106 protein-coding genes and 1 riboswitch (2 of these 107 running past the window's edge) are annotated in these 115,343 nt (G+C 46.3%); of the genes, 63 read left to right on the top strand and 43 right to left on the bottom strand.

Features of this window, described 5'->3' with window-relative positions; genetic code table 11:
* The 17 genes from rsmG to MY523_RS17865 form a co-directional block, all read left to right on the top strand.
* Positions 1 to 393, top strand: partial view of a 16S rRNA (guanine(527)-N(7))-methyltransferase RsmG gene (gene rsmG / locus MY523_RS17945; protein WP_250658846.1) — the 3' portion only. The gene continues 243 nt to the left of window position 1, outside the view; only the last 393 of its 636 coding nucleotides appear in the window; its start codon lies off the left edge, out of view; the stop codon is at positions 391 to 393.
* A 26-nt stretch (positions 394 to 419) separates the two neighbouring features.
* Positions 420 to 1,217, top strand: coding sequence for a ParA family protein (locus tag MY523_RS17940; protein WP_250656052.1), 798 nt, complete (start codon positions 420 to 422; stop codon positions 1,215 to 1,217).
* 131 nt (positions 1,218 to 1,348) lie between these two features.
* Positions 1,349 to 2,215: a ParB/RepB/Spo0J family partition protein gene (locus MY523_RS17935; RefSeq protein WP_250656051.1), complete on the top strand. Its 867-nt coding sequence runs from the start codon at positions 1,349 to 1,351 to the stop codon at positions 2,213 to 2,215.
* Positions 2,216 to 2,617: 402 nt separating this feature from the next.
* A complete protein-coding gene (locus MY523_RS17930) occupies positions 2,618 to 3,019 on the top strand; it encodes a F0F1 ATP synthase subunit I (RefSeq protein ID WP_250656050.1) in 402 nt (133 codons plus the stop codon).
* 16 nt (positions 3,020 to 3,035) lie between these two features.
* Positions 3,036 to 3,866, top strand: a complete 831-nt coding sequence (gene atpB, locus MY523_RS17925) for a F0F1 ATP synthase subunit A (RefSeq protein WP_250656049.1) — start codon at positions 3,036 to 3,038, stop codon at positions 3,864 to 3,866.
* A gap of 116 nt (positions 3,867 to 3,982) precedes the next feature.
* Complete coding sequence (gene atpE / locus MY523_RS17920; protein ID WP_194788647.1) at positions 3,983 to 4,240, top strand: F0F1 ATP synthase subunit C; 258 nt, start codon at positions 3,983 to 3,985, stop codon at positions 4,238 to 4,240.
* Between the two features lie 71 nt (positions 4,241 to 4,311).
* Positions 4,312 to 4,782, top strand: coding sequence for a F0F1 ATP synthase subunit B (locus MY523_RS17915; protein ID WP_250656048.1), 471 nt, complete (start codon positions 4,312 to 4,314; stop codon positions 4,780 to 4,782).
* 12 nt (positions 4,783 to 4,794) lie between these two features.
* Positions 4,795 to 5,331, top strand: coding sequence for a F0F1 ATP synthase subunit delta (locus MY523_RS17910; RefSeq protein ID WP_250656047.1), 537 nt, complete (start codon positions 4,795 to 4,797; stop codon positions 5,329 to 5,331).
* A 71-nt stretch (positions 5,332 to 5,402) separates the two neighbouring features.
* Entirely contained in the window at positions 5,403 to 6,947 is a 1,545-nt protein-coding gene (atpA, locus tag MY523_RS17905) for a F0F1 ATP synthase subunit alpha (RefSeq protein WP_250656046.1), read from the top strand.
* A 71-nt stretch (positions 6,948 to 7,018) separates the two neighbouring features.
* A complete protein-coding gene (gene atpG, locus MY523_RS17900) occupies positions 7,019 to 7,879 on the top strand; it encodes a F0F1 ATP synthase subunit gamma (protein ID WP_250656045.1) in 861 nt (286 codons plus the stop codon).
* A gap of 37 nt (positions 7,880 to 7,916) precedes the next feature.
* A complete protein-coding gene (gene atpD / locus MY523_RS17895; protein ID WP_250656044.1) occupies positions 7,917 to 9,296 on the top strand; it encodes a F0F1 ATP synthase subunit beta in 1,380 nt (459 codons plus the stop codon).
* Between the two features lie 46 nt (positions 9,297 to 9,342).
* Positions 9,343 to 9,765, top strand: a complete 423-nt coding sequence (locus MY523_RS17890; RefSeq protein WP_250656043.1) for a F0F1 ATP synthase subunit epsilon — start codon at positions 9,343 to 9,345, stop codon at positions 9,763 to 9,765.
* 268 nt (positions 9,766 to 10,033) lie between these two features.
* Positions 10,034 to 11,407, top strand: a complete 1,374-nt coding sequence (gene glmU, locus MY523_RS17885) for a bifunctional UDP-N-acetylglucosamine diphosphorylase/glucosamine-1-phosphate N-acetyltransferase GlmU (protein WP_250656042.1) — start codon at positions 10,034 to 10,036, stop codon at positions 11,405 to 11,407.
* 119 nt (positions 11,408 to 11,526) lie between these two features.
* Positions 11,527 to 13,359, top strand: a complete 1,833-nt coding sequence (gene glmS, locus MY523_RS17880) for a glutamine--fructose-6-phosphate transaminase (isomerizing) (RefSeq protein WP_250656041.1) — start codon at positions 11,527 to 11,529, stop codon at positions 13,357 to 13,359.
* A gap of 122 nt (positions 13,360 to 13,481) precedes the next feature.
* A complete protein-coding gene (locus tag MY523_RS17875; RefSeq protein ID WP_250656040.1) occupies positions 13,482 to 13,808 on the top strand; it encodes a PDDEXK family nuclease in 327 nt (108 codons plus the stop codon).
* A gap of 3 nt (positions 13,809 to 13,811) precedes the next feature.
* The gene (locus MY523_RS17870) at positions 13,812 to 13,961 is read left to right on the top strand and encodes a hypothetical protein (RefSeq protein WP_250656039.1); all 150 of its coding nucleotides are present in this window, start codon (positions 13,812 to 13,814) and stop codon (positions 13,959 to 13,961) included.
* A gap of 142 nt (positions 13,962 to 14,103) precedes the next feature.
* Positions 14,104 to 14,898: a substrate-binding periplasmic protein gene (locus tag MY523_RS17865; RefSeq protein WP_250656038.1), complete on the top strand. Its 795-nt coding sequence runs from the start codon at positions 14,104 to 14,106 to the stop codon at positions 14,896 to 14,898.
* A 76-nt stretch (positions 14,899 to 14,974) separates the two neighbouring features.
* Here the strand turns inward: MY523_RS17865 and MY523_RS17860 are convergent, their stop codons facing one another.
* On the bottom strand, positions 14,975 to 16,093 hold the full coding sequence (locus MY523_RS17860; RefSeq protein WP_250656037.1) for an acyl-CoA desaturase: 1,119 nt from the start codon (positions 16,091 to 16,093) through the stop codon (positions 14,975 to 14,977).
* A gap of 412 nt (positions 16,094 to 16,505) precedes the next feature.
* Between MY523_RS17860 and MY523_RS17855 the strand changes: the two genes are divergently transcribed.
* Positions 16,506 to 16,808, top strand: a complete 303-nt coding sequence (locus tag MY523_RS17855) for a hypothetical protein (protein ID WP_250656036.1) — start codon at positions 16,506 to 16,508, stop codon at positions 16,806 to 16,808.
* A gap of 114 nt (positions 16,809 to 16,922) precedes the next feature.
* Here the strand turns inward: MY523_RS17855 and cobN are convergent, their stop codons facing one another.
* The 12 genes from cobN to MY523_RS17795 form a co-directional block, all read right to left on the bottom strand.
* The gene (gene cobN / locus MY523_RS17850) at positions 16,923 to 20,867 is read right to left on the bottom strand and encodes a cobaltochelatase subunit CobN (RefSeq protein WP_250656035.1); all 3,945 of its coding nucleotides are present in this window, start codon (positions 20,865 to 20,867) and stop codon (positions 16,923 to 16,925) included.
* A gap of 183 nt (positions 20,868 to 21,050) precedes the next feature.
* Positions 21,051 to 22,133: a cobalamin biosynthesis protein CobW gene (cobW, locus tag MY523_RS17845; protein ID WP_250656034.1), complete on the bottom strand. Its 1,083-nt coding sequence runs from the start codon at positions 22,131 to 22,133 to the stop codon at positions 21,051 to 21,053.
* A gap of 142 nt (positions 22,134 to 22,275) precedes the next feature.
* Positions 22,276 to 23,073: a precorrin-4 C(11)-methyltransferase gene (cobM, locus tag MY523_RS17840; RefSeq protein WP_250656033.1), complete on the bottom strand. Its 798-nt coding sequence runs from the start codon at positions 23,071 to 23,073 to the stop codon at positions 22,276 to 22,278.
* Entirely contained in the window at positions 23,070 to 23,879 is an 810-nt protein-coding gene (gene cobJ / locus MY523_RS17835) for a precorrin-3B C(17)-methyltransferase (RefSeq protein ID WP_250656032.1), read from the bottom strand. The genes cobM and cobJ overlap by 4 nt, the downstream gene beginning before the upstream one ends.
* A gap of 7 nt (positions 23,880 to 23,886) precedes the next feature.
* Positions 23,887 to 24,669, bottom strand: coding sequence for a cobalamin biosynthesis protein (locus MY523_RS17830; protein WP_250656031.1), 783 nt, complete (start codon positions 24,667 to 24,669; stop codon positions 23,887 to 23,889).
* Between the two features lie 11 nt (positions 24,670 to 24,680).
* Positions 24,681 to 25,439 (bottom strand): precorrin-2 C(20)-methyltransferase, encoded by a 759-nt coding sequence (gene cobI, locus MY523_RS17825; RefSeq protein WP_250656030.1) that lies wholly within the window; start codon positions 25,437 to 25,439, stop codon positions 24,681 to 24,683.
* The gene (gene cbiE, locus MY523_RS17820; protein ID WP_250656029.1) at positions 25,436 to 26,764 is read right to left on the bottom strand and encodes a precorrin-6y C5,15-methyltransferase (decarboxylating) subunit CbiE; all 1,329 of its coding nucleotides are present in this window, start codon (positions 26,762 to 26,764) and stop codon (positions 25,436 to 25,438) included. The genes cobI and cbiE overlap by 4 nt, the downstream gene beginning before the upstream one ends.
* Positions 26,764 to 27,429, bottom strand: a complete 666-nt coding sequence (locus MY523_RS17815; protein ID WP_250656028.1) for a precorrin-8X methylmutase — start codon at positions 27,427 to 27,429, stop codon at positions 26,764 to 26,766. Before MY523_RS17815 ends, cbiE begins: the two co-directional genes overlap by 1 nt.
* A gap of 180 nt (positions 27,430 to 27,609) precedes the next feature.
* Positions 27,610 to 28,590, bottom strand: coding sequence for a sirohydrochlorin chelatase (locus MY523_RS17810; RefSeq protein ID WP_250656027.1), 981 nt, complete (start codon positions 28,588 to 28,590; stop codon positions 27,610 to 27,612).
* A 38-nt stretch (positions 28,591 to 28,628) separates the two neighbouring features.
* Positions 28,629 to 29,435 (bottom strand): precorrin-6A/cobalt-precorrin-6A reductase, encoded by an 807-nt coding sequence (locus tag MY523_RS17805; protein ID WP_250656026.1) that lies wholly within the window; start codon positions 29,433 to 29,435, stop codon positions 28,629 to 28,631.
* On the bottom strand, positions 29,432 to 30,559 hold the full coding sequence (locus MY523_RS17800; protein ID WP_250656025.1) for a cobalt-precorrin-5B (C(1))-methyltransferase: 1,128 nt from the start codon (positions 30,557 to 30,559) through the stop codon (positions 29,432 to 29,434). Before MY523_RS17800 ends, MY523_RS17805 begins: the two co-directional genes overlap by 4 nt.
* Positions 30,560 to 30,597: 38 nt before the next feature.
* The gene (locus MY523_RS17795) at positions 30,598 to 31,278 is read right to left on the bottom strand and encodes an urease accessory protein UreH domain-containing protein (protein WP_250656024.1); all 681 of its coding nucleotides are present in this window, start codon (positions 31,276 to 31,278) and stop codon (positions 30,598 to 30,600) included.
* A gap of 96 nt (positions 31,279 to 31,374) precedes the next feature.
* Here MY523_RS17795 and MY523_RS17790 point away from each other — a divergent pair, with 96 nt between their 5' ends.
* On the top strand, positions 31,375 to 32,823 hold the full coding sequence (locus MY523_RS17790) for a cobyrinic acid a,c-diamide synthase CobB (RefSeq protein ID WP_250656023.1): 1,449 nt from the start codon (positions 31,375 to 31,377) through the stop codon (positions 32,821 to 32,823).
* A gap of 26 nt (positions 32,824 to 32,849) precedes the next feature.
* Here the strand turns inward: MY523_RS17790 and MY523_RS17785 are convergent, their stop codons facing one another.
* The 5 genes from MY523_RS17785 to MY523_RS17765 form a co-directional block, all read right to left on the bottom strand.
* A complete protein-coding gene (locus tag MY523_RS17785; RefSeq protein ID WP_250658845.1) occupies positions 32,850 to 34,241 on the bottom strand; it encodes a cobyrinic acid a,c-diamide synthase CobB in 1,392 nt (463 codons plus the stop codon).
* Between the two features lie 2 nt (positions 34,242 to 34,243).
* Positions 34,244 to 34,876, bottom strand: a complete 633-nt coding sequence (gene cobO / locus MY523_RS17780; protein WP_250656022.1) for a cob(I)yrinic acid a,c-diamide adenosyltransferase — start codon at positions 34,874 to 34,876, stop codon at positions 34,244 to 34,246.
* On the bottom strand, positions 34,873 to 36,777 hold the full coding sequence (locus MY523_RS17775) for an AAA family ATPase (protein WP_250656021.1): 1,905 nt from the start codon (positions 36,775 to 36,777) through the stop codon (positions 34,873 to 34,875). The genes cobO and MY523_RS17775 overlap by 4 nt, the downstream gene beginning before the upstream one ends.
* Before the next feature lie 30 nt (positions 36,778 to 36,807).
* Entirely contained in the window at positions 36,808 to 37,656 is an 849-nt protein-coding gene (locus tag MY523_RS17770; RefSeq protein WP_250656020.1) for a CbtA family protein, read from the bottom strand.
* A gap of 70 nt (positions 37,657 to 37,726) precedes the next feature.
* Complete coding sequence (locus MY523_RS17765) at positions 37,727 to 37,912, bottom strand: CbtB domain-containing protein (RefSeq protein WP_250656019.1); 186 nt, start codon at positions 37,910 to 37,912, stop codon at positions 37,727 to 37,729.
* A gap of 88 nt (positions 37,913 to 38,000) precedes the next feature.
* Positions 38,001 to 38,167, bottom strand: a riboswitch (cobalamin riboswitch).
* A gap of 236 nt (positions 38,168 to 38,403) precedes the next feature.
* Here MY523_RS17765 and MY523_RS17760 point away from each other — a divergent pair.
* Together MY523_RS17760 and MY523_RS17755 are read left to right on the top strand one after the other, a co-directional pair.
* Positions 38,404 to 39,582 carry a GGDEF domain-containing protein gene (locus MY523_RS17760; protein WP_250656018.1) on the top strand — a complete coding sequence of 393 codons (1,179 nt, stop codon included), beginning with the start codon at positions 38,404 to 38,406 and terminating at the stop codon, positions 39,580 to 39,582.
* Between the two features lie 76 nt (positions 39,583 to 39,658).
* A complete protein-coding gene (locus tag MY523_RS17755) occupies positions 39,659 to 40,849 on the top strand; it encodes a methyltransferase (RefSeq protein WP_250656017.1) in 1,191 nt (396 codons plus the stop codon).
* An 86-nt stretch (positions 40,850 to 40,935) separates the two neighbouring features.
* Here MY523_RS17755 and MY523_RS17750 read toward each other — a convergent pair whose 3' ends face one another.
* Positions 40,936 to 41,766 (bottom strand): DUF6160 family protein, encoded by an 831-nt coding sequence (locus MY523_RS17750; protein ID WP_250656016.1) that lies wholly within the window; start codon positions 41,764 to 41,766, stop codon positions 40,936 to 40,938.
* 383 nt (positions 41,767 to 42,149) lie between these two features.
* Between MY523_RS17750 and bacA the strand changes: the two genes are divergently transcribed.
* The 9 genes from bacA to MY523_RS17705 all read left to right on the top strand — a co-directional run bounded on the left by bacA (position 42,150) and on the right by MY523_RS17705 (position 54,160).
* Entirely contained in the window at positions 42,150 to 42,815 is a 666-nt protein-coding gene (bacA, locus tag MY523_RS17745) for a biofilm formation regulator BacA (protein WP_250656015.1), read from the top strand.
* Between the two features lie 49 nt (positions 42,816 to 42,864).
* Positions 42,865 to 43,551, top strand: a complete 687-nt coding sequence (locus tag MY523_RS17740) for a PspA/IM30 family protein (protein ID WP_250656014.1) — start codon at positions 42,865 to 42,867, stop codon at positions 43,549 to 43,551.
* Between the two features lie 35 nt (positions 43,552 to 43,586).
* On the top strand, positions 43,587 to 43,826 hold the full coding sequence (locus MY523_RS17735; RefSeq protein ID WP_250656013.1) for a hypothetical protein: 240 nt from the start codon (positions 43,587 to 43,589) through the stop codon (positions 43,824 to 43,826).
* Between the two features lie 61 nt (positions 43,827 to 43,887).
* Positions 43,888 to 44,574, top strand: coding sequence for a hypothetical protein (locus tag MY523_RS17730; protein WP_250656012.1), 687 nt, complete (start codon positions 43,888 to 43,890; stop codon positions 44,572 to 44,574).
* A 134-nt stretch (positions 44,575 to 44,708) separates the two neighbouring features.
* Complete coding sequence (locus MY523_RS17725) at positions 44,709 to 46,655, top strand: flotillin family protein (protein WP_250656011.1); 1,947 nt, start codon at positions 44,709 to 44,711, stop codon at positions 46,653 to 46,655.
* Positions 46,656 to 46,892: 237 nt separating this feature from the next.
* Positions 46,893 to 52,337 (top strand): DNA repair ATPase, encoded by a 5,445-nt coding sequence (locus tag MY523_RS17720; protein ID WP_250656010.1) that lies wholly within the window; start codon positions 46,893 to 46,895, stop codon positions 52,335 to 52,337.
* Entirely contained in the window at positions 52,334 to 52,906 is a 573-nt protein-coding gene (locus tag MY523_RS17715) for a rhomboid family intramembrane serine protease (protein ID WP_250656009.1), read from the top strand. The genes MY523_RS17720 and MY523_RS17715 overlap by 4 nt, the downstream gene beginning before the upstream one ends.
* The gene (locus MY523_RS17710) at positions 52,907 to 53,455 is read left to right on the top strand and encodes a TFIIB-type zinc ribbon-containing protein (RefSeq protein ID WP_250656008.1); all 549 of its coding nucleotides are present in this window, start codon (positions 52,907 to 52,909) and stop codon (positions 53,453 to 53,455) included.
* A 21-nt stretch (positions 53,456 to 53,476) separates the two neighbouring features.
* Positions 53,477 to 54,160 (top strand): phospholipase D-like domain-containing protein, encoded by a 684-nt coding sequence (locus tag MY523_RS17705; protein WP_250656007.1) that lies wholly within the window; start codon positions 53,477 to 53,479, stop codon positions 54,158 to 54,160.
* A 17-nt stretch (positions 54,161 to 54,177) separates the two neighbouring features.
* Here MY523_RS17705 and MY523_RS17700 read toward each other — a convergent pair whose 3' ends face one another.
* Positions 54,178 to 55,647: an amidohydrolase family protein gene (locus MY523_RS17700; protein WP_250656006.1), complete on the bottom strand. Its 1,470-nt coding sequence runs from the start codon at positions 55,645 to 55,647 to the stop codon at positions 54,178 to 54,180.
* A 263-nt stretch (positions 55,648 to 55,910) separates the two neighbouring features.
* Here MY523_RS17700 and MY523_RS17695 point away from each other — a divergent pair, with 263 nt between their 5' ends.
* Together MY523_RS17695 and MY523_RS17690 are read left to right on the top strand one after the other, a co-directional pair.
* Positions 55,911 to 56,909: a carbon-nitrogen hydrolase family protein gene (locus MY523_RS17695; protein ID WP_250656005.1), complete on the top strand. Its 999-nt coding sequence runs from the start codon at positions 55,911 to 55,913 to the stop codon at positions 56,907 to 56,909.
* A gap of 25 nt (positions 56,910 to 56,934) precedes the next feature.
* On the top strand, positions 56,935 to 57,084 hold the full coding sequence (locus tag MY523_RS17690; protein ID WP_250656004.1) for a hypothetical protein: 150 nt from the start codon (positions 56,935 to 56,937) through the stop codon (positions 57,082 to 57,084).
* Between the two features lie 94 nt (positions 57,085 to 57,178).
* Here the strand turns inward: MY523_RS17690 and MY523_RS17685 are convergent, their stop codons facing one another.
* The 6 genes from MY523_RS17685 to MY523_RS17660 all read right to left on the bottom strand — a co-directional run bounded on the left by MY523_RS17685 (position 57,179) and on the right by MY523_RS17660 (position 65,069).
* Positions 57,179 to 60,277, bottom strand: coding sequence for an HsdR family type I site-specific deoxyribonuclease (locus MY523_RS17685; RefSeq protein WP_250656003.1), 3,099 nt, complete (start codon positions 60,275 to 60,277; stop codon positions 57,179 to 57,181).
* A 1-nt stretch (position 60,278) separates the two neighbouring features.
* Complete coding sequence (locus MY523_RS17680) at positions 60,279 to 61,304, bottom strand: virulence RhuM family protein (RefSeq protein WP_250656002.1); 1,026 nt, start codon at positions 61,302 to 61,304, stop codon at positions 60,279 to 60,281.
* Between the two features lie 12 nt (positions 61,305 to 61,316).
* Positions 61,317 to 62,549: a restriction endonuclease subunit S gene (locus MY523_RS17675; protein ID WP_250656001.1), complete on the bottom strand. Its 1,233-nt coding sequence runs from the start codon at positions 62,547 to 62,549 to the stop codon at positions 61,317 to 61,319.
* Complete coding sequence (locus MY523_RS17670; RefSeq protein ID WP_250656000.1) at positions 62,546 to 64,084, bottom strand: type I restriction-modification system subunit M; 1,539 nt, start codon at positions 64,082 to 64,084, stop codon at positions 62,546 to 62,548. Before MY523_RS17670 ends, MY523_RS17675 begins: the two co-directional genes overlap by 4 nt.
* A 120-nt stretch (positions 64,085 to 64,204) precedes the next feature.
* Positions 64,205 to 64,549 carry a hypothetical protein gene (locus MY523_RS17665; protein ID WP_250655999.1) on the bottom strand — a complete coding sequence of 115 codons (345 nt, stop codon included), beginning with the start codon at positions 64,547 to 64,549 and terminating at the stop codon, positions 64,205 to 64,207.
* 349 nt (positions 64,550 to 64,898) lie between these two features.
* Positions 64,899 to 65,069 (bottom strand): hypothetical protein, encoded by a 171-nt coding sequence (locus tag MY523_RS17660; RefSeq protein ID WP_250655998.1) that lies wholly within the window; start codon positions 65,067 to 65,069, stop codon positions 64,899 to 64,901.
* Positions 65,070 to 65,291: 222 nt separating this feature from the next.
* Between MY523_RS17660 and MY523_RS17655 the strand changes: the two genes are divergently transcribed.
* On the top strand, positions 65,292 to 66,200 hold the full coding sequence (locus MY523_RS17655; RefSeq protein WP_250655997.1) for a BrxR family helix-turn-helix transcriptional regulator: 909 nt from the start codon (positions 65,292 to 65,294) through the stop codon (positions 66,198 to 66,200).
* 437 nt (positions 66,201 to 66,637) lie between these two features.
* Here MY523_RS17655 and MY523_RS17650 read toward each other — a convergent pair whose 3' ends face one another.
* A complete protein-coding gene (locus MY523_RS17650) occupies positions 66,638 to 66,892 on the bottom strand; it encodes a hypothetical protein (protein WP_250655996.1) in 255 nt (84 codons plus the stop codon).
* Positions 66,893 to 67,354: 462 nt separating this feature from the next.
* On the opposite strand from MY523_RS17650, the gene MY523_RS17645 reads away from it, so the two are divergent.
* A complete protein-coding gene (locus MY523_RS17645) occupies positions 67,355 to 67,888 on the top strand; it encodes an NADPH-dependent FMN reductase (RefSeq protein WP_250655995.1) in 534 nt (177 codons plus the stop codon).
* A 128-nt stretch (positions 67,889 to 68,016) separates the two neighbouring features.
* Here MY523_RS17645 and MY523_RS17640 read toward each other — a convergent pair whose 3' ends face one another.
* From MY523_RS17640 to MY523_RS17630, 3 genes are all read right to left on the bottom strand, one after another.
* Positions 68,017 to 68,997, bottom strand: a complete 981-nt coding sequence (locus tag MY523_RS17640; RefSeq protein ID WP_250655994.1) for a PLAT/LH2 domain-containing protein — start codon at positions 68,995 to 68,997, stop codon at positions 68,017 to 68,019.
* Between the two features lie 486 nt (positions 68,998 to 69,483).
* Entirely contained in the window at positions 69,484 to 69,750 is a 267-nt protein-coding gene (locus MY523_RS17635) for a hypothetical protein (RefSeq protein ID WP_250655993.1), read from the bottom strand.
* Between the two features lie 355 nt (positions 69,751 to 70,105).
* Complete coding sequence (locus MY523_RS17630; protein WP_250655992.1) at positions 70,106 to 71,101, bottom strand: AraC family transcriptional regulator; 996 nt, start codon at positions 71,099 to 71,101, stop codon at positions 70,106 to 70,108.
* Positions 71,102 to 71,237: 136 nt separating this feature from the next.
* On the opposite strand from MY523_RS17630, the gene MY523_RS17625 reads away from it, so the two are divergent.
* The 5 genes from MY523_RS17625 (at position 71,238) to MY523_RS17605 (ending at position 75,645) form a co-directional block, all read left to right on the top strand.
* Entirely contained in the window at positions 71,238 to 72,242 is a 1,005-nt protein-coding gene (locus MY523_RS17625; protein ID WP_250655991.1) for a PNPOx family protein, read from the top strand.
* Positions 72,243 to 72,430: 188 nt separating this feature from the next.
* Positions 72,431 to 73,303, top strand: a complete 873-nt coding sequence (locus tag MY523_RS17620; RefSeq protein WP_250655990.1) for an AraC family transcriptional regulator — start codon at positions 72,431 to 72,433, stop codon at positions 73,301 to 73,303.
* 86 nt (positions 73,304 to 73,389) lie between these two features.
* Positions 73,390 to 74,253 (top strand): nuclear transport factor 2 family protein, encoded by an 864-nt coding sequence (locus tag MY523_RS17615; protein WP_250655989.1) that lies wholly within the window; start codon positions 73,390 to 73,392, stop codon positions 74,251 to 74,253.
* Between the two features lie 99 nt (positions 74,254 to 74,352).
* On the top strand, positions 74,353 to 74,793 hold the full coding sequence (locus tag MY523_RS17610) for a hypothetical protein (protein ID WP_250655988.1): 441 nt from the start codon (positions 74,353 to 74,355) through the stop codon (positions 74,791 to 74,793).
* A gap of 42 nt (positions 74,794 to 74,835) precedes the next feature.
* Positions 74,836 to 75,645: a DODA-type extradiol aromatic ring-opening family dioxygenase gene (locus tag MY523_RS17605; RefSeq protein ID WP_250655987.1), complete on the top strand. Its 810-nt coding sequence runs from the start codon at positions 74,836 to 74,838 to the stop codon at positions 75,643 to 75,645.
* Between the two features lie 128 nt (positions 75,646 to 75,773).
* On the opposite strand, the gene MY523_RS17600 is transcribed toward MY523_RS17605, so the two are convergent.
* On the bottom strand, positions 75,774 to 76,025 hold the full coding sequence (locus tag MY523_RS17600) for a hypothetical protein (RefSeq protein ID WP_250655986.1): 252 nt from the start codon (positions 76,023 to 76,025) through the stop codon (positions 75,774 to 75,776).
* A gap of 482 nt (positions 76,026 to 76,507) precedes the next feature.
* On the opposite strand from MY523_RS17600, the gene MY523_RS17595 reads away from it, so the two are divergent.
* The 5 genes from MY523_RS17595 (at position 76,508) to MY523_RS17575 (ending at position 85,349) form a co-directional block, all read left to right on the top strand.
* On the top strand, positions 76,508 to 77,974 hold the full coding sequence (locus tag MY523_RS17595) for a hypothetical protein (RefSeq protein ID WP_250655985.1): 1,467 nt from the start codon (positions 76,508 to 76,510) through the stop codon (positions 77,972 to 77,974).
* Positions 77,971 to 78,636 (top strand): LysM peptidoglycan-binding domain-containing protein, encoded by a 666-nt coding sequence (locus MY523_RS17590; RefSeq protein ID WP_250655984.1) that lies wholly within the window; start codon positions 77,971 to 77,973, stop codon positions 78,634 to 78,636. The genes MY523_RS17595 and MY523_RS17590 overlap by 4 nt, the downstream gene beginning before the upstream one ends.
* Before the next feature lie 40 nt (positions 78,637 to 78,676).
* Positions 78,677 to 82,390 (top strand): hypothetical protein, encoded by a 3,714-nt coding sequence (locus tag MY523_RS17585; RefSeq protein WP_250655983.1) that lies wholly within the window; start codon positions 78,677 to 78,679, stop codon positions 82,388 to 82,390.
* A gap of 17 nt (positions 82,391 to 82,407) precedes the next feature.
* Positions 82,408 to 83,817 carry a leucine-rich repeat domain-containing protein gene (locus tag MY523_RS17580; protein WP_250655982.1) on the top strand — a complete coding sequence of 470 codons (1,410 nt, stop codon included), beginning with the start codon at positions 82,408 to 82,410 and terminating at the stop codon, positions 83,815 to 83,817.
* Between the two features lie 260 nt (positions 83,818 to 84,077).
* Positions 84,078 to 85,349 (top strand): MgtC/SapB family protein, encoded by a 1,272-nt coding sequence (locus MY523_RS17575; RefSeq protein ID WP_250655981.1) that lies wholly within the window; start codon positions 84,078 to 84,080, stop codon positions 85,347 to 85,349.
* A 30-nt stretch (positions 85,350 to 85,379) separates the two neighbouring features.
* Here the strand turns inward: MY523_RS17575 and MY523_RS17570 are convergent, their stop codons facing one another.
* Positions 85,380 to 86,207, bottom strand: coding sequence for a substrate-binding periplasmic protein (locus MY523_RS17570; protein ID WP_250655980.1), 828 nt, complete (start codon positions 86,205 to 86,207; stop codon positions 85,380 to 85,382).
* A 284-nt stretch (positions 86,208 to 86,491) separates the two neighbouring features.
* Here MY523_RS17570 and MY523_RS17565 point away from each other — a divergent pair, with 284 nt between their 5' ends.
* The 5 genes from MY523_RS17565 to MY523_RS17545 all read left to right on the top strand — a co-directional run bounded on the left by MY523_RS17565 (position 86,492) and on the right by MY523_RS17545 (position 92,355).
* Entirely contained in the window at positions 86,492 to 87,718 is a 1,227-nt protein-coding gene (locus MY523_RS17565) for an alkane 1-monooxygenase (RefSeq protein WP_250655979.1), read from the top strand.
* 12 nt (positions 87,719 to 87,730) lie between these two features.
* Positions 87,731 to 87,904: a rubredoxin gene (locus MY523_RS17560; RefSeq protein ID WP_250655978.1), complete on the top strand. Its 174-nt coding sequence runs from the start codon at positions 87,731 to 87,733 to the stop codon at positions 87,902 to 87,904.
* 1 nt (position 87,905) lies between these two features.
* Entirely contained in the window at positions 87,906 to 88,073 is a 168-nt protein-coding gene (locus MY523_RS17555) for a rubredoxin (RefSeq protein WP_250655977.1), read from the top strand.
* Positions 88,074 to 88,270: 197 nt separating this feature from the next.
* Positions 88,271 to 89,485 carry an NAD(P)/FAD-dependent oxidoreductase gene (locus tag MY523_RS17550; RefSeq protein ID WP_250655976.1) on the top strand — a complete coding sequence of 405 codons (1,215 nt, stop codon included), beginning with the start codon at positions 88,271 to 88,273 and terminating at the stop codon, positions 89,483 to 89,485.
* Between the two features lie 170 nt (positions 89,486 to 89,655).
* A complete protein-coding gene (locus MY523_RS17545) occupies positions 89,656 to 92,355 on the top strand; it encodes a winged helix-turn-helix domain-containing protein (protein ID WP_250655975.1) in 2,700 nt (899 codons plus the stop codon).
* 32 nt (positions 92,356 to 92,387) lie between these two features.
* On the opposite strand, the gene MY523_RS17540 is transcribed toward MY523_RS17545, so the two are convergent.
* A complete protein-coding gene (locus MY523_RS17540) occupies positions 92,388 to 92,588 on the bottom strand; it encodes a PA3496 family putative envelope integrity protein (protein ID WP_250655974.1) in 201 nt (66 codons plus the stop codon).
* A 172-nt stretch (positions 92,589 to 92,760) separates the two neighbouring features.
* Positions 92,761 to 93,051 carry a sll1863 family stress response protein gene (locus tag MY523_RS17535; RefSeq protein ID WP_250655973.1) on the bottom strand — a complete coding sequence of 97 codons (291 nt, stop codon included), beginning with the start codon at positions 93,049 to 93,051 and terminating at the stop codon, positions 92,761 to 92,763.
* A 237-nt stretch (positions 93,052 to 93,288) separates the two neighbouring features.
* Between MY523_RS17535 and MY523_RS17530 the strand changes: the two genes are divergently transcribed.
* From MY523_RS17530 to MY523_RS17520, 3 genes are read left to right on the top strand one after another with little or no spacing between them, the layout of a single operon-like run.
* Positions 93,289 to 94,044: a sterol desaturase family protein gene (locus MY523_RS17530; protein ID WP_250655972.1), complete on the top strand. Its 756-nt coding sequence runs from the start codon at positions 93,289 to 93,291 to the stop codon at positions 94,042 to 94,044.
* On the top strand, positions 94,041 to 94,553 hold the full coding sequence (locus MY523_RS17525) for a hypothetical protein (protein ID WP_250655971.1): 513 nt from the start codon (positions 94,041 to 94,043) through the stop codon (positions 94,551 to 94,553). Before MY523_RS17530 ends, MY523_RS17525 begins: the two co-directional genes overlap by 4 nt.
* 2 nt (positions 94,554 to 94,555) lie before the next feature.
* Positions 94,556 to 95,809, top strand: coding sequence for a DCC1-like thiol-disulfide oxidoreductase family protein (locus tag MY523_RS17520; RefSeq protein ID WP_250655970.1), 1,254 nt, complete (start codon positions 94,556 to 94,558; stop codon positions 95,807 to 95,809).
* 55 nt (positions 95,810 to 95,864) lie between these two features.
* On the opposite strand, the gene MY523_RS17515 is transcribed toward MY523_RS17520, so the two are convergent.
* Complete coding sequence (locus MY523_RS17515) at positions 95,865 to 96,098, bottom strand: DUF2789 domain-containing protein (RefSeq protein ID WP_250655969.1); 234 nt, start codon at positions 96,096 to 96,098, stop codon at positions 95,865 to 95,867.
* A gap of 207 nt (positions 96,099 to 96,305) precedes the next feature.
* Here MY523_RS17515 and MY523_RS17510 point away from each other — a divergent pair, with 207 nt between their 5' ends.
* A complete protein-coding gene (locus MY523_RS17510; protein WP_250655968.1) occupies positions 96,306 to 96,779 on the top strand; it encodes a peroxiredoxin in 474 nt (157 codons plus the stop codon).
* A gap of 30 nt (positions 96,780 to 96,809) precedes the next feature.
* Positions 96,810 to 98,192 carry a class II fumarate hydratase gene (locus MY523_RS17505; RefSeq protein WP_250655967.1) on the top strand — a complete coding sequence of 461 codons (1,383 nt, stop codon included), beginning with the start codon at positions 96,810 to 96,812 and terminating at the stop codon, positions 98,190 to 98,192.
* Between the two features lie 156 nt (positions 98,193 to 98,348).
* Here MY523_RS17505 and MY523_RS17500 read toward each other — a convergent pair whose 3' ends face one another.
* Together MY523_RS17500 and MY523_RS17495 are read right to left on the bottom strand one after the other, a co-directional pair.
* Positions 98,349 to 98,879, bottom strand: coding sequence for a hypothetical protein (locus MY523_RS17500; RefSeq protein WP_250655966.1), 531 nt, complete (start codon positions 98,877 to 98,879; stop codon positions 98,349 to 98,351).
* Between the two features lie 36 nt (positions 98,880 to 98,915).
* Entirely contained in the window at positions 98,916 to 99,521 is a 606-nt protein-coding gene (locus MY523_RS17495) for a TetR/AcrR family transcriptional regulator (RefSeq protein WP_250655965.1), read from the bottom strand.
* A 202-nt stretch (positions 99,522 to 99,723) separates the two neighbouring features.
* Between MY523_RS17495 and MY523_RS17490 the strand changes: the two genes are divergently transcribed.
* Positions 99,724 to 100,617 (top strand): DMT family transporter, encoded by an 894-nt coding sequence (locus MY523_RS17490; RefSeq protein ID WP_250655964.1) that lies wholly within the window; start codon positions 99,724 to 99,726, stop codon positions 100,615 to 100,617.
* Positions 100,618 to 100,884: 267 nt separating this feature from the next.
* Entirely contained in the window at positions 100,885 to 101,121 is a 237-nt protein-coding gene (locus tag MY523_RS17485; protein WP_250655963.1) for a type II toxin-antitoxin system ParD family antitoxin, read from the top strand.
* Between the two features lie 60 nt (positions 101,122 to 101,181).
* Here MY523_RS17485 and MY523_RS17480 read toward each other — a convergent pair whose 3' ends face one another.
* The 5 genes from MY523_RS17480 to MY523_RS17460 all read right to left on the bottom strand — a co-directional run bounded on the left by MY523_RS17480 (position 101,182) and on the right by MY523_RS17460 (position 108,298).
* Positions 101,182 to 103,881 carry a DEAD/DEAH box helicase gene (locus MY523_RS17480; protein WP_250655962.1) on the bottom strand — a complete coding sequence of 900 codons (2,700 nt, stop codon included), beginning with the start codon at positions 103,879 to 103,881 and terminating at the stop codon, positions 101,182 to 101,184.
* Between the two features lie 12 nt (positions 103,882 to 103,893).
* The gene (locus MY523_RS17475) at positions 103,894 to 105,519 is read right to left on the bottom strand and encodes a site-specific DNA-methyltransferase (protein ID WP_250655961.1); all 1,626 of its coding nucleotides are present in this window, start codon (positions 105,517 to 105,519) and stop codon (positions 103,894 to 103,896) included.
* A 37-nt stretch (positions 105,520 to 105,556) separates the two neighbouring features.
* On the bottom strand, positions 105,557 to 106,477 hold the full coding sequence (locus tag MY523_RS17470) for an Abi family protein (protein ID WP_250655960.1): 921 nt from the start codon (positions 106,475 to 106,477) through the stop codon (positions 105,557 to 105,559).
* A 299-nt stretch (positions 106,478 to 106,776) separates the two neighbouring features.
* Positions 106,777 to 107,160, bottom strand: coding sequence for a DUF2750 domain-containing protein (locus tag MY523_RS17465; RefSeq protein WP_250655959.1), 384 nt, complete (start codon positions 107,158 to 107,160; stop codon positions 106,777 to 106,779).
* A 238-nt stretch (positions 107,161 to 107,398) separates the two neighbouring features.
* Positions 107,399 to 108,298, bottom strand: a complete 900-nt coding sequence (locus tag MY523_RS17460; protein WP_250655958.1) for a sterol desaturase family protein — start codon at positions 108,296 to 108,298, stop codon at positions 107,399 to 107,401.
* Positions 108,299 to 108,473: 175 nt separating this feature from the next.
* On the opposite strand from MY523_RS17460, the gene MY523_RS17455 reads away from it, so the two are divergent.
* From MY523_RS17455 to MY523_RS17425, 7 genes are read left to right on the top strand one after another with little or no spacing between them, the layout of a single operon-like run.
* Positions 108,474 to 109,481 (top strand): AraC family transcriptional regulator, encoded by a 1,008-nt coding sequence (locus MY523_RS17455; protein ID WP_250655957.1) that lies wholly within the window; start codon positions 108,474 to 108,476, stop codon positions 109,479 to 109,481.
* Between the two features lie 25 nt (positions 109,482 to 109,506).
* Positions 109,507 to 110,262: a DUF3450 domain-containing protein gene (locus MY523_RS17450; protein WP_250655956.1), complete on the top strand. Its 756-nt coding sequence runs from the start codon at positions 109,507 to 109,509 to the stop codon at positions 110,260 to 110,262.
* The gene (locus tag MY523_RS17445; RefSeq protein WP_250655955.1) at positions 110,259 to 111,641 is read left to right on the top strand and encodes a MotA/TolQ/ExbB proton channel family protein; all 1,383 of its coding nucleotides are present in this window, start codon (positions 110,259 to 110,261) and stop codon (positions 111,639 to 111,641) included. The genes MY523_RS17450 and MY523_RS17445 overlap by 4 nt, the downstream gene beginning before the upstream one ends.
* Before the next feature lie 9 nt (positions 111,642 to 111,650).
* Entirely contained in the window at positions 111,651 to 112,187 is a 537-nt protein-coding gene (locus MY523_RS17440; RefSeq protein ID WP_250655954.1) for a MotA/TolQ/ExbB proton channel family protein, read from the top strand.
* A 22-nt stretch (positions 112,188 to 112,209) separates the two neighbouring features.
* Entirely contained in the window at positions 112,210 to 112,620 is a 411-nt protein-coding gene (locus MY523_RS17435; protein WP_250655953.1) for an ExbD/TolR family protein, read from the top strand.
* An 11-nt stretch (positions 112,621 to 112,631) separates the two neighbouring features.
* Positions 112,632 to 113,345 carry an energy transducer TonB gene (locus MY523_RS17430; RefSeq protein ID WP_250655952.1) on the top strand — a complete coding sequence of 238 codons (714 nt, stop codon included), beginning with the start codon at positions 112,632 to 112,634 and terminating at the stop codon, positions 113,343 to 113,345.
* Complete coding sequence (locus MY523_RS17425) at positions 113,342 to 115,261, top strand: hypothetical protein (RefSeq protein WP_250655951.1); 1,920 nt, start codon at positions 113,342 to 113,344, stop codon at positions 115,259 to 115,261. Before MY523_RS17430 ends, MY523_RS17425 begins: the two co-directional genes overlap by 4 nt.
* 40 nt (positions 115,262 to 115,301) lie before the next feature.
* Here the strand turns inward: MY523_RS17425 and MY523_RS17420 are convergent, their stop codons facing one another.
* Positions 115,302 to 115,343 carry the 3' portion of a MarC family protein gene (locus MY523_RS17420; protein WP_250655950.1) on the bottom strand. 579 nt of this gene lie beyond the right edge of the window, so only the last 42 of its 621 coding nucleotides appear in the window; its start codon lies beyond the right edge, outside the window; it ends in the stop codon at positions 115,302 to 115,304.

The following is a 115,343-nucleotide window of genomic DNA, read 5'->3' as shown; positions in this document are numbered from 1 at the left end:
GGGTTACCCGGTATTCCACTAGCCATCTTGTTTCCAGAAACCCGTTTTACCTTGCTCGACAGCAATGGCAAGAAGACACGTTTTCTAACGCAATGTAAGTTAGAGATGGGGCTTGGCAACGTTACGGTTGTGCATGGTCGAGTAGAAGAATTTAAGCCGCAACAGCCGTTTGATCAAGTCATCTCAAGGGCCTTCAGCGCAATCGAAAATATGGTTGGCTGGTGTTCTCATTTAGTTGATGATAGAGGGCAGTTTTTGGCGATGAAGGGGGTATTTCCTGAAGAAGAGCTGACTAGCTTGCCGGATGGATATAAAGTAGAACAAAGCCATTCGCTGGAGGTGCCCGGCAGTGATGGCGAAAGACATCTTATTATTATCCGCAAAACCAGATAGATTATCACGTTATAGGAGAGTCAGGTATGGCACGAATATTTGCCGTTACCAATCAAAAGGGTGGCGTAGGCAAAACAACAACCTGCGTTAATCTGTCTGCGTCGTTGGCGGCTACCAAGCGAAAAATATTAATGGTTGACCTTGATCCTCAAGGAAACGCTACGATGGGAAGTGGTGTTGACAAAAATGAGGTGAATAAAACCGCTTATGATGTGTTAACAAAGAAAGCCGATATCAATGAAGTGATTGTGCGGGCTGAAGAGTCTGGCTTTGATGTTATTCCTGCCAATGGCGATGTGACGGCGGCTGAGGTTGAGCTATTAAATGAAATCGGCCGCGAGCACCGCCTCAGGCTGGCGCTTAATAAAGTTAGAGAAAACTATGACTTTATTTTGATTGATTGCCCACCTTCTCTTAACATGCTGACCGTTAATGCTCTGTCGGCATCCGATAGTGTGATTATCCCAATGCAGTGTGAATATTATGCACTTGAAGGTCTGGCTGCATTGATGAATACCATTGAGCAGATAAGGGAAACAATTAACCCCTCGCTTGAGATAGAAGGTATATTGAGGACAATGTATGACCCCCGTAATAGCCTAACTCGAGATGTTTCATCTCAGCTTCAAGAATATTTTGGGGATCAGGTTTATGGGTCAGTTATACCCAGGAATATCAGGTTGGCAGAAGCGCCAAGTTACGGACTTCCCGCTTTGAAATACGATAAGGGCTCAAAGGGGGCCTTATCTTATCTGGCTCTCGCAGGAGAAGTTGTTCGTAAGACTAAAGCCAAGGCTAAGGAAAAAGCAGCAGCGTTGGCTTAGGCTGGCTTTATAGCTGAGAGCTTCCCCAGAAGGCTTATTTCAGATAACTTGATGTGGGTATTAATATTCAAACTCATTAGCTAATTCTGTTACTCCCTGTTGGTTAGAAAGACAAACGATTAAGGTTGATCATGGTTGCAAAGAAACGAGGTTTAGGCGAACGCGGTTTGGGTGCGTTATTAGCGGGTTCAAAGGTTAAGCTCCAAACCGAAGCTACCCAGGATGGTGAGTTAAGAGAGCTACCCGTTGACTTGGTTCAGCGCGGCGTTTATCAGCCTAGACGGGATATGGATCCTGATGCGCTGGAAGAGCTTGCAGAGTCAATTCAGCAGCAGGGTGTGATGCAACCGATTATCGTAAGGCCCATTGCTGAAAGCCGGTACGAAATTATTGCCGGTGAGCGTCGTTGGCGGGCAACTCAGTTGGCAGGCCTTGATCGGGTGCCTGCAATCATTAGGGATGTCCCTGATGAAGCGGCCGTGGCAATGGCACTGATTGAAAACATCCAGCGAGAAAATCTCAATGCCATGGAAGAGGCAATAGCCCTTCAGCGACTTCAAGATGAGTTTGAGCTAACCCAGCAAGAGGTCGCTCAGGCGGTTGGTAAGTCCCGCTCCACAGTGACCAATCTGTTGCGCTTGATAGGTCTCTCTAACGAAGTGAAAGTAATGCTTGAGCATGGCGACCTCGAAATGGGCCATGGTCGAGCTATGTTGTCACTGTCGCCAGAATTACAGCTTCAGGCTGCAAACCAGGTCATTGCCAAGTCGTTGTCGGTGAGGCAGACCGAAGCATTAGTCAGAAAGCTGCAAGAGCAGAAAGACCATCCAAAGGAAGCCAAAAAAGTAGATCCGGATATTCGCCGGCTGCAACAGGATCTTTCTGAAAGAATAGGTGCGAAAGTGGCTATTAATCATACTTCAAAAGGAAAGGGAAAACTGGTTATTCAATACAGCAGTGTTGACGAACTGGATGGAATCTTAAATCACATAAAGTGATAAATATCAAAATTACCAAACTTCACACAAATCATCCTGTCGAATGAATTTGATTTAAACAGGTGTTTAAAACGACTGTTATACCATATATAGGTGAATCTATAATTTGCTCATACAACTTGTATTTTGGTTGTTTTATATACACTTATCTTAGATTAAAAAATAGCCAAATTTTTATACTAAAACCACGATAAACGGCCCTTTTTTGTTGAATGCTGGCCAGTTAATCAATATAATTTGCCTCGCCTGAGGTGGCGGCTATTAATATCACCTTGTTTGGCGGGGTTTTAAAAGCGGAATCGCACAATTGTGGAAGCCTGTATACGGCTGAAACCCAAAACATTTGGGTGGAGCGTTACAGCATTTGATTTAGCGAGAATGCATTTTGTATTGTGAGAGTGCATGAGCGGTAAGAAAACAGTTTCCGGAATTAAGCGACCGGCAATTTACCGATTAATTGGGGTTCAGTTGGGAGCTACCCTGATAATAAGTGTCGGTTTTTTGCTGAAAGATCAGGTAGCAGCGTACTCGGCACTACTGGGTGGGCTCGTGTTTATACTGCCTAATATTTATTTTGCTTATAAAGCCTTTGCTCACACGGGTGCGAGAGCCGCACGTCAGATAGTTAACTCCTTTTATAAAGGTGAAGCAGTAAAACTGGCGTTAACTGCAGTTCTGTTTACTGTGGTTTTTGTGTCAGTAAAACCGTTAAACGTTTTAGCGCTGTTTGCAACCTTTATTATTGTATTAACGACGAATTGGCTGACTCCGCTTTTGCTGAGTCATCAGCCACAGCGGAAATAGAGTTTGAGAGCATAATATGGCAGGCGAAACCCTCACCGCATCATCCTATATACAGCACCACCTTCAGAATCTTACCTATGGTAAACACCCTGAAGGCGGCTGGATGTTTGCTCATACAGCACAAGAAGCCAAAGAAATGGGTTTTTGGGCCATTCATGTGGATACCATGGGTTGGTCTATTGCGTTAGGCGTCCTATTCTTATGGTTGTTCCGTTCAGCTGCAAAAAAGGCAACGACTGGTGTTCCTGGTGGTTTGCAGAACTTTGTAGAAATCATGATCGAGTTTGTTGACAACAGTGTCAAAGAAACCTTTCATGGCCGAAATAAAGTGATTGCACCTTTAGCGCTGACAATTTTTTGCTGGGTTTTCCTGATGAACTTCATGGATTTAATCCCAGTAGATTTCCTACCTAGATTAGCTCAGATCATCACTGGTAATGAGCACTTGTACTTTAAGGTTGTACCGACTACTGACCTTAACGCAACACTAGGTATGGCGTTTTCAGTCTTTGCCCTGATTGTCTATTACAGCATCAAAGTAAAAGGCGTTAGTGGCTTTGTTGGCGAGCTTACTTTACAACCGTTTGGTAAGTGGATGATTCCTTTTAACTTATTGTTGGAAGGTGTTGGTCTAATTGCCAAGCCTATTTCATTAGCATTGCGACTATTCGGTAACTTATATGCTGGTGAATTGATCTTTATCCTTATTGCACTATTGCCTCTATGGATTCAGTGGGGCTTGTCGGTGCCATGGGCGATATTCCATATTCTTGTAATTGTATTGCAAGCATTCATCTTTATGATGCTGACAATCGTCTACTTGAGCATGGCACACGAAGATCACTAAGCAGTCTATTTTGTAATAGGCCGTGAGTTCTTTAGTAATAGACTGTTAGTAGTAGTTTCAACCTTAGCTTTAAAACTTTAACTTTAACTTTAATCACTTAAAATTTAGGAGTGAAAATGGAAACTGTAGTTGGCTTAACCGCGATTGCTGTAGCGCTTTTGATCGGACTTGGTGCCTTGGGTACTGCGATTGGATTCGGTTTGTTGGGCGGAAAGTTCCTTGAAGGTGCTGCTCGTCAGCCTGAAATGGTTCCTATGCTTCAGGTTAAAATGTTCATCGTTGCTGGTCTTCTTGATGCTGTAACAATGATCGGTGTTGGTATCGCGTTGTTCTTCACCTTCGCTAACCCGTTTGTTGCTCAAATTGCTGGTTAATTTGCTGTTATAAGTGAAACCCTGGTTTTTACATTTAATAGGTTTACTTAATAACTGCGAGAGGTGTTGACGTGAACATTAACTTGACAATGATTGGTCAAGCCATCTCATTCTTTATCTTTGTCGTATTTTGTATGAAATACGTTTGGCCTCCAGTGATGGAAGCGCTGAAAGAAAGACAGAAGAAAATTGCGGATGGTTTAGATGCTGCTGATCGTGCATCCCGTGATCTTGATTTGGCCCAGGAAAAGGCTAAACAAGAATTACGCGAAGCTAAGTTACAGGCGGCTGAACTGATCGAGCAAGCAAACAAGCGTTCTGCCCAAATCGTCGAGGAAGCTAAAGAGCAAGCTCGTGAAGAAGGTGAGCGTTTGGTTGCAGCAGCGAAAGCTGAAATCGAACAGGAAAGCAATCGTGCGAAAGAGGCACTGCGTGCTGAAGTCGCAGCCATTGCTGTAGCGGGTGCCGAGAAAATTCTGCAAACCTCTATTGATTCTAACGTTCATGGCGACTTGCTTAATAAGCTTGCCGCTGAACTATAAGAGAGGTTTGATATGGCAGAGTTAACAACGGTAGCCCGGCCATACGCAAAAGCGGCTTATGCTGCTGCGCAAAGCCAGAATGCATTGGCAGAATGGTCTGCCATGCTGGGCTTTAGTGCTGCGGTAGCTGCTGATCAGAACATGAAGAACGTTTTGGATCATCCTTCACTAACCAGTGAAAAGAAGGCTGAAACGTTTGTAAGTGTTTGTGACGGCAAGCTGTCAGAAGAAGGCAAGAACTTTATTTCGGTTCTTGCTGACAACAAACGGCTGACATTGCTACCAGAAATTGCTGCCTTATTTGAGCTATTCAAGGCCCAACAGGAACGATCTGTTGAGGTTGAAGTTGAAAGCGCATTCGAATTGAGTGCGGAGCAGCAAGACCAACTGGCACAAGCACTAACTAAAAAACTGGATCGAAAAGTAAATATCAGCTCTACGACTAACTCAGAACTTCTGGGTGGCGTGATTATGAGAGCTGAGGATCTGGTTATCGACGGTTCTGTTCGTGGAAAACTTGCGAAATTGGCCGAGGCAATTAATTCCTAGGCGACACTATTCAGGTCTAAATACCTGGATTAATGACTTAGGTTTAAGGACTCTTTTTTGAGGACATTTGCATGCAGCAATTAAATCCTGCTGAGATTAGCGAAATCATCAAGAAGCGCATTGAGAAGCTCGATGTATCTTCTGAAGCCCGTAATGAGGGCACTATCGTCAGTGTTTCTGATGGTATCGTTCTAGTCCATGGTCTTGCCGACGTAATGTACGGTGAGATGGTTGAATTTGAAAACGGTGTTTACGGCATGGCGCTTAACTTGGAGCGTGATTCTGTAGGTGTCGTAGTATTGGGTGATTACAATGGCTTGGCCGAAGGTCAAAAAGCCAAATGTACTGGCCGAATTCTTGAAGTACCTGTTGGTGAACAACTTCTGGGTCGCGTTGTAGATACGCTAGGTAACCCTATCGATGGCAAAGGCCCTATCGATACTAACCTTACTGATGCAATCGAAAAAGTTGCACCAGGCGTAATCGAACGTCAATCTGTTGATGAGCCTGTTCAGATCGGTCTTAAAGCGATCGACTCAATGGTTCCAATTGGCCGTGGTCAGCGTGAGTTGATTATCGGTGACCGTCAGATAGGTAAGACGGCTATTGCAATCGATGCGATTATTAACCAGAAAGACACCGGCATTAAGTGTGTATACGTAGCGATTGGTCAGAAGCAATCTTCTATCGCTGCTGTTGTACGTAAGCTCGAAGAGCACGGTGCAATGGATCACACTATCGTTGTAGCCGCTGGCGCATCAGACCCTGCAGCAATGCAGTTCCTGGCTCCATACGCTGGTTGTACAATGGGTGAGTACTTCCGTGATCGTGGTGAAGACGCTCTGATTGTATTTGATGATTTGACCAAGCAGGCTTGGGCATATCGTCAGATCTCTCTATTGTTACGTCGTCCGCCAGGTCGTGAAGCATATCCAGGTGACGTTTTCTACTTGCACTCACGTTTGCTAGAGCGTGCATCACGCGTAAACGCTGACTATGTAGAAAAGTTCACCAACGGTGAAGTTAAAGGCCAAACGGGTTCTTTGACTGCACTTCCAATTATCGAGACTCAAGCTGGTGACGTATCTGCATTCGTACCGACTAACGTAATCTCGATTACCGACGGTCAGATCTTCCTTGAATCGAGCCTGTTTAACGCGGGTATTCGCCCGTCGATGAATGCGGGTATTTCGGTTTCTCGTGTAGGTGGTGCCGCACAGACTAAAGTCATCAAGAAGTTAGGTGGTGGTATTCGTCTGGCATTGGCTCAGTACCGTGAATTGGCAGCTTTTGCTCAGTTCGCTTCTGACCTTGATGAAGCTACTCGTAAGCAGTTGGAGCACGGTCAACGTGTTACAGAGCTTATGAAGCAGAAGCAGTATAGCCCAATGAGTGTCGCTGAAATGGCGGTATCTCTATATGCTGCTAACGAAGGCTTCCTTGATGATGTAGAAGTTAAGAAAGTGGTAGATTTTGAGGCTTCTTTGATCTCTTACATGAACGCTGAACAAGCGGACTTGTTGGCTAAGATCAACGAAAAAGGCGATTATAACAATGAAATCGCTGATGGTCTTAAAGCTGCCATTGAGAAATTTAAAGCTACTCAGACTTGGTAATTGCGAATAGCCTGTCGTTAAATTGATAAATAACTTGATGACAGGCGTCGTCAATCCATTAGGGTAAATATATGGCCGTCGGAAAAGAAATACGCAATCAGATTACAAGTATTCAGAGCACGCAGAAAATTACCAGCGCTATGCAAATGGTTGCTGCTAGTAAAATGCGTAAAGCTCAGGAACGTATGAGTTTGGGGCGACCTTACGCTGATAGAATTCGTGGCGTAATTGGACACCTTGCAAATGCGAACCCTGAATACAACCACTTGTATCTGCAAGAGCGCGAAGTTAAGCGTGTTGGCTATATTGTTGTTTCAACCGATCGTGGACTCTGTGGTGGTTTGAACAGTAACTTGTTCAAAAAGACTGTTGCAGATATGAAAGATTGGAATGACAAAGGTGTTGAAATAGACATCTGTGCTATTGGTCAAAAAGCGGTTTCATTGTTTAAAAGTTACGGCGGAAACGTTGTAGCGGCTCTATCTCACTTAGGTGATCAACCATCAGCAGTTGACTTGATTGGTTCAGTTAAAGTGATGTTAGATGCATACGATGAAGGTAAGATCGATCGTTTATACGTCGTTCATAACCGTTTCGTGAACACCATGACACAAGAGCCAACTGTATCTCAGCTTCTGCCTTTGCAAGCTGCAGAGGAAAATGAGTTCAAGCACCACTGGGATTATCTATATGAGCCAGATGCCAAACAGTTATTGGATGGTCTTCTAACTCGCTTTATAGAGTCTCAGGTTTATCAGGGTGTAGTTGAAAACGCAGCATGTGAGCAAGCCGCTCGTATGATCGCGATGAAGAGCGCAACTGATAACGCGGGTGACATGATAAACGAACTGCAGCTAGTGTATAACAAGGCACGCCAAGCAGCGATTACTCAGGAACTGTCTGAGATTGTTAGCGGTGCAGCAGCAGTATAAGTGGCAGTACAGAATTTAGATTAACGAGGAACCGAGCATGAGTAGCGGAAGTATCGTACAGATCATTGGCGCGGTCATTGACGTGGAATTCCCACGAGATTCAGTGCCAAAGGTTTATGATGCTCTGAAAGTTGAGGGTAGAGAAACTACACTTGAAGTTCAGCAGCAGTTAGGCGATGGTATCGTACGTACGATTGCCATGGGTAGTACTGAAGGTTTGAAGAGAAGCTTGGAAGTGTCTAACACTAACAAGCCTATTTCTGTGCCTGTAGGTACCGAAACTTTAGGGCGTATTATGGACGTTCTAGGTAACCCAATTGATGAAGCAGGCCCTATTGGTGAAAAAGAGCAAATGGCTATTCACCGTAAGGCACCAAGCTATGCTGAGCAATCAGCTAGCGCAGACTTGCTTGAAACCGGAATTAAAGTCATCGACCTGGTTTGCCCTTTCGCTAAAGGCGGTAAGGTTGGACTATTTGGTGGTGCCGGTGTTGGTAAGACTGTAAACATGATGGAACTTATCAACAACATCGCGAAAGAGCACTCAGGTCTCTCTGTATTCGCAGGTGTTGGTGAGCGTACTCGTGAGGGTAACGACTTCTACTACGAAATGAAGGAGTCAAACGTTCTGGATAAAGTGGCCATGGTTTACGGTCAGATGAATGAGCCTCCAGGAAACCGTCTACGTGTAGCATTGACTGGTTTGACCATGGCAGAGAAGTTCCGTGACGAAGGTCGTGACGTACTGTTGTTTGTTGACAACATCTACCGTTACACACTTGCTGGAACAGAGGTATCTGCACTGCTAGGCCGTATGCCTTCAGCGGTTGGTTACCAGCCTACGTTGGCAGAAGAGATGGGTGTTCTTCAGGAGCGTATCACTTCTACCAAGAATGGTTCTATCACGTCTATCCAGGCAGTATATGTACCTGCGGATGACTTGACTGATCCATCACCAGCAACAACGTTCTCTCACTTGGACGCAACCGTTGTACTAAGCCGTGATATCGCTGCCAAGGGTATTTACCCAGCGATTGATCCACTTGATTCAACAAGCCGTCAGCTAGATCCATTGATCATCGGGCAAGAGCACTATGAAATTGCTCGTGGCGTTCAGACTGTTCTTCAGCGTTACGCAGAACTGAAAGATATCATTGCGATCCTGGGTATGGACGAGCTTTCTGAAGAAGATAAGCAAGTTGTTGCACGTGCTCGTAAGATTGAGCGTTACTTGTCTCAGCCTTTCCACGTAGCAGAAGTATTTACTGGTTCTCCTGGTAAGTATGTATCTCTTAAAGATACTATCCGTGGCTTTAAAGGCATTTTGGCTGGTGAGTACGATGACCTGCCAGAACAGGCTTTCTACATGGTCGGTTCAATCGACGAAGCCGTAGAAAAAGCCAAGACTATGAAATAATTATCCCTTATCAAATGTGGATAAGAGTGGATAAGAGGCAAAGCATATGGGTATTTCCGTGCATTGCGATATTGTAAGTGCTGAAGAAGAGATATTTTCCGGACGTGTAGAGATGGTTATCGCTGCAGGTCTTGAAGGTGATTTGGGTGTGGCTCCTGGCCATACCCCACTTCTTTCTGCTTTAAAGCCTGGCCCGATCCGAGTGATCAAGCAAGGTGGAGAAGAGGAAGTCTTCTATGTATCCGGTGGATATCTGGAAGTTCAGCCAAATATCGTGACTATACTGTCTGACAGTGCTCAACGTGCGGCTGATATGGACGAAGCAGCAGCTTTGGAAGCGAAGCAAGAGGCCGAGAAGGCTCTGGCTAATCAAAGTGGTGACTTCGATTACTCGAAGGCAGCTACTCAGCTTGCAGAAGCAGCAGCTAGACTCCGTACCATTCAGCAGTTGCGAAATAAATTGCGTTAATCTTTCTGTAATAATATTGCAGTATTGTTAAGCGTAATTTGTCTCAGAAGAGGGTGACTTTTAAGTCGCCCTTTTTTGTTTGAATGGCATGGCAATCATGTTGTAGATCAAAACTCTCGCCATTTAACAACCTTTCACATTATTTTGCCTGATAATAGGGCTTGACCCCTTTCATATTGGTTAGCATGGGTACAATAATTCCCTTTTTATATCGTATAATGAGCCGCAATATTCCAGTGACCATTTAATACAGTAAGGAAACGTCTTAATGAGTGTTCATGTAGTTATTCTTGCAGCCGGTCAAGGCTCGCGCATGAAATCAAACCTTCCAAAAGTTTTACATCCACTTGCTGGAAAGTCTCTACTGCATCATGTTGTCGAAAATGCTGAAAATTTAGGTACCGCAGGGACTCATATTGTCATTGGGCATGGAGCAGAGCTGGTCAGGGAGTCGTTTAAAAATATTACCACGTCAAATGATATTCACTGGTCAATACAGGAGCAACAACTAGGCACTGGCCATGCCGTTGCTCAGGCACTGCCGAATGTCCCGGATGATGTGACGGTACTTATTCTATATGGTGATGTTCCATTAACAAATACACAAACGTTAAACGCGTTGCTCAAACATGTCAGTGAAAAGAGCATTGCACTGTTGACTGTCGCGCTCGAAGACCCATCTGGCTATGGCCGTATTGTGCGAGATAGCTCAGGCTTTGTAACGTCAATAGTAGAACAAAAAGATGCAACGCCCCAGCAATTGGCTATTAACGAAATAAATACCGGGATTCTCGCAGCTCCTGCATCAAAATTAAAAGAGTGGCTACCTAAACTTTCCAACTCCAATGCTCAAGGTGAATACTACCTAACTGACATCATTGCGATGGCGGTTGATGACCAGATGGAAGTCGCAGTTGCGCATCCGGCTTGTGAAGAGGAAGTCCAGGGAATTAACAATCGCGTTCAACTAGCGGCATTGGAGCGTTGGTATCAAGCGCAGCAAGCAAAACGGTTGATGACTGAGGGGGCAACGGTTATTGACCCATCAAGGCTTGATGTTCGCGGCAATGTAACAATTGGCAAAGATGTTTTTCTTGATATCAATGTTGTGTTGGAAGGTGACGTGGAGTTGGCAGAAGGCGTTGTGATTGGCCCTAACTGTATTATCAAAAACTCTAAAATAGGCCGCAATACCACCATCCACGCTAACTCGATTGTTGAAGATAGTTCAGTTGGTGAAAGCGTTAATGTGGGCCCGTTTGCACGGCTTCGTCCAGGTACGCAACTCGCTAATAAATCAAAAGTGGGTAACTTTGTTGAAACCAAAAAAGCGATTGTGGGTGAGGGTAGTAAAATTAACCACCTGAGTTACGTTGGTGATGCAGAGCTTGGAACCAATGTTAATGTCGGTGCAGGGACAATCACTTGCAACTATGATGGTGTGAATAAGTTCAAGACAGAAATTGCTGATGACGTTTTTGTCGGGTCTAACAGCTCACTTGTTGCCCCTGTGAAAATAGGCAAAAAAGCGACTATTGGTGCTGGCTCAACGGTCACCAAAGAGGTTGAAGCTGAGCAACTGGCTGTCGCCCGTGGTAAGCAACGAAATGTAGATGGTTGGAAGCGGCCAGTTAAGCAATAACAGAATTTATTCTATAGGGTGCGCTTGCGCACCAAATCTTGAGTTAACCGACTCAAGTTCAAAAATTGGTGTAAAGAATCAAACGGTGCGCAAGCGCACCCTATATCAGGAATAGTAAAATGTGTGGAATCGTTGGTGCTGTAGCACAAAGGGATGTGGCTGAAATTCTTGTTGAAGGACTGAGAAGGCTTGAGTATCGAGGTTACGACTCGGCAGGTGTTGCGCTGTTAACAAAAGAAGGTGAATTTAATCGAGTACGAAGAGTTGGCAAAGTTCAGTCACTCATGGATGCACTTGAAGAATCACCTTGCGCTGGAGGCACCGGGATCGCTCATACTCGCTGGGCGACTCATGGTGAGCCAAATGAACTCAATGCCCACCCTCATACCTCAGGTGAGCGTATTGCGGTAGTACATAACGGTATAATCGAAAACCATCATGCTCTGCGTGAAATGCTAATCAAACAGGAATATGAGTTTACCTCAGATACTGATACCGAAGTCATCGTTCACCTGGTGCATTTTGAATTAACACGACACGACACTCTGCTTGCAGCTTTTCAGGCAACGATAAAGCAACTGGAAGGCGCGTATGGCGCAGTGGTGATGGATAAGACAGACCCAGAGCGTCTGATCGCTGCTCGCTCAGGCAGCCCTCTGGTTATAGGTTATGGCTTGGGCGAAAACTTTCTCGCATCTGATCAGTTAGCGCTGTTACCTGTCACCCGAAATTTTGCCTTTCTTGAAGAAGGCGATATTGCTGAATTGACCCGGCAGAAAGTCACCATTTATGACGCTAATGGCCAGCAGGTAGAGCGTCAGATAAAAGAGTCTGATATTACTCATGACGCCGGTGACAAAGGGCCTTTCAAGCATTACATGTTGAAAGAAATTTATGAGCAGCCAATTGCACTAAAAAATACGCTTAAAGACCGAGTAGTGGCAGGTAAGCTTTCGGCCAATATTTTTGGTGAGAATGCTGAAGACATCTTAAAAGATATTAAACATGTACAGATTATAGCTTGCGGAACAAGCTATAACGCAGGTATGACAGCACGCTATTGGTTTGAGGAGCTGGCCGGAATCTCCTGTAATGTGGAAATAGCCTCAGAATTTCGTTACCGAAAACCGGTTGTTCACCCCCATTCTCTGCTGGTTACTATTTCCCAGTCTGGTGAAACGGCTGACACGCTGGCAGCATTGAGGCTTGCCAAAGAACTGGGTTTTAAATCAAGCCTGACGATATGTAATGTCCCGGGTTCTTCAATGGTGCGTGAATCAGATCTGGCGTACATGATGAACGCAGGAGCCGAGATCGGTGTTGCTTCAACCAAGGCATTCACCGTTCAGTTAACAGGTTTATTACTGCTGGTAGCTGCTATTGGAAAACACAATCAAATGGACTCAGAAACAGAGTCTGATATTGTTGCGGCCCTGCTGTCATTGCCGGCCAAAATCGAACAGGCTCTGGATATGGATGATGAAATCAAAGCGCTTGCAGAAGATTTTGCCGACAAACACCACAGCTTGTTTTTAGGCCGGGGTGACCAATACCCCATTGCAATGGAAGGGGCGCTAAAGCTTAAAGAGATCTCTTATATCCACGCTGAAGCCTATGCAGCAGGTGAACTAAAACATGGCCCATTGGCACTCATCGATGCGGATATGCCGGTGATTGTGGTTGCGCCGAATAACGAGTTACTTGAAAAGCTGCACTCAAACGTTGAAGAAGTCAGAGCGCGTGGTGGCCTGATGTACGTGTTTGCAGACAGTGGTGCACACTTTAAAAGTGATGACACAATGAAAGTGTTGGATGTCCCTCAGTGCGATAAGATTGTCGCACCAATTCTCTATACCGTACCGCTTCAGTTGCTTAGTTATCATGTGGCTTTGATAAAAGGAACAGATGTCGATCAACCGCGAAACCTAGCAAAATCGGTTACTGTAGAGTAGTTAGTTTCCAACTTTATTTTCTTTTGTCGGTGAACAATAAAGTCGTTAATAAAACAATATAGTTGTTAACTTTTGCCATCTGAGCTACTTTAATGAAAAGCGAGTTTGGTTGGCAATTTACTATGGGGAAGAAGCAATATTGGAACTCTGAAGCCAAAAACAAACGGTGGATCAAGGAAGGCAGAGGCCAAGGCACAAGTTCCAACTACAAGCCATGGTTAACTGTTCGTGATGTAGCCTCCGATGGTCGCTCTCACCGAGTTTATGGCCAAATTACTCAGCGTATCTATCATCTACTCTCCGATCTAGAACTCGCAACATTCCTACTGCTTCAATGGCGCTCAACGACTACAGACATTCGAGAGCAGTTTCCACTAGATCGTAAGTTGACGCGTGAGATAAGTAAGCAATTGGGAGTGCAACATCCCAATTATCAAGGTGTGGATTAATACATGAGCAGCGACTTTGTCGTTGACTCTCTAGAGAAAGACAAGCCGGGGTTTGCCATTCAGCTCAAATCAAAGGAAGCATATAGTGACCCTGGAACAATAGAAAAACTTGAATTAGAACGGGTAGAAGTTACAGCCCGCTGGAAGCTATAGTAAGTTGCTCTGAGAAGTAAAACCATGAATGCAGTGATATCTTGAACTATATTTGGATATAGTTTATTACGTGAAGGCAAGAAATAACGCAAGATGATAAAAGTCAAAACTAAGATTCTATCTAAGGCTCTGGAGTGTTTTAATGTTAATTCGTTGTGTTGCGGTTAGGATTGTTTTCATTGCGTTAACTTTTCTTAACTCGGTGTCTATTGTCAGCGCAAATGAATGTAAAGAGCTTAGCGCGACCGGAAATTCGGAATACCCCCCTTATCTTTGGCACAATAATGGCGACGATAACCGGTTACGGGGCGCTATAGACTTTATTATTTCAGAAATAGGCGTTCGCCTAAGTCTTGATATTAACCTAAAACATGTAGGTGCTTGGTCCAGAGCTCAAGAAGAAGTTAAGTTCGGTCGCATAGATATGATTGCAGGGGCATTTTATACCACACCCCGGAGTCAATGGATGGACTATGTTCACCCCCCTTTTTTGAGTACAAAAAGTGTTGTCTGGCAGCATAAAGAAAAGAACTTTAATTATCGTGAAAAGAAAAACCTCGTCGGAAAGTTGGGTGCGACGGTCATCAACAATAGCTTTGGTCAGGAGTTTGATGAGTTTGCCTCGGAACAGCTAACCATTGAGTTCGTTGCTAGTTTGGAACAAGCTTTTAAAATGCTGATCTTAAAGCGAGTAGATTACGTACTTTATGAAAAAAACCCGGGGATTTATTATGCTACTCAAATGAGGATTGCGGACAATATAGTACCTTTATCCCCATCGGTTAGCAGTGAAGGACTTTATTTAACTATCTCAAAAAAATCAAAATGCAATACTCGTACTTTACGCGCTGCGCTCGCAAAGGTTATCCGAGAGATGATTGATGATGGCTATATGGATAAAGCGCTAGAGAAGGGGTTTGAACTCCGGAAAAGGTAAGATATAAACCTTTAAACGGTAGGCGTGCAGATCTAACATCTAACACGCCCGAGGCTGAAACTACGTGCGTAGTCTGTTAGGCATATTGAGCCACCAAACTATTCCATCGCTCGCGCTGCTCCTGAAGGTTAGACTTAAGCTCTTTGTACTGCTTCATTGCTTCAGACTTATCATAAGCCTCGATTAAGTCGTTCTTCTTCATTTCCAGCCATGCTTTTTTGGCTTCATACGCTTGGTTAATATGCTCAATCAGGTGTTCGTATTCTGTATGTAGTTTATCTCTTATTTCATCAGCATTGGGGAGTTTACTGAGTCCATCATTGGCTTTTTGTAGCAGCATTTGGGCTTTGGCCTTTTCAATACGCTCGTTGCCGCAACGTCTCAAGTTCCCGGCCAAGCCTAGCTTATCCAAACTCCAGATAAGCCATTTAGTTGGGTCAAACTGCCACCAGCGAATGCCATTGCGATAGTCAAACTGAAAGCTATGGTGGTAATTGTGGTAACCCTCGCCAAAGGTAAAATAGGCGATGAGCGCGTTATCTTTAGCACTGTTTTTATCACTATAGGGTTGGTGGCCCCACAGGTGCGCCAGGGAGTTAATAAAGAATGTCACATGATGAGAAATAACCAGGCGTAGTACACCCACCGTTAGTAACATGCCCCAAATATCGCCATGCCAAAAGCCAATTGCTAACGGGATGCCAAAATTGGTGGCTGCTGATAACCAAATATAGTTCTTGTGCTGCCACATAACGACAGGGTCGCGCTTCAAATCAGGAACATTCGTATAGTCATCGTAACGTTCACGTTGGTACTCTCTCAACATCCAGCCAATATGAGAATACCAGAATCCTTTTTTGGCGGAGTAGGGGTCTTTCTCGTTGTTATCAACATAACGGTGGTGTACACGATGGTCTGATGACCAGTGCAAGGCACTATTTTGCAGGGCAAATGCACCGCCTATGGCATAGATAATACGAATGACGATGTTGGTTTCATAAGCATGATGAGACCACAGGCGGTGGTAGCCCGCAGTGATCGACATACCGCAATAACCAATACAGAGCACCGTGGCGAGCAAATGGTAGCCATCATAGCCATAAACAACCCCGTACCAAGGAACGCCGATTAATGCGACCAACCCGGTAATTGAAAAAATCAGTACATTGGTCCAAATGATATTGGGTTTATTCATAGCGTATTCCGGCAAACAGTTTTAATAGCTTTAGCGAGTATTGGCTTATCATAACAGAGTTTATTTATTTTTTGAGTGATTCAGCTTACAAACGTACGCAATAATTGTGAATTTTTGAATAGTAAACGTAACGGAGAATACTGAACTGTCATTGGAATTAGTTTTTATACGAAAAGCGCTTTAGTACAGGCGACTTGAATCTATTTCCTTTTGCTTCTTTAATAGTTTGACTGAATCATAATTTAGTTTATTTGTTATTAATCTTGATTGTACCCACTACTTCAACTGTTTGTCAGGCTTCAATCTTTTACTCGGTCATTCGGCACAGGCTTTGGTTTAGGGTTACATTTAACGCTGTAACTCATTAAAATGGCTCGGCTTAACTCTTCTTCTATAACCCTTGAGATTCAATATGAATAAGAAATTTCTTTTAGTCGCGCTCATCACGTTGACGGGTTGCCAGACATCAGGTCAATTATCCAGTATGGCATCCAATGGTATGGGTGCGTTTACCTGTGATCAGATTCAAGGTGCGTTTTCCGCTTACGACGCCGATCGGCAGTCGGTTGATGCGTTAACTAATCTGGGGAAGATGATTAACGTTGAATACGGTGAGTTGGCGGGTTCTGTTGTTCAGACTTCAGATGCTTATTATCAAAATGTCAAAGATGCGACTAATATTGCTTTGACCATAAAGGGTTGCCCTCAGTTATAGTTCAGGCGCTCGTAGCCGTGATGAAAGGAGGTTCGACTGGAATCAAGGAGTAACCCGCATCATGGCTTTACTTCTCACCCTTGCCGATTTCGCTCGTCCCTCATGGTATTTAGGCTACATTTCTTGCTCAAGCTTATCTTCAATCTCTAGGAGCAGGTCTTCTAGCTGGCTTGCGTATTCTTGAGGGGCTTCCCATAACCCCCGTTGAATGGCCTCCATCATTCGCTCAGCCATTTCTTGCATCGCTTTCGGGTTGTTTTCCTCTAAAAACCGCCGGTTTTTTTCTTCAAACAGGTAATTATCCGCCACCATTTCATACTGGTAATCAGCAATCATGTCTGTGGTGGCATCGTAGGCAAACAGATAATCGACAGTGGCGGCCATTTCGAACGCGCCTTTATAGCCGTGTCGCTGCATTCCATTGATCCACTTTGGATTAATAACGCGGGATCTAATGACGCGATTGAGTTCTTCTTGCAGTGTTTTTATTTTGGGAGCAGCCGGGTTGGCGTGGTCACCGTGGTAGACCGAGGGGGTATCACCTGAAATCACTCTGACCGCATTGGTCATGCCCCCTTGAAATTGATAGTAGTCATCGGAATCCAGTAAGTCGTGTTCGCGGTTATCCTGGTTCTGTACCACGGCTTCCAGTTGGCCTAAGCGGTGCTCGAATGTTGAAAATGCCTCGGTGCCTTGATCGCTTTGGCCATAGGCATAACCGCCCCAGTTGATATATGCCTCAGCCAGGTCATCGGGTGTATCCCAGCAACGTTCATCGATTAATCCTTGAAGGCCAGCGCCGTAAGCGCCGGGTTTGGAGCCGAACACTCGCCATCGTGCTTGCTGTTGTGCTTGCTCTGGCGAAAGGCCGTCTTGGGTTAAGCGCTCAATATCACTATCGATGCGTTGTTTTATTGTATTGGTGTTACCAGGCTCCTGGTGTTCGGCAAGCGCGGTGACGGCGGCATCATATAGCTTCATGACATTGGGAAAGGCATCACGGAAAAAGCCGGATACCCGTAATGTCACATCGACACGAGGCCGGTTAAATAAGAAATTGGGAATAATCTCGAAGTCGACAACCCGATTAGAGCCTGATGCCCAAACCGGTTTAATGCCCATTAGCGCGAAAGCCTGGGCAATGTCATCGCCTCCGGTACGCATTGTTGCAGTGCCCCACACCGATAGCCCGAGCGTTTTGGGGTAATCACCATGCTCTTGCAGATGGCGCATGACCAATTGCTCTGCGGAGGCCTGCCCCAGCTCCCAGGCGGCAGGAGTTGGAATACTGCGACTATCGACCGAGTAGAAGTTTCTGCCCGTTGGCAGCACATCTAATCGGCCTCGTGTCGGTGCGCCGCTGGCCCCTGGAGGGACAAAGCCACCTTCGAGACCATTTAGAAGTTGTCGTAACTCTTCGCAGGCACTGCCGTCAAAGGCGGGGGCGATAACGTTTGAAATATGCTGAAAAAGTTCATAAGTGCACGCAAACTGGCTCACCATAGCGTGCGCTTGCGCACCGTTTTTTTCATCTATAGCCTGATCCGGAAAGTGGCTTGATATTAACTGTTTAGCGAGTAACTCAAGTTTCTCACGGGTGTCGGCATGGGTTCGCCACGGGCTTGGATGTATATCGCTGAGGATAGCGGGTTGAGGGCCTAACCAAGGTGCTTTGGCGTCAAACTGAAGCGGGTCGAATAGCGGGCTATCCGGCTGTGGTTCCAAGGTTAGTGCTAAATCTTTTACGAGACAACTGAGAATACTGGCATCCTCGACGCGCTGCTCGCCGCGTGGCAGGCGAGTAAGGGCAACCAGCGTATCCACTCGCTGCTCGCCATCAGGTTTTACGCCATAAATATGTAACCCGTCTCGAATTTGTGCTTCTTTAAGATCGCACAGGTAGGCATCTAATTCGTTGAGTACAGCGTTTTCATCGTTAACGTCATCGCCTTTTAAATTCAGTTCAGCCAGTAAGTTAGTGCGGTTGATCAGGTCGAGAATCTTGCTTCTCAGCAGGGCTTCTCTGCGAGCATCCAGCCCCATTGCCTGATACAGCTCATCAACCCATTGTTCAAGCTCCTGGAGCTCTCCGTAGCTTTCTGCTCGCGTCATGGGGGGCATTAGGTGGTCGAGCACCACGGCCTGACTGCGACGTTTTGCCTGTGCCCCTTCACCGGGGTCGTTAACGATAAACGGGTACAGGTGTGGCATTGGCCCCAGCGCGATTTCGGGCCAGCATTGGTTGCTCAGTGCCAGGCCTTTTCCTGGTAACCATTCGAGGTTACCGTGTTTACCTATATGAATAAAGGCATCAACTTCGTAGCTGTGTCTTAGCCAGAAATAGAAGGCCAGGTAGCTGTGAGGGGGCACGAGATCTGGGTCATGATAGTTAGCCGCCACATCGATGTTAAACCCGCGGGCGGGCTGAATACCGACAAATGTTTCCCCTAATCGAATACCTGCGATCATAATACGGCCGGAACGATATTTGGGGTCTTGTGTGGGCTGCCCCCACCGATCTAACACCGCCTGTTGGCACTCTTGAGGCAGGTTATCGAAATAGTGCTGATACTCGTCTATCGCCAGGCTTTGCTGGCAGGGCCTCAAGTCTATACTGTCGAGGTCATTGGTGATGTTGCCTAGCAGTTCTTCAACCAAGGCATTACCGGTGTCGGGTATTGCTTTAACAGGGTAGCCCGCGCCTGCCATTGCGTTAAGTATTTCGATGGTTGAGGCTGGGGTGTCAAGCCCGACTCCGTTGCCGATGCGGCCATCCCGGGTAGGGTAGTTGGCAAGAATAAGTGCAACCCGCTTTTCATTATTAGGCGTGATGGAGAGTGACGCCCAACGAGCAGCAAGTTCGGCAACAAATTCTGCGCGATCCGGTTGCAGCTGGTAACCAACTTGACTGTATTCTGTGCGGTCACTTAGTTGGGTTTCATTTTTAAAACTGATCGCCCGGGAAATAACTCGGCCATCCATTTCGGGCAGCGCAATATTCATAGCGATATCCCGTGCGCGTAACCCTTGGCTGTGTTCGAGCCAATCATCTTCGCTATTCGCCGCGAGAATAACTTGCAGCACCGGTGCATTGACCGAAAATAGGGCATCTGGTTCTAACAAATCTGGTTGAGAGCTAAGGTGTGCATTGCCTAAAGGGGTTTGCGCTCCATTTTCGCTGGTGGTAGATAGGGTCGCTGAGCGAATGGAGAAGGCGGTAGTGTTCAGGAAAATCCGACAGTCACTTTTTTGTGCCAGTTGATCGACCAGAACTTTACACTCTTGTTCTTTTAATGAAGCGGTGGCAATGGGCAATACTGCCAGGCCTTGTTGTTCAAGCACGTTGATAAACGCCGAAAAGGCTTCGGTATTTCCTGCTTGAAGGTGGCTTCGATAGAACAGCAAAATAGCGGTAGGAATTGACTGCCCAGACTGCTCGCGACGCCGATGCACTTTTTGTTGCCACTCCTGAAATGACTGCTCCTGTTGGTGTGGGCAGTAGATCAGTGTTCGGGGCAGTGGGCGAGGCTCTTCAAATGCGGTGATAGATTCGCTGTGAGGCAGAGACGCTTTAAAAAAGGTTTGCTGAATAAAACGATAGGCATTTTCAGTATTGCGAATACCGCCTTCTCGCAAATAGCGCCAGATTCGTATCAGGTCTTCTCTTTCAAGTGTACTGGCTGAGAACAGCTCTTCGTCCGGTTGGTCATCGCCCGGTACAATCGCCAGTTGCGCGCCGGTACTGTTGCAAATTTTCTGAAGTTGCTCAACGCCATAAGGGAGGTAGGCCTTCCCCCCTAATAGTGACACTATAATAAGCTTTGCTTGCTCCAGCACCTTATGGGCATAGAGGTCAAAAGCCGCTGGTTTAGTGAGGTTAACAAAGTTAGCCAGCCGTATACCGGGGTAGTCATCCGGCAGGCGCTCTGCACACTGTGCCAGCATTGATAGCGTACTATCTTGTGCAGCCAGGATGACGATATCTGCCGGTGATTGCTGTAGATCGATGATTCCTTCATCGTCAGAGAACCCACCGGGTTTGGCAGCTAACAGGTGCATTGTCTACTGAGAGTCCATATAGAAACGACTGTCATTCCCGCTTACAAGGTGAATTGCGTAGCAAGAGAGAGCACCCTGGGGTGGGCGGGAATCCATAGCTCGTAGTATTGTTAAAATAGTGGATCCCCGCTTTCGCGAGGATGACAAAGAACAGGTACCCAAGTATGCAGTGATGATCACTACTTAAACCTCAGCCTTCTTTAGCGCGGCGAGCAATAACGCCTCATCCAGCCCCTTACCAATCAATACGATTCGGCTGGAGCGCTCTTCGTCCTGCTGCCATAAGCGGTCAAAGTAGCTTTCAATCCGTTGGCCTACGCCTTGTATGACCTGGCGCATCGGTTTATCTGTCACCGAGGCAAAGCCTTTCGCCCTAAAGATGGTGTGCTCTGCGATGAGCTCTTTGATGATATCGATTAGCTTGTCACTATCAACGCTGCCTAATTGTAACGAGACAGAGTCAAAGTCGTCATGGGCATGCTTATGGTGGTGACCGTGGTCATGGTGGTGGTCATGATGAGTATGAATACCACCGATACGCTCTTCTGTGGCGGCTTCTAAGCCCATAATCAACTCGGATGCAATGTCACCATCGCTCACGTGAATGATTTTTACTTCTTCAGGAACACGGCCGCGCACCGTTTTGTCGACTGACTCTCTAGTTGCTTGATCTAGCAAGTCATTTTTACTGACGACAATCAGGTCGGCTGAGCTAAGCTGGTCTTCCAGCAGCTCTTGCAAGCTTGGGTCATGATCAAGGCTTTCATCAGCTTTACGTTGTTGCTCAACCTGTTGAGGGTTGTGAGCAAAGCGGCCATCGGCAACGGCTGGGCCGTCTATGACGGTAATAACAGAATCAACGGTGCAGTGTGCTTTGATTTCTGGCCAGTTAAACGCCTGTACTAATGGCTTTGGTAGCGCCAGTCCAGAGGTTTCAATCAATATGTGGTCGATATCATCACGGCGTGCGACCAGTTCTTTCATAACCGGTAGAAACTCTTCTTCAACGGTGCAGCAGATACAGCCATTGGCGAGTTCATAAACACCGTTTTCGCCATTGGTTGGTTGTTCTGGTGTGTTTTCTTCTTCACATTCTAATGGGCAGCTTCTAAGCAGATCCGCATCGATATCCAGCTCGCCAAACTCGTTAACGATGACGGCAATACGTTTGCCATTAGCTTGCTTCAAAATATTAGAAAGTAACGTGGTTTTGCCGCTCCCTAAGAAGCCGGTAACAACAGTGGCAGGTATTTTGTTTAGTTGCATGATTGTTCCTTTCATAAACGATCTAAATGAGTTTCACCGTAGCCTTGATGACGGGAGGCACGACCAGAATCAGGGGTTGTTAACTGAGTATTAAAAAATACAAACCCTGACTTCGCTTCGCTGCCTCAAGGCTACAAATATCTTATTCGACTTCGGGTCGCTTTACCTTTCTGGGCTCTGCTGGTTTAACTTTTGGTCGATAAACATGAGCCTGATCTTCGCTATATAAGAACGAATCATCAAAGTTTTCAGGGTCGAGCACATGACCCACCAGAATTAGCGAGGTGCGGGTAAATTTCTTTTCCCGTACTTTATCGACAATGGTGCCGAGGGTGGCGGTAATCTTGTCTGCATCAGGCCAGCTGGTGCGATAGCATACTGCGACCGGGCAGTCTTCGCCATAAAATGGAATCAAGTCTTCGACGATTTTATGGATGCGGGTGACCCCTAAATGAATCGCCAGAGTTGCACCATGCTGTGCCAGTGACTTTAGGTTCTCACGTTCCGGCATGGGGGTTTTACCGGCATAGCGAGTCATGATGACGGTCTGGGTAATGCCGGAAAGCGTCAGCTCCTTGTTTAACCAAGCCGCTGAGGCACTGGTGGCAGTGACACCGGGCACCGTTTCATAAGGAATGCCGAGTTGGTCCAGGCGACGCATCTGCTCACCGGTGGCGCCGTATATTGATGGGTCACCGGAGTGAACCCTGGCAACGTTTTGCCCTTTCTCGTGAGCCTGTTTTATCAGTTCGATAATTTCTTCCAGGTTAAGGGGGGCAGTATCGATAACTAATGCACCCTCTCGGGCGTCAGCCAAAACCTCTTCTGGAACCAGCGAGCCTGCGTAGAGAATGACAGGGCTTTGCTGAATGATTCTTAGCGCCTTAACGGTAATAAGCTCCGGGTCGCCAGGCCCGGCACCGACAAAAAATACACTCATGAGCTAACGGCCTCTGTAGACTTATTGTGGAAGGCGAGTTTTTTTGAATAGCCTCTAGGTGTGTAAACCCAGTCACGTTTGGTTTCACCATTTGTGACAGCAACATGTCGGCTGTCGCTATTACCAACCATCACCAGTGTCAGCATATCGACCTGCGTTGGGTCGAGTTCGGCTAACGTGGTAACCGTCACTTTTTCATCTTGACGGGTGAGGTTACGACCAATAATCACTGGAGTTGTTGCAGGTCGATACTGCAACAAAATCTCTTTTGCTTTGGCTAACTGCCAATCTCGTTTAATTGAAACAGGGTTATAAAATGAGATAACAAAATCACCTTGCCCGGCCGCGTTTAAGCGGGTTTCTATGGTTTCCCACGGGGTTAGCAGGTCGGATAGCGATATCGCGCAAAAGTCATGACCGAGTGGTGCGCCAATTTTACTGGCCGCTGCTTGCATGGCAGATATTCCAGGCACTACTTCAATCTCAATATGCTCCCAACCGGCTTCAGGTTCTTTATCCAATAGCTCGAATACCAGTGTTGCCATGGCAAATATGCCAATATCCCCACTGGAGATGAGTGCTGTATTTTCGCCCTTAGCGGCCAGTTGTAGTGCCAGGCGAGCCCGTTCTATCTCTTCACCCAGTGGACGGTCGTGGCGAACTTTGCCGGCAATGAGGTCTCCTAACAGGTCAAGATAAAGGCCATAAGCCACTAGCTGTTGACTGTCTTCGATGGCGTCTCTTGCGATAGGTGGTAAATACTCCAACCCGCCAGGGCCGGTTCCGATCACGTACAATTTACTCATGGTGTTCTCAGCTTTCGTATATTCGGGCAACCGCACAGGTCGCCTGTCTGTTTTTATGTTTCGGTATTAGTAGTTCAGGCGTTGTCTGTTGATTATTGAATAGGCTGCTGGCATCAATCAGCGCAGCAGCTTCTGCAACGCCGTAGCAGCCTACTTCTCTATAAACAATATCGGACTTTTGCGTAAGCTGGTTTTCAACTGTCCTAAGCCTTTCAGCACTATAGGTGTGAAAAGGGATGTTGAGCTTTGCCGCTAGCTCGATAAGCCCGACTTCATCCTGTTTTACGTCAATACTGGCTATAGCGCTTAGATCATCAACGGTGAGGTTCGATAGCAGCAACGTCTCTTCAAGCAACTGTCTTAGCACAGGCATTGGGCAGTGCCTTTCACACCCCATTCCTGCAATATATCTTGGCTTTAGATAGGTTTGTGCACTGGTAATCACCAGTTGAGCATCAATTACCTGTGCAACCTGCCGACCCCAATCGTTGGCTCCCCCTTCGTGCCCAGACAAAAGCGGAATGACAAACTGCCCATGTTCGTCGAGCACTAATACGGCAGGGTCTTTGTATTTATCTGCCAGCACGGGGGCAAGGGTTCGTATGGCAATACCTGTGGCGCAGATCAAAATAAGTCGTTCACCGCTCGAAAACAGTGTTTGTACCTGATCAGCAAATGGTTTGGGTTTATGTTGGTGATGGGTGGCGACCCCCAGCGCGACTAAACGAGTCGCTAATTGCTGGCCTTTGTCCGTGAGGCTTATGACGGTGCTAGAGGATGTGTTATTCATGAGAGAGTATTCTATTGTTCCCTTTGCTGTCGGGTAACTATAAACAACGAAAAGTAAGGCCCTGCTTCTGCGCTTAGTGTCGATATATCATAGATTACTTTCTGCTGCTCGCGGGTCGCGTACTCTACATAGACGGTTTCATGGAGGCGTCCGCTCGTCTTGATCAGGTTGACTAGTCGCGGCCTGGATTGCCCGACTTTCATCAGTACCAGGCTATCAAACTCATTTAGATGGCTGAGTATTTTTTCATCACTCAGACGTCCTGAAAGTACCGCATAGTTCTCTTTCTGCATGGTAAGCGGAATGCCGGCTACAGCGCTGGCTGCATTGGGTGAGCTGATGCCAGGTACCGATATACAAGTGAACTCATCACATAGTCGCTCTTGCAGATAGCTGTAAGAGCCAAAAAACAGCGGGTCGCCCTCGCAGAGAAACACCACCGTCTGGCCCTGTTGAAGGGCTATTCGAATCTTTTCTGCCGCTTGATCGTAAGCACTATTGGCTGCGGTTCGGTCTCGCTTGTAAGGCATCGGGATAGCAATTTCAACGGCTTTGGTTGCTCTCTCGTTAATCAGCGCCTGAGCAATGTCTTTTGATTGGGAGTGGCCTGGTTTGTCGCTATTTGCATCATTGCAGAGGTAACAAATGACATCACACTGGCTGATTAACCTTGCGGCTTTCAGGGTTATAAGTTCAGGGTCGCCTGGCCCTACACCTAAGCCATAAAATATGCCCGATGTTTGAGGCTCTTTTCTGTTTGTTGGGCTCAACTCTCAACCCCTTTGGTCAGCGTAAGAAGCGTCACGGGCAGTTGAGGCCGCATCACTAGCTGGCCTGCGATAGAGTCGCCGCGAGATAATGCTATTTGTGACCACTCGACCGAGACAGACGCGGGTGTTTGTTCCGCAAACTGAATAAGCGTTGCCTTAGTGGTTTCGGTTACTGCGGATGCGACCACTTTGCCTGCGGGTTTAAGCCGACTCAACGCGGTGTTGAGAATCTGTTCAAGCTGGCCACCACTGCCGCCAATAAATACGGCATCCGGGTCTGGCAAAGAGTCACAGGCATCAGGTGCTGTGCCATCGATAATATGGAGGTTATTAACCACACCGAACGTTGTTTGGTTGGCGCTGCAGTAGCTGAGTCGTTCCGCATTGTTTTCGACAGCGAAAACGGTTCCATTTGGGTTCCAGCGTGCCCACTCAATGGCCACACTGCCGCAGCCAGCACCAATATCCCAGCCAATATCCCCTGCCTTGGGTGCCAGTTGCGAGAGTATTGCCAAACGAACTTCTTTTTTAGTGATGAGCCCTTTTCCGGGGGCTTTGCCTGTTTCAAATAGTGCGTCTTCAATACCGGGGAAGGTAGGCAGAAGCCCCCCGGAGCCTTGGCACTGAATAATGGTTACGTGCAACGGGTGAAAGGTTTCTGAGGTCAGCTTGGGGTCATCAACATGAAATGATCTAATTTGTTGCGCTTTGCCTCCCAAGTCTTCGCAGACCCAGAGCAGTGACTGTTCAAACTGACAATCGATTAACTCATGGGCGATGGCGGCAGGGTGGCTGTGTTGATCGGTGAGTACCGCGTATAGTTTGCCTGGTTGAACACGCGCACGAAGACTGGCGAGAGGCCGACCATGCAGGGTGATTGTTTCAGAACTTTGCCATGGCAGTCCCAATTGATGAAAAGCTGCTTGAATACTTGAAATATTGGCATGAAAGACCAGCTGCTCCCGCCCCACCGTTCTCCCTAACCAATCACCCAACCCGTAGTACAGAGGATCGCCAGACGCCAACAGGACGATACGTTGCTGCTGATGCTTAAACAGCCACTCAGCTAAGCCGGAGAAGGGCGAAGGGTAGGGGATTTTTTCCCCTTTAGTTTGATAGCCGGAAACCTTCTCCAGTTGATGCTCTGCGCCGACCACCCAATCGGCATTGTGCAATGCCGCCTGTGCAGACTCGCCAAGTGCTGGGCCGGTTCCTGCTCCAACGCCCAGCCCAATAATATTTATTGGGCATCCGATCCATTTTGGTTGAGAGGTTGAGCTCATGTTGGAAGCTAACGGCGCTTGAGAAGGTATTGTCGATTTCATTAGAAACAAATGCCTCGTGACAGTCTTAAGCAGGCATTCCAGGCGCTGGCAGACAATGCACTGCCACCTCGTTTGCCTCTCAGTGACATCACATTCAGGCCCATGCTGCTCGACGCTTCAATGAGCGCTTCTTTGGATTCCGCCGCTCCGACAAAGCCGACCGGCATCCCTATAATCAGCGCCGGTTTATCTGCCCCCGCTGCGATCATTTCTAACAACCGGAATAGTGCGGTTGGGGCGTTGCCAATAATAACCACACTGTCTTTTAAATGCGGCTGCCATAGTGAGAGGGCTGCCATGGACCGTGTTTCGCCGTTGGATTTGGCCAACTCAGGTACACGTTCATCGTTTAAAAAACAGTGTACCGGGCCCGTTTGAAAACGGCGGGTTAAGCCGTGTTTGACCATCTCAACGTCGCAAAGAACCGTGGTTTGACTCGATGCTGCCTCTAATCCGGCTGCTATTCCAGCAGAGACCGCGTGCTCAGAAAGATAGATATCTTCAATGAGGGATGGGTCGCCGCAGGTATGTATAAGGCGCATGGCGACCTGAGCTTCGTCAGCAGAAAGGGCACTGAGGTCTGTGAGTGCCCGAATCTGCCGGAATGACTCCACTTCAATAGCGTGCGGGTCTTTTTCGTAATGATAGAGTTCAGTTTTTGACATAGCCTTTGGTTTTACAATCGTTACGGATTATTGATATTTACGCTATACCACTCTGCAACCGCCGTCATTCCCGCGAAGGCGGGAATCCATAGAGCTGTTATTTTAAACACTGGACCCCCGCCTTCGCGAGGGTGACAAAGAGTGTAAATTTTAGTGTTTTCGAATGATAACTACTCGCGGTCATTTATGATCGTGGCTATGGTGATGGCCGTGATGGTGATCGTGACTGTGTCCGTGGTGATGACTATGATGATCATGATCTGCATCGGTACCAGAGCCCCGAACGTGATGATGGTGACCCTCTTGAGGAGTGCCGACTTTATGTTCACTCCCCAGAATCTGCACACGATATTGGCACATCTGGCAATTCATATTACCTGTGCCGTTTTCGGCTTCTTCCATTTTATCCATGAAGGTTTCAAGCACTAATGGATGATCGTTCAGGTAAGGTGCGTTAACCACGGTCACGTCAGGGTATTTTGCCTGGTAGTCGTCTGCCCACTGGTAGATTTTTTTCACCAGGCGGCCGGTGAATAGAAAGTATGGGAAAACGATGACCTTTTTGAAACCCAAACCGTGCGCCCGCTCAAGCGCTTCATCAACCAGTGGTGAGGTTACGCCACTGAAACAGGTGATCGCCCAGCCAAAGCCCATACCTTCTTCAAGCATTCTGGTAATTTTGCAGATATTTGAATTGGCATCACTATCAGACGCACCACGCCCTACCACCACCAGCAAGGTGTCCTTGCGGTTGTATTCGTCGCCAAACTTCTCAACCATTTGGGCTTCCGCTTCTTCAATTCTTGCGGCGGACGCACGCACCATATTGGCGTGTACGCCCAGATGCGTTCCATAGGTGATATCGATACCTTCTATTTCTGCCTGCAAGGTATTCAGCTCGCTCGGAATATCATTCTTGGCGTGGCCTGCGGCCATCAACATGCCAGGGATTGCCGTGATTTTGGTGGCCCCTTGCTCTACCAGTTTATCAATCCCGTCAGCAATGACCGGGCGGGCAAACTCCAGAAAGCCGGTCGCACAGAGTCTATCGGGGTACTTTTCCTGAAAGTGCTCTGCCAGTTGATGAAACTCTTCAACGGCTTCAACATCCCTGGATCCGTGTCCTACTACGAGTAGTGCTGGCTTTTGATTGTCGGTCATAGTTCTCTCGGTTTATGTGTAATCTGGTTATCTATCATTCAACGAATGGCTTTGATGAGGTCATGTTCGTTGTTGTAAGTTGTACTATAGTCGCTACCCGTTTCAGGTCTGTTTAGCATGATAACGGGAAGTTTTAATTTCTGTGCAGCGTTTAGTTTTCCATCAACGGCTCGGCCGCCGCTGTTTTTACAAACCACGACATCGATATGGTTGGTTTTCAGCAGCTCAATTTCATCCTGTTCCGTGAACGGGCCAATAGCCTTGACCAGGCGATACCGTTGTTGCGTTTGGTTGCTCTCAACGGCAGACCGAATTAGCCAAAACTGATGGTCTGGAATTAAGTGGGCATCATTAATCGCTAAGCGGCCAATTGTAACAAAAGGGCGCTTAAATAGGTGCATTGCTTTTTTCGCTTCACTCCAGCTACTCACCGTAATCCAGTGGTCTTTTGGTGTGGCTTGCCAAGGCGGGCGAACATAGTGCAGCAACGGAATGTTGAGCTGCTCGCAAACAATAGAGGCGTTGTTGCTGATTGTGATGGCGTAGGGGTGAGTGGCGTCAATCACTTTTTCAATGTGGTGCTGTTGTAAAAACCGTTTCATTCCCAGCTGGCTTCGGTTGTCCAACTGCTGTGTCGAGGTTTTATCGTCAATTGTCAGCGGTGCGGTGCTAGAGAATTGGCTAAACCCGCCCGTGTGAACCGTGCAGTCAAGCAGAGGCTTTCTGACGATCCCTGCAATACTGTAAATAAGCTTGATGGTCTGATCGCCCGATTGGTTACCTGCGAGCAGTGAATTGGCAATATTAATGGCATCCCGAGTGCCCCCTAACAGCAATATGTTCATGTTGTCTGCCTTGGGGTGCGCGTGCCATTGCACCAGCCAGCATGCCCAACGACATCACCCTGTTTGTCTACCGCCCAAACCTCTACCTGAACCCTGTTCGGGATAAGTTTGGCCGCGACTGATCGAGCTTGTTCGCAGATAATATTACCAAGGGGAATAGAATGTTGCTGGCACAGCTTCAGTGCCTGCAAGCTGGTATTGCAGACTTTGATCTGTTTGCATAGCGGCTCATCGGCCCCGCCAAGCGCTGCTTTGTCGGCCAGCTCTTCAAGGTCAATATTTGAGGCGCGGCTGTGCAGATCCATATGGCCATTGGCCAGTTTGCTAAACTTTCCAAAACCACCAATAAGGGATAGTTTGGCAACCGGGGCGTGTTTAATATGTTTGAGTACCGCCCCGACAAAATCACCCATCTCTACCAGTGCCATTTCTGGCAACGAGTAGAGCCGTTGGGCGCGCTTTTCACTGGTAGAGCCGGTGCATGCAGCAATGTGTTTTATGTCATTTTTATAGGCAACATCAATTCCCTGCTGAATTGAGGCAATATATGCAGAGCATGAGAACGGGCGCACAATGCCAGTCGTACCCAAAATAGACAAGCCACCGACGATACCCAGTCTTGGGTTCATGGTTTTGGTTGCGATATGCTCGCCATTTTTGATGCCAATATGCACATTAAATCCGCCGCGGTAATCCAGCGCTTCTGCAAGCTTTATTAGGTGCGATTGCATCATCTGTCTGGGAACCGGGTTGATAGCCGGTTCACCTTTAGTAATTGATAGTCCTTCGCGGGTGACGGTACCCACCCCTGGCGCGGCGTGAAAAAAGACACCGGCTTCAGTGCATAGCTCTACTTCTGCGAAGACCGTGGCACCGTGTGTGACATCAGGGTCATCGCCGGCATTCTTGATGGTAGCAGCAAATGCAGACTGGGCTGATGATAAGCGGCACTCGGTTAAAGCGAACTCTACGTGCTGGCCGCGAGGCAGGGTGATCGTGCAAGTCTGGGTCACTTCGCCACCCAACAATAAGCGGGCTGCGGCCAGGCTGGTCGCTGTAGCACATGCTCCGGTGGTGTAGCCGCTGCGCAACGGTCGCTTGGTTTCTGGGGACTCTTCACGCATCTGCGGCTCAATTCTATCTAATGGCTAATATTAGTGTGTTAAGCGACCGCAGGTGCGAAGCTTTCTGCAATCCACAACCCACCCAATACCATTGAGAGGCAAGCAACGCCGCCACGGCTTATATTGAACAGCAGGTTGCTTTTGTTTTGCAGCCAGGTTTGCAAGCCGCCCAGAGAGGCACCGAATAGAAACATGCTGAGCATAACACCCAATGAGAACAGCACAATATAGCCCATTGCGACATCCAGACGTCCCTGACTGACAGCGGGAATCAGTGCTAGAACGGGAGCACTTCCTGCCAGCCCATGAGTGACACCAACTAATACAGGGGTGTGATTATGCTTGTTGGACTTATCATTCGCCAAGTGGACGTGGGTAATATCGCCATGTTGGTGAACGTGCATTTTTACAGACTGTCGCCAAAGGCTAACCAGTAGCCACGCCCCCAAGCCGATCAGCATAAACCCGACAGCGCGTTCTGCCCAGAGTGATAAACTCTCTGGAACCTGGACGCCAAGGGCAAATATCAACAGGCCAAGTGCGACTAGCACGCCGCCGTGACCGGCTGCCCATTGAACGCAGAATTTCATCGATTGCTTAATGCTTGGGCGCTTACTCGATAGCGTTGACACGGCCATAATGTGGTCTGCATCAAAAGCGTGTAGCAGGCCCAGACCTAATCCAGTACTTAATAGGGCGATAATGGGTAAATCAATCATGTTATGTTATCTCGACGTAGTGGTTTTTTCGGATTTATTAATGCTATCGCTTATACTGCGGCCTGAACCAGATTCATTAAGCGTAGAGTTTAGCGTATGAACCCCAATAGCAGAAATGGTGAGAGTGCTAAGACTGTTCTGAGTGCTCAGGTCATCGAAGATGTTTGTTGCCCTGTTTTGATGATTGCATCCCCCGGATCGGGGCATGGTAAAACCACGCTGACGGCACTGCTTGCCCGGCTGCATCGTAACAAAGGCCGAAGGGTTCAGGTTTTTAAGACCGGCCCTGATTTTCTCGACCCTATGATCCACGAATGTGCTTCTGGCCAAGTGGTTTTTAACCTCGATCTCTGGATGATGGGGGAGTTCGATATTAGACGTATGCTGCATCGCGCAGCTCGTGATAACGATCTGATTATCATTGAGTGCGCGATGGGGTTGTTTGATGGGCAGGCCAGAAATACCAGCGCAGATCTTGCGAGACTGCTGGGTGTGCCTATCGTTGCTGTTATTGATGCTCAAGGCGTTGCGCAAACATTTGGCGCTATTGCCCATGGTTTGCAAACCTTCCAGCAAGACCTGCCTTTTGGTGGCGTAATCGCCAATAACATTGGAAGTTCCCATCACTTCCAGTTGATTAAGCAAGGCACCCCCGCCCGTGTTCCGTTGATTGCTGGTGTTCCCAGAGATAAGGGGCTGGTGTTGCCTGAGCGGCACTTGGGGTTGGTTCAGGCCTGCGAGCTTGCTGATCTTGATAGCTGGCTTGATGACGGCGTGGACATTCTGCTCAACAGTGCAATCTCTGCGGGTATTGAGCGTTTGCCTGAGGCGATCATTTTTAGTTTTCCCCATTTGGTTTGTTCGAGCTTTAATGATGCCGGTATTATTGGCGAGGCCAGACCTTTGACCGGGCAGCGAATTGCTGTTGCCAGAGATACTGCATTCGGCTTTATCTATCAGGCCAACCTTGAACTGTTGAGTACTTTGGGGGCTGAGTTGTGCTTCTTCTCGCCCCTGGGCAATCAAGCTGTCCCCGACTGTGATGGCGTTTGGTTGCCGGGTGGATACCCTGAGTTGTTCGCGGATCAGTTGAGTAGCAGTCGACTCACTCAATCTACGCTTAAAGCGTTGGTCGATAACAACACACCCGTGCTTGCGGAGTGTGGAGGCATGCTCTTTCTGCTTGAGGAGCTGACTACAATTGATGGTTTGACACACGCCATGTGCGGTTTTGTTCCGGCCAAAGCGAGGATGAAACCCCGCTTTCAAGGGCTTGGTTTGCAAACTATGCGCTGGCCTGAAGGGGAGCTTCGTGGCCACACCTTCCACCACTCTGAAATGTTGCTGAGTGAAGATGCTGTCAATGGCGCTGTTGATGGTGCTAGCAATGGAGATCAGGCGCTCGAACCGATTGCTCATGCCATTCGGCAACGAGACCGAACCCTGGGAGAAGCGCTGTTTCAGGTCGGCTCTATCAGGTGTTCCTATTTCCACGCATACTTCCCTTCCAACCGGGAGGCGATTGCTAGATTCTTCTGCCCTTGATAAGCGGCTATTCGGTCGCTTATGACTCATGAGGCTAATACCTCATCTGGATGAAACAGACGAATCGTTGCCGCTTGGTTCGAAGGGAAGTAAAAATGCAGGTACGAGGCTGTTAGCCCTTTACTCCTTACAACGGGTTCACCGGGAGCCGGGTGTTTAATGCGTTTACCAAAGGTAATCGCCGGCAGAGTCTCTTCGCTTTTGCTGCGATGATGAGCGTGGCCGCGAAGCTCGCCTTCCGGGAGTGCAGCACTTTGCATGCCTTGGCACCCACCTTTAGTACGCATCACCCCAATGCCGGGAATTAGCCCTGCCATCGGCCAATCCTGATTATCAAGGGTGACGATAGATTGCTGAGCATAGAGCATACCGCCGCATTCAGCGAGAATCTTATGACCCTGCAGGTAAAACGCCTTGATAGACTCCCGCATTGAGAGGTTTTGGCTAATTTTTTCTAGGTGCAGCTCAGGATAACCGCCAGGGAGCCATAGGCTGTCTACCTCTGGAAGTTGTTCATCTGCGCAGGGTGAGAAAAAATGCAGCTCGGCACCCAAGCGTTCTAATAGTCTGAGGTTGGCAGGGTAGATAAAACTAAAGGCTTCATCCCTTGCAATCGCAATTTTTACACCGGCTAACGACTTAACATGCTGAGTCGTGTTGACCTTTAAGGTTTCTTCTATTTCGTCATGGAAAGCTACAGGCTCAGGTAACGTATCTAACCCGGCTGTTGCTAATATATCGGCTATTTGATCGAGCTTTTCATCATAATCTTCCAGCTCGTGGGGGCGAACCAGACCTAAATGTCGCTGAGGCAAGGTGAGTTGGTCTTGTTTTTTTAGGCAGCCCAAGACCGGTATGCTGTCAGGCATGCTTTCTCTTACCAGTTCGGCATGACGATCACTGCCCAGTGTGTTGGCGATAATGCCAGCAAATGGCAGGGAGGGGCGGTACTGGGTTAAACCAAGCGCAATAGCGCCCACAGTCTGTGCCATGGTGGGGGCGCTGATAATGGCCGCGACAGGTATACCAAAATACTCTGCCAGATCAGCACCGCTTGGGTCGCCATCATATAGCCCCATGACCCCTTCAATCAGAATAAGGTCGGCATCTTTTGCGGCTTCATATAGATAATGACGGCAACGCTTTTTGCCAACCATCCATAAATCAAGCTGCTCTGCCGGGCTGCCAGCCGCTTGCTCAAGTATGAGCGGGTCTAAGTAGTCTGGCCCTGTTTTAAAGACCCGCACTTTACGGCCCTGATTACGGTGATAACGAGCAAGCCCGGCAGTGATCGTTGTCTTGCCCTGGCCAGATGCGATAGCACTGATAAACAGGGCGGGGCAGAGTACTGCGCCTCCCTGTTTAGTTGGCTCATCTATCTGTTGGTCAAAGGTGTCATTCTGCTCTGGCCTCAACATGGTTACCACTCAATGCCTATTTGGGCTTTAACACCTTGGCGGAAAGCATGTTTTTCGTCCTGTACAACACTAATCGTATCCGCGATGTCTTGCAGTGCTCGATGCATGGTACGACCGGTGATAATCACGTTTTGATGTGCCGGGCGATTCTTTAAGGCCTTAATGACCGGTTCAATATCCAGGTATTCATACTTGAACATATAGCTCATCTCATCAAATACCAGAATATTATAGTTTGGGTCATTCAGCATTACTTCTGCCTGTTTCCATGCTGCCTGGGCGGCTTCAATATCCTTTGATTTATCTTGGGTTTCCCAAGTGAAACCGTGGCCCATTACATGGAAGTCGACTCGGGGATGGTCTTTGAAAAACAGGTATTCGCCTGTGTGGCGACGGCCTTTTATAAATTGGATGACGCCAGCTTGCTGCTCATGCCCCAACGCTCTTGCCATGGTGCCAAACGCTGAGCTGCTTTTGCCTTTGCCGTTCCCCTTCATCAGAATCAGCACGCCTCGCTCTTCCGTTGCCTTGGCGATACGCTCGTCCACAACGGCTTTCTTTTTTGCTTTGCGGGCTTGGTGTTTGGCTTGTTCAGCCGCTTCAATTTCTGGGCTATGTTTGTCGTTATTACTCACAGAAAAGCTCCATTTATAAGCGGTGGCTCTGTTTCAAGGCGGTCTGGCAAGTCATCAATATGTTGATAGTTGGCATTTAACAGGGCTGCAATTGCGCGGCATCGCTCTAACCGAATAGCGTGTTGTTCGGTGTCAATCACTGTAATGACTGCACCCGTAGACGCGCTGATGGATGAAAAAGCTGAAATATCATCGTTTGATCGCCCGTCAGTCAACACGTACAGGTGAAGGTTTTTACTGGGTGCGCGAGACTGTGCTTTGTGAAGTAGTTCTTTAGCTTGCGCCAATGCTTTACGAAGGGGAGTGCCGCCGCCGAGTGTGATCTGATTGAGTATGGGGTCAATATCCTTAGGTGCGCGCTGAGGGTGAAGCAGTGTGCTCACTTTGTTGTTGCCGAACGCGATAATCGCCAGTTCTTGACGCTCGAGGTAGCTCTGATGAGACAACTCCGAGACAGCGCCTTTTGCTTTACCCAGTGACTGCTGGCTGCCGGTTGATGCTGAACTGTCGATAAGCACCAGGTTAAGCTGCCCCGGTTTTTGCTGGGGTTTTAGATAATGTAAGGTCGAGAGTCTCGCAGGTGTGCCTTTCTCAGAACCTCGAATATTGGAATCCCGAAGCCGTTGAATATTTTGCCCATCAGTCAGCGTTGGCACCCAAGCGACTCGTTGTGCTTTTTTTGTCTGGCTTCTCAGGCCTAACGCATAGGCACTTACTTTTGCGTTGCCGAACCCTTTTTGGCCATGTGTAATGTTGGATTTAACCCTCTTCTGGTCTCTGGTCTTGGGTTTATTGATAACCCGTTTGCCTGAAGTTGCCATCGCACTGGGTTGTATTGCACCCCACTGTCCTTCGTTATTCTGCTTTTTATTACTCGGCTCTTCTGAGGCTCCGTTGGAACCAGCCTGGGAGCGAGGTTGTTTAAATCGAGAGCCACGGTCGGCATATGGACGGCTTCCCTGTGATGGAGGTGTTGCTGCATCATCGGGAGAGTGGTTTTTATGTTTTGGAGGCTGAGGTTCATTTGGCGGTGTTGTCGTACGGCGATGGGCAAGCACAAACTCTTCAACTTCATCGATATGCTGAGTGCTGACTTTCACCTCTCCGTGCCATGCCGCTTGGGCTTTGGCAGCTCGCTGTAAGGTAATATCTGCTCTCAGTCCCTCGACGCCTGATGCCTCGCAGCGTTCAGCGATGTCGAGCTGTTCTGCCTCTCCGATAACAACCTCCGGTAACAACGCCTGAGCGCATACCAATTCATTGTGAATCGTTTGCTGTTGTTCGGCGTGGCGCTCTAGAAAGGAGACTGGGTTGTCATCAAATTCTAAGCGCTTCTTTACTGCTTCAACTCGCTGTTTTGGGTTAAGTCTTTCATTTATATCAACAAATAACCCAAACCTATCTTGTAATTGAGGACGTAATTCACCTTCGTCGGGGTTCATTGTGCCGATCAATACAAATTTACTTTCATGCTCTTTGGTAATGCCATCCCGCTCAACATGGTTGATGCCGCTGGCAGCAACATCTAACAACAAATCGACTAAATGATCGGGTAGTAGGTTGACCTCATCAACGTAGAGAATGCCGTTATGGGCTCTGGAGAGAAGGCCAGGTGAAAAGGCAACTTCGCCATTCGCCAGTACGCGTTCAATATCGAGTGAGCCGACGAGTTTTTCTTCCGTTGCGCCTAAAGGCAGTGTCACAAATGGCTTGGTTGATTTGGTAAGTGAGTGCTCACTTAAAAGTTCGCCAAGTCCTCTTGCCAGTGTGGTCTTGCCCATTCCTCTCGGGCCACTAATCAGCACGCCACCGAGCTTTGAGTCTATCGCAGATAAAAGCAGCGCCTGCTTGAGAGCGCTCTGGCCTACGACGGCGCAAAATGGATAGTGATATGACTTCATTTGCCAAGACCTCACAGGAAGGCGCTGCAATTAAGCGGCGCCAGTCGACTCTTCGTCAGGTAGTTTGAACAAGGTATTAATGGCGATGGCCGATAGAAGGCCCAGGCAAACCCAGAATACGCCGTTTACCACCGTTGTTGCCATTACAAACTGACCAACAAGGGCCTCAAGTGCTGCGACTGCATTTGCATCCGGGTGAGCAAAGCCGTGCATCGCTGGCTGCGGAGCTCCCAGAATATGGGGGATGGCAATAACCAGCAATCCACCCCAGCGTAAAGCACCTTTGCCAAACGCGAGTAGGCCCAGACCCAGGGAGGTAAAGGTTACCGCCAACAGCCACCAGCTTTGTCTGCCTTCAAGTGCTGCGGCCTCCATGCCTGGTATCTCTGGTGGAAGCCCCAGCGATGGAGAGACAAAAAAGGATAGATACCCTGCAAGCCCCCAAAGTAAGCCTGCGACCGGGCTGGTTTTGCCCGAAAGCGCCATGCCACTAATAACCACCAATGAAAAACCAATGGCCATCAGTGTGCTCGATAAAAAGGTGAAAAATGTTCTCTCTGCGCCGTCTTCAGGGCCCCATGCCTCCGGGTCGTGAGAGTGTTCCTGAATATGCTGTTTCGATGCGGTGTCTGAGTTGTTTTCGAGCGCCTCAAAATGGCCGCTGATGTTTTCAGACGTATGGTGTGCCGGGTTGCTGTGATCATGTGCCGTTGCTTCGCCTGCTGCCATGTCTGTGCTAGACGGGAGTTCGTCTGCTATTTCATAGACTTCTGCCCCTAAAATAATAGGCGTGACTTGAAAGTGTTGCAGGGTGCCAAGAATAATGCCCGCGAGCAGGCCTGCCGCTACCGCAGCAAATACAATATTTCTAAAAAACATAAGAGTTCTCGAATGCTAAAAGGTATTTAAGATAAACGTTAGGTGTTTAGCGTCTTTTCCAGAGTCCTTCTTAGTGGCAAGGGAAAGCAGCACTATGACGCGTATCGTGAGCTGCATTGTGAGCAGCATCCATTGGCAGTAAACCAACAGCGAATACGATTGTTAATCCGAGAATAGCGGCAGCTAAAATTTGTGAGCGTTTAGAGGCTGCTACAGAAGTGGTTGTTGCATGAGTGTTTGAAACTTGAGTTGTCATGATGAAATTGTCCTTCGTGCTCACCCGCACTGAAATGAGGAAAATAAAAGCACACTGCGCTGTTTAGGGCTGTGTGGTTTGTGCGCTTACAGCGTGATGTCCAGGGGCTGGTATCGGACTCATGGCGTATATCGCCACCTACCGTTGCGGGGGCAGTGTAGGCTTTACGATAGCCGGTTGCTATGCGGACCTACTTCCCATTTAACTTGCTCATGAGTAACAACATGAAGCAAGACCTCTATGACTGTCAAATGCTAACAGAGAGTGCCGATTTGTCAATTGAATGAACTGTATTTAGCCATTTTGAAGTATATAAAAACAACTATGACCGCTCATCATACCTATTTTCACTTTGATGCAGGCAATCATATGTGGCTTAGGTGTGAATTGGTCGATAGCTGGTACAAGTTTGCAAAATAGTGTTAAAGCCGCTCTACTCTTTCTTGCCTGGTTTGCATCTTCTGATACGCTTAGTGTATTCGGAGTGAAAAATGCTAAGAGTCAGAAAATTGATGGAGAAATACGGTAATCCATTGGAGTGGACTGCCGGAACGAGAGCTGCCTTGCTGTTAGGTTTAACGCTGGCAGTGCATACGCAGTATTTTTTATGGGCTTATTATCAGCTATCTCCTTTGGCTCCAGAGGCCAACCAGAATTATGTTAACATTGCGTTTTTGAATCAGCACAAGATTTACCTGAACAGCATATTGCTGCTGTCTATCCTGCTATTTGTATTGGTGTTATTGCTGCGCAGGCGTTTCCCCAACAGCGAGTTCCATGAATATATCGCAACCCAGTATTTTTCTTTTACGTTGCTCTATTGTGCTTATGCCGTTGGCACTATGTCTGTGGCTACCGGCGTTGTGCTGGCAGGCGCGCCGGTAGTGGGTTTTATTCTTTTTAATCGCAGAGCGGTGATACTGGCGTTTACGATATCGGTTATTGGGCAGTGGGTTGTTTCCTATAGCTCTACGTTTGGCGATATGCCTTACGCGCCGGTGGTTAAAAACCTACAGGAGGCAGACGGGGCGCTCAGTCACTTTTGGCTATATACAATGTATTATTTTGCGGCACCTCATCTTATTGTTATTACCGTTTTTGCCTATCATGTGTTGAGCCGGTGGCGGCAGCGAGAAGATGAAATCAGGCAATTAAGTTTAACTGATCCGCTCACCCACCTGAGCAACCGAAGAAGTGTACTGTCTAGCCTTAGTCTTGAGCATGAACGAAGTCGAAGGCATGGGGCGTCGTTCTCAATATTGTTGGTGGATTTAGATCACTTTAAACGTATAAATGACTCATGGGGACATCCCGCCGGTGATCAGGTTCTGGTTGAGACAGCGAAGACACTGAAAAACAGTGTTCGACAGAATGATCATGTTGGGCGTTATGGTGGTGAAGAGTTTTTGGTTATTCTACCGGGCACAGATACAGAGGGTGCTTATCAGCTTGCAGAGCGTTGCAGGGAGCAGTTGGAGCGCATGAAAATTCTCACGGCTGACGGGTCAATGTTAAGAATAACTGCCAGTATGGGGCTGTTTTGTAATGAGCTCCTGAGTTCTGCCTCGACAGAAAAAATGCTGCACTATGCTGATGAGGCTCTCTATAAAGCTAAAGAGGGTGGCCGAAACCGAGTGGTTAAGTTCCTGCAAGAAGAACTTGATACCTGAGCCTGACTTGCCTTTTTCTGAAGGTGAGGGTGATAAAAAGCTAGACCTCTGTGTTTAGGGGTTATTATCATGGTGTATGCGAGCTACTTTCCAACGTCTTGACCATATACTCATCCAATATGCCAATATATGGCGTATATCTCCTTTCTCTACCCCAAAACCATCTTGGTTAAATAGTCATCCAGCCCTTACTCAGTGGCTGCTGGCATTATCAGATGATGATGTTGATCGATTGCAAGGTAATGATGATCTGTTGTGTCAGCAGGTCGGGGATTACCTACCCGTCGCTCAAGAAATTCATTCGCTTATCCAGGTTCCTTCTTGCCAACAAAAACAACTAACCGGAAGAACTTATGCATGGCAACGCGATGTTCCGGGCCGCAAGGCAGAGCAAATTGAAGCGTTTGCCGCTGCGACAGGGAAGATTACAAGCCCGCTTATAGAGTGGTGTTCTGGTAAGTTGCATTTGGGGCGATACTTGGCAGAACAGTTTAAAGTGCCGGTGCTGGGTTTAGAAATTAACGCCAATTTGGTGCAGCAAGCAAATCAGCTGGCCTGCCGAATGCACAGTGATGCCCGGGTGGAGCAGTGTGATGTATTAGATCCTAATGTTGTACAAAAGCTGAATGCACACCAGCACGTCATCGCTTTACATGCTTGTGGCGGCTTGCATGCAAGTTTGTTGCAAGGTGGTGTGGAAAAACAGGTGAAACGTATAACGCTTGCGCCGTGCTGCTATCACCGCTTTAACCAAACTTCAGTATATAACCCCTTGTCTAAAGCGGCTAAAAGTAGTGAGTTGATACTTGATAGTGATGACTTGAGAACGGCTGTTCGACAGAGTAATACTGCGCCAGAAAGGGAGCGAATTAAAAGAAAGAGGCTGCAAATGTGGCGGCTAGGCTTTGATTTGCTCCAGCGGGATATAAGAGGGATTGATGGGTATTTGCCCGTTCCGTCGTTATCTGTAAAGCTGCTGGACGGCGACTTCCGGCAGTTCTGTGAGCATGTTTCACATCTTAAAGAACTCTGTCTTCCAGGTGGGTTGCGCTTTAATGACTATGAAGTCGCTGGTGAAAAGCGATTCTTTGAATACTCTCGCTATGAGCTGGTGCGAATGACGTTTAGACGGGCGCTGGAATTATGGCTGGTATTGGATCGTGTTATGTATCTAGAGGAGCATGGTTATCGTTGTGAGCTGACTCAGTTCTGCCCGACAGACTTAACGCCGCGGAATTTTCTTATTGATGCTGTGTATACAGCCTGACGGTTTGTACAACAAGGTATTGGCGCTAATTTGCTGTTGTTTAACCTCCCTCCCGGTTGACTGATCGGGAGAGAGGTTAAGGTATTTTAATGTCCGTATACATCCATTGTTGCAGTGAATTTCAGGTCGGTGATGTATAAAGATCCAATGCTGTTGGCGCCTATCTTGATGTCTTCAACATCCATATCAGCGGAGAAGTCAATAACATCAACCATTAGCCCTTTGTTGCTTGCGCCCATGGCTACAGTAGCTTGGGCAAAGTTGCCATTCGGGGTTCCTGATGGGCGACTGTTATCCATCGTAAAATTGCCAATAGATACATTCATGAACGGTATATCCATTGAACCGCTGTCAACAGCAAAGAACGCGTTTGCCCAGAGGTTAGATGTATCTTCGCTGATTACAATATCAATAGGGCCTAGGCGGCCAGATAGAGCTAAATTAGATAGCAATACGGTGTTGGTGCTTGCATCGCCTGCATATTTTTGGCTTGGCGCGTAGTTGGATGTTTCGAGAGAAACTTCGGCAATGCCTAAGCCGAAATCTACGTTTTGTACATCTCCGTCAGTGGCGCCTATATGTATTACCAAGTCGCCATCACCGATACCTGTGATACCGTTTGTTGTTTCAAGTGCAGCTATATCTGTAGCATCTCCAGCGACATCAACAGTGATTGTCAGATTGTCAAGAGCTCCACCACTTGCACCACCAAGATAAATGTCCCGCGCTGCTATAAAACCGCCGTCTTTGTATGCGATTTCACCCATACTGACTTCTGCTGTTAAGTCAATCGATATGCCTGACTGACCTGTTACCTGGCTCATCATGGCGTCGTTCATTGCTTTGTATTCGGCTTGAGCGCTTGTAGCTACTGCTGTTATTGCAGAGGCTAAGGCTATTTTTTTCAGACCTTTCATGTTGTATTCCCTAATATATTTTTATGTGTTTTATTTAGTGCTGCGTTCTCTTTTTGTTCTTGTTTTAGGGACTAAAATGGTCGTTTCTATCTAAAGTAACTCCCGTGCGCGATTATGCATATTTTGGTACTGCTGTTCTGTGACTGGTATCATGTTTGGGTTTTGTCTGTTGCGCTATGTAATGATTGGTTATTTATTTTAAGCGTAATAATAGTGTCTATAATTGACTGCTATATTCTCTATATAGTTTCTTGTCTTTCCTCTCTTGGCGTAACCCTTTCTAAGGCATTGTATAAGTAGCTCTAAATACATCACATGTAATATATTGTAATTATTACATGTGATGTATTGACGAGATTACATGTAACAACTATAGTGGATGTATGAATAGAAAATCATCTGCACATTATCAACGAGAATTTAGGCGACGCTTGCGCGAGCAAGGGTTGGTTAAAAAAGAAGTATGGATAAGGCCTGAAAATGCCAAGCGCTTGGCTGCGGTAGAAAAGCAACTGCGCAATCCAGAAGTATCAACATGGATAAATGTAGGAGAGGTTATGGCGAATAACACAAATGAATCTACAGGTTTATGGACAACAGAATCCCTTTATCAGGCGCTAGAAAAAGAGGCATTGTTTGCAACTGGTAGCGCTTCGGTTGAGTTAATAGAAGGCGTAGAACCCTCAATTTACATCGAGATGAAAGAGTACGGAGATTTGCCTGTTTTCCTGACGGTTTCAGGGGAGCAGATTATAGTGGAGGCGGTATTGTGGCCTCAATCTGTGGTGACTGATGTGGAAGGTTTTAACGATGCCATACTGCGCACCCATAAGTACTTCCCGCTTTCAACCATTAGTCTTGATAGCATGCAGCGAAGCGAAAGTGATTATCACGTTGAGGATTACTATCATATGTTTGGCGCGCTGAGTTCCAGTTCGTTGATCTCGAATGTGGTGTTTGAAATTGATGTGTTGGCTAACAACGTCATTCAGGCGACCGAGGCGTATAGCGAATTTTTGAATTTTGATGCTGATCAGTCTGTTGCATAGATTTGTGTCTGTAATCAAATTCAGAGCCGATTAAAACGAGGTATATACAATGAATATTTGGGCAAAAATGATGACTGCTCTGCGAGGCGGAGTGAATGAGGCTGGTGAGGCGGTTGTCGATAGTCAGGCGTTGCGTATTCTTGACCAGGAAGTGCGCGATGCATCCGAAGAGTTAAAGCAATCAAAAGATAGCCTGGTTGCTATTATCGCGAGGCAAAAAGTCGCAGAAGAAAAAGTCTCAAAGCTAAAGAGTGATGTTAAAGAGTATGAAGGTTATGCCCTTCAGGCGTTGGAAAAAGGTGATGATACGCTCGCCCATGAAGTCGCAGAAAAAATCGCCGATTTTGAGAATCAGCTGGCGTCTGAAAAGGCTGCGGCGGCTGGCTTTGCAGAAAATGCAGACAAACTTAAAGCGGCTATTAAGGTGGCAGAAGGTAATATTAAACGTTTGAAGCAGCAAGTTGACACGGTTAAAGCCACCGATAGTGTGCAACGCGCACAGAAAACAGTGGCAGACCGTCACTCAGGTTCAAACTCTAAAATGCGCACTGCGATGGATTCACTGGAGCGGATTAAAGAAAAGCAAGCCCTTAACGCCGCTAAGATGAATGCAGCCAGTGAGCTAAGTGCTGAAACATCAGAAAGTTCGCTGCAGGAAAAGCTGCAGCAGGCGGGTATTCGGTCCGGCGAAAAACAGGCCGATGATATATTGGCCAGGTTAAAGAAAACCAAGTAATTGATTACATAAGCATTTAAATAAAGGAATTTTTTATGAGTGAAAGCCGTGATTACCTTGAAATGACATTTCAATCCATCAACTGTTTTGCTGATGATGGCAAGCTAGATGCGGAAGAGCTTAGCAAAATATTTGCAATCGCCCAGCGGGATGGTGTTGTTGATGACAATGAAAAAAGAGTGTTGACAAATATCATTTCAAAGGTGAAGCCTGAAGAGTTGGATCAGGATATGCTCGAGATTATGAACAGCATTAAACGTGAAATAACGGCGTAATCCGTCAGTGGGTGTAGCAGAAATATAATGAAAGAAGTCGTTAAGTGTTAGGGGGTAAACGATGTTTGCAATATTGCTGAGTGAGAAAATGGATCCGTTCTATCAGAACATTGCGTCGTTTCCTACGGCATTTTTCACCTTCTTTTTGGTTATTTGTTTACTTTACTGGCTGGTTGCAGTGCTGGGTTTTGTTGATCTGGATGTGCTGGACTTTGATATTCCTGACGTCGATGGTGAGCTGGGTGTAAACCAAACAGACTTGAGTACGCCCGACATGCTGGCGGGTTTAATGCTTAAGCTAGGGTTATACGGTGTGCCGGTGACGATAATCGTTTCATTTATTGCCTTGTTTGGCTGGTTTATCTGTTACTTTATCGTCCATTTTTTCTTTGGGTTAGTACCTGATGGCCTTTTGCGATATTTAGCAGGTCTTCCCGTTCTCTTGGGGACGCTTTATGTGGCAGTTATGCTAACAGCTCTGGTTATTAAGCCGATCCGTCCACTGTTCAAAAAAACGAGCCAGAATATTGTGAAAGAAGTGCTAGGTCAGACGGCTATTGTTAGAACGTCTAAGGTAAATAACAGTTTTGGTGAAGTGTTCCTTGCCGATGGTGGTGCAGGGCTCATATTTAAGGCGCGGTCTACCGGAGACGAAGTCTTCAACAAAGGGGATCGAGTGGTGTTGTTGGAATACATGGAGGTTGAGAATGTTTATCGCGTTATATCAGAAAAGGAGTTTTTGAATTGAAGGGAGATTTACCTTAATCCCTAGATGTCACCCCGCCTTCGCGAGGATGACAACATAAGCATCGACTATTACTGAATTAGATTCAATTTTATCAATTACCGTCATATAAAAATTAAGTAAATGGAGTAATTTACATGGCTGATTTGTCTGTCTTAATGCCTATAGCCATAGGCATCGGTGTATTTTTCGCAATCCTGATGGGGCTTGCCGCACTCTTCAAAGCGTTCTATATCAAAGTCGCGCAGGGAACGGCGTTAATCGTTAACGACATGAGTTCCAAGCCCAAGGTTCACTTTACCGGTGCACTGGTTTATCCGATTATTTACAAAAAAGAATTGATGAAAATCTCGCTGATCACCCTTGAGGTTGATCGTCGGGGCAAAGATGGCCTGATCTGCCTTGATAACATGCGAGCAGACATTACGGTAGCCTTCTATTTACGCGTTAATGAAACTGCAGATGATGTATTGCGTGTCGCCAAGTCGATAGGTGCCGACAGAGCGTCTGATAAAGATGCGGTTTATGACCTGTTTGCTGCTAAGTTCTCAGAAGCGTTGAAGACAGTAGGTAAACAAATTGAGTTTGTGCAGCTGTTTGAAAATCGCCTTCAATTCCGTGAAAAAATCATTGAAGTGATCGGTGATGACCTGAACGGCTACGTGCTGGAAGATGTTGCGATTGATTATCTGGAACAAACGCCTAAATCTGCGCTTGATGCCAATAACATTCTTGATTCAGAAGGTATTAAGAAGATTACTGAACTAACGGCTAACCAGAATGTTATCACCAATGATCTTGAGCAAAACGAAGCGCTGGCGATTAAGAAAAAGAATGTAGAAACCCGCGAAGCGATGCTGGAACTGGAGCGTCAACAGGCCGATGCCGAGGCCAAACAAGAGCGTGAAGTGGCCACTATTCGAGCACGGGAAGAGGCAGAGACACTCAAAATTCAAGAAGAAGAACGCAAGAAGTCGGAAGCGACCCGTATTCAGGTCGAGCAGGATCTTGCAGTGCAAACTGAAAACCAGCAGCGTGAAATTGAAGTGGCTGAACAGAATCGCCAGCGTGCTGTAGCCATTGAGCAAGAGAAGGTTATTCGGGCAAGGGATCTTGAAATCGTTGCCCGCGAGCGTGAAGTTGAGTTACAGAAAATAGAAGCTGAAAAAGCGGTGGAAGTTGAGAAGAAAGAGATCGCGAACGTTATCCGCGAACGAGTCGTGGTTGATAAAACAGTTGCTATCGAAGAAGAGCGTATTAAAGAAGTACGCGAAGTGTCTGAAGCAGATCGGGCCAAGCAGGTTCAAGTGTTAGCGGCAGAAGCACAGGCAGACGAAGAGAAAGTTAAGCAGGTTAAGGCGGCTGAAGCAGAAGAGCAGTCGGCCAAGTTCAAGGCGTCAGAGATCACCACTATGGCGCAGGCAAATCTTGAAGCATCAGCAAAAGAAGCCGATGCGAAGAAGAAACTGGCAGAAGGTATTCAGGCTGAAGAAGCGGCACTTGGTTTGGCTGAGGCTAAGGTACAGGAAGCGAAGGCGGATGCCCTTGAGAAGGAAGGCTTTGCAGAAGCCGCTGTTGTGGCCGCGAAAGGTGAAGCAGAAGGTAAAGCACTGCGTGAAACCGGTTTGGCGGATGCCGAAGTGATTGCCGCCAAAGGCAGCTCTGAAGCCAAAGCGACTAAAGAAGTGGGTATGGCGAGTGCAGACGTTACCCGCGAGCAGTTTAAAGCTGAGGCAGATGGCCTGGTAGAGAAGTTTGATGCTATGGGAGGAATGAGCGATAAGGCGCGAGACCACGAAGAGTTCCGCATGAGCCTTGAAACCGCCTTTAAAGAAGCGATTGCCTCTATCGAAGCGGGTAAAGATATCGCTAAAGATAACGCAGACGTACTGTCTACGGCGCTACAAAAAGCGAAAATCGATATTGTCGGTGGCGAAGAGCACTTCTTTGATACCTTCGCCAAGTCACTGTCATTAGGTAAGGCGATTGATGGTCTATCTACCAAGAGCAGCACGGTTAACGCCTTGCTTGCAAAAGTGATGGATGGTCAGGGAAAAGGTTCGGCTGTTAAAGAAGAGAGTTAAGTATTCGCAATATTCATCTCAAAGCCAAGTAGCTTAACCACATGTCATCCCCGCGAAGGCGGGGATCCGTAGCTCTCTCTAGTGTCAGTTTCGCGTAGGCGAGGAGAATAGAGCTCTGAATGATGGATTCCCGCCTTCGCGGGAATGACGGCTGTATCTTTATGGATATTGTCCGGCCTTTAAGCTTTGATGTACTTCTCTGGTGGGCACGCCCACCCTACGTGAAAGGATCGAAAGATGGTGCAGCAGAACCAGTCTACCGGTGATAGCAATGTAGAAAACGCAGTGGCTTCCGGTGGTGCCTATGAAGTCATTCGTAAGCGTCTTTCCGAGCAAGGAAAAACGCTCAATCAACTCACCCGCACGTTAAACCAGTCCAGACTTGAAGAGTTCGGCAGCTCGGATATGAGTGTCGTTTCACGAGTGCGTGTTCGAACTGAAAACAATAGCATCGCCCGCGATATGGTTCAGGTTGGCGACTACCTGTTGTTTGGCTATAACGTTTTTCTCGGTCTTAAAAAAGAGACCAAAATTGAAGATGTATTCTCTCTATTTCGTCTTAAAAAAGAAGGCGATAGTTCGTCTGAACAGGGTTACGATTTAGAACCTGCTGATGCGGGTTCCAGCTTTCTGTCTCAACCCTCGTTTGTCAGCGATTTTGAAGAGTTATATCGTTATTACAAGCACACCCGCCTGGTTGAGCTGAGCGTTAAAAATGGCAAGCTGCTGGCGGGTTTTCAAATTGGTGAACGGTTAGAAGACCTCCGTGTTTTCCGCTGGTCTGTCTCGGCAGATGGAAAAGAGGTTAAGTATATCGATAGCCGTGGTGAGCGTGATATACAGCTGCCGCCTGCTTATGATTTTGAGTGGGTTGGCACCAGCCGCGAAGACTCGGTTCATGGTCGTCACCCGCATATTAATATCCTCGATAAAGTGTTTGTTGAGACAGTGGGTGGTGATCTGACCATCAAGATTGAAAACAATACTGAAGATGGGTTAGGCATCTACCGGGAGCCGGTCGAAGACGAAACCCAGTCTCTGGATGATGCTGAATACTTTTACGCCGAACTGGGTGGCTTAATCTTGCTAAAGATAAAGCCGTATCGGGAAGAAAACTGGCGGTATCTAATTTTTAATACGCTGACTGAAGAGGTCTTGAGAATAGACGCTATGGGTCAGTCTTGTGTGCAGTTGCCGGAAGATCATGGGGTTATATTCCCGGGTGGGTATTATTTGCAGACCGGCGAATACAAAACCTTTGAGCAGGATAGTGTTAATAGCGAAAGTGGCGGCTTAAAATTTAAACGAATGATTCGTTCGCCCAATGGCGAAGATGTTCTGTACGTATTCTATGAGCCAGAAGAAGGTGTTGTCGGGTTATTTGCCTACAACCTTATTAGTAAAGAGCTGCAGAACCCGATTTATTGTCACGGCTATGCGCTGTCTGAAGATGGCAAACTGGTGGTATTTTCGGCGGAAAGCGAACCCACGCGTATTCACCCGATGCAAATTTGGCAGACGCCCTTTGTGAGCCAGGAGTTCGCTAGCAAAGCAGACGTTAGCCAGTCATTTTTTGGCCGCATTGGTAATGCCGCACTGGTCAGAGGTGTTTCAGACCTTTATAGCATTTGTCGCCTGATTGATAATCAGTCTGTTTCATCCCGAACCTATGAAGAGCTCAGCAAGTCGGCCGCCAAGATATTTGATTCCCACTACTGGATTCCTGATTACAAACCACTAGATCAGGCATCAGAACAGCCGTCTATTGAATCGCTGCTAAAAGAGATCACCCAGACCTCTGAACTGGTCATTGATGAATTTGAAAAAGTAGAAAGCATTCGGCGTCAGTCACAGCAGTCAATGGCTGAGGCAGAAGCCGCTCAAGACGACATTCTGCTCTCTATTCGTCCGGAAAACTGGGAGATCGCTGAAGAGTATGTTGAGGCGCTTGACCGGTTGCGGCACCAGCGTGGTCACTTGGCGACCATTAAAGAGCTTCGTTATATAGATCTTGAGCGTATTGACGAGTTAGACCAACAGCTGGTTGATTCGCAGGCTCAGCTGAGCGAACAAACGGTTACGTTCCTCTCTAATGAAGAGGCATTGACCCCCTATCTGGCAAAGATTGATGATCTGAATAAACAGGTCGACCAAGCTGAAACGATTGCCTCGCTCACGCCACTGATTGAAACCATTGAGTCTACCGCTGCCGGTTTAGACCTACTGTCTGAGCTGATGGCGACCCTCAAAGTTGATGATGCCACGGTTCGTACTCGCATTATCGATTCAATTTCAGAGGTCTATTCAAAGCTTAACCAAAGCAAAGCGGCTGCGCGTCATAAGCAGAAGAGCTTAGGGTCAGAAGAGGCGATTGCCCAGTTCGGCGCACAATTTAAACTATTTTCGCAAAGCATTACCAACGCACTGGGAATGGCGAATACGCCTGAGCGATGTGACGAGCAGCTTTCCCGCTTGTTGGTGCAGTTAGAAGAGCTGGAAAGCCAGTTTAGTGAATATGATCAATTCCTCTCGGATATTATGGCCAAGCGAGAGGAGGTTTATGAATCGTTTGAATCTCACAAGCAGCAGTTGTTAGATGAGCGGCAGCGTAAAGCCCAGTCGGTTACCGATGCCGCAGATCGGATACTGGCGAGCATTGAGCGCCGTTCGTTAAAGTTTACGGAAGCGGATGAGCTGAACACGTATTTTGCCTCTGATGCGCTGGTACTCAAAACGCGAGAAATGGTCGAGCGCCTTCGGGAGCTGGATAGCGCAGTAAAAGCGGATGATGTGGAGTCGCGGTTTAAGTCGATTAAAGAGCAGGCATTGCGCTCGCTCAGAGATAAGACCGACATCTATGAAGAGGGCGGCAAGGTTATAAAACTGGGGCCTCGTCACAAATTCAGTGTCAATACCCAAGAGCTTGATCTGACCATTGTGCCTCGTAACGGTGAGTTGAATGTTCACCTCACCGGGACTGACTTTTTTGAAACGCTGACACGACCAGAACTCACCGCGCTGCGCCCCTACTGGGATATGACGCAAGAGTCTGAAACGCCGACCGTCTACCGGTCTGAGTATCTGGCTGCACTGATGCTGCAAGCAGCAGACAAGGGGGAGCATGACCTGACCAATGAGGCGCTGCATGAAGCGTTGTTAGATAAAGATGCTTTGCTCAAACTGGTCAGAACCTTCGCAACGCCAAGGTATAAAGAGGGCTACGAAAAAGGTATTCATGACCATGATGCGATGTTGCTGTTACAGCAACTGATACCGGCTATGGATAGCGCTGAGCTGTTAATCTTTGACCCGCTGTGTCGCGGATTGGCACAAGTATTTTGGGCGAATACGATTCACGCAGACCGAAATGCAGACGCCGTATTATTGGGCATTAAACAGAAAGCCGAAACCTGGCATGAGCGAGCTCAGTCTGCGGCTCATATGCTAACCATCTTTAATAATGAGCGGGCCAACCAGCTACTGATTAAAGAAGTGGCCAATGCTATCGGCTTGTTTATAGAACGTTACCCTATCGATGTCTCTGCTAGAGATATTGAGCGAGCCGCAGAGTATCTGGTGGCAGAGCTGGGCCGTGAGCGCTTTGATTTTGTATCGAGCAAATATGCTCAATCGTTAGTGGATGAACTCAAGCGCACTCTTGATGATGCATCATGGCGCAAGTATCAGACCTCGCTGGAAAAGCTCAAAGGGCAGGTGGCAGAGCGGTGGAACCTGAGTGCCTCATGGCTTATTGCGTTGGTTGAAGGCAAGGGGCTTGACCATTTGGTGCGTTATATTCCTGAAGCCATTGCCTTGGTGAATGCTGATGGCCGGGTAGAGCGTCGAGCAACCGAGGTCGATGTCGAGCTGACCGTAACGGGGTTATTGGGTGACCACCCGCGCATTGAAAACCAGCAGATATCCTTTGCTTTGGATGAGTTTTTCCAACGTCTGGATGACCATCAGCAACGTGTGGTAAAGGGGTATCATGACTACCTCGCATTGCGCCAGTCAATTATCGAAGAAGAGCGTGAAGCGCTAAGGCTTGAGACCTTTAAACCCAAGCCATTAAGCTCTTTTGTGCGTAACCGTTTAATCAATGAATCTTATCTGCCGTTGATTGGAGACAACCTGGCCAAGCAGATGGGCACCGTTGGTGAGAGCAAACGTTCTGACCTGATGGGGGTATTGATGATGATTTCCCCTCCTGGCTACGGTAAAACCACGCTGATGGAGTACGTCGCCAGCCGGTTAGGGTTGATCTTTATGAAGATCAACTGCCCGTCTTTGGGCCATGATGTATTGTCGCTCGACCCAGGGCAAGCACCCAATGCAACTGCCAGACAAGAGTTGGAGAAGCTTAATCTGGGGCTGGAAATGGGCAACAACGTGATGCTCTATCTGGATGATATTCAGCATACCGACCCGGAGTTTCTACAGAAGTTTATCTCGCTCTGTGACGGAACTCGCCGTATCGAAGGTATCTGGAAAGGTAAAACCAAGACCTATGATATGCGCGGCAAAAAATTCTGTGTGGTGATGGCGGGTAACCCGTATACGGAATCCGGCGAAGCTTTTAAAGTGCCCGACATGCTGGCTAACCGTGCGGATATTTATAACCTGGGTGATATTTTAGGCGGGATGGAAGAGCAGTTCGCGCTGAGTTATATCGAAAACAGTTTGACCTCAAACCCTGTGTTGGCACCGCTTGCAACCCGAGAAATGGAAGACATCTATAAGCTGGTCAGGCTCGCCCAAGGTGAAAGCGTAGCAACCACTGACTTGAGCCATCAATACAGTGGCGCTGAAGTGAACGAAATTACCGGGGTATTGAAGAAATTATTTGTCATTCAAGAGATTATTCTCAAGATTAATCAGCAATATATCGCCTCCGCAGCGCAGGATGATACCTACCGAACCGAACCCTCGTTCAAGCTCCAAGGTAGTTATCGGAACATGAACAAGATGGCTGAAAAAGTCTCTTCGGTGATGAATGACGACGAACTGATGCAGATGATCTCTGACCACTACCTTGGCGAGTCACAGCTGCTCACCAGTGGTGCTGAAGAGAACTTGCTTAAACTGGCAGAGCTTCGTGGCAATATGAGCGATGAAGAGCAACAGCGCTGGCAGCAGATTAAGAAAGACTTTTTACGTAACAAAGCCATGGGGGGGGATGATGCCGATGTTGGTGGCAAGGTGATTGCCCAGCTGGTTGATCTGGTTGACGGTGTTAAGCAGTTAGGTCATACCGCAGAAAGTGTCGCTGCGAGTAATCAGGCGAAGTCGGACAGTAAACGCAGTGAGCCGGTTGCGACCCAGCAGCTGGATGTAATCAATGGTTCACTGAGTCGAATAGGCGATCTGCTGGCAGCGGGCTACAAGGCCATGCAGACTCAAAAGCCTGTGGAGGAAAAAACGCAACCCGTTCCGAATGTTGAGGTTATTAACCAGCCGGTGCCTGGCTTGGATAAAGTACTGCGGGTATTGGCAAACACAATGGAGAACAGTATTTTCCCGTTGGTGAGAACGATGGATAAGAAGATTGATATTGATCTTCGAACCCACGACAAAATGGCTGAAATATCAACTCAACTCAGGCAGCTGGAGTCAGAACTTTCACGTGGTTCCAAGCAAGGTTCGGGTAGTGTGGCGTCTGATCACAAAGGAGCAACTGAGTGATCCGAGCCTTCTGGCAGCGCGTTAGGATCGTATTAACGGTTTGCGGGGTGCTCAGTTTGGTTCATGTGGCGAATATGGCTTTGGGAGGGCAGTTAAACCAGTTTGGGATTTTCCCCCGTGAAACTGCAAGTCTGCCTCACATATACAGTTCGCCACTGTTGCATGGCAACCTTAGCCACCTGATCAATAATTTGATCGGGTTGGCCATTTTCAGTTGGCTCTGCCTGCTAAGAACCATACGGCTCTATGTGTGGAGTAGTTTTTTTATAGTCACACTCACCGGCATTCTGGTCTGGCTGCTGGGTCGACCCGCCATGCATATTGGTGCTAGCGGGTGGATTTTTGGTTTATGGAGCTTGAGTATCGCGCTGGCATGGTTTGATCGTCGGCCATTGAATATTCTGATCGCATTCGTCGTGGTATTTCTTTATGGCAGTATGATTTATGGCGTGCTGCCACAAGATGCGGCCATTTCATTTGAAGCGCACCTGTTTGGCGCAATATCAGGGGTTATAGCGGCTTGGTTATCCACTTTTAAAATTTTTAAGAGAAAATTGTCCAGGAGATAAATGATGCATTGTCCTCAGTGTAAAGGGTATCGTCTTGAGCCCAAGCAGCTCGAAAATGGTTTAATTGCGGCAGGTTGCAGTAGCTGTGATGGCGCACTTCTTTCGCTTATGAACTACCGCTTTTGGTCAGAGAATCAGCCAGCGGATACTGAAGAAAAAGCATCTTTAGACACGGTTGGCGAGTTGGCAGAAGGCAAAGAAAAAGCTCAGGTTTGCCCTAAATGCGCGCGAATCATGACGAAGTTTAAAATTGGCTTGGCCAGCGCGAATAAACTTGATTTGTGCACCCATTGTGATGAAGCATGGCTCGACAAAGGCGAGTGGCGCTTGCTCAAGCAGTTAGAGCTGCACGGAAAGTTACCTCAAATATTCACCGATGCCTGGCAGAGAGAGATAAGAATAGAGCGCATGCAAAACCTCGTTAAACAGCGCTATGTGGATATGATCGGTGAAGAAGACTTTGAGAAGGTAGATATGTTCAAGCAATGGTTGAACAAACACCCGGATAGAGAAGAGATCAAACAATATTTGATTACATCCTATGAATAATTTCTGAATGAGTAACCCAAGATGCGACATAAGGATTTGGAAGCCCAGCTACGTGAAACGCTGGAAGATATAAAGTTAAGCAGCGATGAAAAGGTGGAGCTAAGGAAACTGGCTCCTTCCTTGTCAAAAGACGAGCGCCGTTTTCTGAGAAACAAAGGGTTTGACCTCGCGCGCGCGAGTATTGATGCGGATGCCAGCCAAACCTTTAAAGTGCTTAAATGGCTGGAGCAGGTGGTTAAGACGCTGGACAGCGGAGCACTCGAAAACGCGGTTGAAAGCTCCGCTCACTTTAGCCCAGGCGACGAGTGCCGACGTAAAATTATCGACTTGTGCCATCAGGCCAAGCAATCAATTGATATCTGCGTGTTTACGATATCTGATGACAGCTTGAGTGAAGCAATTTACAAGGCTCATCAGCGGGGTATCAAGGTCAGAATCATTACCGACAATGATAAGTCTGACGACTTAGGCAGTGATGTGGACGACCTTGCGGCGAAAGGGGTGAACATTCGAATGGATCAAAGCCCCAACCATATGCATCATAAGTTTGCCGTGTTTGATCAGGCGATCTTGCTCAATGGCAGCTTCAACTGGACTCGCAGTGCCTCTCGCTATAATCAGGAGAATGTTGTGGTCAGCGGTGAAGTTGCCATTGTTGACGCGTTTCAGCGTAAATTTGAGGCGCTTTGGTCGCTGTTTGGCTAATGCCGGGCAGCGCTTATCTAGCGCTGTGCGATACCTGAGTTGCGCTCCACGATTTTGCCACCGGCAATCACCATTGATATCTTCCGGGTGTTATTAATATCCTCCCGGAAGTCGCCATCCAGCATAACCAAATCCGCTTTTGCCCCTTCAGTGATGTACCCAAGGCCGGGTGTCAGATTAAGTTTTTCCAAGTGCCTGCCCGGCAGATATGTCGCCGCTGCGACGGCTTCCTCAGGTGTAAATCCGCATTTTTCAACCAATAATCTGATTTCATCGTGTAATGATGACCCCGCAATGTTCGCAACGTTGGGTGAGTCTGATGCGGCGAGTATGTTGATGCCCGCCGCTTTCATGCGCCGAACATTATCAAATTTTAACTCATTGAATACGTTAACCTCGTGCGCATAGTTTTGAACATTGGCATCCAGGTCTTTTAATTCCAGGTCAGATGGCGGATTGTCATATGCGTCTAAAATGTCCGTTTCAAGAATCTCTTTGTCCATTTTGCCGAAAGTCAGCTTTTGCTGGAATATTCGATCCATCTGGTTAAACACTATCAATGTGGGAGCCACAGTAACGTTGGCGGCTTTCATTCTGGTGATGGTCTGATCAGAGATACTGGAGCGATAAACTCCGTGTACGAAATAGTCTATTCCTGCATCAAGCGCGGTTATCATGTCTGCCTCCGAGCCGACATGTGCACCGACTTTAAGGCCGACACTCTCCGAGTGTTTAACGGCAATAGCGGCTTCTTCTGAAGATAAGGAGGGAATGCCTAAAGGAATCTGGTCGATGACCACTTTGGTAAGCGAAGCGCCTTTAGCTTTGTATTCATCAATATATTCGGGAATGTCCTTATTACTATCTACAGAGCCTACTAACTGGCTTACTGCAAAGCTGGATGCAGGCCAAAAGAATGACTTTTTCATCATAAAAGAAGGGTGTCCATCCCGTTTGCTGATCATCGGGCCAGCATAAAAAACTCTCGGGTTGACTTTATCTTCTTCGGTGACTCGTTTGACTGATTTTTGGATGTCGTTAATGGGCGCGCCCATATCAAAAACAGTGGTAACACCAGAGTACAGGAATGCAGACAGGTTGCGATCAACCAGCGTGTCGTTAGGCACTCTCATTTTCCAGGTGGGGGTGCCTGGCGAGTGGGTATGCACATGCATATCAATAAGCCCAGGCATAACCATTTTACCTTGGGCATCAATAACCTCTGCGCCAGGGAGGATGATCTCTTGCTGGCTTATCTTTTCTATCTGTCCATTGCGAATCAGGATGCTTTGGCCTTTACTCACTGGCTCATCAGCATTACCGTTAAACAGCACTGTATTGCTAATGATAATGGCCGTTGGAGCGTCCCCTTTAATGGCAAGTGGAGGGGCGGAAGAAAATAGGCTGCAACCACCTGTCAGCAGGGCGCAAAACGTTAATAGAAGCCGCGTATAGAGTCTAAAGGAAGAGTGTAATCTCAAAGTCATGACGTGCACCCTGCTACATATTTGTCTGGAGGTGTATGTTGTAACCAAAATGTCGACAGAGATTAATGCAACAGTGGGTGATTAATCAAAATTATTTTTAATATACGCCTAGACGGTCTTAATCGTTGCGTAATTATGGTTAACTATCTCTAAGGTTAACTATATCGGTGTGTAATGGCATATAAAGGATTGTCTGGGCACTCGTACAACAACGGGAATGAGTATCTATTCCCCGGTACGGTACATGATGTTGGAGAACAGTTTTGATCGATTCGAAAAACCGGGACGGTGATAAGCTCGTAGCGGCAGCGATTCAACTGGAAGCAACCACGGGTGGCGTCAGCGCAAATCTTGAGCGGCTAGAGCCTCTTTGTCATGAGGCAATTTCTAAAGGCGCACAGCTGATCGCGTTACCCGAGTTCTTTACCTCTAGAGTCGCTTTTGAACAGGATGCTTATAAAGCTGTATTGCCTCCTGATAATGAGGCAGTGGATTTTCTTAAGTCAATGGCGGCCCGTCACGGTTGCAGCATTGGCGGCTCTATGCTGATTGCCGAGGCGGGCAATATCTATAACCGTTACCACTTTGTTGAACCTGAAGGCACCATACATCACCATGACAAAGACCTCCCAACCATGTGGGAGAACGCATTTTACGCACCGGGTGATGACTCTGGTGTTTTCGATACCGGTATGGGCGGTGTCGGCGCAGCGGTTTGCTGGGAGTTGATTCGTACACAGACCCTTCGACGACTGGCGGGCAAAATAGATGTTGCGATGACGGGGTCCCACTGGTGGACCCTGCCCGACAACTGGGGCAGACTGACTAGCCAGGCATTTTCTGCTATTGGCCAATATAACCGTTATTTGTCTGAAAATGCACCGTTGGAGCTAGCCAGGCACCTTGGCGTGCCCGTTATACATGCATCACATTGCGGCCAATTTAGCACCGATTTTATGTTGCTTCCGGGGGTGCCAAAAACGCTGCCATACAGCACCGAGTTTGTCGGTTGTACGCAGATTGTTGATGCACATGGTCATATTTTGGCATATCGGCAGGCGCAAGAAGGCCCCGGAGTGATCATGGCAGAAATATCCCCTGGCGCAGTTGAGCCGCGTCTTGAAACACCCAATAGGTTTTGGTTACCAGGGTTGCCGTTTGCGATGAAACTTTATTGGCATCAGCAAAATCTATGTGGCAGGTCTTACTATCGTCGCAAAGGCCGGGGGATGGGCTTACACAATGCTGTGCAGAATACGTAAAAACAAACAAGCAGAGAGCTGACCAATGAAAGGACTTTCAGAAACCGAAATATACGCATTTGCCTCTCCAATATGGGAGAACATGAACGAGTGCTCGAACAAAATAGATTATGAAGGGTTTAGTCGCGACTTCTCAGCTGATTTAAAGGAATTTGTTATTGATACCAAAGATTGACCGCAAATTGATACCATAGTTTGTCCGTTCGGATGAATTAGTTCAGCTCAGAACAGGTTTATAACCATTTCAAAATCAAACAGCCATGCTTTGATCAAACTGGCCCACCAACCCCTTTAAACTTGTCTACAAATAACGCGATTTTTTGGAAGACACTCTGCTTCTTAGTTTTGTATTGAGGGTTCAGTGGGCTCATTTTGGGGAGAGCCTCATTAAGCGCCGTACCATTTTCACTGGCATATTCGCGCTTCAAAGATGCTGAGATATAACGCTTAGCCGCATCTTCATTAAGACCTTCGGACTCAATCAACTCCTTAGCCTCTCTTCGCTGTTCTGCCTGGGCAAAAGTAAAGAAGGCATCAATAATGCTGGCCTTATCACCAATATCATCGAGATTGGTTTGATTAATAAAGTCTACGATCAAGCTCTCTTTGGCACGGTTGCCAAGGCTTGCTCGAATCAGGCGGCGGACTTCTTCAATGAGTTCAGCTTTGCTCTTGTTCTTTTTGTTGTGCTCAAAAATCAGTTCTAAAATGTAATCGAGATTGATCTCTTGGGACTTCAACAAATCGACTTCAAAAACCACATCATCCCAGTCGATGGTGGACTTTTCCTTTTCGTCCGCTGATTTCTGTCGGCGCTGCCAATCGCGCACATCGTTGTACGTCGAGCGATAGTCTTGAATCTTACGCTCGGCGGGAAGACGTATGGCCTGCAACTCAGCCAGCTTTTCATCATCCAAGTAATGCTCAGCCTTAAACGCTTCAACGGCTTCTTCGTCGCTCATGTCGACGCTTTGAAGGGCTTTCAGGGTGGCAAACTCATCATAGTTTTGCAGCACGTTTTCTACCCGCAGGTACTCTCCGAAAAGCTTGGCAAAGTCCTTCTTGTCGGACTCTTTTTCGATAGCTGAGGGATCAGGGAAGCGCTGTTCTAACTCGGTCACTACATCCATAAAGCCCCGCCGCGCTTCACCTGTCACCACATCAGTAAAACCTTCCATGTATTCCTTGTAGCTTTTCTCTAGCACTACATTCTTGGTGTTCTTGTCTCCAAACAGGGTAATGGCATCTACCGTGGCTCTTTCTAGCTCCCGAAAGGTGACAATATTGCCGAAAGTTTTGGTAGCATCGTAAATGCGGTTAGTGCGCGAAAAGGCCTGCATCAACCCGTGGTAACGCAGGTTCTTATCCACAAATAAGGTATTAAGTGTCGGCGCATCGAACCCGGTTAAGAACATGCCTACCACGATCAATAAGTCGATCTCTTTGGCTTTAACCCGTTTCGCCAAATCACGGTAATAGTTTTGGAAGCCATTACTATCGACACTGAAGTTGGTTTTAAAGAAGGCGTTGTAATCGCCTATTGCCGCATTTAAAAACTCCTTAGCGCTACTATTCATCGCTGAGACATCAAAGCTCTCATCCAAGATATCTCCCACTGCGTCCTGCTCTTCGTTCGCAGCAAAAGAAAAAATGGTGGCGATTTTCAGAGGCTTGTCTGAGTCTTTTTGCAGTTGGTTGAGGGATTCATAATACAACTTAGCCGCATTTACACTGCTCACGGCAAACATGGCATTAAAGCCCTTAGCATTCGACTGTAATCGGTGTGTCTTCTGGCGGAAGTTTTTCAGAACATACTGGGAGATTTCGCGAATACGTTCTGGGTGCAATAAGGCCTGTTTGTTTTCAAGCGCACTGAGTTTCTTCTCATCTTGCTCTGTTTCAATAGCCTTAAACTGTGCTCGCACATCGTTATAGTCCACCTTGAACTTAAGCACCTTTTCATCGCGGATCGCATCGGTGATTACGTAAGAATGCAGCTCTCGACCGAACACGCTAGCAGTGGTTTCTGCACCTAGCGCGTTTTGTGGAAAGATCGGAGTACCTGTAAAACCAAACTGATAGAACCGTTTGAATTTCTTGTTTAAGTTTTTCTGAGCTTCACCAAACTGGCTGCGGTGGCACTCATCAAAGATGAACACTACCTGTTTGTTGTAGATCGGTAAATCACCCTCGCTCTTCATCAGGTTATTGAGCTTTTGAATGGTGGTGACGACGATCTTATTATCATCTTTATCCAAATTGCGCTTTAAGCCAGCGGTACTGTCTGAGCCATTTACGCTATCAGGCGAAAAGCGTTGGTACTCCTTCATGGTCTGGTAGTCGAGGTCTTTTCTGTCGACTACAAAAAACACTTTGTCGACAAACTCCAGATCCGTAGCCAAACGTGCGGCTTTAAAGCTGGTTAAGGTTTTACCTGAGCCAGTGGTATGCCAGATAAAACCACCGCTTTCTGGGCGGCTCCAGTTTTTCGCTTCAAATGAGCTTTTCACCTTCCACAAAATACGCTCAGTGGCGGCAATCTGGTAGGGGCGCATCACCAGCAAGGTGTTGCTGACATCAAACACCGAGTAATGCAGTAACACGTTGAGCAGGGTGTTTTTCTGGAAGAAAGTGGCGGTAAAGTCTTTTAAGTCCTTGATAAGACCGTTATCGGCCTTCGCCCAGTTCATGGTGAAGTCGAAGCTGTTTTTATTGCGTTGGGTGGTATTGGCAAAGTAGCGGCTGTCGGTGCCGTTGGAGATCACAAACAACTGCAAATATTTGTAGAGGGAGTTTTCGCTGTTAAAGCTTTCTTTGCTGTAGCGATGCACCTGATTAAAGGCTTCACGAATAGCGACACCGCGCTTCTTAAGCTCGATTTGCACCAACGGCAAACCATTCACCAGAATGGTCACATCATACCGGTTGGCATGGCTGCCGGTTTGCTCGAATTGTTTGATTACCTGTACCTTGTTACGGGCAATGTTCTTTTTATCAACCAGGTAAATGTTTTTAATGCTGCCATCGTCAAACACGAAGTCGTGAATATAGTCATCGTGAATCTTGCGGGTTTTATCCAGGATGGTGTCGCTGGGCTTATCCAGATAGGTTTCAACAAAGCGCTTCCACTCACCCTCTAAAAATTCAACGCTGTTGAGGGTTTGCAGTTGAGCCCGCACATTGGCCAGCATGGCCTCGGGCTTGTTTAAACCCGGTAAATATTCATAGCCTTGATTCACCAAGTCCTGAATCAGCTCCCGCTCTAAGGCATCTTCACTCTGATAGCTCTCAGCCACTTTCCAATCCTGGTTATATTTATCGAGTACGATAAAGTTCCTGGATTCAGCAATGGTTTTATACTCGGTCATCCTATGATCCCTTTTTATTCAAGCGCTTTTTTATTTCACGATCAAAATCGGATTCGATGCGTTGCTGCTTATTAAACTTGTCATATTCTGCATGCGCCTTTTGATCGGCAAGTTTGCGAGACACTTTTCCGTAACCTTCTAGCGTTTGATATTCATTAAACGCCAGAAATTTGTTCACACTTTCGGCAAAACTTTCCATGGTAAACGTGGTACGCCTTTCAATAATGCCCTCTATGTAATCAAAGAACGCTGAGACCGCACGCTCCAGCTTTTTGATATCACCTTCACTTAAGTAGTTTTTCGCGATCGTCGCATCCGATTTCAATACCCGCCCGTCTGGTGCATTTTTATAAGTGCTCATACCCATCAGAGGTTTGCTGGCATCTGCCTTTAGCGAGATAATTTCAGACGCCGTATGTCCGGTAATGGCGAAGTGAAACTTGTCCTGAACGTGGGCATAGAACAAACGGGTGGTTTCAGACTTTGGGTCGTAGTCGACGCTGCACTCGGCAAAAATATCGGTAATCTGCTGATAAATGCGTCGCTCGCTGGCGCGGATAGAACGCACTCGCTCCAGCAGCTCGCGATAATAATCCTTGCCAAAAAAACGTCCATTTTTAAGGCGCTCATCATCCATGGCAAAACCCTTGATGATGTACTCTTTAATCAGCTGGGTGGCCCAGATTCTAAATTGCGTTGCCTGGGCTGAATTGACGCGATAGCCTACTGAAATAGCAGCATCAAGGTTGTAATACTCGAGCTTCCTTTTTACCTCTCGTTTACCTTCCTGTTGAACTGTTTCCAAAATGGAAATGGTTGCTTCTTTATCTAATTCACCGCTGGAATAAATGTTCTCCAAGTGCTTTGAAACAGCCGGGACACCTACGCCAAACAGCTCTGCCATGCGCTTTTGCGTCAACCAGATGGTCTCGTTACTTAACAGCACCTCAACTTTTACCTCGCCATTGGGTGCGGTATAAAGCAGGAATTCTGTGGTTTGGTCTTGCAGGCTTAATTCGTTTGGCATCGGGTTCCTTCCTTATGCGTTAATAACGGCCTTCTCTGGCTCTGGTTTTGGAAAGCTCAGCAGTAAATCACGATAATACTCGTATTGCTTTTGGCGCAATTCGATTTCGCGGGGTAAACCTTCGGTGATGGAGTTGATGAGGGCGTCGAATTTGTCGAGGATGGCAACGATTCGAGCTTGTTCTTCTATCGGTGGCTTGGGAATTTTCATATTATTCAGTGCTCTTAAAGTTATAGTTTTTTGAGCAGCACCTGTAGCAACTGAATTAGCTTGTTTTAATAGTTCAGAACTCTGAAGTACATGATAGAGGTATTTGGACAGCATCTTATTCTGATCGGGACGCATGATTGCAATATGTCTTTGAAATGCAAACGGTTTGTCATTTTCTATGAGAATAGGTATCCCAAATGTGCCCACAACCGTATAAAGAACATCATTTTTTCGAGCTTTGCGTTTGTCATGAAGTGCATCGTAATAACTTTGAGGCACGTATTTTGTGTTGCTAAAGTCGATTTTGTTCCGAGATGAAACATTGGAAATGGTAATAAATGGGATTCCCGAGTTAACTTTAGGAGGAGCTTGATGATCCCCATCAGAAATGCTTTCACAGCAATCTGATAACATCGCAAACGGCACGTCATCTTCAAAACTCAACAACTGGTCACGGTAGTAGTTGTATTGTTTTTTACGAGCATTAAGTTCGGTGGTCAGCTCGGTGGTCAGCTCGGTGGTCAGCTCGGTGAAGGTGTCCAGTATGCGGACGATTTCGGCTTGGATTTCCAGTGATTTCCTAGGGCTTTCTGGGCAGGGAATTGGGACAGGAATCTTTTCAACTTGATGGCTCATCAGCTTGGGATTACCCATTCCAGAGTAAACGTGCTTTTTCGCCTCAATAGAAAGCCAGTAAAATAAAAACTTGTAGTTTAGCTTCGTCTCGTCGTTAATTTTTATCGACCCACACACATTGGTGATGGAGAACTTGCCTGTACGATGAAATACCGTTCCAGCATTAGCCCCATCAGTTGTCCAACTAATATACTCGCCATCAAAATCAAATGTATCAATTTTCCCAATCATTCCATTTTTTGCAGTTTGAGAGCTGTAAACGGGAAATTCTCCTGCGTTATCGACAAGATACCCCTTTGACATTACGCGGCCGCGTTTCAGTGTTGTTATCGTTCCTAACGCCTTCCACTCAACCTCAACCCCATCCAGCAACTTTTCCATAAAGCTTAGATCGCTCATCCCTCAATCTCCGCAACGATTCCATCAATCTCATTTCGCAACTGATCGATCTTGGTAACGGTAACTTTCAGCTCGGCATTGAGCTTGGCAATATCAATCACTTCGCGGATATCTTTAGCTTCAACATAAGTGCTCACCGACAGGTTGTAATCTTTAGCTACTTCTTCATAGGGCACTGACAGAGCAAAGTGATCCACATTCGCTTTGCTATCAAACACATCCATGATCTGCTTAACATGATCGTCAGTGAGAGTATTGTTATTGGTCTCTTTCTTAAACAGCCCGCTGGCATCAATAAACTGTGTATTGGTATCCGTTTTATGTTTGGAGAGCACCAGAATAGTCACGGCGATAGTGGTACCAAAAAACAAATTAGGTGCAAGTGAAATGACCGTTTCGACGTAGTTGTTATCGACCAGATACTTACGGATTTTCTGCTCAGCACCGCCTCGGTAGAAAATACCCGGAAAGCAAACAATGGCTGCACGGCCTTTGCTCGATAGGTAGCTCAGTGCATGTAACACAAAGGCAAAATCAGCCTTGGATTTTGGTGCGAGTACGCCCGCAGGTGCAAAACGTTCATCGTTAATTAGGGTTGGGTCGTCACTGCCTATCCACTTCACTGAATAAGGTGGATTGGAGACAATGGCATCAAAGGGTTTATCTTCACCAAAGTGTGGGTCGGTTAGAGTATTGCCTAGCTGCATATTGAACTTGTCGTAGTTGATGTTGTGCAAAAACATATTCATACGGGCCAGGTTGTACGTGGTGTGGTTTATCTCCTGCCCGAAGAACCCTTCTTCAATCGTATGTGCGTCGACATGTTTTGTGGCCTGCAAAAGCAGCGAACCGGAACCGGCGGCAGGGTCATAGATTTTATTGACGCTGGTTTGCTTGTGCATGGCCAGTTGCGCGATTAGCTTGGAAACATGCTGCGGAGTGAAAAATTCGCCGCCGGATTTACCGGCATTGGCAGCATAGTTCGAGATGAGAAACTCGTAGGCATCGCCGAACAGGTCTATATGAGCCGCATCGAATTTGCCAAACTCCAGACCTGCGACGCCTTTCAGTACATCAGCCAATCGGTTATTTTTTTCTTTTACCGTATTCCCTAAGCGATTACTGGTGGTATCGAAATCGGCAAATAGGCCTTTTATGTCGCCTTCTGATGGGTATCCGCTGGCCGAAGCTTCGATTGCGGCAAAGATTGCGGCTAAGTCGGTGTTCAGGCTTTCATTCGTCTTGGCATTTTTGGCGACATTCACAAACAACTGGCTTGGGTAGATGAAGTAGCCCTTGGTTTTAATTGCGTCGTCTTTGATGTCTGGCGTAATCACCTCGTCGCCTAGCGATGCGTAATTGATACTATCGTCATCGGCTTCAATGTAACTAGCAAAGTTTTCGCTGATAAAGCGATAAAACAGAGTGCCAAGGACATATTGTTTAAAGTCCCAACCATCGACTGAGCCACGCACATCGTTGGCGATGGCCCAAATTTGACGTTGAAGGGCAGCACGTTGTTGGATGCTTGTCACTCTAAAATTCCTTTTGGTTTGTTTTTTGTATTATCGTAAGCGTGTGAGGAGACTCTGCATTATACGGAGAAAGCCCAATCTTTAGAATTGGGCTTAAAAACTTCAAATAAAATAAGGAGGTTAGACAGCATGTGGAACTGACGTTGCTATCCAGTTTGACAGTAAGTTAACCCCTAGCCCAATCGATACAGCTGGGAATACTGCAAGCCAAAGCGTGCTATTTGCACTAATCGCTTCCCAAATTTCATCATTTGGTTTTTTGAGTAAAATTAAGTCCGAGTAGGCTATTAACTCAATATACAAGCTTGCCATGTGCGCACCGATGCTTATAAGCCCGATACCACATATCAATTTACTTACTCTCCAATTGTCTCCTCGGTTATAGCTTGCATAGATTAAAAATGCCACGAAAACTGGCATAGCTATTAACCAGCCCGTTAAATTAGGTAATTCAGATATTTCCATAAAAACTCCACAATAAAACTAAAAAAGAAGGAGGGTGTACCTCCTTCTTGGATACCACTTCGCTCTAATTCGGCAAAGAGCGCCAGTGCGCACCAACTGCTTCCCAACGACCAAATCTGAATCGATGATAAGCAATCACACGAACAACTTTTGAAGTATTCATGGCTAATTCCTCTTATAAGTTTATAGAGGGATCTCTTGTAATGTGGAGTAACAGAAGCTAATCTAAGTGTGAGTTCACTTGGTATGCCCCTGAGGTTTGAGACCTCCGGTATACAACCTGAAGTTTGATTTCTGCAAAAATCAAACTTCTCGCTCCACAGAATAGGCTTTAGGTTTTTCCCAAAGCCTATTTTTCTTTCCGAACTCCTTTAAATTTCTTACCGTCAGATTTTACATCCATAAACCTTCCTGTCGTTGTGTCTCTTTTGACCCAATGCCCCGAAGGAGTCTGAGTCTGAGATCGTTGCTTTACTGCCCCGTGGCGACGGTTGTCACCTGAAACGCCATTTTTTGCCATATCAATTTTCCTCTAATTAAACACAAGTTGTCTGCATAGCAAGAAATAGGATTTATCCCTATCAATACCACACAACGCAATTAGAACATGAATTGACCTGCATGTCTATAAAGTGGATGTGCATATTATATATTTAGAGTTACAAATATAATATTATTTGTATTTGATATAGTGATTTTATACGTTAAGATTAAGAAAAACACAATTTAATGGTGATTCTTTATGGCTGATATCAAAGGCCATGCTTTTCACGGGCTTGTTGAAAAGCATGGAATTCAAAGCGCAGAAAGGCTTGCTTATATCGACTTTCTTCTTAGATTTACCGGTGGCTTAAGTCGTTCTGACATAACCAATTTTTTTGGGCTGGGTGATGCAGCCGCATCCAAAGAAATTTCATTTTATAAGGCGCAAAAAGAAAACAATGTCGACTATGACCGAGTATTACGTCGAAATGGCATTCTTAGAGAAACCTATCAACCCTTAGTAGATATTGATGCAGATACGGCTCTTGGCATGCTGGCTAATGGATTCAATAAAACAAAGCTCCAACACAAACCAATAATCCCTTATAGTCGCGTAGGTAATTCGCCTAAGATCTTAGATGTTGATTTAGTCAGCAAAGTAACTCGTGCGATAAGCTCTAAAAATATAATTAAGTGCCATTACATGTCCGGCTCTAGCAGCAATCATGGCGAAAGAACTCTTGTTCCAACAACAATTTTTTTTGATGGCATATCCTGGATGTTTCGAGCATTTCATAGAGAAAGCAATGAGTTCAAATGTTTTAACTTTTCGCGCTTAAAAGAAGTTGAAGAGTGTCCGCAAGACTTCGCAAATAACAACGAAACAATAGAATCAGACGCTGATTGGCAACTGACCACACTGGTTCATTTAACACTTCATCCATCCCTAACCGATAAGAAGAAGGCGGAAATCAGACAAGAGTATGATTTAGACATAGATCAAGATGAATTCGTAGTCAGCGAGAAAGCGGCGCTCATCTATTATTTAGTTTGGCATTGGAAAATAGATACCGCAGATACTCCAGACATGAATAGCTCTTATAACTTTTTCTTAGGCAACGGCAATACGCTAAAACACCTAAAGTGCATGGAGAATGTATTTCGTTAGCAGAGGTGTCAGAATTTAAACCAAAAGGCAGCGATGCAGGATTAAAGCTGCCAACTCCTTTTAATACAAACTATCGACAAATTCATTTTTTCTTTTTCGCCTCCGCCAACAGAAAGTGCAATTTTAATGTACAGGTACAACTCCCCCTCGGCGCAGTATTTTTAAGGGCTCCCGAGAAAACGCACCTAAACTATTCCTCTTTGCATTTTTAAAAGTACGATAAAACTGTACATTTACCTTTAAATTACTCTATTGGTAACAATAGATATAACTACAGGGGTCATAATGACTCCATTTGGTAGTGCCCTGACTACATTAAGAAGAAGCCGAAAACTTCAGCAACGCGAGTTAGCCGAGCTTGTAGGAGTTTAAGGTGGGCAAACAAAAAGAGCGGCTGATGTGCCGCTCTTTTTGTTTCAAGGTTTCTCACCCTTAACTTATACAATATGGTCAGTAGAGAAGTAGTTAGTCTTGCTCCACTTACGGCTGTGGTGCTTACGCACTTTTGAACGAAGCTTACCGTTGACATAGACATACCCTAAAAAGGTCGTGCCGCGGAAGTTGTATTTTGTAGACCAGCCTGTCCAGTAGCTATAACCACCAGAGATGGCTTTAAGGGCTTTGCTGTCTAGCTCGTTGCTAGTAGTAAGGTCTGCAATGTTCAATGAGTTAAGAGCTAAAGTTGTCATCATCGTATCCTCTGAGTAGATCTTTCTAAGTGTTTTTGAGTTTAAGTAGTAGAACCTTTCATGTTGCTTGGTTGGTTCGTACTTAAGATATTGCAGAGGCTGTGCCAAGGTTTGATTTAAATAATCATATTTTTTTAACTAATTGATAATAAATGTATTTAAATTACATTGCCTTGAGCTTGGAGGTTTTATTGGATATTTGTTATTTCTGTTTTGTTAGTCAAAAACAAACTAAAAAATAGAATTGTTTTGTTAAAACAAATATTTTAATGCGTTAGTCTGATTGGTTTATACCTGTACCTGCATCGTTATTTCTTCTTTTGAGTCACTTAGTCATTCCTGCGAAGGCAGGAATCCATTTTTAGCGCCTCTCAAATTTCCATTCCCCTTAATGGTATTAAGACTACAATCTAAGGGTAGGTTTTTAGCTCTTCCCACATAGGCTTTTCACTTAAGGAGCAGGTCATGAAAATTATTGCGTTTGCAGCGAGTAACCATAGAAAGTCCATTAATAAGCAGCTGGTTGAGTATGCGGCTCATCTGTTGAACAAAGCAGATGTTGAGGTGTTGGATTTGAACGACTATGAGTTGCCTTTATACAGCCAGGATAAAGAGGAGGAGCTAGGGCACCCTAAACTGGCGAAAGACTTCCTGGCAAAAATAGGTGAGAGTGACGGCATTATTATTTCGTTTGCTGAGCACAACGGTTCTTACTCTGTTGCCTATAAAAACCTGTTTGACTGGTGTTCACGTATTGAACCCAAAGTGTATCAAAATAAACCGATGGTTCTCTTATCGACATCTCCCGGCCCAAGGGGTGGGGCGAGTGTATTAGCAACAGCGGTGCAATCTGCGCCATATTTCAATGGTGTGGTGAAAGCGAGCTTATCTATTCCGAGCTTTTTTGATAATTTTGACGCCGCAAAGCAGGCGTTAACGCACGAAGAGCTGAATGAACAACTCAAGGATGCGGTCAGCCATTTAAACCACCTTAAATAGGCTGTGTGAGTCGACCAGCTATTTGTTGCAGACAAGTAACAAAAAAGAGCGACTAATCAGCCGCTCTATTTTTTGATCAACACTATCCTTTGTCTACTGCTTATCTTCATCTGTGTAATTTAAGGCCTTTATTGACTGGTAGCGAATATGAAGCTGGCAGCACTGTCTGAACCAGTTTTAATTTTAGTTGGAAAAGGCATAACGGCTGCCCACTTCCGCTTACCTTCAGCGACGGTGAACTCCCGAATCGTCCAGGAATCATTTGGGCGAAGGGGGCGAGGCTTAAGCGAAATTTTACCCGTTACTAGCTGGCCCAGATCTTCGCTTAAAAATGTAAAAATTTCGGTTTCCCCTTTCTCAAAGGCATTGCCAGAAATCATCTCGTTGACATTATAGAGTGTTTTACTCCCTTCAACTCCGAGAAAGGTCATAGTGGCATTCGAATCGGTGCCGTTATTGTCAGCAGTGGTAATATGCACGATGTACTCTTTTTGCTCCTTGCCCCGGTGTAGCGTGATTGTACCGGACTGAGATCCTCCAATGTTGCGGGTGGGATAATAGCCCGCTTCCTCGCCTTGATCTGTACGAATAGTTACTTTCTTGAGGTGCCATTCGGGCTTCGGCCCCGCGTTGTCAGAAGTGATTTTTATTTTATCTGGAAGACCTACATCTAATTGGTTTATTACTTTGAGAGTGTCCGTTCCGTTTGCTTTGAAAGCATCGTAACCGAGGTACCCAAGAAAGGAGTTGACGATAAGCGGTACTGTTGAGGTGTTCTTGCCATACATCATGATACTAATGTTAGCATCGGTACCATCATTCCCAGTTTCAAACATGATCTGGTAGTTGGTGCCCCCCTCCTTCCCTGCATCGGCTGTATTCTGGTCTTCTGATTTAAGACCTGTGATAGGTTGAACCACCCTTTCGGGTAAGCTCGGTGAATTTTTGTTACTTTTGTCGGTAACGTAGTCATAAACAGTGATCCCTCCGAAGACGGTAACGCCTAGAATACAGAGGTAAACAATTGACCGTAATATGGATGCAAACGCTGTGATTTTGGAAGGAGGGGCTGGATTGTCGTTCTCATTGTTGTCAGATCTTTTATTCATGTGGTTAGCCTTTTATGTCTTGTTATTTTTTGTACCTCCACCGGCTGAATTGAAAATCAGCAGAGTCAGATACTAGATTGCTGGGTCTACAGTTAGCTAGAGTACAAACTTCAAGTATTTTATCAGGTAACTTTAAGCTTTAGGTGACGTGGATCTGCGGGCAACAATATCTTTGAGTGTTTTTGTAATAGTTCTCCCCTGCAGTTGGTATGTCTGTCGGGAAAAGTGCCCTTGTTAGAAGTATTTAAGGCACATCGAACAGGCTAACAACTTAGTCTTTATACCTGCTTTATGCTCAGACATGGTATGTAGAAGAATATAGCGTGTTTTTGCGCTTTTGCTAATGTCAGAATAGCTTAGCGGTCAATCATGGTCTGAGTGGGTGAGCAATATAGGGTGACGGCTTGCGCATCACTGGAAGTTGAAACAACAAAAAAGAGCGGCACATCAGCCGCTCTTTTTGTTTGAAGGACCGTAACCCTTAGCTTATACAATATGGTCAGTAGAGAAGTAGTTAGTTTTGCTCCACTTACGGCTGTGGTGCTTACGAACTTTAGAGCGAAGCTTACCGTTTTTGTATACATAGCCTAAAAAGGTTGTACCGCGGAATTTGTACTGGGTTGACCAGCCTGTCCAGTAGCTATAACCACCTGCGATGGTTTTAAGGGCTTTGCGGTCTAACTCGTTGCTAGTGGCAAGGTCTGCAATGTTCAGGTTTGCAACGTTCATCGTGTTAAGAGCTAAAGTCGTCATAATCGTATCCTCTGAGTAGTGCTTTTAAATGCTTTGGTTTTTAGTTGTAGAACCTTTCATGTTGCTTGGTTGGTTCGTACTTAGAGTACTGCAGAGGCTGTGCCAAGAATTGACTTAACAGATTGAATGTATCTTAAGGTATTGATAATAAATGGGTTATTGTTTAGCTATTTGAATGCCGGAAAAATAATGGATATTTTCGATATGATATTGGTTGTCTGTGAGCAAACAAAAAATCATAAACTGTTATTTTAAAAATAAACTTTTTTGATGCTCTAGCGCTGTGGTGAAAATTCCTTTGCTAGCGGGTATTAGTGAGGGAGCTTGAAATAGTTAGGCTGCGAGTATGAGCCCCTTAGTTGTTTTGTTTTCGAAACCGGTAGTACGAACCAATGTCTTGAAAGCCCAGCTTTTCCGCTAGCTCATCATGGCTTATCTGGCATAGCTCATTGTTCTTGAGCGCGTTTAATCGGGCCTTTTTGACCAGCTTAGTAAAACTCGTGCCTTCTTTTTTGAGCCTCCGGTACAGTGTAGAGCGACTGACATAGAGTTCTGCACAGGTTGCGCCGACCTGGCAGAAGTGCGCCAGGTTTTTTATCAATAGTTTATTTACTGCGGCTAATACCGAGTCAGAGTGAGTGTTAGATAGCTGCTCATTGAGAGCCATCGCCTGCTTGGCAACTAATTCCTTGAGGTAGGGGTTGGCCTCTTTAATCGTTTGGCTGAACACCTCTTTCGATAACCATAAACAATTTTCGGGTTGGCCAAATAATACGTTATTCCCAAAAATCGAATGGTATCTTTTTTGTGACTCAGGCGCTGGTCGCACTAACGCGGTGGCAAGCGGCGTGATGCCTTCCTTTGAAAATTCCTGACTCCATGACAGGAGGGCGCTCATGCTTCGATCTATGGCGATTGAGGGGTATTCTGGTGAGCTGAATCGAACGACAAGCTTTATTTGATGGCCTTCATCAATGCTGTGCCAGTGCTCAGACGGATTTAGTAGCGATATGTTTTGGCTGAATGTTGAAAAGGCCTCAGCTAATGTACTGCATTGAGAGAGCCAGGTTGCTAAAACGCCTTTTGATTGGAGGTTTACATTTGAGCCGATATTAAGGCCGATGTCAGAGTCTTTTTGTTGAGCATCTGTCTGTTGCCAAAGATCTATCAGCAACGCTTCGGGAAGCCGGTACTCCTGTATCGGTTTATTGTCCCTCCAGGCATCATACAGCGCTAAAAAATGGCTGCCCATATCGGCTAAGTCGCTTTCGCCAATAACCCCATTGTTGATTAACTCGTTTGCGAGGTCGATGACTGCAATTGCAGAAACAGTTTGATTAGCTACGTGCAAAATTGACCGCCATTTAAATTACTCCGCTTAAATTGAAACCAAATACCAATACCTTGAAACCAGATGCCAGCAGCGAAAAGTATCTGTGCGTTTATAGTGTAAACCACTGTTGATATTAGATTAAGGTTAAATTGGTATGGCACTGCTCGAGACAAATACAGAACAGCATATAAGCTCAGAAGCCCAGCTCAGAAAAATCATTCCTAGCTACCCTAAAATGCTTGATAAACGTATACGCCCTGAGTTGGACTGGTACTGCTTAGAGTTAATAGATCTTTCCGCGCTTATTGTGACGGCTTACGGCCACTCAAATCACCCAATGAAGCTGCTATCGAGAAAAGATGTGTTTGTTGCAGATAGCAAAACCATCGTTCTTTCTCCTGATATAGGTATGAGCTTGAGGAGCAATTGTGTTTATGCCAGTCTGTATTTTTTAGTGCCTGGCGTCGGCCATGGTCTAAGGGTTAATGGCAAAGTTCAGCACCACGATTCGCAGTTAGTTTTAACCGTGAGCGGTGTCTATTTGCACTGCGCTAGAGCGGCTGCGAGAGCAGAACTTTGGCGTAGCAGAAAAGAGTCTGCGCAGACTGAGGTGAACTCGCTTATGTCGCCAGAGCAATTTATTGCAGCGAGCCCATATCTGATGCTGAAAACAATGAATAAGGCCGGTGAAACGGAATTATCTCCCAGGGGCGATCAAGGGAAAATAGCTTACCTAGTCGACAAACATCGTTTATTCATACCTGAACGTCCCGGCAATAAAGTCGCGATTAGTTTAAGGAATATCCTAAAAAATGACCGTGTGGAACTACTGATGTTGATACCGGAGACTGCCTTCGTTATGCACGTTCACGGATACGCTACATTAATTCAGAATGAGCAGCTGCTTGATCTCGTTGTCGTCAATAACAAACGACCTAAACTGGGCATCCTGCTGGAACAGTGTCACTTCTCGATAGAGCAAAGCCATGCTATTCAACAAGCCCAGCCTTGGTTAAGCGAGCGCCAAGTGAGCCCTGACAGTTTGACTCGCTTCTCAAAGGCGCTATCCATGCATATGAATGGCGAAGGGCTTTTAGGAAAAGCTGCAACACCTATTATCGATGCGGTGGTAAAAAATGATATGAAGAATTTGTATTGATTTGGCATGTTAGTGGTGTCGTTTAGATTTTAGGGTTAGCTAGTTTATTGGTTGTTAAGTTGCCAGGCAGGAACTCATTGCTTTACATTGGGGGAGCAGGCTTATCTCTGTTTGGTGCAGATCGTTTACACTATATTGTTTGCTATATTAATCGCCTCAACCGACAGTCGGTGTAAAAGGTTTATGTTATGAATATACCAAAAGTCGAATTTCACTCTCACCAGTCTGAGAATATAGGCATTGAAGTGATATGGCTGAATGATCTCTATAGTCGGGCGACTCCATCAGACCATAACCCTTCACTGCCGCACCGGGTTGAGTTTCATTGCTTTATCTATATTACGAAAGGTGAAGGAGTACACTTTATTGACTTTAACCACTACCCTGTTCAAGCGGGTAGCTGTATTTTTGTCAATAAGCATCAGGTGCAAGCGTTTGATTTCACAAATAGGCCTGAAGGCTATCTCATCTTATTCACCGATGAGTTTGTGGATGTAATTCGCACCAATATCAGAACGCCGCTTTTTTTACCCACCCAGCTTGTTGCCAGCTACTTACCGACGGTTATCTTGACCAATAGGGTTAAGCGGAGTTGTGAGTCGCTGTTATTGGAGGTTAATAATGAGCAGGCACGTTCGGTAACCGACCCTTTAGTCATGCAACTACTGTTTGCAGCGTTACTGTTAAAAATAAACCGTGAGAAACCAAACCGGTACACCGAGAACCTGAGTGAGCCCCGTATTAAAAAATTCCTTCAATTTATGCAACTGGTTGAGGTCAGGCACTGCAAAACCAGAGATGCCTCTGACTACGCCAATGCGATGCACATGACCTATAAGTCGTTGAACGAAATATGCAAATTAGCCAGTGGTCAAACCGCTAAGCAGCTGATTGATGCCCATACTATTTTAGAGGCAAAAAGAAAGCTGATTGTGGAGAACCTTCAAGTGCAAACACTCGCTTACTCACTGGGTTTTGATGAAGTGACTAACTTCGTCAAGTATTTCAAAAAGCACACCTTGCTAACCCCTTCCCAATTCAAGGCCTCTTACAAAGGTTAGATATTTACCATTTTTTGCCGTTAACTACCTGCCGGTTGTTTCAAGCTGGGAATACTATATTCCTACGTTTTGACTGGAGATCAACGATGCAAAAAATAATGTCTATTGCGGTAGCGGCCACCTTACTATCAGTCGCCGCGTGCACTTCTAACCAGATAACCCCGGAGAATAGTATGACTATTTCAAATAAAGAAAAAGCCGTTGCGCTGCTAAATAGTATTGAAACTGGCGATCAGGAAGCGGTCAGATATGTAAACCCTCAACAATACACTCAGCATAATTTGGCTGTTGGAGATGGTTTAGCGGGATTTGGTGCAGTATTGCAGGCACTGCCTAAAGGCAGCGCAAAAGTAGATGTGATACGTGCGTTTAGTGATGGTGACTATGTATTCACTCACACGGATTATAACTTCTTTGGCCCCAAAGTGGGTTTTGATATTTTTAGATTTGAAGATGGCTTAATCGTCGAGCATTGGGATAACCTGGCGGTCAAAGCCGATGCGCCTAACCCCAGTAACCATACACAGCTAGATGGGCCAGTAGAAATTACAGACCTTGATAAAACCGGTGATAACAAAGCGCTGGTAGCAGACTTTGTGGACTCAATTCTGGTCAAAGGTGAAATGGATAAACTTGCGTCGTTTATCGATGGGGATAACTACATTCAGCATAATACAGATATTGCTGATGGCTTATCGGGCTTGGCTGCTGCGCTGGAAGAGATGGCTAAACAGGGTGTCAGTATGGTTTATAGCGAAAACCATGTTGTATTGGGAGAAGGCAACTTTGTACTGAGTGTTAGCGAAGGTTCGTTTGCCGGTGAGCCTACGTCGTTTTATGACTTATTCCGCGTTGAACACGGAAAAATTGTTGAACACTGGGATGTGATCGAAACCATTCTTCCTCGTGATGAATGGAAGAATGTTAATGGTAAATTCGGCAATTTATAAAGCTGAAAAATAATATTCGACGACGTGAGATAGCTTTCTCAACGTTTAATTGCACCCTCTGATCACTCAGAGGGTGCTACACAAAATAGGTGGATTATTATGAAACTGCTAACAGTTGTTTTTATTGGGTTTATAAGCTCATTTAGCACCATGACGTTTTCTAATGAGTTATTAGTGGGCAAAAAGGTGTCTCATTCGTGGACAGAAAATACCTTTCCAAAAGAGTGGCCAACACCAACGTTTGAAACGTATATCTGTGACAACCGCACGCTTATTTGGAATAACACCACAGACAAAAACAACCTTTCGTTTGGCGTAGAAGCCTATACGGCGGTTGAGTTAGCGCCAAAGGTGCTTCAAGTTTCCTGGAAAGAAAGCCCTGAGACGACCAATTACGGCATCATTTGGACGCTCGATTTCAACGATATGACCATTAATGGCGTATTGGTCAATATAGATAATACGCGCAACTTTGTGGTTTCAGGGGCGTTTACTATTGAAGAGGCTGTCGCGAAGCCTGGTTTAAAATCATGCCAATAACTCATCCATAAATGCTATTAGCCCTCACCATAGGAGGCAATAATGACTGATGTAGCAGAAAAAAGTAGCCCTGTATTATTTATCCCTCATGGCGGTGGGCCTATGCCACTCTTTGATCACAAGGGGCACCAAGAACTGGTTTCATTCTTGAAGTCGATACCCGCCCAGTTAGGTGCCCCTTCAGCGATTATATTGATCAGTGCCCATTGGGAGGAGGGTAAGGTCACCATTACGGGTGGAGAGTCGCCTGAACTAATATATGACTATTATGGTTTCCCTAAAGATGCCTACGACGTTAAGTACCCGGCACCGGGCCATACCGTATTGGCAGAAAGGGTGAATGACCTTTTAAAGCACCATAACATTGAGTCAGATATTGATTATGAGCGCGGGTTTGACCATGGCATGTATGTGCCACTAAAGCTGATGTATCCAGAAGCGAGTATCCCATGCATTCAACTGTCACTGATCAACAACCTAAATCCCAAGCAGCATATTGAGATAGGCAAGGCTTTAGCTAAATTACGCAAAGAGAACGTGCTGATCATTGGCTCAGGCTTTTCGTTCCATAACTTAGATGCCTTTAGGTCAATAAACGGTGGTTCCAATGACAGTAAGAATGAAGCGTTTGAGCAGTGGCTTATCGATACCTGTACCGATAAGATGTTCTCTCCAGTAGAGCGCGAACAAAGACTTACTGGTTGGAGTGACGCCCCTCATGCACGCTATTGCCACCCACGAGAAGAGCACTTATTACCCCTGCATGTTTGCTATGGCTTAGCAGGCACTGAAGCGAAGCTTGTATTTGAAGGCACCGTGTTGGGGAAAAAAGCGAGTGCGTTCCTTTGGTGACGCTTGTCTGTTGTTAATGATGCAATTTGTATTTTAAACGGTTTCAAGATAGCTGAGTGGGACTCAATGAATGCAAAAAGAGCGACTGATCAGCCGCTCTTTCTGTTTGTTGGTTAATAACCCTTAACTTATACAATATGGTCTGTTGAGAAGTAGTTAGTCTTGCTCCACTTGCGGCTGTGGTGCTTACGAATCTTGGAGCGAAGCTTGCCGTTTTTGTAAACATACCCTAAAAAGGTCGTACCGCGGAATTTGTACTGGGTTGACCAGCCTGTCCAGTAGCTGTAACCACCTGCGATGGCTTTAAGGGCTTTGCTGTCTAGTTCGTTGTTAGTAGTAAGGTCTGCAATGTTTAATGAGTTAAGGGCTAACGTTGTCATAATAGTATCCTCTGAATAAATCTTTTTAAGTGTTTTAAGTTTTAAGTAGTAGAACCTTTCATGTTGCTTGGTTGGTTCGTACTTAAGGTATTGCAGAGGCTGTGCCAAGAGTTGAAAAAAGTGATCTAAATATTATTAACATATTGATATATAAGTTTATTAAAAATTATTTCGGTCATTGGGTAGGGTTTACAGTAACGCTAAGCTCTTAAAATTGTTAGCAATATACAAACTAAAATAGTGAGGGTGTTTAATTATTCTAAACAGCTGTTGTGATATTAAATGTTGATGGTTAAATCATCGGCAAATAAATTGGCCTACTCTTCGCTCATCGTAATATAATTGTGCCGGTGCTTATTAGTGCAATATTTATCATTGTCGCACTTACCAATATAGCGCGGCTTAATGTCGTAGTTATCACCGCATAAAATGTTCGGCAGGGAGCCGACAAGATAGACGCAAAGTCTGGCAGGAGGCCAAAAATGAAAACACGCGTTGTTATACAACAAACAACCTACGATATTTACCCTCCGGGTTTCGATCTGACCCATGCTGGTAAAGTGATTGGTTTTGCACAAGGTCAGTATCAGGCCGATATTTTTGCAGAAGCCGTCGTACAGTATAATCCCCATGCGGCAGCCCAGCTATCATCCTGTTTTCATGCACGAGAGCAAATTGCGGACATTAAGCAGCAGCTTGAAGATCGCCTCTTAACCGTCGTTCTACCCGCCGACCTTGCAAAGCCGGGTGAGGCTAAATCCTGGATGAAAGCACCTAGTGATAGTCGTCCATTAGACAAAGAGGCGGCCGCAAAAAATCTGAACAACCTTCAGACTGCTTCTGCTTCGCGCGCTGGTAAGTCCGTCGGCGGAGCCAGTGCTTCGTCATCGCATCCCCCCTCCATTAAATCTGAGGTGTTAACCCGTAAACTGGTGGTTGAAGTGGCGGGCCGTGATTTATCCCGAAAACAAATGCTCCATATCAATGCCTACCAACAAGAGTATGAACAACGGTTGGCAGCAGACAACGATCATCAACTCCCCCATCGCAGCCTGGTAACATTCTCACAATTAGGGCCAAACCCGCGAAGGATAGGGCTTGCCATCACGATGAGTGGCCCTCCATCTCCAATGGTGTTGCCATTGATTAAAGCTGCCACCCCGTGCTTGCGTACGGCTAACAAAGCAGAGTGGGATCACTTGCTTATCCCCATTAAACCCCTTCGGTATTGTTCAGAGCTCCGGGACAAGCATGATGCTGAAATCTTGCGTGATGGTTGGATGTATATTTTCTGGAAAGGCCTGTTATGGCGTGAACTGGAGGTCAAGTCAAACAGCGCAATGCGAGATGTAAGAGTATCCTGGTATCGCAGCCAATATCGTTTTGGCCAGCATCAGGCCGACGCTGAACGAACAGCGGAAGGGCATTGGCTTAACAGTGTATGGGTGCCTTATAAGCTCGGAAATGAATATCAGTTGGGGCGAAAGGGTGTTCGGATTGTGTTTAGCGCTACCCAATGGACATGGGACGTTATTGAGTCATTGGAGGCAAGTACTGATCTGCTGATTAAGAAAACGACCTCAGTTGATGCAATAAGCCACTATTCAAGCCAGCAGACATTTGGTGTTGAGCATAACGATATTGATAGTATGGAAAACTCGGCACAGCGAATGAAAGGTCGGGATGCTCAAGGGATGGAGAGCGAGAAAAAAATAGCCTCGGTATATCTATCTCCCGCCAAGGTGCTGCAAACACTGCACGTCAGCCTTCATGATGAACAGGGCGTACCTGTTAGCAATGCTCGTTTTGATGTAAAAGGGGAGCGAGGCATTGTTGCTCAAGGCATACTGGATGAGCAAGGAGAGGCCGAGGTGTCTGTTCAATCATTGGATTCGTTGCGCATTACTTTTCCCGACTTTGATCAGGACTTATGGAGCCCGGCAATATGAAATCAAGCAACGAAATGAAAACATATACTGTGCAGCCAGGGGATTGCCTAATATCCATTGCCCATCAGCATGGACTCTCCAGTTGGCAGGCATTATATGAGCATCAGGCCAATGCTTCACTCAGAGCAATGCGACCAGACCCTAGTCGCTTAATGCCCGGTGATGTGGTGGTTATCCCCGAGCCTCGCCAAAAAACAGAGGGCGTTGTGGCCGACATAAGCAATGCGTTTGTATTAAGGCGACCAAGCGTCTGGTTTGTTGTTGTTATTCAGAATGATGACGGCAGCATTGTGAGCAATCAGCCTTATGAACTAACGTTAGCTCCTGGTAAAAAGATCACAGGGATGACTAACGTTCAAGGTGAGGTTAAATGCCTTATCGACCCGGTGCTAGCGGAGGCAACATTAACGGTATGGCCCGAGGGTCAGGTGTCTCAAAAGAAAATGCGTTGGCGAGTACAGCTTGGCAATTTACCCCCACAAGATACTTCAGAAGGTGTGGTGAGTGAGCTGAATAATTTGAATTTAAGATCAGGGCGCGTTGCAGTGGATGACCGGCAGTTTCATCAGGCTTCAGCGCGCCGATTACAAAAGACTTTAGACAATGCACCGGATGATTCATTAGTCGGGCTAATCAGCCATGCTGAGCAGGTTTTTGCTTAGCGTTATCGTTTTTACTTTACCAACTCAAGGATGAGTGCTTATGGCGACGTCACTAAAAAATATTCTCCCAGACTACGAAGGCCTCTTCAAAGACATTGCGCGTGTGAAAATGGAACTGAAGATTCTGGCCGAATTAAAACGCTCCCGTGAGACAAGCTATAAGAGCAAACATGTATGGGGGTATTCTGAAAACTACGAATGGAAATCCGCCTGGAATGTCGCGACAAGTCGCTTACAGAGTCTCGAATTGAGGCTTCAAGCGCTTGAAAAGCAATACAATATCAGCACCAAAGCGGTTCAATCGCTCTGCGACTATTACCCCGAAGATGAGGCTGAACAATTGGCGCAGCTGGAACACTCGATTAGCCGTCTGGTAGAGGTGATGGGCAATGGAGATCCTGAGCAGCTTGCGCCGTTGCTTAAGCAGAAGGAGTTGACCCCCAACATTACACAAAAGGCATATGTTAACCGGCAGGCTGAACCATTAACTGAACTCAACAAATTGTCTGCAACCTGCAAGCTTCGTATCGAAAGCGACGTGGTGCGGTTAAGGTTTGTCTATCAAGACGCCCCCGATGAGGCCGTGAATAATAGCCATATTATCTACTGGCTCTATGATAATCATCCTGAACGGCCGGATACTATAGAGCAAGACGCTGATGCTTTTTTTGAAAAAACGCAGTTGATGATGCCCATCGGTATGGGGGTGACGAACAGCGATGGTTTTCTTATCCAGAGTGTACCTATACCTGAATCATTAGGGCTTCACCACATTGACCGCACCACCAACCAAGTCATGGTAAAGCCAAAGCTTTCAACCGATAAACTGAGGAAACTCCGTTACGATCTCGGGTATGACAAAAAAGCGTACAATGATGCCGTTAACGGCGAGTTAAACCTGTGGGGCAATACCAAGGCCTTTAGCGATGCACTGCTTAATTATGACGGGTTGTTTAAAACCGGAGCCTCAGAGCGTGATTACCTTTACTCATTGAGAGACCGGGCTCCCGTGCTTGATCAATATGCGGTGCTAACGGTATCTGAGCAGGTGATGCTGAACCTGATAGTGCAAGGGTTTAATGATCATGATGAAACAGCCATCGAAAAAGTGATGGTAGAAAACGGCTGGTATGACTTTAAGGCCCGACAGCTCACACGAAAAATCACCAACCAGTATTTTTATCGCAACCGTCGTTATGGCTTTATGCTATACCCGGTAGATCGTGGCAGTTTTATCAGCAAAGACGTAACCACGCTCACGCAAGCGCTGGATATCGCTAATCAAGACAAGGCGATCTCAACATTTACCACTCAAGGTGCCGCCTGGGCAGAGCAACAGCTGCCTGCGCCTGAAAAAGATCAGCCTAACCCCTATTCGACTATTGCCATTTATTGCACGCTACCCGAGTGGGATAGACGTCTGTGTGAAAAACTGGCCGCACTGGAAGATGCGCATCAAGAGTACCAGCATGCGATAAAGCCGCACCTTGATAACGTTCTTTGCATTCAGCAAATGGAACAACTAACAGAGCTGTATGGTCAATATCACTACGCTCCGTTAAACAAAGAGGAGTCTGAAACCATTGCCTCGCTATCTGAAAATCTGGGAGATATGGGTAGCACGATAGAAAAATGGATATTAGAACCAACCGATACCCCGGACTTTCCGTTAGCGAAGATAAAAAGCAAGCTTAATGAGTGCGCTAAACAGTTATGGGCTTTACTCAATAGCCCTGCGTTAGCAAATGAGTTGAAGCGTTATATCAATGCAGCCTCTATGGCTGAGCCTAACGGAGGAGGCGTTCCCGCAGGGCCATATATGGCGCAAGAACCCTACTGGCTGCATATCTACGACACCTTGTCTAAATGCTATGCTGCGTTTAAAAATACCTCATTAGCAGAAGAAGTATGGGAGAAACATGTAAAGGATTGTGTGTGGTGGGTGGCAGAGGATGTTGAGGGGGAGACGCTGAAGCCAGATGATGATGTGGTAGGTATTATTTCAAGAATATCTAAGACATTTTATTTTGATGATCAGGAAGACGGAAATAATTTAAGCCCTCTGATTGCAAGGTTATATGATCATATTGAAGATAACTTATATTTAAATAAGTCGCCCGAAAGCAATCCATTACTAACGGTTTTGAACGCTTATAAAAAACTATCAGACGCCACCTTCCATAATCAGCCCGGCCCTCCGTCGCTAATGCAAACGCTGCTTGATACCTATGCTGACTATGTCTCTAAATTAGTGCGCCGACATAGTGTGGGTAAAAACTCACTGCATATCAAACTATTCTTCGGTGTGATGCGTCTCTATGGCGTGTCGCCCGATGGGGCGGAATTTCATAGTTTTAAACATAACATTTATCGTTTATTGAGAGCTCACGGCCGGCAATACTCACCCGGGGGTAAGAAGCCTAAAGGGGGTAAAAATAAAATTAGCCACGATGCTCAACGGGTAATAAATCGCATGTTTACCCGTGCGTTTCCAAAACAAGATCAAAATGGAAAACCAGGAGCTTCAACGGAATCATTTTCAGACCAAGCCTATAGCGCCCAAAGCCATATAAAATACAAAAGCGCCATGCAGGTGATGAACTGGATGTTATTGTTTGAATCATGGGGAAATCTGCCTGAAAAGAGCAATATGAACACAGAAGAAACACTTCGTTATATCGGGAACGTCATCGACAACTCAGGCAATACACTAATTAAGGCGATACAGGCAAGAGAGTTGATTAGCTCGCTTTTCACATCGAAGCTCGGTCGCATGTCTCCCCCCTCAGCCTCATTGGTGGCGGTTGCTGATACCATCGCTCAGCGCTTAACGGTGTTAGCCGGTGTTATGGCAACGGTTGATGCTTATAACCATTTTAACCACGGCTTGTATGGGAAAAGTGCAAAGGATGTAGCCTTTGCAGCTAGTGCAGGCATGTTGGCATATGGCCATGCCGTAAAAAAATGGGGCCAAACCGCTGCATCTAATACCTCAAGAACGGTCGCAGCCTCCGTGGGCACGCAAGCATTACGCCGCCGTGTCGGGGTTATGGTGGCGAGCGTTTTATTTGTTCCCGTTGTCGGAGAAGTTGGGTTGATTGTAGGCGGAATAGTGATGACGGGGTTGGCGGTGATTGATACCTTTGAGATTGTGTCCAGTGCATTGCGGAAGCCTTTACATCAGCTATTTCATGGTTACTGGGATAGGCTCATAACCACCAAGGTGAAAGTGGGTGAACAGGAGAAACAGCTATACCTGGATTTTTATACCGGTGAATTCCCGGAAAGTAAGGCATTCAAAACAGCCTATGCCCGTGCAGACGCCCAACGAGAAACCAGCAGGCTAATAGAAGATAGCGCAGTTGACTGGCGCTACCTGACCTGGCGAGCAGTGGTTCCATTACATCTAATGGGGCGGCCCCTTAGCGACATTAAAGCCCTAATAAAACTTCCTGAAGGCGCGCCGCGTTATGCTGGCGGCAATACGGTGTTAAACGGACACCGGACAATTAAAAATAAACTTATCGCGTATATGGACGTTGACTCCATTATCGCATTCTACCAAGCCCTAAAAAAACAAGATGACAACAGCCCATACGACTCTACGCGCACCTGTGGAGAAGTCCGGGTCATGTTGGAACGTGGCTGCTTTAGGCCTCTATTAGACGAGCCGCAACCGACATTTGGCATTGTCAGCCAGCACCTTAATTTAAATACCCCCGTTAGCTGGGCACACAAACAGTTTCAACATTGATTTATCAGGTCATTAACATGAAAGAAACAAACACCGTGAGTGCTTACAACAACAATATTTTTATTCTTTTTACCCTCTTATTCGTACTGTTTTCTGTAAAACCAGCACATGCTGAGGTGACTGTTCACCCAGAAGACCTCGCCGTCTTTAAAGAGATTATTCATGATGCAGGTAAAACGCTGAATGAGTTTGTTTTTATCAATGAATTTAAGTTTGGTGAGCTTGATAGTAGAAGACCAAGGGTTGACCTTGGTCGATGGGGGTCAAGAGGAATTACAGAGCTTGATTATTTTGTTCTGGTTAATAAGAAGGGGAGAGTGTTGGCGTTTGACTTGAGCGATAGTCAGTTAAAAACGACGGCTAATTTGAATCAACTCAAACACCTGCTGGCATTTGGTGCCTCGGGTGCGGATATTGCTGAGCTGAAAATAGAGGGGTTGACAAACTTAGCGTATCTTAATTTGAGAGCGGCGAATATAGAGAAGATTACATCGCTGGTGAACCTGCCCTCACTAACATATTTAAATTTAAAATCCACCGATATTGCCAGTCTGGATGGCATTGGTGATTTACCGAGTATTCAGTATGTAGACCTCAGCGGTAATTACTTAACCGATTTAAAGCAATTAAAGAAGTTTAAGAATGTACATAAACTCACTTTAAGAAGCCCTGGCCCCAAGATAACGTCGCTTGATGGGCTTCAGTATTTGGAGCGGGTGAATAACTTAATGTTGACAAGTATTGACTACACTGACTTGTCGCCCATAAGTGGCTTAAAAACGTTGAATAGGCTCTATTTGTCTTATTGTAGTATAGACAGTTTAGAGAGTCTTGGCGGTCTTCAGCACCTTGAGGCTCTTTACGTTTATGAATGCGGGCTAAAAGATCTAAAAGGTATCGACCAAATGAAAAGCCTTAAAGTTCTCGATTTGAAACTGAACGACGTGACGAGCATGGCAGGGTTATCCAACCTACAGAATTTAGAAGAGTTGGTGCTTGCTTATAACCCCATCACAAAAATTGAAGGGCTGGATAATCATCCAAACCTGAAAACAATTGATTTTGAAGGTTGTCCGATAGAGAGATTATCAGGGCTCGATAGCCTTGTCTCACTTGAAAAGCTCATTGTTGCGAATAACAATGTCAGCAAACTAGAAGGGCTTGATGCGCTCACATCACTCGAAATACTCATTATTGCGAATACCAATGTCAGCAAACTAGAAGGGTTGGAGCATGTTACTAACCTAGAGGAACTGTATATGCCAGATACGAAAATTAGTCGGCTTGAGAATATCGACCACCTGGAAAAGCTAGACTATTTTGTTTACGACAATACCCCGCTAGCGGAAGACGAGTCACAGCGTGAGGCGCTTAATAAACTCAAAAGCGTTATGCATCAAAGATACCTTAGGTCTGTTGGCAAGTAACGCAAATGCTCTATTGGGTGTATTAATACCTGGCATAAATGAACTCTTATCAAAAGGTAAAGGAGAGACTTGTTGAAATTGGGAATCACCAAATAGAGGTGTTCTGGCCAATTACTTTTATGGCTTTGTGTATTTTTCAGAATATAAACCTGTTTCCTGAGCGTGATCAGCTTTCCATTGCCTCAATTCGAGATATAGTTGTATGCGTTTGTTATGAGTAAAGCGTGTGGCCAAAAACATGAATACGAAGCTTTTCGTTTATGAACAGTGAACCTGAACAGCTAAGTCCTTTTCTGGGCCTAACCATTTCGTTACTGCTAGGCTTGTTGGTGGGTATTCAGCGTGGCTGGATCAATAGAAATAAAGCCTCTGGTGAGCGAATTGCGGGTATTCGAACCCATGCACTCATTGGCCTATTGGGCGGGTTATGTGGTCTGTTGGCGAATATTTTCAGTGAATTGGTTTTGGGTTTGGCATTTTTGTCGCTCTCCATCCTTATTACTGCTGCCTATCTTAACAGCCAGCGTTCTCATGCAGATATGAGCATTACCAGTTTGATTGGCATTCTCCTGACGTTTGTATTTGGTGCGTTAGTGGTATTAGGTCAACCAATTATTGCTGCATCTGCTGCGGTGGTGACGGTTGTGATTTTAGATAACAAGCATGAAATTCATACCGCACTGCAAAAGCTTGAAGAGCATGAGCTTGATGCCGGGTTACGGCTATTGCTGATATCGGTTGTGATGTTGCCACTTCTTCCCAATAAGGGCTATGGGCCATGGGACGCGATTAACCCTTATGAAATCTGGTGGATGGTGGTGCTGATCGCTACCATTTCGTTTGTTGGATATTTTTCGATGAAGATCGGCGGGCCGGAAAAGGGGATCATGTTTACCAGCTTCTTTGCCGGTCTGAGTGCGTCAACAGCGCTGACGCTGCACTTCTCAAAGCTGTCAAAAGATCAACCTGCATTAAGCCCGCTGCTTGCCAGCGGGATACTGGCCGCATGTGGCACGATGTTTCCGCGAATACTGTTGGTGGCCGGTGTGATTAACCATGATCTGCTTGCTGACCTCTGGATGCCTGTCGTGATGATGATGTCATGCTGCTATGCGCCTGCTGTTATTATATGGCGGGTCAACAGGCATGTCGTATTTGAACATCCAACGGTCAAACAGAACCCGCTGGAGCTAAGTTCTGCATTTATGTTTGGTTTGATCCTGCTGGTGATTATGCTCCTGTCCAATGGGCTGCAGGCATGGTTTGGCGAGCTGGGTGTATTGTTATTAGCCGTTGCCTCTGGCATTACTGATGTCGATGCGATTACGTTAACATTGAGTCGCGATACAGCAAATCAGTTGTCGGTATCAACCGCCGTTACCGGAATTACCCTTGCCGCGGCAGTGAATAGTCTGGTCAAAGGAGGAATGGCCGCGACGATTGGGCATCGCGCGTTGGCGGTCAGGGTGATGTTACCGCTGTTGATGGCAGTGGTTTCAGGGTTGACGGTTGCTTACCTGATCTACCGTTAGTGCCTGCTTGGGCGACAGGTAACCCTGGGCTCAGTCAGGCTTATATGTCTGGTATGGGTAGCCAAATGTTTCCAGAATACTGTTGTACGTACCGTCTAACTTCATCTCTTCAAGCGCGTTATGAACCTCGTCAACATAACCCCTGCTTACATTTTTCTTTGAGAAAATAATATACGTAGGCCAGGTAAGTACGTTGAAGTTGCTGGAGCTCTCGCTTTGCTTAACTATATCGATGTCACTTAGAAGATCTTTTTCTCTTAAATAGTGGATTACAGGGGTATAGTCGCCAACAAAAAAATCGACCCTTCGCTTAAGAAGCAAATTAACGCTTTGTTCTGTTGAATAGCTATATACTACTTTTTTGAATTGACGACTAAGTGCTCTTTTGAATGCTCCGTTGCCATAGAGGTATCCCAGGCGCACAGCGATAGATTTGCCGTGGACGTTGCTATAATTGGCGTTTATGGTTGTGGTGTCATCCTTACTTTTAAACAGGTAGTACTGCTGTAAGACCAGAACACTATCGACGTAGTGACCCCATTGTTCACGTTCTCTATCTCTGCCGGCATTAAACAGCATATCGGCCTTGCCTGACTTGGTCATCGAGACAGCCCAGTTCCACGGATGAAACTCAAAGTGAATAGTGTTAACGCCGGTTCTTTTAATGGCTTCTTTGACTATTTCGACTGCCAACCCGGATGGCTCGCCTTGGTCGGCAAATTCATAAGGTGGGTACTCCAGAGTAACTGCTTTTAGACCATCCTCTTTGTCAAATGCCATACTATGGGTTGCAGTCAGTAAACCTAGCATCACTCCACAGGCGAAAATCGCACTACTGATGAGCATGTGCTTATGCATAACTTTACTTAACCAGGAGCGAGCCGCCATTACTCTTCTAAACTCATAATTAATGTATGGATTAAGTATAGTTGCAGTAGGCACAACACGCGAAAGAGCCATATGACGGTTAAAACTAATTGATTGTTAGGGTTGAGGCTGCGCTTTTATACGAGTGAACAATACCAATACTCTTTTTAACCCAACCCTAAAACCTAACTTTAGTTAGGTCTCAACCCTACCTTCCTTTTGCCATACTGATCATCAGACCTATCTCTATTAATAACAAGCAAGGGAGTCACAAGATGAGCAGCGCAACGACGCCAAACCCGGCAGACTTGATCGGGGTCGATAATCAGGACCAAATATCTTCAGAAGACCGCAAGTGGGCCGCCGCTAAACGCTACTGGTATTTAATTACTTTGATAGTGCCAGCTATTTTGATTTTCTCTGGGGTAATGGCAATCGAAACTCAGTCAGGCCAGTGGTTGTGGTTATTGACGGTGGTCTTTTTTATTGTTATTCCCATTGTCGATTTTATCTATGGCTCAGACTCTTTTAACCCATCAGAAGAAGAGCAAGAGGCGTTAAAAGATGATCGTTACTATGTAAAGATACTCTATGCCGCAACCGCATTGCAGTGGGTTGGCCTGGCGTCCATGACCTGTGTGGTAACCCAGGGCGACTTTTCGTGGTTTAACATCCTGGGTGCTATTTTAAGTGTTGGGGCAATGCATGCGGTTGGTTTAACCATGAGCCATGAGCTTGGGCACAAGATGAATGACAAAGCTCAGGTGCTTGCTGCACAAATCTGCTCTGCTTGTAGCGGTTATGCACACTTTAATATTGAGCACAACAAAGGCCATCATAAGGATGTGGCGACGCCTGAAGACCCTGCCTCTTCTCGCATGGGGGAGTCGCTTTATAAATTTGCATTGAGAGAATTGCCTGGTGCAGCCCGCCGAGGCTGGGAGCTTGAGGCAAACCGTTTGAAGCGCCAAAAGAGACGCGTACTTTCAGTTCATAATGAATTGCTGCAAAGCCTGGCTATTACGGTGGTGGGTTATGGTGCAATGACCTATCTGTTTGGCTGGATGGCACTGCCATTTTTGTTGATCACTGCGGCTTATGGTTGGTTCCAGCTTACGATGGCCAACTATATTGAACACTATGGGCTATTGCGCCAGACATTGGAGAATGGCCGTTTTGAGCGATGCCAGCCTCACCACTCATGGAATAACAACTTTAAAGCATCGAACTTGCTAACTCTGCATTTGCAGCGCCACTCAGATCATCATGCCCACCCAACGCGTCCTTATCAGTTGTTGCGTGACTATCAGGATGCCCCTGAGCTACCCCATGGTTACCCGGCAATGATGGGGATGGCACTGATCCCCCCGGCATGGCGGTCAATTATGGATCACCGGGTGGTGGAATGGGCTGGTGGCGATATGGAGAAGGTTAATATTGACCCAGCCCAACGTGAAGAGATCTTTAACAAGTTCCACAACCCAACACCAGCGTCTGCATAAGGAGAGATAAACATGGCCACGTATCAGTGCCCCGACTGCGGTTACATTTATGACGAGAAGATTGGCTGTGAGCGGGAGGGTTACCCGGCAGGCACCCGGTGGGATGATATCCCTGAAGAGTTCCCCTGTCCTGACTGCTTCGTCCGGGAGAAACCCGATTTCGAAAAACTAGAGGGCGGACAATAACATGAGCTATAAAAAATATTGTTGCGTGACCTGTGACCTCGTATATGACGAAGAAGCGGGCTGGCCGGAAGAGGGCTTTGCCCCCGGCACTAAGTGGGAGGATATCCCGGACGACTGGACCTGCCCGGAGTGTTCGGCATCCAAGTCAGACTTTTATCTGGTTGCCTAGGTTGAATGATTCGGGTTGAGTCTATTGAGGTTCGAGTTCATCGAGAAGCATACGGATAGCTCTTTTTATTGTCATTCTCGTGAATGCGGGAATCCATTTATTTCAATTAGTTATGGATCTCCGCCTTCGCGAGGATGACAAAGGAATTATGTCCAGATGGAGCTTGGTAAATCGAGATTATGGAAGGTGAGGTGATTGTGAACGTTGTAAAAGAAAACGTGGTTATTATCGGGGCGGGTCATGCGGGTCTGACGTTAGCGAGGGAGGTTCGGGCGCACTGCCAGAGTACGCCCATAACCATTATCAGCCGTGAGCCTGTGCGAGGTTATTATAAGCCCAACTTGTCTAAAGCGCTGTCGATGGGGAAAACGCCAGACCAGCTAGTGATGAAAGAGGGCAGTACTATTGCCGCTGAGCTGAATGTCCAGTTGCTAGGAGACTGTACGGTCACACGTATTGATGCTGAAAACCGTGTTGTTTTTGCTGTGTGTGAGGGCTCTGATGAGGTTATCAGTGTGCCGTATGCATCTTTGGTGTTGGCTACCGGGGCAAACCCTATGAAGCTGCCCGTCGAGTGTTCCCCAGCGGTCGAACGATTGACCGTTAATACCCTGCAAGATTATGAGAATTTTAGAAACAAGCTTAAAGGGGCGAAGCGGGTATTAATTATCGGGGCCGGTTTTGTTGGCTGCGAGTTAGCCAGTGATCTGGTGACGAATGGTTATGCAGTGGATGTGGTTGATATGGCTGAGTGGCCACTTCAGCGCTCAATGCCCGAAGTCATGGGCACAGAGATAAAAAAGGCGATGGCTGAACAGGGCGTTAGATGGCACTTGGGCCTTACGCTGGAATCACTGACCTCTCAAGATGGGGTTGTGAAAACTGCGCGGCTATCGAATGATGAGGTGATTGAAACAGACCTGATAGTTTCAGCGGTTGGTTTGGCACCGAATATCAAGTTGGCCAGTGAAGCGGGCATTTCGGTGGGGCGAGGCATCGTGGTAGATGAGAGTTCTGAAACCAGTCAAAAAGGCATTTTCGCGCTGGGGGACTGTGTAGAGTACCTTGGAGTGACGATGCCATTTATTGCACCTGCCACCCATGCGGCTAAGGCACTAGCCAAAACCCTGACCGGCAAACGAACAGCACTTGAGCTTCCGGCTATGCCTGTGGCAGTTAAAATAAGTGCTTGTCCGACGGTTATTTGTCCTTCACTGGGTAAAAAAGGCATATGGCAAGTTAGGGGAGCAGGTAGGGATTTGGAGGCACACTTTATTAATGAAGATGGCAGGCTGTCAGGGTTTTCATTAACCGGCCAATGTATATCGAAGAAAGGTCAGCTGGCCTCAGAGTGTTTACCGACATTACCCCCAATAGCCAGCATTAGCGATACTCAGGAAGCGGTGGCTTGAGCCCCGCTGGTTTGCGCCTCACACAGCGCTACGTGATATTTTACTCCATTGGTTGGTTACGCTAGAGTGAACGGTATCAATTGGGTTTGTCGTCGAGTTCTGCGAGGGCAACAAAAAGGCTTGGCGAAAGCGCTTGGGCGAAGTACTAAATTACATAAATACGACGATATATGAGTCAGCTTGCGGTTAGTGAAACGGATATCTCCCCCCCGGAGTTTATTGGTCATCTGGTGAGAGAAGAGCTGGTTAACCAGCTCAAACGTTCACCCAAAAAGCTCACCTTGATACAGGCTCCGCCCGGCTATGGAAAAACAGGCTTGCTGTGCCAGATATATCGTCATATTCAGCAGCCCTCGCTCTGGCTCAATATCAGGCAGTCGGACAATGATCCGATTAACCTGATTCAGAAATTAGGTGCAGCTATTGCCACACACAAACCTGTGGGTCAGGGGCGAGCGGCGCAATACCAGTCTGATGGTTTTACTCCCCCTTCACTTAACCCCTGGATTCTCTCATTAATTGATGAGCTAAATGAATTTAACGGGGTGGATATTTATTTAAATGATGTAGATTTTCTGGTGGACTCACCGGTCATTGATATCTTAAACCGGCTGATTCGAAATACCTCTCCCAGTGTTCGTTTTTATATCACCACCGCTAAAGTGGCCACTTTTTCGTATTCGCACTTATTGATGGAAAACCAAGTGGCGAGCATTACTCAGGAAGCCCTGAGGTTCGGTAAACAAGAGATAGCGCAGGTTTTTAAACTGGCGGGCGCAGATATTCCCGATGTGGCGTTATTGCAAAAAATGGCTGATCTTACTGAAGGTTGGCCTGCCGCTATTTATTTTGCAGCGATCAACCTAGAGGCATCATCCCTTGAATCATTTATGGCAGAACTGAGTCACGGCCAGGTTGCGTTTGATCGTTACTTTATCGAGCGGGTGTTTGAACGTCAGGCGTTGGGTGTGCAGAAGCTGATGCTAAAACTAGCGATGCTTGATCGGTTTAATGTTGAAATATGCCAGTTACTCAGTGAAGGAGATGACGACGCACAGCAGCTTATCTCCTATGTTAAGAACAACACCTTTGTGTCGCCGATTGATGCATCGGGTTCATGGTTTAGATTTCATCAGCTGTTCAATATTTTCCTTCGCAAACGCAGCCAGTTTGACCTCACCCCCAATGAACAAAATCGTGCACGCCTCTCTGCCGCGCACTGGTTTCATGAGATTGGGAACGAAGAAGAGGCGATAGGCCTGGCGTTGCATGCTAAAGCCTATGATCAGGCCGCGCTATGGATGGAGGAGGCATTCCCCACGGTCGTGGTGAGATATGCCAAACACGTTACCTATCTGGATTGGTTCAAAAAACTACCGGAAGAGGTCGTGGAGCAACAGCCGAGAGTGCGAATTGGTTATATCTGGTCGCTCAGCGCAGGTCGCCAGTTCCTTGCTGCGGTAGAGCAGATGTCACTGCTGGGTCGAAACAAACATGCCTACTCTGCGAGTATCCAAAAAGAGATCACCAGAGTGATTGCGTTGGCCAATTGTGCAGCCAAGGCGTTAAAAGATGAGGTAAAAACAGCCGCACCCGAGGTGACACAGTGGCTGAGTGACTGGAATGATGACAGCCATTATAAAAATATCAATGACTACCATTATGAGTTAGGTATTGCCTTGTTGGTGAAGGGGTTTAGTGAAAAGTGTAACTCCGACTTTGTTCAGGCCAGGAGTGCTCTGAATCAAGCAATGGGGCACTTTGAAGCCTATGGTAGTTATTATGGACAGTGCTGGGCGCGCTCTTTGTCTGCCATCACCTATGCTAAACAGGGGTTCCATCATGAGGCGCTGAAAGAGGCCAAAGAAGGGTATGAGCTGGCCCAGCAAAAGCTGGGTGAAAAATCACACCCTGGTTATGGGCTTGCTGCGCTGATCTCGGCGATTAACTATGAATATGATGAGCTGGATGTGGCTGATAAATATCAACAGGGGGCGCTGGAATATCTAAAAGAACAAAGCTCGACTGATATGCTGATGGCGATTTACGAAACCAAGGCCCGGTTGTTTATGAATGACGGCGCGATAGAAGAGGGCATTGGGTTTCTGAAAGATGGTATTAAGTGGGCCGAAAGCCAGTCACTAAAACGGCTTTATCTTAAATTAGCTGATGAGCTGGTGGTTTGGTTATTGCGGCAACATCGAGTGGCTGAGGCAGAGCAGTATTCCAGTCAGTATGATCTGATTTTAGGTGGTGCTGATGGCTTTCAGCTAGACCGTCTGGAGCACAAAATAGCGGCTCGAAGCATCATCTATATGATGTTTGAAAAGCAGGATTATGCCGGTGCGTTGACGGTGTTGGGGGGGCTGGCCGAAAGGGCTGAACGGTTTGGGCATTTAAGACGCCTGGCTGAGTGGCTTAAACTGGAGGCCATTGCATATTGGCATGAGGGAGATAAGGCGCGGGCCTGCACAAGCTTGGCTAAGGCGCTGGAGATAGCCAGTACACAAAATTATTTCAGACTGTTTTTGGATGATATAAAACGCCTGTCGCCTATATTGGCAAGTATAGAAGCGAGTGCCAAGGGGGCGAGCTATCAGTCGTTTCTGCAAGTACTCTCCAGCAAGAGAGGCTCTGCTGACGCCAATGCTGTTGTGGCAGGCCTAACCGAGGGGCTTGATGCGCTGACGGCAAAAGAGAGCGCTATCATGAAAAAGGTAGAGCAGGGGCTGACGAACAAGGATATCGCGGCAGAACTCTATATTTCTGAAGGCACCCTGAAGTGGCACCTTCATAATATCTATTCAAAACTGCAGGTGAAAAACCGAAGCTCTGCTGTTGTGGTGGCGCGTGAGCAAGGGTATTTGTAGTCAACACTCCTATAAAATAAGTACTGGATACGTTAAATATCTTCCCAAAACTCTTTGAGTGCCGCCTCAAGCTGCTTTTTTTCGTAGTGCTGTTCAATACCCCGGCGAGCTGCGAGCTTTCGCTGTGCTTTATTCTTTTCTTTAATGTTTGATTCGTGTTTGTTTAAGTCCATAAAAATATCAATCAAATCGGCTTGAACCGGCGCAACGCTTGAATTGTTCTGGTTTTGCATGATTTGCTCCCCTTAAGAATCCGTTAAACATCAAAATGTCGTGTTTAAAGCTAATGGGGAAATATGAAACTTAGATGACAGCAACGTTACGTTGCTGTGAAGCTTATGGCGCTATGAGGCCGCAGAAATAAAGCCTTCCACGGCCTTTAATGTTTGAAGGTCTATTGGCGTACTATTCCTTAAATTTAGCTGAGGCTTCTTTAACGGAGGATTTTAAGGTGTCCCAAGCTGACTCTACACCATTTTTGATTGAGTCCCATGCATCTTCACTTTTCTCAGCAAGTTGAGATAATTTTGTTTTGCCTTCTTCTATTTTGCTTTCCAGTGCTCTGATATGTTTGTTTATTTTTAGTTGAGTGTCAGCGCTGGAGCCTGATGCTTTAGCTTTTAGCTTATCAAGCTCTGCTTTCCATTCATCCAACTGAGCCCGCATTTTCTGCTGATACAATTCTTTGTCATTCATGACGTTCTCCTTCCTGTCTAATGGGGGGATAGCTACACCATAGCTGAACCCCGTATCGAATTACAAGCGCGACTGGGGTACTACAGCCAAGTACACGGAGATATGTGCTCTAGCACCAAAGGTATTATTAGGTAATACCTTTGGTGCTATATTTTTATACATTTTTCGATATGGTTTCAATTAATGATTCTAAGCGGGAGGATGGCACCCAAAATGGCTTAACAATAAGGAGATGAAGTGGACGTATTACTCACTGTCGTGCTGGTTGGGGTGATGATGCTGCTGGTTGAGCGGTTGATGCCTGGCACCCGCTTGCCCAAGGTTAAAAATTGGTGGCCTCGTGTGGTTATTTTTAATGCGATACAGGCATCCAGCGTGTTTGTTGCGGCAGCGACATGGGATGCATGGCTACCGGAGTATCGCTTGTTTGATAACCAGACGTTGAACCCGTGGTTAGGGGCTTTATATGGTTATCTGACAATCACATTTGTTTACTACTGGTGGCACCGGGCAAGGCATGAGTTCCCGTTGTTATGGCGGTGGTTTCACCAGTTGCATCATAGCCCTCAGCGGTTGGAAGTTGTTACCAGTTTCTATAAACACCCCATCGAAATTTTCACCAATAGTCTGCTGTCATCAGTCGTACTCTATTTTATCTGTGGCCTATCGCCCGGGGCGGTTTCATTGGCGGTACTGTTTATGGGGGGCGCAGAATTTTTCTATCACTGGAATATACGAACCCCGCGCTGGGTTGGCTTTATTATTCAGCGGCCGGAGAGTCACCGGGCGCATCACGAATATGGCGCACATACAAGAAACTTTTCCGACTTACCACTATGGGATCTGTTGTTTGGCACGTTTTATAACCCTGAAGCAGTGCCAGAAAAATGCGGATTCAATGCCGAAAGTGAGCAGAGGGTTTGGTTGATGTTGGCAGGCAAGCAGGTTGCCCAAGTGCAGCAAAATAATCGGTATAAAGGAGAGACTCAATGAATCATAAGTCAGTCGGTGTCACTTTTTTTCTCGTGGCGGTAGGCTCATTACAGATGTTGGGGGACCTAACGGGCTGGACTGCACTAAAAGGAGTTGGGGCAGCTTCACATGCCTCCCCAGCGCCTAAAGTGTTTACTGCTCAAGAAGGGTTTGAAACGTTTTCATCATCGTTTTTTATTGACTGGGTTGATGGTAAAGGGGAGCTGCAAACACTGACTTTGTCGCCGGAAAACTACCGCTATATCCGTGGCCCATACAACCGTCGAAATGCCTATGGTGCCGCTATTTCTTATGGCCCGGTGTTAAGCCGCAGCGCAATCACAAAACCGATGTTCAAAAGCGCTGTCGATTTTGCTTTTTGCAGAGATCGCTCGTTGTTAAGAGAGCTGCCATTACCTACGCCGCTTCCCGAGCGCCTTGTTGTCAGAATTGAACCTCGCGATGCCGCATTGATTGACCCTTCGTGGCAGCTGGTTTACCCCATTAAATGTGATGCAGAAGGAGTATGAAAATGAATGGATCAATGTGGACTGGCGGACAATACAGCGTATACCGAGTGTTATTGGGTGGTTACTTAATCGTTCATTTTTTACAACTGCTGCCATGGGCTACCGAGTTGTTTTCGGCGCAGGGAATGGTGGCTGATGCGGCTTATAGCCCGTTAATTAATGCATTTCCAAATGTACTTGGTTTTTATGATCAGCCGTGGTTTGTCATGCTGTTGGTTGTTAGCGCAGCAATGGCTTCATTTATGTTTTTGTTAGGCTACAAAGACAAGTGGGCTGCTGTTTGGGTCTGGTTTGTATTGGCTTGTCTGTTTGGTCGGAACCCGCTGATAGCTAATCCGGCATTGCCTTATTTAGGCTGGATGCTGCTGGCCCATTTGTTTATACCGTCTGCCCCCTACGGGTCAGTTGCAGCATTAGGCCGAACCAACCCTGCCGGGTCATGGCGTATGCCTCGCAGTGTTTTTGTTGCTGCATGGGGCATCATGGCGTTAACGTACACCTATAGTGGATATACCAAGCTGTTAAGCCCCTCCTGGTTGGCGGGTGATACCGTTAGTCTGGTGTTGCAAAACCCCTTGGCTAGAGACTATTTTTTGCGTGATATCTTCCTGTTATTACCCGATGGCGTATTAGGGTTTGTCACCCATAGCATTCTGTGGGTTGAGTACTTGTTTCTGCCGTTGGTATTTGTCCCGTTTTTAAGACGGTTTATGTGGGAAGCGATGTTCATCGTGCAGCTAGGTTTTCTATTTTTATTGAACTTTCCGGACTTAACCGTGGTCATGCTGCTGTTCCACCTGTTGACCTTTGACCCTGCATGGCTAAGTAGCGATAAACCGAACAAAACCGAGACTATTTTTTATGATGGCGATTGTGGTTTGTGCCACCGCGTAGTGCGCTTTGTATTGTCAGAAGATAAGGCCCAGCGATTTAACTTCTCACCGATTGGCAGCCCATACTTTGATCAAGTATTTGCCCCATCCGAGCAACAGACATTACCCGATAGCTTTATATTGGTAAATGATAAAGGCGAGCACAGCCTAGAGGGCGCAGCTGTTATTGAGCTGTTGGTTAAATTGGGAGGCCTGTGGGCTATTTTCGGAAAGGTGCTCAAGTGCCTGCCTCTTTCCTTAACAAATAAGCTCTACCGTTTTGTGGGTGCACGGCGCTATCGCTTATTTGCGGTGCCAAATACCAGCTGCCCGGTTGTTTGGGATAAATCGGACAGCGCGGCTTTAATGTCCAGATTTTGTTAGCCTCAACCTCAAACCCTTAAGCGGTTTTCACCTGTTGCGCTACTCAAGCTCTCGGTTAGTGGCGCAGCTGGGCATTTAACTGGTCGACCGTTTCAGCCCAGTCTGAGTCTTCCTGTATGGCTTCGCACAGGAATCTGGCCTGGGCTTCATTCCAGAAAGACGCCTCATTGAGACGAATACTGTTATCCGAAAAACGGTGTTGGCGAATAAATGATTCAATAGACGCGTCATCGTCAGGCAAGCCCAGCTGGGCAAACAGGTTGTTCATGCTATGAAATGAAGTATCCATATAGACCTCGATCGGGGTTAAATGTACGTCTTAAAAACAGTTTTTGAAGAAAGAAGCAGAATGGCCTATCTATTACGCTTGCGTATCGCCCATCAGCTACCATACTCCTTTGTATCAGCAATGAGGGATGTGAACGCCGATAGTCGGTACGAAATTTACTTCCTTCCTGTAGTCTTATAGAACAATTTTAGAAAAAGGAGAACTGTGATGATTCAGAATGGAGAGAAACTCCCAGATATTAGCTTCCAGCTGTTAGCGAAAGGGGGCATGCAAAACCCCACCACCTCTGATCTGTTTGCAGGAAAAAGAGTTGTTCTATTTGCAGTGCCGGGTGCATTTACGCCTACTTGCTCAGAGGCCCATCTACCAGGCTATGTTGTGAATGCCGATAAGCTTAAAGCAAAAGGGGTCGACAGCATTATCTGCCTGGCGGTTAATGATGCCTTTGTAATGAATGCTTGGGGAAAGGCTCAAAATGCTGACGAAATTATCATGCTAGCTGATGGAAATGGCGCTTTTACCAAAGCAATTGGCCTGGATATGGATACCGGAACATTTGGTGGTATTCGATCTCAGCGTTATTCAATGTTGGTGGATGACGGTGTAGTAAAACAGCTCAATGTAGAGCAGCCCAAACAGTTTGAAGTGAGCAAAGCGGAAGTGATGTTGGGGTGGTTGTAATACCCTACCATGTTTGCGGAGGTATCTTAAATGGCGGATTTCAGAACCGAAACCGACAGCATGGGGTCGATTAAAGTGCCTAAGCAGGCACTTTATGGCGCGCAAACGCAGCGAGCGGTGAATAACTTTCCGATTAGTGCTGAGACAATGCCGGTTCGTTTTATCGTCGCACTGGCTCAGATTAAGCGGGCGGCGGCTATCAGCAATGGCCAGCTGGGCCTATTAGACCGTGAACGGGTAAAGGCGATTGCCGAAGCTTGTGAAGCCATAACGGATGGGCAGCATATCGAGCAGTTTCCTGTTGATGTGTTTCAAACAGGCTCCGGCACTAGTTCAAATATGAATATGAATGAAGTCATTGCCACCTTGGCTAGTGACCGCTCCGGGCTGGCAATAAGCCCTAATGATCACGTCAACATGGGGCAGAGTAGCAATGATGTCATTCCAACCGCTATCCATGTCAGTTCGGCAGTCGCGATACATCAGCATTTAGTCCCCGCGCTCAAGCATCTACATAGTTGTCTGGTAGAAAAAGCCCAATCGGTAGATAAGTGTGTAAAAACAGGCCGTACTCACCTGATGGACGCGATGCCCGTTCGTCTTAGCCAGGAGTTAGGTGCCTGGGCCGGGCAAATATTGAATGTTATCAAGGGAATTGAACGGCTTACCCCTGAGCTTCATGCGCTTGCGCAGGGAGGTACCGCCGTTGGCTCCGGAGTCAATGCTCACCCTGACTTCCCTGCATTATTTGTGAAGCTGCTAAGTACTCATTGTGGTTTGGATTTTACCGTTAGCTCAAACTTTTTTGTCAGCATCAGTAGTCAGGATACGGCCGTCGCTTTATCGGGCCAACTTAAGGTTTTGGCAGTGTGTTTGATGAAAATAGCGAATGATTTACGCTGGATGAACTCAGGCCCGTTAGCCGGTTTAGGGGAGATTGAGCTGGAAGCGCTACAGCCTGGTTCATCTATAATGCCTGGCAAGGTTAACCCGGTGATCCCAGAGGCGGTGGCGATGGTTTCTGCTCAAGTGATGGGCAATGACACAACGGTGACCATTGCGGCCCAATCCGGTAATTTTGAACTCAATGTGATGCTTCCATTGATCGCTTACAATTTACTGCAAAGTATTGAACTATTGGGAAATGGAGCCAAATTGTTGGCTGATAAGGCGGTTCGTACGTTCAAGGTCAGGGACAAAAATATCAAAAAAAGCTTGTCGCTTAATCCTATTCTGGTCACCGCTCTCAACCAGGTTATTGGCTATCGGAAGGCCGCAGACATTGCCAAAAAAGCGTACGCGTCGGGGCAAGCGATTATCGATGTGGCAGAACAAGAAACGGATTTGAGCCGACAAGAATTAGAACGCTTATTGGAACCGGCCAAACTGACGAAGGGCGGCATGCCGTCTTGACCCCACAGAAGTATAATCGTTAATTTTCATTCTGAAACACTGTGTTTTACCACTGTTGTCATTCCCGCGAAGGCGACTACGAGATGGAGTTTCAGGATGCGAATTAATTAGTGAAAAAGATCGACTCGAAGTGAGTCGACCCTTATCTAACAGTGGTTACTGATTGGTATCAATCGCAAACCAAAGCAATAGTGTTGCGCTCTCTTTGCCATCTTTCCACATCGCCGGGCCTAAGAACAGACCCGGAGAAACTTCTCTGAGTTCGTCACGTATTTTGCGAATAAACCAAGGGTTGCCAGGTAGATCGTAATCGAGATAAATGCACTCTTTTCCATCGATAACAGAGGGCACAATGACGGTATTGAAGGGGAACCACTGCTTTTGAGCCAATGTTAAGTTGATGCGATTGATACCGGTGCCTTGTTTGTTGTTTTTCGCCTGAAAGCTTTTTCCATTCCAGGGAAATACGCTTACCTTGGAGAGTGCTTGCGTAGCGCCAAACAGAGGCGTTTTGTCGATACCGCGTATCGCTAGCATACGTCCTTTGGGTGAGCCGTCTAATGCCTTCATACTTTTTGGCAGGCTCGCGTTCTGGTATAGCTTACTGAGCTCTTCGACGGACTTTTCTGACAGTGTATCGAGGGTTAATTCCAGTTCTGTAAACTGAGTTGCGGTTGCTGTGGTCATAGTATGTTCCTTTGATTATTATTTGATCAAACATCATCAGGTCGCAGTGAGCATGTTCCAACATGTATCTTCAGCCTGTTTTAATGTCTCTTCGCTGATACTGAAGTAGCCCAATGTTTGCGCCTTCATCAGTCCCACAAAAGCGCCCCATATCATTGCGATGAGGGCTTCTTCGGGCATATCTCTGACCACTCCTTGTTTGCGACCTTGCACGCAAAACATCCATATGGGAGCCAATACTTCCAGCTCCAACTGCTTGCTCTCTTCATCCAGGTAAGGTGCATGATCCTGCAGCTCCAGAAAATGGAAATCGGTTGGATTGTCCCACGCGAAACTGACCAACTGTTGCCAAAATTGGTGGAACACGTCTCTTAACTCTGCGTTTACCTGTATGTCTTTTAGTAAATACTGCTTCAGCTTATTTTTGGAGTTTCTGAAAACGGCATTTACCAAATCTTCTTTGTTCTTGAAATAACGATAGATAGTGCCCGCCCCGACCTCTGCGTGTTTGGCTACTTCAGGAACGGCGGTGCCATGAAAGCCTCGTTGAGCAAAGAGAAACAGGGCAGACTCTAGAATCCGTTTTTCTTTATCAATCGCTGTAGCGGTTTTTAAGGTTGAAGATGGGGCACTTTGTTCCATTTATGTATTAGCCTACTATTACGGAATGAACGTTCATTCCGTAATAGTAGGCTTGTTTGATGAAATGTCAAATGGGTGAGGCGTGGTTATTGCCAGACTTTGAGATATGCTTTGTTAATTAAGAGAGTTAGCGCTTTTTAAAGCAATATTTAGTTTAATACGCCTGCACCCATGCCTCTCTAGTTTATAAAGGGTTTTTACCTTGCAATCGCAAACCAAAGGATTTCTTTTTGCCACGCTTGGCTCACTTTCGGCCGCACTGTTTTTTGTGCCCTATAAGAAAGCGCTGGAAACCACTGATCCACAAACCTACCTGTTGGCAGTGTATATCTTTGGTTTTCTGTTTAGCCTGGTTGGTAGTGTGGCTAAGAAGAACACCATTAGAATCAACAAAACCACGCTCTGGGGGGCATTACTTTTTGCCACGCTTTCCGTGGTAGGCAACTATGCGATTGGTCGATCAATGGAGGGGATCGACCCTTCTGTTACCGTTTTGATAACCCGCACCCAAGTGATGATGGTGCTGTTTATGGGGTGGCTATTTTTGCGTGAAGAAATGGTTAAGTTTCTTATCCCTGGCGCATTAACCGCATTTTTGGGTTTCTTTTTAATGAGCTATAACGACAGTGTTCAGCTTGGCGGGGAACTGGTTTTTTATATGTGGGCATTGGCTGCAGCGTTCTGCTTTGGAATCAGCCAAGTGATTCTGAAGTCGATTATTCACCAAATAGAACCCGTTACACTTAATTTTTTGAGGCTATTAATGGGCTGCGTGTTTATCGCGTTGATTCCGGGTGTGATGACAGAAATTCAGAGTATCGGCGCTGATATCTGGTGTTATGCCGCCGCCTCGGCATTTTTTGGCCCGCTAATTTCGCGACTCGCTTATATGTATTCAGTTCGCTATATACCGGTGAGCCAGTCAACCCTGTTTATTATGTTAAGCCCTGTTTTTACCGCAATGCTATCATGGGGGTTGTTGGGGCTATTTCCGACTGTACAACAGATGGTTGGCGGGGCGATTGTGATGCTGGGGATACTAATGCCGGTGCTGTATTTGCTGAGAGGGAAAGAGAAGAAAACTGAGGCGAGTTAATCTGCCTCGATGTTTATCGTGACCTTACATGAGGCACAATTTAAACCAAAGGCTGGTCAATGGCAAAGATTGCCATTAATGATTAGAGACCTTTGCACGACTACTGCGCTTACAAATACAGCGTTAAAAAATGGCTCAAAATGCTCATATATTACATATATACTGCGCTTTTTCGTCATTTTTTGCCTTGCCTTTGCTTCGCTCAAAACGTCGTGCAAAGGTCTCGATTATAATTCTTTCGTACGAGAATCTTTTGGAGTCAGTGTTATGGCAACTATGAATATTTCGCTTCCCGACCCTATGCGCGAGTGGGTTGAGTCACAATCAGAAAGTGGTGTTTATGCGAATAATAGTGATTACGTACGTGACTTAATTCGTAAGGATCAGCTTCGGGCAAAAAAGTTGAATGCTATGCAAGAAGCCATCACCCAAGGCCTTGAAAGCGGTGAGGCTAAAGCCTTTGATAAAGCGTCCTTCAAGAAGTGCATGCAGGACAGGTTATAGGTGGCAAGCTTTAGGCTACTGCCCCTAGCTGAAAACGATTTATACCCCACCATTTGAGTATCAGGCCTCAATCAAATTCAAAATCTGCTGCCGTACATCGCGACCTTCCGAGTCTTGTAATACAGTCATTATAAACAAATAATCTTCGCCACCAAGCTCTGCCCACTTTTCTCCAATCGCTCGTTTTTCAGCCGAATCATCATTTGAGACATAAGCCTCCCCTTTATATTCAACAACAAGCATGCGACCATCCTTAAGCTGGCATATAAAATCCGGGTAAAACTTACCGTGCGCCAGTGGAAGCCAGAAAGATGCCTGATCACGTTTAACAAGGTTGCGAATCCAATACTTAACCTGCTCCATACCATCAAGAGCCTGGGCGCACGCGAATTCTTCACCCGTCGCTTTCAAATCTTCTATTAGATTCTGAGGGAAGAAGTGCTTCTGAAATTTATAACGTCCACTGTAATACGGACTTCTAGACGGGTATTGCTCTGGCTTAAATTCGTAAACAAACTTATCAGATAGGCATGCGTTAGATTCATTGCCAAACAGGGACTCCTGATAACCTTCCTTTTGAGCTTTTTTACGATGCAGTTTGATTTGCTCTGCAATAGCCCGTGACAAAGGAAATTTATTTCTCACTAAGGCTGTCAAACTGATACTAGGCTGCTGCAAAAGCTTATTAATTAATATGGAAATGAATTTGATAAGTTGAGATTGCAATATATCCGGTTGACGCAGCTCTCTATCTAACCAGCGAACCAAGTCATTTTCCGTAACATCCATAAAACCTTGGTTAAAAGCAACAACTTCCTTTTCATTAGCTACTTTGTATGAGAGGGAGTTACCGTCTATATCGATGCTGAAGCTATTCGTTGTTTCGTTTAGCCTAAAATTCTTCAACTCAGCAGGATAATCCAATAGATTCCAGTTATGGGCATGTAAGAAGACCTCGGGCTCTACTAGCTCTAACTCCCCTTGCAGATCAGCGCACACTAGCGGAAGTGAACCAAATGTTTCACCCGCTTCTGAAGGCGCTTTTGCCGCCTCAATGGCTTGGTTGTGTACTCTTACATCACGATCGAGCTTATCTTTGTCTGCTTTTTTACTTACATGCTTTTTGAGCGCCTTATGTATAGTTTCGGATACTTCCCCTGTCACCCTCACGACGGCATTTCCATCATCGGTCTCTGTCATTGCAAACTGTGACTTTTCATCCTCAGAGAGTTCCGACAAGTCAGGCATTTCTGGCAATTCAACAACAATTGACTGAGGAGGGACAACAGGTCTGCGAGGCTCTTCATATGCCGAACTACCAAACATATCACCTTGACCTACCGTAGGAGCTTGCTCCTTAAGGAATGCCGCAACTTCCATTTCCTCAAAGCCCATCGCAATTAGTTTGTCAGTCAATTCTTGCGCTGCTCTACTAAATTTACTTGTTGCTAGATGAGCATATGCTCTGTTCAGATCCTCTATGACCCTTCGCTTCGCAAAGGGCATTCTCAAAACACGACCGAGTAGCTGTTCAGCATCTTTGCTACTCGAAACCTGTTTCACAGAGCAAAAGACATACGCAAAAGAGCAATCCCAACCTTCCTTCAACGCTTCAATGGTAATGATGTATTCGATAGGACAACTTGAATCAAAAAGATTAACACCATCCAATTCACGCTGGTTTCCCGTAGCAATGGCTATTTTACTTTCGTCGATGTTTAACTCATTGATTAGATGAGACTTAAGTACCTCTACTGTCACTTCACCATTCTTTGGCTCAGCCTGAAACAACGCTATGGGGCGTATATATTCTTCGTCTTTCTGGGCATCCACTTCCAACTTATTGCGATTGATGACCGCATCTTGAATAGCGTCTTGCCAATTCTGGTGCTCTGTAAGCACTATTGGCAGCTTAATCATCTCTTCAGCTTTAAGTTCAGCTGCTGAAACGTGAAACAATACATTGCTACCATTCGAATTCGTTGTATTAGGCGTAGCAGTTAGCTCAATTACAACCGCAGGATGAACTCGGCGTAGCGTCTCAAATGTGAGCGAGGTTCGAGCATTATGAGCCTCATCCACAATTACCAAAGGCCTATATAGCGCTAGTAAATTAGCAAACGAATATTTGATCTTCCCTATTTCTCTCTCACTGAGGCCATTTTCCTTAATATCTTCTTCAGACACCCTATCAAGAATATTCATTGAAGGATGATTGGCTGGCACCTTAGAAAAGTGTGGCTCAAAGTTCTCGTGGTAAGCGTATACCTTGCGACCAGATGTATCGGTGACACGTAAATTAGCAAGAGTTGATACAACAACAATTGCTTTGTTGCCGATATCTTGGGGCCGAACCTGGGTAACCTCGTCAATATCAAGCACCAATACTTGATGATTAAATGCGGCATCAAGCTTTGCTCGATAAGGGTGCCCCGGGGTTTTTAGGGCTTCTACCGTTTGCAAGCGAATAGTATTGGTAGGAACCAACCACAAAGTAATCGGAGCGTCAGTATTTAGATATTTTCGTGCAGCAACCTCAACAGCATGAGACCCTAAAACCGTTTTACCACCTCCGGTTGGAATCCGAAAACAAACATAGGGTACCTCTTCAAACCCATACTCTTTATAGGCCAAAGCTGGCATACCTTGCTCTTCTAAAGTCTCTCGATAGGCGTCCTCAACATTCGATTGCTGGCAGCGAAGCAAAAAGCTCTCTAGACTTTCGACAGCACGCTTTTGATATGATTTTAGTGCAAACATTGGGCTTCCTTTCTAAAGCGCTGAAACATCGTAGGGGATTTGTTTAAAAGTAATATTCGCTTGCTTTAAGCGAGTTTCACCTAGTCGGGTAGATTCGCCATATACAACTATTTCCTTTTTCTGGTGCTGACCAAGCTCTGGTAGAAGCTCAAGAACCTTGCTTGTAAGAACATTGCCCCCTTGCGGCCTCTTGTCTCCCAATATTCCGTTGTATAACAGGTAATAAGCGATATCATTGTAAGTACCCAAGTAAGCTGATGGGTTTTCTTGGTTAAGAGGTGTCTTGGTTTCTAAATACCAAATATGGGCTGCAAGCGTAGGGAACTCAATTTCGGGGTTTAGGCAGCCATATTCATCGAAAACGGTTTGACCCAGTTTTATAAAGCGAAATCCACCACCACCTTCCCATTCAACAACCTTAGATATGCCAGACTGGTCATTTTCTACAACTCTTTTCAGGCGTGGCTGACAATGGGTTACGGCTTGATCTCCAATTTCAACCCCAATATATCTGCGCTCCATTTTGTGTGCCGTAGCAGCGGTTGATCCAGATCCTAAAAAAGAATCTAGAACAATATCTCCTGGGGCTGTGGATAGCTCAATGACCCTCTTAATTAGTGCCTCAGGTTTTTTGCCATTCTTAAACTTAACTTCACCTTCCTTGTGCAAATTATTAGATAAAAGATCATCCCAAATATTTGTCAAAGGCTGAGCTGTTGTTCTAGTACCATCGATCAGCTTGGTTTTTGAACTGTAGAACGCTACTTGTTCTCCTGAGAAAAAATATTGAGGTGCTTTACCAGTTCGTTCTGCTTTAAAAAACACGCCAGTTTTTTCTCGTGATGCCGCCAATGCTTTCTTTGCTTCTTCTCCTACATCCTTGTCTGCGACTCTTGCAGTCCTGATAACCGATTCTGCGTTATCTAAAACAAACTCGTGCAATTTATCTTCATATTTGTCTGCATACTTCTTCTTTAACTCATTTACGGGCACCTTGCTAAAATCAGCAAAAGCTTCCCTAAGTAGAATTGTCTCCCAGTTTTCTACAGGCTCGGTCTTATTAGAAATAAACTTCGTGTACCTATCATCTCGATTGGTAGGCACATAAACTTTATTAGGTGACCAAGCACTTTTGTTTTTTGCGTAGCAAACTATAAAACTGGCGGTTGTTACAACACCTGGATTAATAGCTTTTGGACCTGAGGCTGAACTTTGCTTAAACGTTGACATAAAAATCCGGTTTTTCCTCCCAAAGATCTCATCACATATAACTGTTGCGTAGCTAATCTGATTATCATCTAGGTGCAGAAAGAAAGTACCATCCTCTGACAACAGCTGATTCAATAATTCGAATCTCGCATACATCAAGCCAAGCCAGATAGAGTGTTCTACATTGTCGTCATAATGCTCAAATGCCTGTTCAGTATTGAAAGGGGGGTCAATATAAACGCACTTTACTTTTCCTGAATAAAATGGGATCAACGCTTTGAGTGCTTCTAAATTATCACCCTGAATCAACAAGTTCTCGTTGTCGTTATCTCCATAAGAAAGCTCCGGCACTTCCTCTAACAAACGATAAGCGCACTTCTTGGCTTTAACTACAGCCTCTTCTTTATTTAGCCACTGCAATATTGGCATACAGTTAATTCTCTACTTTGTGATGTTGCTTAAGTCGTTAATTTGACAACCCTGCCGTCCATAACGGAAGGTTTTCCCAGTCCAGCGGAAACCCCATTCTTTTGTAATCAATATCGTATTTCTGAATTAATTCCGCTAAACCTTTTGCCCAATTAGATTCTGGACAAATAACCGTCATTAGATGTTGAACAACGACCAAGGTGTTATAAATTTTATGTTCTGTCTTGTTCTTATCATCAATATAAATATTTTCTCGTAAGCCTGCGGGTTTTCCTTTGGGCAATGGCATCTTCTTTGTTAAATGCCTATTCCATAAACGGCTATGATGGGCACATACGTTTCGTACATAGGTTATGTGTTCCAAGAACCCTTCTAGAAATCCTTCATCGAACTGGTAGGTCTTGGATATGTCACGTCTAACATTGTATGCCTTGAGGTTTGCATAAAGGCGAGACAACAAGCCAAGTGACATAACCTCACAACTCACCCACGCAGGAGGTAATTCCTCATCATAGTTGTCGTTGTAATGTTTTATAAAAACTTCGTCGCTGCGCTTCACATGTTCTTTTAAATCTTCAGTATCATGGCGTAAACGTCGTTCATCCTTACGAAGACCTTTTGTATTTTCCAGGTAGCCATGAGGCCCGTAAGTATGGCTAATGTGATACGCCCATTGAGTGCGAAAAGATATTTCAATTCGCTCAATAGCATCTAACAAGTGCAAGCGAAATTCACGATCAAATAAGTAATGATTGAGTATCGTTTCGAACTGAGTACCGTCAGCAAACTGATGAGGACTTCGACTCGTTTCAAAAGGAAGCCAATATGCTTCCAGGCGATAATAGTTGATATGGGATAAGTAGTGGATGGCTTTCTCTCTGTCAGAAAAGCACATCCCTCTATCAGCGAGAAGCTCTAATTGTTCTTCGAAGCTCTTTGCAGGCTTATTAAACTTCACACTAACCCCTTGATTATTTTATTTTTAAAGGGTCAGAAACAAATAACCCGCCAGTTTGAGGGTATTCCGGAGAACATAGCCTGGGCGGGTATTGTTGGGAGTAATTATAGGTTTTACTCCTCAAATTTCAAGCATACTTGAATTTCGAAACCCTAAAGCGCATCACAATTCGTAAAATTTATGGCACATTATTGGGTATTCTTTCATACACTTCAATAACCTATATAAGGCGAACTTTTTAGACTATTCCTGCGCAGGACAGCTCTTGCCGCTGCTGCCCTGTAGCATTCAGTGAGCTATTAAAAATTAGATAACTCTTCTTGTAGATCTTTTTGCAGTTCAGAAGGCGGTGTTACCCACACGTCCTCATCCAAACCTGGCAGCACGCCGATTTCTATCCCGTCTTTCATTAGGCCGGAGACCCACTTCTCGAAGAACTCCGGTAGTGAAATACACTTTGGTGAAAGGTCATCAGTGTCTTTACAATACGCTTCTGCAAAATCTGAGGCTGGCCAAACAGGCAAATATTCAAATCCGTCATCTTCTGCGTATATTTTTAGAAATTGCTGGTCACTATTAACCAGTATCCAAATCTCTTTCTCTTCGCCGACGACACTCAAGAAGTAGTCGTATCGTTCCTCACAATCCAACTCCAGTACGCTTTTTAGTTCGTTGTCGCTCATATTTAAACTCTGTCATTAATTGTGGACATTACGGATATCGCTAATCTAGCAAGTATTGGTTAGGAAACCATTGTCATTCCCGCGAAGGCGGGAATCTACCGTTATTAAGGAACTAAAAGCTGGCCCCCCGCCTGCGCGAGGGTGACATAGATCATATCAGTTAACCTATGGATGGTTACTCGTTAGCTATTTAGCTTGCGAGGTTATTAGATGCTAACTGTTGGTGAATGGCAAGCCCTTAACTTTGAGCCCGGGTATGCAGAAAACCTTTATTTTCCTCCGTTTTTTCCTTGTTCTTTCCCCATTCTGGCGGCGCCCATAAGTGCTTTACTCGATGCCAGAGACTCTGGTTTGGCGCGCACACGTCCTTCAACATTGCCTGCCATTCGTGAAGCGTTAAGGTGATGGGGTTATGGGTCTGTATCTGGTCGGTAATCCCGTATTCGCAGGGCAATTCGTCTTTCTCTTCGACAAAGGTGCCAAATAGTCGATCCCAGATAATGAGAGTCCCGGCATAGTTTTGATCGATATATTCAGGGTTGCGGGCATGATGCACCCGGTGGTGAGAAGGCGTATTAAAAATGAACTCTATCCACCCCAGTTTAGGCGCAACCTGAGTATGGATAAAAAATTGATAAGCCAGGTTGAACAGTACCACGGCAATCACTGTTTCAGGCTGAAAGCCCAGCGCGATCAAGGGTAACCAGAACAACCACATGCCCGATATAGGGTAGGTTGCGCTCTGGCGAAAGGCGGTTGAAAAGTTAAGCGACTCTGACGAGTGATGCACCACGTGAGATGCCCAAAACCAACGGATACGGTGGCTGGCACGGTGAAACCAGTAGTAGAGAAAATCCTGCATGACAAATAACAGCAAAATGCTCCAGACGGTGTTCTCTATCTCGAACAGGTGATAGCCGAACAAGGTGTTGTAAACCACCATAATACCAATGGCTGCGATGGCGTCAGCTGCTTCATGCATAAGTGCAAGTACACCGTTGGACAAGGTGTCAGCCCAGCTATATTGAGCTGTTGGATACTCCGATTTACGTCCTTTGAGGTACCAGACTTCCCAAATAATGAAGCCAAAAAAGATCGGCGCAAAGGCAAACAAAATATACTGAACATTAAATTCCATACGGTGTCCTCCTGGAATTATGCTGGTTTTATTAGCGAGTCTTTAAATGCCCGCCTATTATTTGATGATGACACTCATTATGGGGTATGGTCATTATTCGATATAGAACTTACACGCCAACCTTATTGACTAAACACGACAAACAAAACGACCTGAGATAAACGACAACACAACGATGACAAGTCAAATCTCTGCTGCTTACCTTCGCGGCCTTATCGATTTTTTGCGGTTACGTAATATTGATACCGAGCGCTTTCTCGCGCGTTATAAAATTGATGAGGAAATGATTGAGAACTTTCAATCGCGCCTGCCGGTTGAGCATTTTAACCAGATGCTTTATGAAGCAGAGAGATTAACAGGCGATAGCGATATCGGCCTGCATGTAGGGGAGCAGATTAAACCTAACCAATATGGTGTGTTGGGGTTGTCGATTATGAACTGCAAAACTCTGGAAGAAGCGGTGCAGCGTCATACCCGCTATGAAAACCTGGTGTGCAACGTGGCGATGTCTCGTTATCAAATCTCAGACGGTCAGGTTGAGCTGACCTGGGACACCTGTGCCCCCGAAGCCACACGTCATATTGCTGAAGAGAATGTTGCCAGCTGGGTCACCTTTGCCCGCTGGATTAGTGGTACTGATCTATCGCCCAGTTCGATACAGTTTAAACATGAAATTCCTGCTAGCGTGGTTGAGCATCAGCGCATTTTTCGCTGCCCGGTCACATTTGGCGGTGACCGGGTGAAGGTAACTTTTCCCGCCTCGTTTCTTAAGTTGTCTCTCAGGCAGTATGACCCGATGATGCTGGCGATGCTGGATAAATATGCCGAGCGTTTGTTGCTCCAGCTGAATAGCGCTGACTCATTTGTTGATCAGGTTAAAGCCGCTATCTCAGCTCATTTACAAAGTGGCGAGGTGAGCCTGAGGCATATCGCGGCTACTATGGATTTATCTGAGCGGCAGCTGCAACGCAAGCTTAAAGAAGAAGCGCTAACCTATCAGGGCGTATTAGACGAAACCCGCAAGGCGCTGGCACTAAAACAGATAGAAGATGACATGGTCGACTTTTCAGAAATAACATTCTTACTTGGTTTTTCTGATCAGAGTGCTTTCCAAAGGGCGTTTAAAAAGTGGACAGATCAAACACCGGGCCAATACCGAAAGCAACTTAAGGGCGGCCTTTAATTCAGTAATGAATGGTTAACACGTTATGAAAAACCGGTTTATGGTGCTGTTGTGGCTATTGTCAGGGTGGAGCTCCGCTTCACTTTGGGCGGCAACGGTTGATGATAGTTTGAAGGTGGTAGGAAAAACCAACGAAAATGCCATTTCATCCCAACAGCGCATTGATCGTTTGGCGTTACAGACCCAGAAAATGCTGGAAGAGTACCAGCAGATCACCCTCAATACAGAGTACCAGAATACCTATAACTTTCAGTTAAAACAGCTGAAAGCCGATCAGGAAAAAGAACTGAAATCACTGCAAAAGCAGATCGATGAAATCAACATTACGCAACTGAGAATCATGCCGCTGATGAGCAGTATGGCCGATGCGTTAGAAAAGTTTGTGGTGCTGGATTTGCCGTTTCATCAGGAAGCGCGTGTTAATGGTGTGATTCAGCTTAAGCAGCATCTGCGAAACCCGAGTCTGCCATTGCCCGATAAATACCGCTTGTTACTGGAAGCGTTTCAAATTGAAAATGACTACGGCCGTTCGGTTGAGTCGTATCGCGATACTTTAGAACGTGATGGAGAGGATATCTCGGTTGAGTTTTTAAGAATTGGCCGGGTCGCGCTCTACTATCGAACGCTGGATGGCGTTACTTCTGCCTACTGGAATCAGCAGGCAAGAGAGTGGCAGACATTGCCTGATGAATATGCCCGAAATATATCTGATGCGATTCGTGTTGCCAGCAATCAGGTTGCACCAAAATTGCTGAGGCTGCCAATGGTGATGTCAGAATGAAAAATTTAATGGCAATAAAGACGGTATGGTACGTTTTGTTCGTTTTCATGTCGTCATCCAATACGTTATGGGCTGCCGATAATGTTCAGCCGATTAGTGATTTGGATGAGCTGCTTGAAACGGTGAAAAAAAACCGCCAGCAAGAAGCGCAACTTAATAAGCAGCGAGAACAAGCGTTTATTAAACAGAAAAACCGGCAGCAGGCCTTGTTGGCAGAAGCAAAGAAAAAGTTTGAAGCATCGCAGGTTGGCAACAATCCACTTAAAAAGCAGACCGCTGAGAATGCCGAGCGTATCAAACAGGCACAACAGGCATTGCTGAAAAAGAAGCAGGAGCTGGGGGATATCTACAGCATCTACACCTCAATGGCGGGCGACTTTTCAGCAGCGTTGCAAGACTCAATGGTAACGACCCAAAAACCCGCACGAACTGAACAGATGAATGCATTGCTGCAAACTGATCGACTGGCCTCTATGCAAGAGCTTGAACAGCTCTGGTTGCTGGTGCAGGAGGAGATGACAGAGTCCGGTAAAATTGCGCGCTACGAAGGGCCTGTGGTGACTCGAGATGGCCATGTAGAAAACCGGGATATTCTGCGCCTGGGCACCTTTACCGCCTTTAGTGAAGGCGACTTCCTGCGTTATGTTCCTGAGACTGGCGAACTGTTAGCGCTAAGTCGGCAGCCATCCAGCCAGCACGTAAGAGAAGCTGCCGAGTTTTCATCGTCGGCGGGGCAGTTGTTGCCAGTGGTGATTGACCCTACGGGGGGAAGCCTGATGGGGCTGATGACCTATACGCCGACCCTCCAGGAGCGCGTCGAGCAAGGGGGAGTCATTGGTTATATTATTATTGGCCTCGGTCTTTTGGGGCTGCTGATAACACTTTGGCGCGCGTTATACCTGGCCTTTATTCATGGGGCCATGCGTCGCCAGATGGCCCGCATTGATCAACCCTCAAATAAAAACCCGTTGGGCCGTATCCTGTTGAGTGCCAGCGCATTTAAGGCGGGTGACGATAAAATTCAGTATAAGTTGGACGAAGCGGTGTTGGCAGAAGTTTCGCGATTAGAACGAAGCCATAATTTAATCAAACTATTAGCCGCGATATCGCCGCTGCTCGGCCTACTGGGGACTGTGACGGGGATGATCGTGACCTTTCAGGCGATTAGCTTATTTGGTAGTGGCGACCCTAAGTTGATGGCGGGGGGAATCTCTCAAGCCTTGGTCACGACGGTGTTGGGGCTGATTGTTGCAATTCCGTTGCTATTTGGCCACAACCTGGTGTCATCGTTGGCCGGTAATATGGTGCAGCGCCTGGATGAGCAGAGCGCAGGGCTGATGGCGCGGTTGATGGAATCCCAATCATCTAAAGTAGACTAAAGCACGGATATGCAGGCAATCTTAGCGTTGTTATTTCAATTAATGACTGACATACAGGCATTCATTGAGCAGGGAGGCCCCATCATTTGGGCGGTCTTTGCTGCTTGCCTGCTACTTTGGTGTTGCATTGTTGATCGCTACTGGTTTTACAAAATAGGCTTTCCTCAGTTAGCGCAGACGATTACCGCTGACTGGCAAGCGCGGAGCGATCATCAGTCATGGCGGGCCTATAAAATTCGTGAAGCGATTATTTCAGAGGTACGGATACGGCTGCATGCGCGGTTATCAATGATTAAAACACTGATTATTCTTTGCCCGTTGCTTGGGTTATTAGGAACAGTCACCGGCATGATTAGCGTATTTGAAATTATCGCGGTGAATGGAACCAGCAATGCGCAAAGCATGGCGCAAGGGGTTTACCTGGCGACGATTCCAACCATGGCGGGGTTAGTGGTGGCGCTGTCGGGCTATTACTTCTCGGTAAGGTTAAGGCAAATTGCCGATAACGAAACCAGTAAACTGGCAGATAAATTGATGCTGCTGTAGCGGCAGAAATAACGGACGTTTTATGGCTGCGAGACGACATATCAGCAACAAGTCAGACACCGAACTGGATATGACACCGATGCTCGACATCGTGTTCATCATGTTGATCTTCTTTATTGTCACCACCTCCTTTGTCAAAGAGTCGGGCATAACGGTCAATACGCCTAAAGCTCAAACCGCCTCGAAACAAGAGAAAGCGAACGTGTTTGTGGCGATTAACGCAGAGGGAGAAATCTGGGTTGATAAACGCCCCATAGACATTCGCTCTGTCAGAACAGTAGTTGCAAGACTTCATGCGGCGAACCCGGAAGGCTCAGTGGTGATTCAGTCTGATCAGGATGCCGCCACGCGCACATTAGTGGCGGTTATGGATCAGATCAGGTTGGCGGGCATTGATAACATTGCCATTGCCGCAAACACAGACGTGCAATAGGCGTGATTGCCATGTCAGCGCCCATTAATATCGCCTTAAGTATTGCCAGGGGGGGGCTTATATTAAGTCTTGCGCTGGCTATCACGCTGGCAATTTTTCTGTTTATGAGAGGGTTAATTCATGGTGACGCCGAAACGGTTGAAACTATTGAGTTAGCCGCCTTTGTTGAGTTGTACCGCGCTCCGCCCAAACCCAAAGCGCAGCCGCCTGAACCGGAACCTGAGCCCATTCCAGAAGCCAACAAAGAGCCTGAGATGGAGCGGTTGCAGGCGCTGTCGGTTGAGCCAGTTACGGCGAGTGATCAGGTTATGCCAAGCATTGACATAGGGTCACTATCGATCAATGTCGGCCCCTCACAGGGGCAGTGGGCAATGCCGGCGTTAGGGCAAGGCCTGGAGCTGCTCGGAGAGGGTCAAGATAACCAAGGTTATATCGAAATTTCACCTTATACGACACGTCGTCCCAATATCCCCAAACTGGCATGGGAGAATAAGCTTAATGGCTGGGTGCTAGTGGCATTTAATGTAAGCCAGTCAGGCCATACACGTAATATTCGCATACTGGATGCAAACCCAAAAGGTATCTTCGAAGAGGAGGCAAAGCGCGCTGTGGCACTGTGGCGCTATGACGTAAGCGGAATAAAAAACTACACCGGTGATATGGTATTAACACAAAAAATATCGCTGTACTGGAAAAACTACCCTGATAATGTGGCTTACCGATGAGCGTGCATATGGCGACTGGGGGCGGTTATGTTTCGTTTGTCAAAGCGATTGTACTGCTATCTGTGCTTTTGAGCCATGCTGTTTCGGCGGACTATTATCGCAGTAAGGTATATCTCGACCCTAATATTAAGTTGGATGAGTCGACCGTTCTATCTTTGCAGGAATTGGAACAGCAGATTAACGGTATGACCGATGCGTATAGCAAATCCACCACCGGTCGTTACCTGGCGCACCAATACGTTGAGCAGAAGAACTATGCTAAAGCCATTGAATATTATAATGCCGCGCTTGAAGCAGGCGGACTATCTGAAGTTGTTAACTCTCAGTTATTAAAAGAACTGGCGAGCATCTATGTTATCGAAGAACAATACCACCAGGCTATTGCAACGTTCAATCGGCTGCAAGAGAACTTGCGAGTACTATCGGCGTCCCAACAATTAGACCAGCAGAGTACTCCCGGGGGAATGGATGTCGACTCAAAAATTCTGCTGGCCCAGTCTTATTTCGGTACTCAAGACTACTTATCGGCGGTTGAAACGCTGGATAGTATACCGCTGGGTTCGCCTTCAACTTCAGCTTCGCAATCCAGCAGGCAGCTAGAACCTAACGCTAATTCTGGAAAACAAACCCCGTTAACCGAGGCACAGCTTAACCAAATGCTGGCCTTGTATTACAACGCCGGTAGCTACCTCCAGAGTGAGCGTGTGCTGCAACGATTGATTCAGCTATACCCCAAAACATTCAATTATTGGCGGCAGCTAACGTCTGTATTTCTGCGCCAGGATAAGCGTAAACAGGCACTTGACCAGCTGGCGTTAGCCAGGCAGAAAAAACTCCCGTTTGGTTCTCAGGATATTATATTGCTGGCAGACCTGTATGTTGCCAATCAGGCTGCCGCAAAAGGGGCTAGAGTATTGGAGCAAGCGATGGCCCAAGGTGAAGTAGAGAATAATGAGGCCAATTTACAGCGAACTTTTGAGTACTGGTTGCAGGCCCGGGACAAAGAGAAAGCGGCCAATACCCTTAAGCAATCCATTAGCCGAATCACAGACATGGATCTGTTTATACGCCTTGCGCAATTGCAGATGGAGCAGTCACAGTGGAAGGATATGAACAACACCATGCTTGCCGCTTGTCGCAACGTGTTAGATGACCGGTATGTCAGCCACGCCAATCTACTGTTGGGTGTTAGCCAGCTAAAGCTGGATGATAAAGCCGCAGCCCGACGCTCATTTATTAATGCAACACTGTTAGGAGGGAAGGGTGAAAAGGCGCGGCAGTGGCTGGAGTTTATGGGGGCTGATGCTGCTACCGGAGACGAGTTAAGCGAGATAACCGGCCCCTGCCATCCACAAAACCGAACGGTGAGATACGCCAATATTACCAAGCAACCAGCAGCCAACCCGACCCCTGACAACGTCAAAGATGCTGATTCAGCAAAGCCTGAAGTAGCGTCAACGATCACCGTAAAAACCAAATCCATAGCGGCACAGTCACTTTATGGCCTTAAGCTATCGGTAAAGGCGGAGGATATTGCCGCCTCTATTAAAAAGAATGCCTTTAGGGCGGGAGCCGCGTTGGTGAAGTCGGGTGGTTCTATTGATGGGTCACTGCATATTCTTTTTAACGATAAAATTGCAGAAGGAGAGCCGCTCAAGTTCCGTTTAGCGTTCCCATACAAAGGTAAACCAAGAAACAAAGGGCCTTACAGAGCAAAGAAAGCTGCCGCCTTCAAGTGTACCTACCTTGTTTATAATGGCCCGGGCGCGGGCATTCCAGATGCATGGGGGCGACTGATTGAACAAACCATCGCTGCCGGTTATACGCCAACAGGCAAAAGCAGAATGATCTTGATGATGAACACTAATGACCCCACCGCAGAACCCGCCTACGAGTTGCAACTGGGGATTGAGTAAGGGGCATTGATGTCTGTTCTTAGTTCTTAGTTCTTAGTTCCTAGCCCAGCTGGAAGTAGGCAGTAATGCCAATCAAGATATT

Origin of the sequence: Alkalimarinus coralli (assembly GCF_023650515.1) — a bacterium.
In the GTDB taxonomy this organism is placed as follows: Bacteria; Pseudomonadota; Gammaproteobacteria; order Pseudomonadales; family Oleiphilaceae; genus Alkalimarinus; species Alkalimarinus coralli.
Note: the sequence above shows the minus strand (reverse complement) of the source record. Positions and strands in the feature narration are given on the sequence as shown.

Excerpts from the sequence above, each read along its gene's own strand:
- cobJ (WP_250656032.1), bottom strand. The coding sequence starts at position 23,879 with ATGAGTAAATTGTACGTGATCGGAACCGGCCCTGGCGGGTTGGAGTAT.
- MY523_RS17435 (WP_250655953.1), top strand. The coding sequence starts at position 112,210 with ATGGCTGCGAGACGACATATCAGCAACAAGTCAGACACCGAACTGGAT.
- MY523_RS17765 (WP_250656019.1), bottom strand. The coding sequence starts at position 37,912 with ATGACAACTCAAGTTTCAAACACTCATGCAACAACCACTTCTGTAGCA.
- MY523_RS17590 (WP_250655984.1), top strand. The coding sequence starts at position 77,971 with ATGAAATCAAGCAACGAAATGAAAACATATACTGTGCAGCCAGGGGAT.
- MY523_RS17555 (WP_250655977.1), top strand. The coding sequence starts at position 87,906 with ATGAGCTATAAAAAATATTGTTGCGTGACCTGTGACCTCGTATATGAC.
- MY523_RS17755 (WP_250656017.1), top strand. The coding sequence starts at position 39,659 with ATGCGAGCTACTTTCCAACGTCTTGACCATATACTCATCCAATATGCC.
- MY523_RS17535 (WP_250655973.1), bottom strand. The coding sequence starts at position 93,051 with ATGAATGACAAAGAATTGTATCAGCAGAAAATGCGGGCTCAGTTGGAT.
- MY523_RS17625 (WP_250655991.1), top strand. The coding sequence starts at position 71,238 with ATGGCACTGCTCGAGACAAATACAGAACAGCATATAAGCTCAGAAGCC.
- MY523_RS17635 (WP_250655993.1), bottom strand. The coding sequence starts at position 69,750 with ATGACGACTTTAGCTCTTAACACGATGAACGTTGCAAACCTGAACATT.
- MY523_RS17655 (WP_250655997.1), top strand. The coding sequence starts at position 65,292 with ATGGCTGATATCAAAGGCCATGCTTTTCACGGGCTTGTTGAAAAGCAT.
- MY523_RS17430 (WP_250655952.1), top strand. The coding sequence starts at position 112,632 with ATGTCAGCGCCCATTAATATCGCCTTAAGTATTGCCAGGGGGGGGCTT.
- MY523_RS17675 (WP_250656001.1), bottom strand. The coding sequence starts at position 62,549 with ATGAGCGATCTAAGCTTTATGGAAAAGTTGCTGGATGGGGTTGAGGTT.
- MY523_RS17785 (WP_250658845.1), bottom strand. The coding sequence starts at position 34,241 with ATGTTGAGGCCAGAGCAGAATGACACCTTTGACCAACAGATAGATGAG.
- MY523_RS17560 (WP_250655978.1), top strand. The coding sequence starts at position 87,731 with ATGGCCACGTATCAGTGCCCCGACTGCGGTTACATTTATGACGAGAAG.
- MY523_RS17585 (WP_250655983.1), top strand. The coding sequence starts at position 78,677 with ATGGCGACGTCACTAAAAAATATTCTCCCAGACTACGAAGGCCTCTTC.
- MY523_RS17445 (WP_250655955.1), top strand. The coding sequence starts at position 110,259 with ATGAAAAATTTAATGGCAATAAAGACGGTATGGTACGTTTTGTTCGTT.
- MY523_RS17830 (WP_250656031.1), bottom strand. The coding sequence starts at position 24,669 with ATGAATAACACATCCTCTAGCACCGTCATAAGCCTCACGGACAAAGGC.
- cbiE (WP_250656029.1), bottom strand. The coding sequence starts at position 26,764 with ATGAAATCGACAATACCTTCTCAAGCGCCGTTAGCTTCCAACATGAGC.
- MY523_RS17865 (WP_250656038.1), top strand. The coding sequence starts at position 14,104 with ATGTTAATTCGTTGTGTTGCGGTTAGGATTGTTTTCATTGCGTTAACT.
- MY523_RS17800 (WP_250656025.1), bottom strand. The coding sequence starts at position 30,559 with ATGCGTGAAGAGTCCCCAGAAACCAAGCGACCGTTGCGCAGCGGCTAC.
- MY523_RS17680 (WP_250656002.1), bottom strand. The coding sequence starts at position 61,304 with ATGCCAAACGAATTAAGCCTGCAAGACCAAACCACAGAATTCCTGCTT.
- MY523_RS17740 (WP_250656014.1), top strand. The coding sequence starts at position 42,865 with ATGAATATTTGGGCAAAAATGATGACTGCTCTGCGAGGCGGAGTGAAT.
- MY523_RS17685 (WP_250656003.1), bottom strand. The coding sequence starts at position 60,277 with ATGACCGAGTATAAAACCATTGCTGAATCCAGGAACTTTATCGTACTC.
- MY523_RS17515 (WP_250655969.1), bottom strand. The coding sequence starts at position 96,098 with ATGGATACTTCATTTCATAGCATGAACAACCTGTTTGCCCAGCTGGGC.
- MY523_RS17750 (WP_250656016.1), bottom strand. The coding sequence starts at position 41,766 with ATGAAAGGTCTGAAAAAAATAGCCTTAGCCTCTGCAATAACAGCAGTA.
- MY523_RS17775 (WP_250656021.1), bottom strand. The coding sequence starts at position 36,777 with ATGAAGTCATATCACTATCCATTTTGCGCCGTCGTAGGCCAGAGCGCT.
- atpG (WP_250656045.1), top strand. The coding sequence starts at position 7,019 with ATGGCCGTCGGAAAAGAAATACGCAATCAGATTACAAGTATTCAGAGC.
- MY523_RS17930 (WP_250656050.1), top strand. The coding sequence starts at position 2,618 with ATGAGCGGTAAGAAAACAGTTTCCGGAATTAAGCGACCGGCAATTTAC.
- MY523_RS17575 (WP_250655981.1), top strand. The coding sequence starts at position 84,078 with ATGAACAGTGAACCTGAACAGCTAAGTCCTTTTCTGGGCCTAACCATT.
- atpD (WP_250656044.1), top strand. The coding sequence starts at position 7,917 with ATGAGTAGCGGAAGTATCGTACAGATCATTGGCGCGGTCATTGACGTG.
- MY523_RS17770 (WP_250656020.1), bottom strand. The coding sequence starts at position 37,656 with ATGTTTTTTAGAAATATTGTATTTGCTGCGGTAGCGGCAGGCCTGCTC.
- MY523_RS17540 (WP_250655974.1), bottom strand. The coding sequence starts at position 92,588 with ATGCAAAACCAGAACAATTCAAGCGTTGCGCCGGTTCAAGCCGATTTG.
- MY523_RS17690 (WP_250656004.1), top strand. The coding sequence starts at position 56,935 with ATGAAAGGACTTTCAGAAACCGAAATATACGCATTTGCCTCTCCAATA.
- MY523_RS17500 (WP_250655966.1), bottom strand. The coding sequence starts at position 98,879 with ATGACCACAGCAACCGCAACTCAGTTTACAGAACTGGAATTAACCCTC.
- MY523_RS17545 (WP_250655975.1), top strand. The coding sequence starts at position 89,656 with ATGAGTCAGCTTGCGGTTAGTGAAACGGATATCTCCCCCCCGGAGTTT.
- glmS (WP_250656041.1), top strand. The coding sequence starts at position 11,527 with ATGTGTGGAATCGTTGGTGCTGTAGCACAAAGGGATGTGGCTGAAATT.
- MY523_RS17790 (WP_250656023.1), top strand. The coding sequence starts at position 31,375 with ATGAACCCCAATAGCAGAAATGGTGAGAGTGCTAAGACTGTTCTGAGT.
- MY523_RS17725 (WP_250656011.1), top strand. The coding sequence starts at position 44,709 with ATGGCTGATTTGTCTGTCTTAATGCCTATAGCCATAGGCATCGGTGTA.
- cobW (WP_250656034.1), bottom strand. The coding sequence starts at position 22,133 with ATGCAACTAAACAAAATACCTGCCACTGTTGTTACCGGCTTCTTAGGG.
- MY523_RS17510 (WP_250655968.1), top strand. The coding sequence starts at position 96,306 with ATGATTCAGAATGGAGAGAAACTCCCAGATATTAGCTTCCAGCTGTTA.
- MY523_RS17505 (WP_250655967.1), top strand. The coding sequence starts at position 96,810 with ATGGCGGATTTCAGAACCGAAACCGACAGCATGGGGTCGATTAAAGTG.
- MY523_RS17580 (WP_250655982.1), top strand. The coding sequence starts at position 82,408 with ATGAAAGAAACAAACACCGTGAGTGCTTACAACAACAATATTTTTATT.
- glmU (WP_250656042.1), top strand. The coding sequence starts at position 10,034 with ATGAGTGTTCATGTAGTTATTCTTGCAGCCGGTCAAGGCTCGCGCATG.
- MY523_RS17730 (WP_250656012.1), top strand. The coding sequence starts at position 43,888 with ATGTTTGCAATATTGCTGAGTGAGAAAATGGATCCGTTCTATCAGAAC.
- MY523_RS17855 (WP_250656036.1), top strand. The coding sequence starts at position 16,506 with ATGAATAAGAAATTTCTTTTAGTCGCGCTCATCACGTTGACGGGTTGC.
- MY523_RS17710 (WP_250656008.1), top strand. The coding sequence starts at position 52,907 with ATGATGCATTGTCCTCAGTGTAAAGGGTATCGTCTTGAGCCCAAGCAG.
- MY523_RS17450 (WP_250655956.1), top strand. The coding sequence starts at position 109,507 with ATGAAAAACCGGTTTATGGTGCTGTTGTGGCTATTGTCAGGGTGGAGC.
- atpE (WP_194788647.1), top strand. The coding sequence starts at position 3,983 with ATGGAAACTGTAGTTGGCTTAACCGCGATTGCTGTAGCGCTTTTGATC.
- MY523_RS17705 (WP_250656007.1), top strand. The coding sequence starts at position 53,477 with ATGCGACATAAGGATTTGGAAGCCCAGCTACGTGAAACGCTGGAAGAT.
- MY523_RS17610 (WP_250655988.1), top strand. The coding sequence starts at position 74,353 with ATGAAACTGCTAACAGTTGTTTTTATTGGGTTTATAAGCTCATTTAGC.
- bacA (WP_250656015.1), top strand. The coding sequence starts at position 42,150 with ATGAATAGAAAATCATCTGCACATTATCAACGAGAATTTAGGCGACGC.
- cobM (WP_250656033.1), bottom strand. The coding sequence starts at position 23,073 with ATGAGTGTATTTTTTGTCGGTGCCGGGCCTGGCGACCCGGAGCTTATT.
- MY523_RS17810 (WP_250656027.1), bottom strand. The coding sequence starts at position 28,590 with ATGACCGACAATCAAAAGCCAGCACTACTCGTAGTAGGACACGGATCC.
- MY523_RS17870 (WP_250656039.1), top strand. The coding sequence starts at position 13,812 with ATGAGCAGCGACTTTGTCGTTGACTCTCTAGAGAAAGACAAGCCGGGG.
- MY523_RS17520 (WP_250655970.1), top strand. The coding sequence starts at position 94,556 with ATGAATGGATCAATGTGGACTGGCGGACAATACAGCGTATACCGAGTG.
- MY523_RS17455 (WP_250655957.1), top strand. The coding sequence starts at position 108,474 with ATGACAAGTCAAATCTCTGCTGCTTACCTTCGCGGCCTTATCGATTTT.
- MY523_RS17910 (WP_250656047.1), top strand. The coding sequence starts at position 4,795 with ATGGCAGAGTTAACAACGGTAGCCCGGCCATACGCAAAAGCGGCTTAT.
- MY523_RS17805 (WP_250656026.1), bottom strand. The coding sequence starts at position 29,435 with ATGAACATATTGCTGTTAGGGGGCACTCGGGATGCCATTAATATTGCC.
- MY523_RS17645 (WP_250655995.1), top strand. The coding sequence starts at position 67,355 with ATGAAAATTATTGCGTTTGCAGCGAGTAACCATAGAAAGTCCATTAAT.
- MY523_RS17640 (WP_250655994.1), bottom strand. The coding sequence starts at position 68,997 with ATGAATAAAAGATCTGACAACAATGAGAACGACAATCCAGCCCCTCCT.
- cobN (WP_250656035.1), bottom strand. The coding sequence starts at position 20,867 with ATGCACCTGTTAGCTGCCAAACCCGGTGGGTTCTCTGACGATGAAGGA.
- MY523_RS17485 (WP_250655963.1), top strand. The coding sequence starts at position 100,885 with ATGGCAACTATGAATATTTCGCTTCCCGACCCTATGCGCGAGTGGGTT.
- MY523_RS17660 (WP_250655998.1), bottom strand. The coding sequence starts at position 65,069 with ATGGCAAAAAATGGCGTTTCAGGTGACAACCGTCGCCACGGGGCAGTA.
- atpA (WP_250656046.1), top strand. The coding sequence starts at position 5,403 with ATGCAGCAATTAAATCCTGCTGAGATTAGCGAAATCATCAAGAAGCGC.
- MY523_RS17875 (WP_250656040.1), top strand. The coding sequence starts at position 13,482 with ATGGGGAAGAAGCAATATTGGAACTCTGAAGCCAAAAACAAACGGTGG.
- MY523_RS17460 (WP_250655958.1), bottom strand. The coding sequence starts at position 108,298 with ATGGAATTTAATGTTCAGTATATTTTGTTTGCCTTTGCGCCGATCTTT.
- MY523_RS17570 (WP_250655980.1), bottom strand. The coding sequence starts at position 86,207 with ATGCATAAGCACATGCTCATCAGTAGTGCGATTTTCGCCTGTGGAGTG.
- MY523_RS17440 (WP_250655954.1), top strand. The coding sequence starts at position 111,651 with ATGCAGGCAATCTTAGCGTTGTTATTTCAATTAATGACTGACATACAG.
- MY523_RS17890 (WP_250656043.1), top strand. The coding sequence starts at position 9,343 with ATGGGTATTTCCGTGCATTGCGATATTGTAAGTGCTGAAGAAGAGATA.
- MY523_RS17650 (WP_250655996.1), bottom strand. The coding sequence starts at position 66,892 with ATGATGACAACTTTAGCTCTTAACTCATTGAACATTGCAGACCTTACT.
- MY523_RS17525 (WP_250655971.1), top strand. The coding sequence starts at position 94,041 with ATGAATCATAAGTCAGTCGGTGTCACTTTTTTTCTCGTGGCGGTAGGC.
- MY523_RS17425 (WP_250655951.1), top strand. The coding sequence starts at position 113,342 with ATGAGCGTGCATATGGCGACTGGGGGCGGTTATGTTTCGTTTGTCAAA.
- MY523_RS17475 (WP_250655961.1), bottom strand. The coding sequence starts at position 105,519 with ATGCCAATATTGCAGTGGCTAAATAAAGAAGAGGCTGTAGTTAAAGCC.
- MY523_RS17620 (WP_250655990.1), top strand. The coding sequence starts at position 72,431 with ATGAATATACCAAAAGTCGAATTTCACTCTCACCAGTCTGAGAATATA.
- MY523_RS17720 (WP_250656010.1), top strand. The coding sequence starts at position 46,893 with ATGGTGCAGCAGAACCAGTCTACCGGTGATAGCAATGTAGAAAACGCA.
- MY523_RS17615 (WP_250655989.1), top strand. The coding sequence starts at position 73,390 with ATGCAAAAAATAATGTCTATTGCGGTAGCGGCCACCTTACTATCAGTC.
- MY523_RS17465 (WP_250655959.1), bottom strand. The coding sequence starts at position 107,160 with ATGAGCGACAACGAACTAAAAAGCGTACTGGAGTTGGATTGTGAGGAA.
- MY523_RS17935 (WP_250656051.1), top strand. The coding sequence starts at position 1,349 with ATGGTTGCAAAGAAACGAGGTTTAGGCGAACGCGGTTTGGGTGCGTTA.
- MY523_RS17595 (WP_250655985.1), top strand. The coding sequence starts at position 76,508 with ATGAAAACACGCGTTGTTATACAACAAACAACCTACGATATTTACCCT.
- MY523_RS17565 (WP_250655979.1), top strand. The coding sequence starts at position 86,492 with ATGAGCAGCGCAACGACGCCAAACCCGGCAGACTTGATCGGGGTCGAT.
- MY523_RS17605 (WP_250655987.1), top strand. The coding sequence starts at position 74,836 with ATGACTGATGTAGCAGAAAAAAGTAGCCCTGTATTATTTATCCCTCAT.
- MY523_RS17795 (WP_250656024.1), bottom strand. The coding sequence starts at position 31,278 with ATGATTGATTTACCCATTATCGCCCTATTAAGTACTGGATTAGGTCTG.
- MY523_RS17940 (WP_250656052.1), top strand. The coding sequence starts at position 420 with ATGGCACGAATATTTGCCGTTACCAATCAAAAGGGTGGCGTAGGCAAA.
- MY523_RS17665 (WP_250655999.1), bottom strand. The coding sequence starts at position 64,549 with ATGGAAATATCTGAATTACCTAATTTAACGGGCTGGTTAATAGCTATG.
- MY523_RS17700 (WP_250656006.1), bottom strand. The coding sequence starts at position 55,647 with ATGACTTTGAGATTACACTCTTCCTTTAGACTCTATACGCGGCTTCTA.
- MY523_RS17495 (WP_250655965.1), bottom strand. The coding sequence starts at position 99,521 with ATGGAACAAAGTGCCCCATCTTCAACCTTAAAAACCGCTACAGCGATT.
- MY523_RS17760 (WP_250656018.1), top strand. The coding sequence starts at position 38,404 with ATGCTAAGAGTCAGAAAATTGATGGAGAAATACGGTAATCCATTGGAG.
- MY523_RS17735 (WP_250656013.1), top strand. The coding sequence starts at position 43,587 with ATGAGTGAAAGCCGTGATTACCTTGAAATGACATTTCAATCCATCAAC.
- MY523_RS17600 (WP_250655986.1), bottom strand. The coding sequence starts at position 76,025 with ATGACAACGTTAGCCCTTAACTCATTAAACATTGCAGACCTTACTACT.
- MY523_RS17860 (WP_250656037.1), bottom strand. The coding sequence starts at position 16,093 with ATGAATAAACCCAATATCATTTGGACCAATGTACTGATTTTTTCAATT.
- MY523_RS17480 (WP_250655962.1), bottom strand. The coding sequence starts at position 103,881 with ATGTTTGCACTAAAATCATATCAAAAGCGTGCTGTCGAAAGTCTAGAG.
- MY523_RS17815 (WP_250656028.1), bottom strand. The coding sequence starts at position 27,429 with ATGTCAAAAACTGAACTCTATCATTACGAAAAAGACCCGCACGCTATT.
- atpB (WP_250656049.1), top strand. The coding sequence starts at position 3,036 with ATGGCAGGCGAAACCCTCACCGCATCATCCTATATACAGCACCACCTT.